Source organism: Anaeromyxobacter sp. Red801 (assembly GCF_049201065.2).
In the GTDB taxonomy this organism is placed as follows: Bacteria; Myxococcota; Myxococcia; order Myxococcales; family Anaeromyxobacteraceae; genus Anaeromyxobacter.
The window spans coordinates 2,913,842-3,025,751 of record NZ_CM181236.1; the positions used below are offsets into that span (position 1 = coordinate 2,913,842).

At 74.0% G+C, this 111,910-nt stretch carries 101 protein-coding genes, 1 tRNA gene and 3 pseudogenes (2 of these 105 cut by a window edge); 20 read left to right on the forward strand and 85 right to left on the reverse strand.

The features are described 5' to 3' along the window. Positions 1–879, forward strand: partial view of a molybdopterin-containing oxidoreductase family protein gene (locus tag ACOQFB_RS13415; protein ID WP_421610049.1) — the 3' portion only. It extends 1,533 nt beyond the left edge of the window; only the last 879 of its 2,412 coding nucleotides appear in the window; the start codon falls outside the window, past its left edge; its stop codon occupies positions 877–879. Positions 880–948: 69 nt separating this feature from the next. Here the strand turns inward: ACOQFB_RS13415 and ACOQFB_RS13420 are convergent, their stop codons facing one another. From ACOQFB_RS13420 to ACOQFB_RS13450, 7 genes are all read right to left on the reverse strand, one after another. After that, positions 949–1,695: a glycine cleavage system protein H gene (locus ACOQFB_RS13420; protein WP_421610050.1), complete on the reverse strand. Its 747-nt coding sequence runs from the start codon at positions 1,693–1,695 to the stop codon at positions 949–951. A 501-nt stretch (positions 1,696–2,196) separates the two neighbouring features. Further along, positions 2,197–2,904 (reverse strand): DUF4396 domain-containing protein, encoded by a 708-nt coding sequence (locus ACOQFB_RS13425; protein WP_421610051.1) that lies wholly within the window; start codon positions 2,902–2,904, stop codon positions 2,197–2,199. 103 nt (positions 2,905–3,007) lie between these two features. Continuing rightward, positions 3,008–4,858: a chloride channel protein gene (locus tag ACOQFB_RS13430; protein ID WP_421610052.1), complete on the reverse strand. Its 1,851-nt coding sequence runs from the start codon at positions 4,856–4,858 to the stop codon at positions 3,008–3,010. 108 nt (positions 4,859–4,966) lie between these two features. Continuing rightward, positions 4,967–5,149: a hypothetical protein gene (locus ACOQFB_RS13435; RefSeq protein WP_421610053.1), complete on the reverse strand. Its 183-nt coding sequence runs from the start codon at positions 5,147–5,149 to the stop codon at positions 4,967–4,969. 212 nt (positions 5,150–5,361) lie between these two features. Next, positions 5,362–6,531 (reverse strand): aminotransferase class I/II-fold pyridoxal phosphate-dependent enzyme, encoded by a 1,170-nt coding sequence (locus tag ACOQFB_RS13440; protein WP_421610054.1) that lies wholly within the window; start codon positions 6,529–6,531, stop codon positions 5,362–5,364. Between the two features lie 12 nt (positions 6,532–6,543). Further along, positions 6,544–7,593: a cysteine synthase A gene (gene cysK, locus ACOQFB_RS13445; RefSeq protein ID WP_421610055.1), complete on the reverse strand. Its 1,050-nt coding sequence runs from the start codon at positions 7,591–7,593 to the stop codon at positions 6,544–6,546. Positions 7,594–7,753: 160 nt separating this feature from the next. Continuing rightward, complete coding sequence (locus ACOQFB_RS13450) at positions 7,754–8,116, reverse strand: pyridoxamine 5'-phosphate oxidase family protein (RefSeq protein WP_421610056.1); 363 nt, start codon at positions 8,114–8,116, stop codon at positions 7,754–7,756. A gap of 286 nt (positions 8,117–8,402) precedes the next feature. Between ACOQFB_RS13450 and ACOQFB_RS13455 the strand changes: the two genes are divergently transcribed. Both ACOQFB_RS13455 and ACOQFB_RS13460 read left to right on the forward strand, forming a co-directional pair. Next, a complete protein-coding gene (locus tag ACOQFB_RS13455; protein ID WP_494492247.1) occupies positions 8,403–9,113 on the forward strand; it encodes a rhomboid family intramembrane serine protease in 711 nt (236 codons plus the stop codon). Positions 9,114–9,276: 163 nt separating this feature from the next. Continuing rightward, positions 9,277–10,910, forward strand: a pseudogene (locus ACOQFB_RS13460) (aspartate:alanine exchanger family transporter). A 93-nt stretch (positions 10,911–11,003) separates the two neighbouring features. Here the strand turns inward: ACOQFB_RS13460 and ACOQFB_RS13465 are convergent. The 3 genes from ACOQFB_RS13465 to ACOQFB_RS13475 form a co-directional block, all read right to left on the reverse strand. Beyond that, positions 11,004–11,387, reverse strand: a complete 384-nt coding sequence (locus ACOQFB_RS13465) for a hypothetical protein (RefSeq protein WP_421610059.1) — start codon at positions 11,385–11,387, stop codon at positions 11,004–11,006. A gap of 55 nt (positions 11,388–11,442) precedes the next feature. Next, entirely contained in the window at positions 11,443–12,069 is a 627-nt protein-coding gene (locus ACOQFB_RS13470) for a hypothetical protein (RefSeq protein ID WP_421610060.1), read from the reverse strand. Positions 12,070–12,222: 153 nt separating this feature from the next. Continuing rightward, positions 12,223–13,050 carry an NAD-dependent epimerase/dehydratase family protein gene (locus ACOQFB_RS13475; protein WP_421610061.1) on the reverse strand — a complete coding sequence of 276 codons (828 nt, stop codon included), beginning with the start codon at positions 13,048–13,050 and terminating at the stop codon, positions 12,223–12,225. Positions 13,051–13,147: 97 nt separating this feature from the next. On the opposite strand from ACOQFB_RS13475, the gene ACOQFB_RS13480 reads away from it, so the two are divergent. Then, the gene (locus ACOQFB_RS13480; protein WP_421610062.1) at positions 13,148–13,930 is read left to right on the forward strand and encodes a helix-turn-helix domain-containing protein; all 783 of its coding nucleotides are present in this window, start codon (positions 13,148–13,150) and stop codon (positions 13,928–13,930) included. 33 nt (positions 13,931–13,963) lie between these two features. Here ACOQFB_RS13480 and ACOQFB_RS13485 read toward each other — a convergent pair whose 3' ends face one another. The 4 genes and pseudogenes from ACOQFB_RS13485 to ACOQFB_RS13500 form a co-directional block, all read right to left on the reverse strand. Then, the gene (locus tag ACOQFB_RS13485) at positions 13,964–14,398 is read right to left on the reverse strand and encodes a hypothetical protein (RefSeq protein WP_421610098.1); all 435 of its coding nucleotides are present in this window, start codon (positions 14,396–14,398) and stop codon (positions 13,964–13,966) included. 361 nt (positions 14,399–14,759) lie between these two features. After that, positions 14,760–15,425 (reverse strand): annotated as a pseudogene (locus tag ACOQFB_RS13490) (DUF554 family protein); the annotation flags it as partial. After that, positions 15,422–16,657, reverse strand: a complete 1,236-nt coding sequence (locus tag ACOQFB_RS13495; protein ID WP_421610063.1) for a DUF4062 domain-containing protein — start codon at positions 16,655–16,657, stop codon at positions 15,422–15,424. The gene ACOQFB_RS13495 and the pseudogene ACOQFB_RS13490, both read right to left, overlap by 4 nt. Before the next feature lie 244 nt (positions 16,658–16,901). Beyond that, positions 16,902–18,035 (reverse strand): annotated as a pseudogene (locus ACOQFB_RS13500) (IS3 family transposase). Between the two features lie 285 nt (positions 18,036–18,320). On the opposite strand from ACOQFB_RS13500, the gene ACOQFB_RS13505 reads away from it, so the two are divergent. Further along, the gene (locus ACOQFB_RS13505) at positions 18,321–18,422 is read left to right on the forward strand and encodes a hypothetical protein (RefSeq protein WP_494492248.1); all 102 of its coding nucleotides are present in this window, start codon (positions 18,321–18,323) and stop codon (positions 18,420–18,422) included. A gap of 634 nt (positions 18,423–19,056) precedes the next feature. Here the strand turns inward: ACOQFB_RS13505 and ACOQFB_RS13510 are convergent. From ACOQFB_RS13510 to guaB, 21 genes are all read right to left on the reverse strand, one after another. After that, positions 19,057–19,803, reverse strand: coding sequence for a hypothetical protein (locus tag ACOQFB_RS13510; protein ID WP_421610064.1), 747 nt, complete (start codon positions 19,801–19,803; stop codon positions 19,057–19,059). Further along, on the reverse strand, positions 19,800–20,195 hold the full coding sequence (locus ACOQFB_RS13515; RefSeq protein ID WP_421610065.1) for a hypothetical protein: 396 nt from the start codon (positions 20,193–20,195) through the stop codon (positions 19,800–19,802). Before ACOQFB_RS13515 ends, ACOQFB_RS13510 begins: the two co-directional genes overlap by 4 nt. A gap of 209 nt (positions 20,196–20,404) precedes the next feature. Next, positions 20,405–22,612, reverse strand: coding sequence for a hypothetical protein (locus ACOQFB_RS13520; RefSeq protein WP_421610066.1), 2,208 nt, complete (start codon positions 22,610–22,612; stop codon positions 20,405–20,407). Beyond that, complete coding sequence (locus tag ACOQFB_RS13525; protein WP_421610067.1) at positions 22,613–23,347, reverse strand: MrfA Zn-binding domain-containing protein; 735 nt, start codon at positions 23,345–23,347, stop codon at positions 22,613–22,615. A gap of 594 nt (positions 23,348–23,941) precedes the next feature. Continuing rightward, positions 23,942–24,697, reverse strand: a complete 756-nt coding sequence (locus ACOQFB_RS13530) for a DUF554 domain-containing protein (RefSeq protein WP_421610068.1) — start codon at positions 24,695–24,697, stop codon at positions 23,942–23,944. A 53-nt stretch (positions 24,698–24,750) separates the two neighbouring features. Further along, positions 24,751–24,827 (reverse strand) — tRNA-Met (locus ACOQFB_RS13535). A 110-nt stretch (positions 24,828–24,937) separates the two neighbouring features. Continuing rightward, entirely contained in the window at positions 24,938–25,780 is an 843-nt protein-coding gene (locus tag ACOQFB_RS13540; protein WP_421610069.1) for a metal ABC transporter permease, read from the reverse strand. Next, complete coding sequence (locus ACOQFB_RS13545; protein WP_421610070.1) at positions 25,777–26,547, reverse strand: metal ABC transporter ATP-binding protein; 771 nt, start codon at positions 26,545–26,547, stop codon at positions 25,777–25,779. Before ACOQFB_RS13545 ends, ACOQFB_RS13540 begins: the two co-directional genes overlap by 4 nt. Then, positions 26,544–27,443 carry a metal ABC transporter substrate-binding protein gene (locus tag ACOQFB_RS13550; RefSeq protein WP_421610071.1) on the reverse strand — a complete coding sequence of 300 codons (900 nt, stop codon included), beginning with the start codon at positions 27,441–27,443 and terminating at the stop codon, positions 26,544–26,546. Before ACOQFB_RS13550 ends, ACOQFB_RS13545 begins: the two co-directional genes overlap by 4 nt. A 12-nt stretch (positions 27,444–27,455) precedes the next feature. Then, positions 27,456–28,685, reverse strand: a complete 1,230-nt coding sequence (locus ACOQFB_RS13555; RefSeq protein ID WP_421610072.1) for a hypothetical protein — start codon at positions 28,683–28,685, stop codon at positions 27,456–27,458. 94 nt (positions 28,686–28,779) lie between these two features. After that, complete coding sequence (locus tag ACOQFB_RS13560) at positions 28,780–29,043, reverse strand: hypothetical protein (RefSeq protein WP_421610073.1); 264 nt, start codon at positions 29,041–29,043, stop codon at positions 28,780–28,782. Positions 29,044–29,123: 80 nt separating this feature from the next. Continuing rightward, a complete protein-coding gene (locus tag ACOQFB_RS13565) occupies positions 29,124–30,299 on the reverse strand; it encodes a CaiB/BaiF CoA transferase family protein (RefSeq protein ID WP_421610074.1) in 1,176 nt (391 codons plus the stop codon). A 15-nt stretch (positions 30,300–30,314) separates the two neighbouring features. Next, positions 30,315–30,647, reverse strand: coding sequence for an SCP2 sterol-binding domain-containing protein (locus ACOQFB_RS13570; protein WP_421610075.1), 333 nt, complete (start codon positions 30,645–30,647; stop codon positions 30,315–30,317). 110 nt (positions 30,648–30,757) lie between these two features. Continuing rightward, positions 30,758–31,141 carry a response regulator gene (locus ACOQFB_RS13575; protein WP_059435687.1) on the reverse strand — a complete coding sequence of 128 codons (384 nt, stop codon included), beginning with the start codon at positions 31,139–31,141 and terminating at the stop codon, positions 30,758–30,760. Positions 31,142–31,233: 92 nt separating this feature from the next. Continuing rightward, positions 31,234–33,048, reverse strand: coding sequence for an AMP-dependent synthetase/ligase (locus ACOQFB_RS13580; RefSeq protein ID WP_421610076.1), 1,815 nt, complete (start codon positions 33,046–33,048; stop codon positions 31,234–31,236). A gap of 13 nt (positions 33,049–33,061) precedes the next feature. Next, positions 33,062–33,796 carry a tetratricopeptide repeat protein gene (locus tag ACOQFB_RS13585; RefSeq protein WP_421610077.1) on the reverse strand — a complete coding sequence of 245 codons (735 nt, stop codon included), beginning with the start codon at positions 33,794–33,796 and terminating at the stop codon, positions 33,062–33,064. A 161-nt stretch (positions 33,797–33,957) separates the two neighbouring features. Beyond that, the gene (locus ACOQFB_RS13590) at positions 33,958–34,509 is read right to left on the reverse strand and encodes a hypothetical protein (RefSeq protein ID WP_494492249.1); all 552 of its coding nucleotides are present in this window, start codon (positions 34,507–34,509) and stop codon (positions 33,958–33,960) included. Further along, the gene (locus tag ACOQFB_RS13595) at positions 34,446–35,495 is read right to left on the reverse strand and encodes a hypothetical protein (RefSeq protein WP_494492250.1); all 1,050 of its coding nucleotides are present in this window, start codon (positions 35,493–35,495) and stop codon (positions 34,446–34,448) included. Before ACOQFB_RS13595 ends, ACOQFB_RS13590 begins: the two co-directional genes overlap by 64 nt. After that, a complete protein-coding gene (locus ACOQFB_RS13600) occupies positions 35,492–35,911 on the reverse strand; it encodes a hypothetical protein (protein ID WP_494492251.1) in 420 nt (139 codons plus the stop codon). The genes ACOQFB_RS13595 and ACOQFB_RS13600 overlap by 4 nt, the downstream gene beginning before the upstream one ends. Before the next feature lie 157 nt (positions 35,912–36,068). Beyond that, positions 36,069–37,625, reverse strand: coding sequence for a glutamine-hydrolyzing GMP synthase (gene guaA, locus ACOQFB_RS13605; RefSeq protein ID WP_059435691.1), 1,557 nt, complete (start codon positions 37,623–37,625; stop codon positions 36,069–36,071). Between the two features lie 49 nt (positions 37,626–37,674). Then, positions 37,675–39,138, reverse strand: coding sequence for an IMP dehydrogenase (guaB, locus tag ACOQFB_RS13610; RefSeq protein ID WP_059435692.1), 1,464 nt, complete (start codon positions 39,136–39,138; stop codon positions 37,675–37,677). Between the two features lie 191 nt (positions 39,139–39,329). Between guaB and ACOQFB_RS13615 the strand changes: the two genes are divergently transcribed. Next, positions 39,330–41,687 carry a TIGR02266 family protein gene (locus ACOQFB_RS13615; RefSeq protein ID WP_421610079.1) on the forward strand — a complete coding sequence of 786 codons (2,358 nt, stop codon included), beginning with the start codon at positions 39,330–39,332 and terminating at the stop codon, positions 41,685–41,687. Between the two features lie 3 nt (positions 41,688–41,690). Here the strand turns inward: ACOQFB_RS13615 and ACOQFB_RS13620 are convergent, their stop codons facing one another. The 6 genes from ACOQFB_RS13620 to ACOQFB_RS13645 all read right to left on the reverse strand — a co-directional run bounded on the left by ACOQFB_RS13620 (position 41,691) and on the right by ACOQFB_RS13645 (position 46,807). Next, positions 41,691–42,365, reverse strand: a complete 675-nt coding sequence (locus ACOQFB_RS13620) for a DedA family protein (RefSeq protein ID WP_421610080.1) — start codon at positions 42,363–42,365, stop codon at positions 41,691–41,693. Between the two features lie 136 nt (positions 42,366–42,501). Next, complete coding sequence (locus ACOQFB_RS13625; RefSeq protein WP_059439030.1) at positions 42,502–42,966, reverse strand: cyclic nucleotide-binding domain-containing protein; 465 nt, start codon at positions 42,964–42,966, stop codon at positions 42,502–42,504. Beyond that, positions 42,963–43,490 (reverse strand): gamma carbonic anhydrase family protein, encoded by a 528-nt coding sequence (locus ACOQFB_RS13630; RefSeq protein ID WP_059439031.1) that lies wholly within the window; start codon positions 43,488–43,490, stop codon positions 42,963–42,965. Before ACOQFB_RS13630 ends, ACOQFB_RS13625 begins: the two co-directional genes overlap by 4 nt. A 13-nt stretch (positions 43,491–43,503) precedes the next feature. Then, the gene (locus ACOQFB_RS13635) at positions 43,504–43,935 is read right to left on the reverse strand and encodes a VanZ family protein (protein ID WP_421610081.1); all 432 of its coding nucleotides are present in this window, start codon (positions 43,933–43,935) and stop codon (positions 43,504–43,506) included. After that, entirely contained in the window at positions 43,932–45,326 is a 1,395-nt protein-coding gene (gene miaB, locus ACOQFB_RS13640; RefSeq protein WP_421610082.1) for a tRNA (N6-isopentenyl adenosine(37)-C2)-methylthiotransferase MiaB, read from the reverse strand. Before miaB ends, ACOQFB_RS13635 begins: the two co-directional genes overlap by 4 nt. 80 nt (positions 45,327–45,406) lie before the next feature. Further along, the gene (locus ACOQFB_RS13645; RefSeq protein WP_059439034.1) at positions 45,407–46,807 is read right to left on the reverse strand and encodes a VWA domain-containing protein; all 1,401 of its coding nucleotides are present in this window, start codon (positions 46,805–46,807) and stop codon (positions 45,407–45,409) included. An 89-nt stretch (positions 46,808–46,896) separates the two neighbouring features. Between ACOQFB_RS13645 and ACOQFB_RS13650 the strand changes: the two genes are divergently transcribed. Beyond that, on the forward strand, positions 46,897–48,147 hold the full coding sequence (locus tag ACOQFB_RS13650) for a M48 family metallopeptidase (protein WP_059439035.1): 1,251 nt from the start codon (positions 46,897–46,899) through the stop codon (positions 48,145–48,147). 26 nt (positions 48,148–48,173) lie between these two features. On the opposite strand, the gene ACOQFB_RS13655 is transcribed toward ACOQFB_RS13650, so the two are convergent. From ACOQFB_RS13655 to ACOQFB_RS13690, 8 genes are all read right to left on the reverse strand, one after another. Then, positions 48,174–49,355, reverse strand: a complete 1,182-nt coding sequence (locus ACOQFB_RS13655; protein ID WP_421610083.1) for a TonB family protein — start codon at positions 49,353–49,355, stop codon at positions 48,174–48,176. Between the two features lie 158 nt (positions 49,356–49,513). Continuing rightward, positions 49,514–51,304 (reverse strand): AMP-binding protein, encoded by a 1,791-nt coding sequence (locus tag ACOQFB_RS13660; protein WP_421610084.1) that lies wholly within the window; start codon positions 51,302–51,304, stop codon positions 49,514–49,516. Positions 51,305–51,413: 109 nt separating this feature from the next. Further along, positions 51,414–52,730: a class I SAM-dependent RNA methyltransferase gene (locus ACOQFB_RS13665; RefSeq protein WP_421610085.1), complete on the reverse strand. Its 1,317-nt coding sequence runs from the start codon at positions 52,728–52,730 to the stop codon at positions 51,414–51,416. 150 nt (positions 52,731–52,880) lie between these two features. Further along, positions 52,881–53,237: a TIGR02266 family protein gene (locus ACOQFB_RS13670; protein ID WP_059438671.1), complete on the reverse strand. Its 357-nt coding sequence runs from the start codon at positions 53,235–53,237 to the stop codon at positions 52,881–52,883. 14 nt (positions 53,238–53,251) lie between these two features. Then, positions 53,252–54,043 carry an SAM hydrolase/SAM-dependent halogenase family protein gene (locus tag ACOQFB_RS13675; RefSeq protein ID WP_421610086.1) on the reverse strand — a complete coding sequence of 264 codons (792 nt, stop codon included), beginning with the start codon at positions 54,041–54,043 and terminating at the stop codon, positions 53,252–53,254. A 29-nt stretch (positions 54,044–54,072) separates the two neighbouring features. Next, positions 54,073–54,729 carry a 3-oxoacid CoA-transferase subunit B gene (locus ACOQFB_RS13680; protein ID WP_421610087.1) on the reverse strand — a complete coding sequence of 219 codons (657 nt, stop codon included), beginning with the start codon at positions 54,727–54,729 and terminating at the stop codon, positions 54,073–54,075. A gap of 15 nt (positions 54,730–54,744) precedes the next feature. Further along, a complete protein-coding gene (locus ACOQFB_RS13685; protein ID WP_421610088.1) occupies positions 54,745–55,446 on the reverse strand; it encodes a CoA transferase subunit A in 702 nt (233 codons plus the stop codon). 10 nt (positions 55,447–55,456) lie between these two features. Further along, positions 55,457–56,638: an acetyl-CoA C-acetyltransferase gene (locus tag ACOQFB_RS13690; RefSeq protein ID WP_421610089.1), complete on the reverse strand. Its 1,182-nt coding sequence runs from the start codon at positions 56,636–56,638 to the stop codon at positions 55,457–55,459. 247 nt (positions 56,639–56,885) lie between these two features. Here ACOQFB_RS13690 and ACOQFB_RS13695 point away from each other — a divergent pair, with 247 nt between their 5' ends. After that, positions 56,886–57,788 (forward strand): isoaspartyl peptidase/L-asparaginase family protein, encoded by a 903-nt coding sequence (locus tag ACOQFB_RS13695; protein ID WP_421610090.1) that lies wholly within the window; start codon positions 56,886–56,888, stop codon positions 57,786–57,788. Between the two features lie 33 nt (positions 57,789–57,821). Here ACOQFB_RS13695 and ACOQFB_RS13700 read toward each other — a convergent pair whose 3' ends face one another. The 4 genes from ACOQFB_RS13700 to ACOQFB_RS13715 all read right to left on the reverse strand — a co-directional run bounded on the left by ACOQFB_RS13700 (position 57,822) and on the right by ACOQFB_RS13715 (position 61,585). Beyond that, positions 57,822–58,517 (reverse strand): head GIN domain-containing protein, encoded by a 696-nt coding sequence (locus ACOQFB_RS13700; RefSeq protein ID WP_421610091.1) that lies wholly within the window; start codon positions 58,515–58,517, stop codon positions 57,822–57,824. 119 nt (positions 58,518–58,636) lie between these two features. Then, a complete protein-coding gene (locus ACOQFB_RS13705) occupies positions 58,637–59,416 on the reverse strand; it encodes a slipin family protein (RefSeq protein WP_059438664.1) in 780 nt (259 codons plus the stop codon). A gap of 58 nt (positions 59,417–59,474) precedes the next feature. Further along, entirely contained in the window at positions 59,475–60,926 is a 1,452-nt protein-coding gene (locus ACOQFB_RS13710) for an NfeD family protein (protein ID WP_421610092.1), read from the reverse strand. 2 nt (positions 60,927–60,928) lie between these two features. Next, positions 60,929–61,585 (reverse strand): uracil-DNA glycosylase, encoded by a 657-nt coding sequence (locus ACOQFB_RS13715; RefSeq protein ID WP_237758101.1) that lies wholly within the window; start codon positions 61,583–61,585, stop codon positions 60,929–60,931. 264 nt (positions 61,586–61,849) lie between these two features. Between ACOQFB_RS13715 and ACOQFB_RS13720 the strand changes: the two genes are divergently transcribed. Further along, complete coding sequence (locus tag ACOQFB_RS13720; protein WP_059438688.1) at positions 61,850–62,794, forward strand: zinc dependent phospholipase C family protein; 945 nt, start codon at positions 61,850–61,852, stop codon at positions 62,792–62,794. Positions 62,795–62,802: 8 nt separating this feature from the next. Here the strand turns inward: ACOQFB_RS13720 and coaBC are convergent, their stop codons facing one another. After that, complete coding sequence (gene coaBC / locus ACOQFB_RS13725) at positions 62,803–64,020, reverse strand: bifunctional phosphopantothenoylcysteine decarboxylase/phosphopantothenate--cysteine ligase CoaBC (protein ID WP_059438687.1); 1,218 nt, start codon at positions 64,018–64,020, stop codon at positions 62,803–62,805. A gap of 74 nt (positions 64,021–64,094) precedes the next feature. On the opposite strand from coaBC, the gene ACOQFB_RS13730 reads away from it, so the two are divergent. From ACOQFB_RS13730 to ACOQFB_RS13740, 3 genes are all read left to right on the forward strand, one after another. Beyond that, on the forward strand, positions 64,095–65,183 hold the full coding sequence (locus ACOQFB_RS13730) for a type II CAAX endopeptidase family protein (RefSeq protein WP_059438686.1): 1,089 nt from the start codon (positions 64,095–64,097) through the stop codon (positions 65,181–65,183). 77 nt (positions 65,184–65,260) lie between these two features. Next, complete coding sequence (locus tag ACOQFB_RS13735; protein WP_193388378.1) at positions 65,261–65,800, forward strand: hypothetical protein; 540 nt, start codon at positions 65,261–65,263, stop codon at positions 65,798–65,800. Between the two features lie 146 nt (positions 65,801–65,946). Further along, entirely contained in the window at positions 65,947–66,471 is a 525-nt protein-coding gene (locus tag ACOQFB_RS13740; RefSeq protein WP_059438691.1) for a nitrogen regulation protein NR(II), read from the forward strand. 84 nt (positions 66,472–66,555) lie between these two features. Here the strand turns inward: ACOQFB_RS13740 and ACOQFB_RS13745 are convergent, their stop codons facing one another. Beyond that, positions 66,556–67,758: a class I SAM-dependent rRNA methyltransferase gene (locus ACOQFB_RS13745; RefSeq protein ID WP_421610093.1), complete on the reverse strand. Its 1,203-nt coding sequence runs from the start codon at positions 67,756–67,758 to the stop codon at positions 66,556–66,558. After that, positions 67,755–69,095, reverse strand: coding sequence for a radical SAM family protein (locus ACOQFB_RS13750; protein WP_421610094.1), 1,341 nt, complete (start codon positions 69,093–69,095; stop codon positions 67,755–67,757). Before ACOQFB_RS13750 ends, ACOQFB_RS13745 begins: the two co-directional genes overlap by 4 nt. Positions 69,096–69,400: 305 nt before the next feature. Between ACOQFB_RS13750 and ACOQFB_RS13755 the strand changes: the two genes are divergently transcribed. From ACOQFB_RS13755 to ACOQFB_RS13765, 3 genes are all read left to right on the forward strand, one after another. Next, positions 69,401–70,045, forward strand: a complete 645-nt coding sequence (locus ACOQFB_RS13755) for a sigma-70 family RNA polymerase sigma factor (RefSeq protein ID WP_012525537.1) — start codon at positions 69,401–69,403, stop codon at positions 70,043–70,045. A gap of 22 nt (positions 70,046–70,067) precedes the next feature. Further along, positions 70,068–70,883, forward strand: a complete 816-nt coding sequence (locus tag ACOQFB_RS13760; RefSeq protein ID WP_059438683.1) for a zf-HC2 domain-containing protein — start codon at positions 70,068–70,070, stop codon at positions 70,881–70,883. Between the two features lie 157 nt (positions 70,884–71,040). Further along, entirely contained in the window at positions 71,041–72,612 is a 1,572-nt protein-coding gene (locus ACOQFB_RS13765; protein ID WP_421610095.1) for a response regulator, read from the forward strand. A gap of 15 nt (positions 72,613–72,627) precedes the next feature. Here the strand turns inward: ACOQFB_RS13765 and ACOQFB_RS13770 are convergent, their stop codons facing one another. The 12 genes from ACOQFB_RS13770 to ACOQFB_RS13825 form a co-directional block, all read right to left on the reverse strand. Further along, positions 72,628–72,930: an STAS domain-containing protein gene (locus tag ACOQFB_RS13770; protein WP_421610096.1), complete on the reverse strand. Its 303-nt coding sequence runs from the start codon at positions 72,928–72,930 to the stop codon at positions 72,628–72,630. Between the two features lie 166 nt (positions 72,931–73,096). Further along, positions 73,097–73,468 carry a hypothetical protein gene (locus ACOQFB_RS13775; protein WP_059438618.1) on the reverse strand — a complete coding sequence of 124 codons (372 nt, stop codon included), beginning with the start codon at positions 73,466–73,468 and terminating at the stop codon, positions 73,097–73,099. An 11-nt stretch (positions 73,469–73,479) separates the two neighbouring features. Then, positions 73,480–73,668 (reverse strand): glycine zipper domain-containing protein, encoded by a 189-nt coding sequence (locus tag ACOQFB_RS13780; protein WP_237758079.1) that lies wholly within the window; start codon positions 73,666–73,668, stop codon positions 73,480–73,482. A gap of 111 nt (positions 73,669–73,779) precedes the next feature. Further along, positions 73,780–75,387, reverse strand: coding sequence for a murein biosynthesis integral membrane protein MurJ (gene murJ / locus ACOQFB_RS13785; protein ID WP_059438620.1), 1,608 nt, complete (start codon positions 75,385–75,387; stop codon positions 73,780–73,782). After that, complete coding sequence (locus ACOQFB_RS13790; protein ID WP_059438621.1) at positions 75,387–76,532, reverse strand: hypothetical protein; 1,146 nt, start codon at positions 76,530–76,532, stop codon at positions 75,387–75,389. Before ACOQFB_RS13790 ends, murJ begins: the two co-directional genes overlap by 1 nt. After that, positions 76,532–77,323, reverse strand: a complete 792-nt coding sequence (locus ACOQFB_RS13795; protein WP_059438622.1) for a tetratricopeptide repeat protein — start codon at positions 77,321–77,323, stop codon at positions 76,532–76,534. Before ACOQFB_RS13795 ends, ACOQFB_RS13790 begins: the two co-directional genes overlap by 1 nt. Beyond that, complete coding sequence (locus tag ACOQFB_RS13800) at positions 77,320–78,084, reverse strand: type III pantothenate kinase (RefSeq protein WP_059438623.1); 765 nt, start codon at positions 78,082–78,084, stop codon at positions 77,320–77,322. Before ACOQFB_RS13800 ends, ACOQFB_RS13795 begins: the two co-directional genes overlap by 4 nt. 73 nt (positions 78,085–78,157) lie before the next feature. After that, positions 78,158–79,150: a biotin--[acetyl-CoA-carboxylase] ligase gene (locus ACOQFB_RS13805; RefSeq protein WP_059438624.1), complete on the reverse strand. Its 993-nt coding sequence runs from the start codon at positions 79,148–79,150 to the stop codon at positions 78,158–78,160. A gap of 62 nt (positions 79,151–79,212) precedes the next feature. After that, positions 79,213–80,049 carry a carboxylating nicotinate-nucleotide diphosphorylase gene (gene nadC / locus ACOQFB_RS13810; RefSeq protein ID WP_011421441.1) on the reverse strand — a complete coding sequence of 279 codons (837 nt, stop codon included), beginning with the start codon at positions 80,047–80,049 and terminating at the stop codon, positions 79,213–79,215. Between the two features lie 14 nt (positions 80,050–80,063). Further along, positions 80,064–83,192 (reverse strand): valine--tRNA ligase, encoded by a 3,129-nt coding sequence (locus ACOQFB_RS13815; protein ID WP_059438625.1) that lies wholly within the window; start codon positions 83,190–83,192, stop codon positions 80,064–80,066. A 97-nt stretch (positions 83,193–83,289) separates the two neighbouring features. Further along, positions 83,290–84,726 carry a response regulator gene (locus tag ACOQFB_RS13820; protein WP_494492252.1) on the reverse strand — a complete coding sequence of 479 codons (1,437 nt, stop codon included), beginning with the start codon at positions 84,724–84,726 and terminating at the stop codon, positions 83,290–83,292. 135 nt (positions 84,727–84,861) lie between these two features. Then, positions 84,862–85,629 carry a chemotaxis protein CheW gene (locus ACOQFB_RS13825; RefSeq protein ID WP_059437847.1) on the reverse strand — a complete coding sequence of 256 codons (768 nt, stop codon included), beginning with the start codon at positions 85,627–85,629 and terminating at the stop codon, positions 84,862–84,864. 25 nt (positions 85,630–85,654) lie between these two features. Between ACOQFB_RS13825 and ACOQFB_RS13830 the strand changes: the two genes are divergently transcribed. After that, positions 85,655–87,022, forward strand: coding sequence for a GGDEF domain-containing response regulator (locus ACOQFB_RS13830; protein ID WP_059437846.1), 1,368 nt, complete (start codon positions 85,655–85,657; stop codon positions 87,020–87,022). 276 nt (positions 87,023–87,298) lie between these two features. Here the strand turns inward: ACOQFB_RS13830 and groL are convergent, their stop codons facing one another. Beyond that, entirely contained in the window at positions 87,299–88,942 is a 1,644-nt protein-coding gene (groL, locus tag ACOQFB_RS13835) for a chaperonin GroEL (protein ID WP_421610559.1), read from the reverse strand. 261 nt (positions 88,943–89,203) lie between these two features. Here groL and ACOQFB_RS13840 point away from each other — a divergent pair, with 261 nt between their 5' ends. Continuing rightward, entirely contained in the window at positions 89,204–90,265 is a 1,062-nt protein-coding gene (locus tag ACOQFB_RS13840) for a metallopeptidase family protein (protein ID WP_421610560.1), read from the forward strand. Between the two features lie 502 nt (positions 90,266–90,767). Further along, positions 90,768–91,832 (forward strand): HNH endonuclease, encoded by a 1,065-nt coding sequence (locus ACOQFB_RS13845; protein WP_421610561.1) that lies wholly within the window; start codon positions 90,768–90,770, stop codon positions 91,830–91,832. 31 nt (positions 91,833–91,863) lie between these two features. On the opposite strand, the gene ACOQFB_RS13850 is transcribed toward ACOQFB_RS13845, so the two are convergent. The 11 genes from ACOQFB_RS13850 to ACOQFB_RS13900 form a co-directional block, all read right to left on the reverse strand. Continuing rightward, entirely contained in the window at positions 91,864–92,817 is a 954-nt protein-coding gene (locus ACOQFB_RS13850; protein ID WP_059437842.1) for a patatin-like phospholipase family protein, read from the reverse strand. A gap of 69 nt (positions 92,818–92,886) precedes the next feature. Next, positions 92,887–93,729 carry an ABC transporter permease gene (locus ACOQFB_RS13855; protein ID WP_059437841.1) on the reverse strand — a complete coding sequence of 281 codons (843 nt, stop codon included), beginning with the start codon at positions 93,727–93,729 and terminating at the stop codon, positions 92,887–92,889. Continuing rightward, positions 93,726–94,193 (reverse strand): nitrous oxide reductase accessory protein NosL, encoded by a 468-nt coding sequence (locus ACOQFB_RS13860; RefSeq protein WP_421610562.1) that lies wholly within the window; start codon positions 94,191–94,193, stop codon positions 93,726–93,728. Before ACOQFB_RS13860 ends, ACOQFB_RS13855 begins: the two co-directional genes overlap by 4 nt. After that, complete coding sequence (locus tag ACOQFB_RS13865) at positions 94,190–95,089, reverse strand: ABC transporter ATP-binding protein (protein WP_421610563.1); 900 nt, start codon at positions 95,087–95,089, stop codon at positions 94,190–94,192. Before ACOQFB_RS13865 ends, ACOQFB_RS13860 begins: the two co-directional genes overlap by 4 nt. After that, on the reverse strand, positions 95,086–96,459 hold the full coding sequence (gene nosD / locus ACOQFB_RS13870; protein WP_421610564.1) for a nitrous oxide reductase family maturation protein NosD: 1,374 nt from the start codon (positions 96,457–96,459) through the stop codon (positions 95,086–95,088). Before nosD ends, ACOQFB_RS13865 begins: the two co-directional genes overlap by 4 nt. Before the next feature lie 4 nt (positions 96,460–96,463). Continuing rightward, the gene (locus ACOQFB_RS13875) at positions 96,464–97,120 is read right to left on the reverse strand and encodes a hypothetical protein (RefSeq protein WP_421610565.1); all 657 of its coding nucleotides are present in this window, start codon (positions 97,118–97,120) and stop codon (positions 96,464–96,466) included. A 23-nt stretch (positions 97,121–97,143) separates the two neighbouring features. Then, positions 97,144–99,006, reverse strand: a complete 1,863-nt coding sequence (gene nosZ, locus ACOQFB_RS13880) for a Sec-dependent nitrous-oxide reductase (protein WP_421610566.1) — start codon at positions 99,004–99,006, stop codon at positions 97,144–97,146. Between the two features lie 20 nt (positions 99,007–99,026). Next, positions 99,027–100,313, reverse strand: a complete 1,287-nt coding sequence (locus ACOQFB_RS13885) for a c-type cytochrome (protein WP_421610567.1) — start codon at positions 100,311–100,313, stop codon at positions 99,027–99,029. A gap of 2 nt (positions 100,314–100,315) precedes the next feature. Further along, the gene (locus ACOQFB_RS13890) at positions 100,316–101,671 is read right to left on the reverse strand and encodes a cytochrome b (RefSeq protein ID WP_059437835.1); all 1,356 of its coding nucleotides are present in this window, start codon (positions 101,669–101,671) and stop codon (positions 100,316–100,318) included. Between the two features lie 10 nt (positions 101,672–101,681). After that, a complete protein-coding gene (locus ACOQFB_RS13895) occupies positions 101,682–102,188 on the reverse strand; it encodes a QcrA and Rieske domain-containing protein (RefSeq protein ID WP_421610568.1) in 507 nt (168 codons plus the stop codon). A 21-nt stretch (positions 102,189–102,209) separates the two neighbouring features. Beyond that, positions 102,210–104,141 (reverse strand): FAD-dependent oxidoreductase, encoded by a 1,932-nt coding sequence (locus ACOQFB_RS13900; protein ID WP_421610569.1) that lies wholly within the window; start codon positions 104,139–104,141, stop codon positions 102,210–102,212. Positions 104,142–104,350: 209 nt separating this feature from the next. Here ACOQFB_RS13900 and ACOQFB_RS13905 point away from each other — a divergent pair, with 209 nt between their 5' ends. Both ACOQFB_RS13905 and ACOQFB_RS13910 read left to right on the forward strand, forming a co-directional pair. After that, positions 104,351–106,789 (forward strand): AAA family ATPase, encoded by a 2,439-nt coding sequence (locus ACOQFB_RS13905; RefSeq protein ID WP_421610570.1) that lies wholly within the window; start codon positions 104,351–104,353, stop codon positions 106,787–106,789. Positions 106,790–107,087: 298 nt separating this feature from the next. Next, a complete protein-coding gene (locus tag ACOQFB_RS13910; protein WP_237758017.1) occupies positions 107,088–107,693 on the forward strand; it encodes a DUF2520 domain-containing protein in 606 nt (201 codons plus the stop codon). Here the strand turns inward: ACOQFB_RS13910 and nadD are convergent. The 5 genes from nadD to ACOQFB_RS13935 all read right to left on the reverse strand — a co-directional run. Further along, positions 107,681–108,244 carry a nicotinate (nicotinamide) nucleotide adenylyltransferase gene (nadD, locus tag ACOQFB_RS13915; protein WP_421610572.1) on the reverse strand — a complete coding sequence of 188 codons (564 nt, stop codon included), beginning with the start codon at positions 108,242–108,244 and terminating at the stop codon, positions 107,681–107,683. The two genes, ACOQFB_RS13910 and nadD, sit on opposite strands and share 13 nt — an antisense overlap. Next, positions 108,241–108,804: a hypothetical protein gene (locus ACOQFB_RS13920; protein ID WP_421610573.1), complete on the reverse strand. Its 564-nt coding sequence runs from the start codon at positions 108,802–108,804 to the stop codon at positions 108,241–108,243. Before ACOQFB_RS13920 ends, nadD begins: the two co-directional genes overlap by 4 nt. 28 nt (positions 108,805–108,832) lie before the next feature. After that, positions 108,833–110,074, reverse strand: a complete 1,242-nt coding sequence (locus ACOQFB_RS13925; protein ID WP_421610574.1) for an exo-beta-N-acetylmuramidase NamZ family protein — start codon at positions 110,072–110,074, stop codon at positions 108,833–108,835. A gap of 91 nt (positions 110,075–110,165) precedes the next feature. Beyond that, positions 110,166–111,146 (reverse strand): hypothetical protein, encoded by a 981-nt coding sequence (locus ACOQFB_RS13930; RefSeq protein ID WP_421610575.1) that lies wholly within the window; start codon positions 111,144–111,146, stop codon positions 110,166–110,168. A gap of 56 nt (positions 111,147–111,202) precedes the next feature. Further along, a protein-coding gene (locus ACOQFB_RS13935; RefSeq protein ID WP_421610576.1) for a caspase family protein crosses the window boundary here: on the reverse strand, positions 111,203–111,910 show its end. The gene runs 1,032 nt beyond the window's last position; 708 of the gene's 1,740 nt are visible here — the last part of the coding sequence; the start codon falls outside the window, past its right edge; its stop codon occupies positions 111,203–111,205.

The window sequence follows — 111,910 nt, forward strand, 5'->3', positions numbered from 1 at the left end:
GACGTCGTCCTGCCGGTGGCGAGCGGCTTCGAGCGCGAGGCGCTCAAGCTCGGCTTCGAGGTGAGCCCCGCGGCGCAGTCGCTCGTCCAGCTGCGGCGGCCCGTGGCCGCTCCCCCCGGCGAGGCGCGCTCCGACACCGCCATCGTCTTCGACCTCGCCGTCGCGCTCGGCCTCGGCGAGCACTTCTGGAACGGGGACGTCGACGCGGCCTATCGCCACCAGCTGGCGCCCTCGGGCCTCTCGCTCGAGTGGCTGCGCGCGCACCCGGAGGGCGCGCGCGTCGCGCTCGAGACGCGCTACCGCAAGTTCGCGGAGACGGCCGGCGGCGTCCCGCTGGGCTTCGGCACGCCCACCCGCAAGATCGAGCTGTACTCGGAGACGCTGCTCGCGCACGGCCAGCCGCCGCTGCCGGAGTACCAGGAGCCGCAGGTCGGCCCGGTCTCCCGTCCGGACCTCGCCGAGCGCTACCCGCTCGTCCTCACGTGCGCCAAGCACACCCTGTTCTGCGAGAGCCAGCACCGGGCGCTCCCCAGCCTGCGGCGCAAGGCGATGGACCCGGAGGTCGAGCTGCATCCCGCCGCCGCGGCGGAGCGAGGCATCGCGGCGGGCGACTGGGTCCGCATCGAGACGCCGGAGGGTCGCGTCCGGGCGCGGGCGCGGCTGAACGACACCCTGCAGCCGAACGTGGTCTGCGGCCAGCACGGCTGGTGGCAGCCGTGCCCCGAGGTGGGCGCGCCCGGCTACGAGCCGTTCGGCCCCGACGGCGCGAACTTCAACCTGCTGATCGGGAACGCGGCCATCGACCCGATCAGCGGCTCCGTGCCTCACCGGGCGTACCTCTGCGAGATCCGGCGGGCGGAGGAGGCCGGCGGGCGATAGGCGGCCTGCAGACGAACGAGAGAGGGCCGGCGCTCGCCGGCCCCCGTCGCGCCCTTCGTCCGCGGCGGCTCAAGTCAGGAAGTACTCCCGGGCCAGCTCGTCCCAGCCCTCTCCTGCCAGCGCCCGGGCGATGCCGTGGACCGGCGTGCCGCCGTCCTGCAGGACCTGCCCGAGCTCGGGGGCGAGGCGGAGCGCGAGCGTGTCCCCGGCCGCGTCGAGCATCCGCTGCGCCGGCGCCTCGGCCTGGAGCTGCCGGAAGTTCGCGACCAGCCGCGGCGCCTTCACCTTGAACAGCCAGCCGGCGCCGTAGGGGTCCTCGAGCGCGCCGTGGGCGCTGACGCGCGGGTTCACCGCCACCACGGTTCCGTCCACCGGCGAGAGCATCGCGACGCCGCGGTCCTCGTCGCGCAGCTCGATGGCGGGCTCGCCCTGCGCCACCCGCGTCCCGACCGCGGGGAGCTCCACCGTCGTCGGCCCCACCAGCTTGTGGGCGAAGTCGTCGATGCCGACCGAGACGAGGCCATCGCCTCCCAGCCGCGCCCAGGTGTGGCCGGGGTGCAGGTGCACGTCGGCCGGGACGTGGAACCAGCCGGCCGAGGCCGGCCGGGGGATGGCCGTCGCGCCGGCGGGGCGGGCCGCACGGAGGGCGGCGGAGACGGCCTCGCGCAGCGGCGGCGAGACGCGCACCACCTCGCGCACCTCGCGGCGGCCGCCCTGCACGTACCGCCAGAACGGGATAAAGAGCAGCAGGTAGCCGATCCCGAGCCCGTACTCCAGGAGCTTCGCCGGGTAGACCGAGAGCAGATCGTAGGCCATTGGCTCCCTCGTCGTTGGGTGGCGTGCGCTGCCGTCTACCGGCGTCAGTGCGTGGCGGAGAGGTCGAGCGCCGGGATGATGGCGAATCCGATGAGGGCCAGCACGAGTGCGAACATCATGGCGTGCTCCTTGTCAGCTCCTGCGGTGGGCTTCCGTCGCTGCGGTCCTTCGCCCTTCGCCCGTTCTCAATGGCAAGCCGCGGGCCAGCGCAGGCGCGCCGCACCCCGATCCTGGGAACCCCGTGCGGACACGCACGGTTGCGCGCGAGCGGCCGCGGCGAGTTCGTCGGCGCGCGTCGCGACGCCCGCGGCGAACTGGTGAGAGCGACAGCGGCGCCGCGCCGCTCCCGGCCAGAATCAGCCGCAATTCCGGGTCAGTCGGGCGCGCGCCCGGCACTGACGAGGAACGCAACACGGTGCAGAGTTTCGCGACGGCCCGATCGCGGTGGAGCTCGCTCCGCCCAGGCCACCATCCGGCCGACCGGGCGCGTGCACCGACGGCTCACATGGCTTCCTTCACGCCACGCTTGATCAGGAACCAGTTCACCGGGTAGCTCGTCAGGAACCCGAAGAACATCGCGACCTGCATCATGAACCAGAAGACCGGGCTCGCCTTGCTCAGCTCGTGATGGAGGAGCACGAACGTCGCGAGCGCCATCCAGCCGTACATCCCGAGCTGCCAGGCGACGAGGGACAGCGCGTCCGCCTTGAGCGCCTCCCGCAGCCCGTCCCTCACCGACAGGTTCCGCATCGGCTTGATCGTGAAGTACTGGAAGGCGATGCCCATCGCGAAGGCGAGCACGAAGTCGTAGGCCCACGCGCCGAAGATATTCCTCCCGAAGATCGAGAACGGGACGGCGAGGATGAGCAGCTCCGCGATGATGTCGCCGAGCGTGCACCCGCTGCCACAGTGCGTGGCGCCCTTCCCCGCGAGGACCGCGAACGGCTGAGCCCGGTTCGGCGGAGGGCGGTGCTCCTGCCGAGCGCGCATCACCGAGCGCTTCTCCGCGGCGCGCCCCCACCGATGGTACGCATAGAGCCCGAACGGACCCGACCACAGCGCCGTGACCGGCCACACGACGTCCATGATCCACATCGACTGCCGGTGGTTCCCGACGACGATGTCGACGAGGACGACGACGGCACTCGCGGCGGACGCAGCGAGATAGACGACCGACAGGAGCTGGAGCCAGCCCGGGAACGCGCTCATCCGCTCAAGCGTATGGATGCCCCAGGCTCCGTGCAGCCTCGACCTCCGTGACGGCGCCCGCTCGCGCGGACGGGGAGCGGACGGAGCGTGCTCGCCAGGCGCCTCAGCGGGCCGAGCCTGGATCGGGAGGCCACCGAGGTCCGCGCGGATCCTGCCGCTCGCGCGCGCTGCGGTAGGCGCGCAGGATCGTACGGGACGTCACGATCCCGGCGGGTCGATCCTGTTGCATGACGACTGCAACGCCCGCGCCCTCCTGCGCCAGCTCCTGCATCGCATCCTCGAGCGTCTGGTCCGGGTGCAGCGTCACCGGCGACACGACCAACGACACCGGTGACTGCCCGTCGGCCTCGGGCATGCGCTCGAGGGCGTCACGGGTCACCGTGCCGATCGGCTGTCCGTCGCGGTCGCGCACCAGCGCGCCAGCGCTCGACATCGCCTGCAACCGATGCAGCACGTCACGTACCGCGTCGCTCTCCGCCGCCGAGACGCTGATCGGCTCCATCGCATCACGAACCCGGAGCGCCGCGAGCATGGGGAGGCTGAACCGGATCCGGTGCAGCGGCGAGCTGGCGCGATCCCGGAGCTGAGCTCGGTAGATCGTCTCGTCTCCCACCATCGCCGTCGAGGCGGCGACCGCGATCATGGCGGGCGCCAGGAGCGACAGGGTTCCGGTCATCTCCGCGACCATCAGCATCACGGCGAGCGGCGCGTGAGCGATGCCACCGAAGAGCGCCATCATCCCGATGATGACGAACGGAGCCGGCTCCGCCGGCAGGCCCGGGACATGCCCGAAGGCGACGCGCCACAGCAGGGCGCCGACGAAGCCGCCGATCACCATCCCCGGTCCGAAGATCCCCCCGGAGCCTCCGGAGCCGATGCTGAGCGAGGTCGCCGCGATCTTGCCGGCCGCGATCGCGGCCAGCAGCAGCGGGCTGAACGCCAGCACCCCGTCACGTGTCATGACGACCTGGACCCAGCCGTATCCGGTGTGAATCACCTGCGGCATCGCCAGGCCGAGGAGGCCCACCGCGAGCCCACCGACCGCCGGCCTGGTCCAGCGAGGGAGCCTGGAGCGGTCGAACCAGGCGGCGACACGGTAGAACGCTCGCGCGTAGAGCAGCCCCCCCACCCCGCACAGGACGCCGAGGACCGCGTAGTACACGAGCTGTACGGGCGCGCCGAGCGAGAGCGACGCGTGCTGACCGAAGATCGGCTCGAAGCCGAACCATCCCCCGAAGATCGTGTACCCGACGATCGACGCGATCAGCGATGGGATGATCGCCTCGACCTCGAGGTCATGCAGGTAGAGGATCTCGGCGGCCAGCACCGCCCCGCCGAGCGGAGCGCGAAAGATCGCGCCGATGCCCGCGCCGATTCCGGCCGCGACCGCGATCCTCCGATCTTCCGGCGAGGAGAGCACCTTCCGCCCGAGCAGCGACGCAAAGCCCGCAGAGATGTGCGCCGCCGGTCCCTCCCGTCCCGCGGAGCCGCCGGAGCCGATCGTGATCGCCGAGGCGATCAGCTTCACAGGGACGACTCGAGCCCGGATCTCGCCGCCTTTTCGGTGGATCGCCTCTATCGCAGCGTCGGTGCCGTGGCCTTCGGCCTCCGGCGCCAGGAACAGCACGATCAACCCTGAGACGAGCCCACCGATGGCCGTCACGAGCGGCAGGAGCAGGCGATGCCCGATCGGGGTGACGACGGCGGCGCCTTCGCCTGCCGGCCCTGGAGGCTGGTATCCGGAAATGCCGGACAGGAGCGCGTGCGTCGCGACCTGGATGGCTCCGTAGAAGAACACGGAGCCGAGACCCGCCACGCAGCCGATCGTGGTGCCGAGCAGGAGCCATTTCGAGAGACGGCGGCTGTTCTCGAATCCCGCGGTTCCGGGGAGCGTCCGACGGAGCCAGACGCGACCCAGGCGCGCCACCCGTCTGGTCGCGCTCACGAGCGCCATCCGCGCAACACCCCGGCAGGACGGCGGCTCCTTCCTCTCATGACGACAACGTATGCAGCGGCGGGTCGGGCGACGCCCGGACCATCCGTTGCCCGCGTTCGCGGCCCGCTACGGATGCTCCACCACGACGCGGTATCCGACCATCGTCGGGAGGGCGGCCTTTTCGATCGACTCACCGTCGAGGATCCAGCCCTTCGCCGTGTACGCGAACGTGTTGCCTCCCGTCCGCTCCCAGGCGCCGCGGAGGATCACCCGGGCGATGAACGAGAACTCGGGCGGGTTGGGCCACACGGGAGCCTCGATGACGCTGACTCGGCGGCGCGGCCGCGCAGCTGCGACTCCCGCTACCGATGAACGCACGCTGCGCCTCGTTTGCGGGGACGCGGCAACTCGGGTCGAGATCGCCGGGCGCACCACTCCGTGGCACACGTCGCGCGCGAGCACCGCGGGTCAACGGGAGCGCGCGCTCCCCCCTGGAGGGAAGCGCGCGCCGCACGCCGTCTTCAGGCCGACCGGGCCAGGTACGGAAGGGCCTGCGCCACCATCGCGTCCGACGCGGTCAGGCTGATCCGGAAGTAGTCGGGCTGCTTCATGAGCGCGCCCGGCATGACGAAGATCCCGTCGTCGGCCAGGGCGTTCCACTGGCGGACGGGGTCACCCGCCCACCGCGCCCACAGGTAGAAGGTGCCCTCGGGCGCGAGGACGCCGTGCCCGGCCCGGCCCAGCGCCTCGCTCAGCGCATCGCGCCGCCGAGCCAGCGCCGCCACGTCGATGGTGAGGCGCTCCAGCTGCGGCACGGCGTACTGCATGACGGCGTTCGGAAAGCACCACCCGAGCGCCATCTGCGTCGCGAACATGACCTTGCGCAGCTGCTCGCGATCGGAGGCGGGCATCCGCGGCGAGAGGGCCAGGTAGCCGAGTCGCTGTCCCGGTGCCAGCAGGACCTTCCCGTAGCTGTACGAGACGAGCGTCCAGGGGTAGACGGCCGCCGGGCTCGTGAAGCCGCGGCCGTCGAAGCGGATGCGTCGATACGGCTCGTCGGACAGGAGGAAGATCCTGCGGCCGATCCGGCGCGAGGCGCGCTCCAGCACCTCCGCCAGGCCCGCCAGCTCTTCACGCGCGTAGATCCGCCCGGTGGGGTTGTGGGGCGTGTTCACGATCACGAGGCGGGTGTCCGGGCCGATGGCCGCCTCGATGGCCTCGAGGTCGAGGTCGAAGCGCGGCGCGCGGAGCGCCACCGCCCGCGGCACGGCGTCGGCCGCCAGGAGCATCGGCTCGTAGCAGAACCAGGCCGGCGCGTTGAAGATGGCCTCGTCCCCGGCGTCGAGCAGCAGGCGGAACGCGAGCGAGATGGCGCCGAAGGCTCCGGCGGTGAGGGCCACGTCGGCTGGCTCGAGCGGAAGGCCCAGCTCCTGGCCGACGGCCTCGGCCAGGAACGTCTGCGGCGCCTCCTCGCTGGACTTGTAGGCGAACCAGTTCTCGTCGCGGGGGACCGCGGCTTCCCGGATGGCCGCGACGAGCCCGTCGAGCGGCATCTCGTGCGGGTTGCCGAAGGTGAAGTCGGCGATGGTGGGATCGCCGCGCCGTTCGCCGTACCGCGAGCTGAAGTAGAAGCTCGTGACGGGCTCGAACGCCCCACCCGCCGCCGCCGCCCTCCGCGACACGATGGCCATGACCGTGCGCCCTCAGGCCTTCGGCGCCGCGTCCGCCACGGAGCGCGCGATGGCCTGTTCCTCGTCCGTCATCTCTGCCGGCACGTCCGCGAAGAGCGGCGTGCTGAGGTAACGCTCCCCCGTGTCCGGCAGCATGCAGAGGATGTTGGCCCCCCGCTCCGCGCTCGCGGCGACCTGGAGGGCGCCGGCCAGCGTGCCGCCGGAGGTGATGCCCACGAAGATGCCCTCGCGTGCGGCCAGCTCCTTGGCGCAGCGGATCGCCTCCGGCCCGGGGACGGTCACGATGCGGTCGAAGAGCTTCAGGTCGACCGCGTCGCCGGTCAGCTTCGGGATGAAGTCCGGGGTCCAGCCCTGCATCGGATGCGGCTTGAAGCTGGGGTGCGGCGCAGCCGGGGTGCCGTCCGGATTCCGTGCCTGCGCGGTCCCGCTGCCCAGGAGCGGCGCCTCCTGCGGCTCGCAGACCACGATCTTCGTCTCCGGCCGTTCCTTGCGGAGCACGCGGGCCACGCCCTTGAGCGTCCCGCCGGTCCCGTAGCCGGTCACCCAGTAGTCGAGCCGGTCGCCCGCGAAGTCGGCCAGGATCTCCTGCGCCGTCGTGCGCGAGTGATAGTCGGGGTTGGCCTCGTTCTCGAACTGGCGCGTCATGAACCAGCCGTGCGCGGCCGCCAGCGCCTCCGTCTTGCGGATCATGCCCACCGCGCGCTCCGCCGCCGGGGTGAGCACCACCTTGGCGCCCAGGAAGCGCATCAGCCGGCGCCGCTCGACGCTGAACGACTCGGCCATCACGAGCACCAGCGGATAGCCCTTGGCCGCGCAGACCATGGCCAGGCCGATGCCGGTGTTGCCGCTGGTCGCCTCGATGACGGTCTGGCCCGGCTTCAGGGCGCCCGACCGCTCCGCCGCCTCGATCACCGCGATGGCGAGCCGGTCCTTCACCGAGCCGAGCGGGTTGAAGGCCTCCACCTTGACGAACAGGTTCACGTCCGGTGGGGCGAGCCTGTTGATCCGGACTACGGGCGTGTTTCCGATCGTCTCCAGGATGCTCGCGTAACGTCGACCCATGGCGCACCTCGTGGAGCGGCGGGGGAGCCGCCGCTCGAGGCGACATCTGTAATGGGGGGCGCTTCGCCCGGAGAGGGACCGAACGGGATCGTCGGCCTCGCGCTCCGGGGCCCGCATGGGGCCCTCGCCGGGACGCCTGCCTTTCGTGCCGGCGTCGAGCCTATTTCCCGAGCACCTGCTCGACCGAGCCGACCCGCAAGACGACGGCGGCGCGAGCCCACGGGAACCGCTGCCTGACCCGCTGGTGGTTCGGCGTGTCCACCTCGAGCGCGGCGCGGCCGCTCAGGCGGAAGCCGATGCCCGCCGGGTCGTGCCCCCCCACGATCATCTGCACCGGGCTTCCGCCGCGGAGGTTCTCCTCGGTCTTGCGATAGCCGCCGGCCGGGAAGAGCAGCGTGTCGCCGTCGAGCACGTCGATGTAGCTGTTCCACGTCGCCACGAGGTGCGGGCCGTCCGCCCCCTGCGTCACGAACGCAGCCGAGCCCTCGTCCTTCAGCGCCGCCTTCAGCCGATCCGGAATCATCGTTCCCTCCGCTCCAGCGAGCCGTGCCCCGGCCGCGTGCGCAAGGGGTCTACCGGTTGCGCCGGAGGATCGCCACGGGAGTGTTCGTTGGCTTCGGCGTACGGATATACTCATCGTGGAAGCCATTCATCGGTGCGAGACCGGCCGGGAGACCGACGGCATGAGACAAGACGGCGCGCCCGAAGCCACCTCTCCGGTCCCCGGGAGCCGCCCGAGTCCGACAGCTGAGACGGGTCCGGCCTCGAGGCGCCGGGTGCCTTGGGTCACGGCCACGGCCTGCGCCGCGATGGTGGCGCTCTTCGCTGTGGTCTCCGCGACGCCAGCCGAGGCGCCGTTCGCGTCGTGGGGCTACCGCGGTGACGCGTTCCAGGTCTGGTCCGGCGCGGCATGGGTCCTGCTCGTCTCGGCGTTCATCCATCACCACCTGTGGCACCTGGCGGTGAACGTCTACTGGCTCTGGACGCTCGGGCGGGCGGTCGAGGCCGCCTTCGGACCGCTCGCGATGGCGCTGCTCCTGCTCACCTCCGCGTTCGTGAGCTCGGCCTTCCAGCTGGCCATCTTCGACGAGGTCGGGGTGGGCGCGTCCGGAATGACGTTCGCCGTGTTCGCCTTCGGCTGGCTGGCGAGGGGCAGGCGCACCGAGCTGAGATCGATCTTCACGACGACCATCGGAGCCGTCTTCGCCTCGTGGTTCGTCGGTTGCTGGATCGTCCTGACGCGTCTGGTAGCGAACGGGGCTCACCTCGGCGGGCTCCTGTTCGGAGCGCTGGTCGCGGAGGCCGTGGTGATGGGCAGGCGGCCCCGCCTGGCGAAGGCCGGAGCGATCGTCCTGCTCCTGCTGGCGCTCGGCGTCAGCGTCGCCTGCCCGTGGTCCGCCACCTGGTGGGCAACCAAGGCGTACGGAGCTCACGCCCGCGGCCAGTACGACCTGGCCATCGGCGCCTATGACGTGGCCTCCGGTTGCGGCCCGACCAGCCCTGGGTCATGGCGAGCCTGATCCGTGCCTACCGCGCCGCGGGGAAGGCGGACGCTGCCGCCTCGGTCCTGGCGAGGCTGAGGACCGTCTCGCCCGACGAAGCAGCCAGGGTCGACGTGGAGGGCGGGAAGACGATCGAGTGAGCGGGGAGCCGAGGACCGGGTACACTCTCGCCGCGTCCGCCATGCTCGATCCCCTCGTCCGGCTCCTCGCGCAGAACCCGCTCCTGCTCCTGTTCCTGGTGGCGGCGCTCGGCTACCCGCTCGGCCAGGTGAAGCTGCGAGGCAGCCGGCTCGGGGTCGCGTCGGTGCTCTTCGTGGGCCTCGCGGCGGGGGCCCTCGACTCCTCGCTGGCGCTCCCCGAGATCGTCTACATGCTCGGCCTGGCGATCTTCGTGTACGCCATCGGCCTCTCGTCGGGCCGGGCGTTCGTGGCCTCGCTCCGGCGCGACGGGATCCGCAACACCGGCCTCGCGGCCTTTGCCGTCGCCCTGGCGGTGGCGCTCTCCTACCTCGCGCGCCGGCTGCTCGGCCTGGACGCGTCGCTCACCGCCGGCCTCTTCGCGGGCGCCACCACCAGCACCCCCGCCCTCGCTGCCGCCATGGAGACGCTCAAGCAGACGGTCCCCGGGCACGCACTCGCCGAGCCGGTGGTGGCCTACTCGATCTGCTATCCGTTCGGCGTGGTGGGCGTGGTGCTGGCGGTGCGCGCCGGCTGGTGGCTCTGGAAGCCGGACCTCGCCGGCGAGGCGCGACGCCTGGCCGAGATGGGCGCCGCGAACGAGCCGCTCGGCTCGACCACCGTGCGCGTCACCGAGGACATGGGCGCGCTCACGCTGGAGGAGCTCGTGCGCGGGCTCCGCTGGCACGTCATCTTCGGCCGGCTGCTGCGCGGCGATCGGCTCATGCTGGCCGCGCCGGACGTGCGGCTCGAGGCGGGCGACCTCGTCACGGTGGTCGGCACCCCCGCCGAGCTCGAGCGGGTGGTGGAGCGGCTCGGCATGGTCGCCGACGAGCCCATCGACACCGACCGGAGCGAGTTCGACCTCCGGCGGATCTTCGTGTCGAGCCCCGAGGTGGCCGGGCGGACGGTGGCGGAGCTCGACCTGCCGCGCCGGATGGGCGCGGTGATCACCCGCGTCCGGCGCGGCGACGTGGACCTGCTCCCCGCCCCGGCCCTGCGCCTCGAGGTGGGCGACCGGGTCCGGGTGCTCGGCCCGGTGAAGCAGCTCCCCGGCGTCACCGCCTACTTCGGCGACTCCTACCGCGCGGCGAGCGAGGTCGACATCCTCACCTTCGGCCTCGGGCTCGCGCTCGGCCTGCTCCTCGGCATCCTCCCGCTGCCGCTGCCGGGCGGGGTACGGGTGTCGCTCGGGTTCGCCGGGGGGCCGCTGGTGGTGGCACTCGTGCTCGGGACGATCGGGCGCACCGGCGGGATGGTCTGGCACCTCCCCTTCAGCGCCAGCGTGGCGCTCGGCAGTTCGGCCTCACCCTGTTCCTCGCCGGCATCGGAACGCGCGCCGGCGTGGGCTTCCTCGCCACCTTCGCGAGCCGGGAGGGGCTGCTGCTCTTCGCCGCCGGGGCCGCGATCACGTTCGCCACCTCGCTCGCGGCGCTTTTCGTGGCCCACCGCCTCATGAAGGTCCCGATGAGCCTCGCGCTCGGGATGGTGGCGGGGATCCAGACCCAGCCGGCGGTGCTCGGCTACGCGCTCGATCAGACCGGCAACGAGATCCCGAGCCAGGGCTACGCCGCGGTCTACCCGGCCGCCACCATCGCGAAGCTCCTGCTGGTGCAGCTGCTGGTGGCCTTCGGCTGACCTGGCGAACCACGCGGTGGTCGAGGGAGCGCCGAGCGCGGGGCGCTTCCGAAGCCTCGCCGGCAGGTCAAGACCTCGGCCACCTGAACCGCGCTATCCGTGCGTCAGCGGTGCGTACTGCTCGGGATGGGCGGCAAAATGCTGTTGAAACTGGCGCACGAGAGCGGTGTCACCGTCGGAAACCGTTGCCACATACTCGGCGTCCAGTCGGCCCTCTAGCTCATCTGCCTCAACGTCGGCCGGCACGTTCTGAGCCGCCTCCATGATCGGCACGATTCCATCGAACCCGTAGAACCTGTAGCCACGGATCGCCGCAGCGACCTCCGCAGCCGTCAGGCATTCAGCCGCGTGGAGGACCCCGCCGTTCATCGCGAGGCTGTGGAAGCGGATCATGGCCGAAAGCGCCACGTCTCCCTCCCGCTGTGCGCCTCCATCTCCCAGACAAGCACGGTTCCAAGTCCGGTCGGCGTTTGTCATGGTAGGGCACCTTCGCGTTGAGGAGGGGGGATTCTGAGCAGGTTCAGGCCGCAAATCACCGACTCGCACCGACGGGATCGGGCAGGACGAAGAACGGCTCGGTGTGCTTGCCGAACAAGTACCGGGCTTCGCCCTTGAGCGTCGTGGGGTCGAAGTAGACGAGGCAGAAGGGCTCGATCTCTTCTGCTTCGATGAACGCGCCCTTGAACGGCCAACGTTCAAAGAACGACTTGCGCTGGTAGGTGCGGGCCGTCGCCATGACGCCCCCCTTCCACGGGATGGCCTCGAACACGCGCTCGACGGTGACGCGTCCGAGATCCACCTTCTTGCCGTCCCAGTAGGCGTCTCCCTTCCTGACCACGAGACGACTCAATACGGAATGGCTCGTCGTCCATGCCGTGCTCGTCTGGACCATCCCATCGATCACCAGCAGATCCTCGCCGTTCACGGCGAAGCGGTACGAACGGGCTGCCGGGTCCCAGACCCCTTGCACAGACCTGGTCGTCAGGCCGTCGTCGGCGAGCTCGATGAGGGTCAGCCAGTTGCTGCGCCCTCCAAGCATCAGCGTCGCGGGCTCGCTCGCGGAGTGGTCGGCGAGGTCCTGGGTACCGGCGCGGGCAGGCAAGCCCGGGACGACCGCCCAAGCGAAGCAAGCCACGACAGCGGCAATCCGGTAGCGCATGCGCTCATCGTGAAGAGCCGATTGGCATTGGTCAAGCAGGACGAAGGAAGACCTTCGCGGGTTGCGGCCCCCTGCGACAGGACCGAGGCATGACGAACGGCGCCCGGCCATGTGCGGCTTCAGCATCACCTTCGCGTCTCCGTCGTCGCGCCATCATGCGCCCGCCGCGACCGCGTCTGCGAGGCGGGGGAACCTGGGTTTGAAGGAGAGGTCTTCGCGGATGCGGCTGCCGTCGAGGAGCGCGTCGAAGGCGCTCGCGCGCACGGCGTCCGAGCCGTCTGGTGGCGCCGCCCCCACGGACGCGAACAGGGTGGCGAGCGCGGGGGACTCGTCGTCGACCACGTTGTAGATGCGGTGCGCAGGCGACGCGGCATCCAGCAGCCGGGTGACGGCCTGCGCGACGTCGACGTGGTGGGCGATCGACATGCGCTGCGTGGGCGGGAAGCCGCGCATCAGAGGGATCGCCTCCTCGATGTGCGGGTCGCCGTCGCCGTACACGAACGGGAGCCGGAGCACGCGCACGTCGAGACCTTCGATGCCGAGGAGGAAGCGCTCCGCGGCCAGCTTGCTCACCGGGTAGGCCGCGGTCGGTGCGCAGGAATCGTCCTCGCGGGCGAGACGGCCGCCATTCGAGCCGTAGACCAGGCCGGTGCTCGTGAAGACGAAGCGTTTCACGGACGCAGCACGGGCGACGCTCGCGAGGTGCCGGGTGCCGAGGTCATTGACCGCATGGGCTTGCTCGGGGGTCGCGCCGCGGAAGAACGCGGCACAGTGAACCACGGCGTCCACCCCGCCGACGGCGGCCACGAGCGAGTCCACGTCGAGCAGGTCGCCCGCGGCGAGCTCGACGCCGACCTCGCGCAGGTCGGCGGCCCGTGCCGGATCGCGCACGAGCGCTCGGACTCCATCGCCCCGCCGGACGAGTCGCTTCGCGAGTCGGCTACCGACCTTTCCGGTCGCTCCGGTGACGAGGATCTTCATGAGCCGAGCCTAGCCCTCCGCGATCGTCGCGCCTTGGAAGAAACGGACACGCGGACGACGCTTGCGGGGCGGTGGTGTGCGCACTAACCATCTGCTCGTGCAGACGCCGGCCCTCACCCACGCTCGCATCGTGCCGACCGTGCCGACCGCGGCCGCCGTGGCGACATTCTTCGTGGCCGAGTGCGACCACGACATGCCGGGCGTCTCCATCCCGCGTCCGGAGATCCAGCTCGTGGTGCGCTTCGGGCCGTCGGCGCGGGGTGGCCTCGACGTGCACGCCATGGGCGTCCGCCAGCAGGTACACCGCAAGCTCATTCGCAGCGGGCAGCGGGCGGTGACGGCGCGTCTTCACCTGGGCGCTTCGGAGGCGGTGCTCGGCGTGCCTGCCTCCGCGCTCGCCGGGCGCATCGTCGCGCTCGAGGATCTCTGGGGAGACGCCGCGACGCGGCGTCTCCTGGATCGCCTCGCCGGCGCGCGCGACGCGATCGACGCGGCCGCGTTGCTCGAGAGCGTGATCATCGAACGCCTCGCGATCGCCGGCGGACGCCGCCCCGGCGCGCAGCTCGCCCTCGACGCCGCGGATCGGCTCCTGCGCAGGAAGGTGAACGCCGTCGCCGCCGATCTCGGCGTGAGCGAGCGACACCTCCGTCGCGTGTTCCGCGAGCACGTCGGCGTGAACCCCAAGGCGTTCGCCAGGCTCGTGCGCTTCCATCGCGCGCTCGGCGCCGCGCGCGCGGAGCGTCACGCGAGCTGGGCGGGCATCGCCGCCGCGTCCGGCTACTACGATCAGGCGCACCTCATCGCCGACTTCCGCGCGATCGCGGGCGTGACGCCGCAGGCGCTTCTCGGTGAACTCCGGGTGGGCCCGTTGCTGGGGTGACGACGTCAGCCCGGCCGCGTTCGAGCGGGCGGTTCAGCAGAGGCAGCAAGCGGCGTAGTCAAGCTGTCTGCCGAACCGGATCAAGCCCACCTTCATCCCGTCGAGCGAAAGCTCCTGGTCGCGAAGTTCCCACGCGCCCGTCCTCGTCGTCGGCCCCCTCGTTTGGAACGTCTGGTCGGGGTGGAGGGCCAGCGTCTGCGCACCATCCCTCCACGAGCCAACAAGCTGTGCCGGCCGCACCACCGGGTTGAGGCCCTCGTCCAGGAGCAACTCCGACGCGATGCCCAGCGCGAGTCGTCCGCCCGCAAGCACCGCCAGAGCGGCGGCCGCGACGCGCCATGCGCGGCGGCGCAGCCGAAATGCTCCGACGATGCCGACGACGCCGAGGCCGACGAGCCACGCCAAGAAGACCAGCATGCCACGAGGGATGCCGGACGCCAGGCGAAGCCGACTCAGAAGTTCCGTCACGACGGAAATCTCTCTGAGCAATTACCCTACCCGTTCTTGCCCAGGCAGGGTGCGCCAGAATCGCGCCGCACGACGCTCCGGTTCCGCGCCGACGCGCCTCACCACCCCGCGAGCACCACCAGCAACGGCGCGATCGCCAGCGCCGGCAGCATCGAGCCGACGCGGACGCGGCGGTCCTCCATCCCCACCCCGGCGAGCAAGCAGGTTCACGCCGATGCCCGCGACGAGCAGCCCGCAGGCGCCCCCGACCGCGAGCACGCGCGGATCCGTCGCGGGATCCGGCAGCACCCGCGCGAACGCGGCCGCCGCCCTGGAGGAGGAGGATCGGGAGCGCGGAGAGCCCCACGCCGACCCCGTAGACACCGGCGAGCGCGACCGCGGCGATCCCGTCGAGCGACGACTTCAGCACCAGCGTCTGCGCGTCGAGCGTCAAGCCGTTCTGGATCGAGCCGACGATCGCCATCGGTCCGATGCAGAAGAGCAGCGACGCGGTGACGAAGCCCTCGGTGAAGCGGCCTCCGCCGCCCACCTTGCGCCGCGCCGCCTCGCCGATGGCGGTGAGCCGCTCCTCGATGCCGAGCAGCTCGCCGACGACCGCGCCGAGCGCGAGGCTCACCAGCGCGAGGATGATCCCGGGCATCGGACCGGCGGGGGCGCCGTCCAGGCCGCGCGCCATCCCGAGCCCGACGAGCAGCGTCACGAGCCCGAGCACCTGCATCAGCGTCCGCCCGAGCCGGTCCCGGAGCCGGGCGCCCACGCCGGCGCCGGCCGCGATCGCGGCGACGTTGATCCAGGTGCCGGAGGTGCGCGCGGCGAGGTCGAGCAAGGGTCGCCCCAAAAGAAGACGCCGGCTCAGCTCTGGGCTGGCCGGCGTCGGAACTGGTTGCGGGGGCCCGCTGGAAGCAGCTGCACGACCGAACTTAGAATCCCCAAAGCGGCGCGACGCGAGCGTGCGGGAAACAGTCCCCGAGGAAGCTCGACGCGGCGAACAGCCTAGATCAACCCAGCGGCATAACCGCACTGTCACTTCCGCTTCCGCGGCGCTCGTCGAGCCGGGGCCGGAGAAGCTGCGGAGGCAGGCCTTTCGGCCGAGAGACTACCTTCAGACTTCGACGCTGCTGACTTAGCCGTGGCGTCGCCCATGGGGACCTTCGCACGAACGACCGCCGCGAGAGCAGCCATCTCCCTCCCCGCAGGCGTAAGAGCGAATTCGTCGTACTTCCCGCCTGTCGCCTTCCGACGCTCGACAAGCCCGAACGGCGCGAGCTTCGGCGCGACCTCGAAGAAGAGGAACCTCTGGGTAGCACTAATTCCGTAGGGGTTACAGACGCTTCCTGTCTCAAACAAGTGGGCGACGGATACGAAGACGGCAAACAGATTGTGGGTCTCTCGCTTGCCCCCGTTCACATCCGCCGGAACCTCGATCTTAGTGTTGCGAAGGGTCTCTCTAACCGTCTTGCCGTCAACAACTCCACCTTTAGCTTCCGCGGCCGCAAGCTTCTTCACCGCCTCATCACGCTCCGCACGCATCATGCCGTTCTCGCGGGTGAGGCGGCCTATCTCCTCAATCAAAGGCTTCGGTTGCGAAACCTCGGCAGCTGATACCCACCCACCGGGAAACTCGCGATTCCGGGTGAAATCATTCAAGGTCTCGAAGATCGCGATGCGGATATCCTTCGGATCCTCAAAGAATCTCGAGATCTTGCTGAGCACTAGCCGCCGAAATTCTTTGTAAGCCGCGACGTGTTGGCGCTCGCAGACTGACTCGTCGCCGCTCGCCCAGCGGCGCTCCAGAGTCGTGTCCGCGATTACTACTGCGAAGAAAGGCTTCTTCGTGGCGACGGCGTATTCGTACTCCATCTGAACGTAGCTCTTCCCGCTTTCGGGTTCGATGGATCCGTAGCGCCCGCCGAGTATCAGCATGAAAACGTCGGAGTCATCGATCCACTTCTTGATGACTTCCCATTGCGACTTGTCGCCAGCCGCGAAGAGTTCCATGCCGGCTGGGATGTGTCCCGCACGGAGGATCGCTTCCACCGCAGCTTGCCGTTCAAGTCGCAAGTCTTGGTACGTCGATGACACGAACACTTGAAGGCGACGCTCCATCGATTCCTCCGCGACCCGTAGTCGGGTGACGATACCGCACAGCACCCACAGCCGCACGCGCATAGTGCGATCGCGTTCCTTCAACATCCGAGACGTTGGGGGGTCGGTCCGGTCCGCGGATAGTTGAACGCAGCCGCGGACTTCACGGTTCATGCTGCCCTCTCGAACTCGGCGGAGTTGGCGAGCCCAGTGAGCTCATAGCTGCTCAGCGATACTGCAGAGCAGATCGGGTCCGCGCAGGCCGGTATACACCCTGGGCTGAAATCAATTCGTCGTGGGTGCCGCTGATATTGGCAATGCCTTCTGGGGCACTATGACGCCCTTCGACACCAGAACAGCTTCGACCGCGGCGACCACAGTCGATGCCTTGAACACAACTCCAAGGTTGATCATCCGCTTAGAGACCGCTGCAGGTGACCTGACCCCCTACTCTAGGCCGCACCTGCTGCAACCGAGTTGTGACGCAGAGCAACTCTGCGGGCGTGAGGTTGTCCAGTCCGGAGTGCGGCCGGACCTGGTTGTAGTCGAGCCGCCACGACTCGATCCTCGACCTCGCGTCCTCCATCGTGACGAACCAGTTCTCGTTCAGGCACTCGTCGCGCAGCTTGCCGTTGAAACTCTCCGCGTAGGCGTTCTCGACGGGCTTCCCTGGCCGGATGAAGTGCACGCGGACGCCGCGGCGGTGGGCCCAGGCGTCGAACGCTGACCCGGTGAACTCCGGGCCGTTGTCGCAGATGAGGTACTTCGGCAGCGGCCGCGCCGCGGCGATCCGCTCGAGGACCCGGGTCGCCCGGAGCCCCGGGATCGAGGTGTCGACCTCGGTCGCGAGGCACTCGCGCGTGAAGTCGTCGACGACGTTGAAGACGCGGATCCTCGTCCCGTTCATCAGCGCGTCCGAGACGAAGTCCATCGACCAGCGCTCGTTTGGCGCGGCCGGCGGCGGCAGGACGGTGCGCAGCGCCGACGAGGGCAGCCGCTTGCGGTGCTTACGGCGGACGGCAAGCCCTTCACCGCGATAGAGGCGGTAAACCCGCTTGTGGTTCACCTCGACGCCCTCGCGTCGGAGCAGGATGTGGAGATGCCGGTAGCCCCAGCGCGGCCGCTGGGTCGCGAGCTCGCGGAGCTTTGCGACGAGAGAAGCGGGATCGCTGCGGCGCGACCGGTACTGCGCGGTCGCTCGGCAGACGCCGAGAACCCGGCAGGCGCGGCGCAGGCTCATCTCGAAGTCGGTTTGCAGGAAGCCCACGGCGTGACGCCATGCCGTGGGCTTCACCATTTTCTCCGGACCACCGCCTTCAGCGCCTGGATGTCCAGCGCCTGGTCCGCGACCATCGTCTTGAGGCGGCGGTTCTCGTCCTCGAGCTGGCGGAGCCGCTTCGCGTCGCTCACCTGCAGGCCCGAGAACTTCGACCCGGTAGAAGGTGACCTTGGTGGTGCCGAGCCGCCGGCAAACGTCCTCAACCTTCGCGCCGGCGTCGGCCTCCTGCAGCGCCCCGATGATCTGCTCCTCGGAGTACTTCTTGACCTTCATGCGACCTCCACTGACAGCGTAGAGGTTGCAGCGGGAGTGGCCTAGTTTTCGGGGGTCAGGTCACCGCCGACTTCTTCGCGGTCGAGCGGGACGTAACCACCCGGGCAACCGCGTCTTGACGTAGTCGTCCCAGTCCGCTACTTCGCGGCGTCGCCCACCTCCTCGTCAGTGTTCGTGTTCGCCGCCGACCGCTGTCAGGTCGACGGCTCGGCTTGGAGTTGATCGGGTTTCGTGGACACCAGACGGGCGGCAACGGCGTAGGTTCTCGACGAGTACAAGGCCGAGGTGGTCAAGAAGGCCCTCTCGAGTGGCAAGACCGCTGGCCAGGTGGCTCGGAATCTCGATCTGACGGAGATGGCGGTACGACGCTGGGTGAAACAGGCCTAAGTCGACCGCGGCAAAGGACCCCGGGGCGCGCTCACGACGGCCGAAGAAGGAGGATTGGCCCGGCTGCGCAAGGAGAAACCGGGAGATCCAAAAATGGCGGCGGCCTTCTACGCGAAGCACATGAAGTGAGGTTCGCGTTCATCGACGCGGAGAAGGCCCTCCACCGGATCACGAAGCTCTGCAGGTTGCTCAAGGTGTCGCGCGCCGGCTTCTGCGGGAGGGGGTCAGAAGTTGTGTCGCAAGGGGGGCAGTTATCCTGTCGCTCTACAGACGGCGCCGGAGCGCGCCAGGGAGGCCCTGGCGGCGGTCGTGACGTCCATCGTCCTGAAGCCGGCGACCGAGGCCGGAGCCCGGCGCTACGTCGCCGATGGCTCCTAAGCATCGACCCGGACACCCTGGAGGGCGGCCGGGTCGATAACGGTGGTTGCGGGGGCAGGATTTGAACCTGCGACCTTCGGGGTATGAGCCCTCGAACGAGGGCGCGGGCAGACGGGCGTCGTTGTTGCGGGTTCGTCTGTGGCTCAGCGGTTCGGATGCATCCGGCGAGGCGACGGGAGTCGACATGGATCGACGCGATCGCACGCCGGGATGGGCGCGATTTGGTCACGGTTCCATGGGCCGCTAGACCCGACGGTCACTTCCGCCGCCGCGGCCCGCGGCGTCGTCCCCCGTCGGCCGGCTTTCGAGCCGGTGCTGCGGCCGCGATGGCCCGCAGCCTCTCGACGACGAAGGGAGCACGGGCCTGGCTCGCCGAATCACCCGGAAGGTGCCCCGGGACGGCGGCGAGGAACTGCGGATCATCGAGCCACCGTCTCATCGTGCTCGCCAGGAAGCGGCGGAGCTGCGCGGGAGCGCGCTGAACCTCGTCCGCGAGCGTCGGGCGCCCGTCGGCCACCGCGACGATGTCCTCGAGGTCGTGGCTCGCCACGAAATCGCCCCGCCCCCGGGAGCTGAACGCCTCGACCTTGGTCGCGATGAACAGCGGCGCCGTCACGGCGCGGATGCGCACGCCGCCGGGGAGTTCCCGCTCCTCGCACTCCTTCTTCGCCTGCCGGTACCAGCGGTTCGTGAACCCGAGCACACGCGCGAGCGCCGGCATGACGTCGATGACGAGGTCTCCGACCAGCCAGCGGCATAGCGGTGCCCCCTCGCGCCGATCCTCGCGGAACCCGAGCGCGCGGAGCCGGGTGCCGAGCTCCGCCCAGGCCGCGTAGGTCGTGACCTCCACCACGACATCCACGTCCTCCGTGAATCGTGGGCGCGGCGCGGCGGGATCGATGATGAAGAGGTCGACGACCGCGCCGCCGACGAAGACGACCTCCTCCGCCAGGTCGCCGAGCGCCTTGGCGGCGCGCACCAGCATCTCGACGTTGCGGGTCATCGCTTGCGCCTCGTCAGCAGCCGCTCGAGAAGCTGGATCGCCATCGCCCGCTCGCGGGCCGAGCCGCCCCGGATCGCGTCCACCAGGGCGGTAGCTTCGTACATGGCCGGATTGGCGACGATGGCGCGGAGCACAGACGGCGAGGCGTACAGGGGCGAGAACGATTCGCCGCGAACCGGCCCCTCGGGATCGGGCCACACCGGGGGCAGCCCGTCGCCGTTCACGATCTTGGTCCGTAGGGCCGGAGCGGCGTGGGCTGTGGGGTGCCCCCGCGTGCTCGGGCCGCGCACGGCCGGGAAGGCGTACTTCACCCCGTGGACCAGAAACTCCAGCAGGTTTTGGCTCTGGACTCGAAAGCCCTTCGGTTCGTGGGCGATCGCGAGCTTCGCCAAGACCCCTCGCCGAACCGCTGCGTGGACCTCAGACACGCTCATCCCGATTTCGGCAGCGATCCTCGGGTACGACCAATCAGCCTCATCCCGGATCGCGAGCCTCAGGAGAACGAGCACATCCTGCGGCTTGAGTTGAGAACTCTTCGCGAGCACACCCTACGTTATTCGCGAATCGCGAATCGCGCAAGGTCGCGTACGCGTACGTAAGGCTACTTCGACGTTCCGCCACTCTCGCTCGCTTGAAAGGCCGGGGGCGTCCCGCTTGCAGAAGTGGCCTTCGTCCACTGCCCGACCTGTAGCCCAGCAACGACTACCCCGCCGATGGCAGCGATCGTCGCGGTCCGGCGTGGCCACATGATGCACAGGCCAACCGTAACGAACACCAACGTTGCCGCGACGGCGTTGATAGGAGTACCCCGCACGCTCCAGCCGTCGACCGTCCAGCGCCACGCGGCCAGAGGCGTGAGCGCCACTGCGGCGCCAGCAACGAACCTGAGGATCCTGCGAGCGCGTTCGCTTCGCGCCTCGCGCTCCGCGCGCATCCGTTCGACGGCGTTGCGGAGTTCGTCCACCTCCGTTCTTGTTCGTCCAAGCTCAGCGCTCAACGACTGCACCTCGCTTGCTGCGGACGCAAGGTTCTCGGCATCCTTCTTCGCGCGAGCATTTGCCTCAGCGGCCCTTCCGGCCTCTTCGGACGCGACCTTCGTGGCCTGGATTCGCGCCTCCCGCTCAGTACGAAGTTCCTGCTGGAGCCGATCCGAGATCGCGCTGTCGATGCGCTCCGAGGCGCCTGCTGCCCCTGGGGCTACGTTCATGCCGGCAACGCGCGCCGTGAAGCCCGCGTCAGCGAGGATTCCAGCGTAGTGTTCGGACGACAGGTGTTTCAGGTTCGCCAGCCGCGACGCTATCTGCTCCATGGCGGCGACATAGCTACCCCGATGTCCTTGAAACAGCGGCGAATAGAAGTTGCGCGCGAACGTCGAGTCGAACGAATCCGAGCGTGGAAGCACCGACCTGAGCAACTGGTGCCACTGATCGAACAGAATCGTTTGCGGCAGCGTTTCCCTACGCGCGAATTCCCTGGCCTTCCTGGCAAGCCCTGCATGGAAGGTGAGGAACCAGAACTTGGCCTCCCCAAACGTGCGGGCTCGGACCGGGCGCATAGAATCGATCAACGCTAGGTGGTAGCCGTCGTGCTCCGCAGTGTCCCAGGACACTCCCTTACGCTGCTCGTGCGGCCTCTTCTCGTCGCGCTCCACATAGTAGTCGTACAGTTCGCGGGTATGGTCTGCGTACAGCGATTGATCTCGGTTGAGCGGTTCCGTCTTCTCGGTCCAGACCTTCACTCCCAGCGCCTCAAGCGTGCGCTCGACTCCGCGCACCGATGCCTCCAAGTCCTGCGTCATCAGCGGCGTACGAGCGAGCAACCGGTGGTACTCCGCGAAAAACTGGCGATCGTCGAGATCGGCGCTGATTGAAAGAAGTGCTGCTGGGGACACGAATTTTCTTCCGTCCCGAATCGCCCTTTGTGCAGCCGAATCGAACTCCCTGAGGGTTCGCGGAGTAACCCGCGCTACTGCTCCGACCTTCTTGCCGAGATCGATGACGCGCCGGACGTCAAGGTGAGGCACCGGCCCATGCAGCCCAAGGAGCCTAAAGACGACATTGGTATCCAGATACGCCGTGAGCCCGCCGAGCGTCTGCTTGAGAAGGCGACCGGCTTCCGGCGCCACCGACAGACGGCAGAGTTCGAAAGTCCGATCCATCATCCGAGCAATGAAGACAGACCTCGACCCAACTGCCTCCAAGAAGAAAGCCGGGAAGCGCTCACGGCAGAAGCGTTGGTACCTTGGGAGTCGCTCTGGGATTCGCGTCCAGATGGCTTCGTCGATCCCACGGATGAAATTGGCAGCCGCTGCGCTGTCACCGTAGACAAGCGCGACGGTCTCCATCCCATGGCTGAGCGCGACGTCGCTGCAGAACGCCTTGAGGTCCGCGCTAAGGGTCTCGGGAGTAATGGTACCCCCGCCTGGCGCATCCGCCTGCACCGATGCTGACCACTCGAGTAGCACCGTATCGTCGTGCGAGCCCGCTGAGGCGAGGCGCGCCAGGCACTCTTCGCGCTCCGCGGGGCCAATCACCAGCACTTGGGGCGCTGCGTCCATCAACCGGATCCCCAGACTGGTGTCGGATTCAGCGCACCGACGAAGTTCCAGGGCGTCAAAGGTCAAACCCGTGGCAGCCCGCAGTGCTTGCGCCGCGGCGTCCGGGGTCATTCCGGACGTCCGGCCTTGCGCGAGAACCGCCTGAAGCAGGAACGAGATCGCCTTCTCTGGTGGGCTCTGGGCTTCGAGCCCGAAACACGCCAAGTACTTGAGAGCGCTGCCTTGGGCGGCGCTGACGGTTGATTCGCTCATCTAGCTCCTCAGCACGTCCAGCACAGGTCCGCTGGCGGTCAGGTCTCGGACTCCGTACTCTACGACGCGCCACCCAAGCTCCCTCAGACGAGAACGAATCGCGCGGTCGCGGCGCAACCGGTCGCCCACGTGGAACGCCGCCCCGTTCACGTAGATCGCGACCTTCCGATCGACCTGCGCGAAGTCCGCCGTCGAGAGCGGCGCCTCTGGCGGCACGCCGACCTGCTTCTCGACCGCGATTTCCTTGGCCTCGAACAGCCGCAGGAACCTGAGCTCGAGCGGCGAACCAACGCCGGCGGCGTAGGCCTCGAGCCACGGTCCCGGCGCCCCGTCGTCGGCCTTCTCGGCTGGGCGCGGCTCGGGCGCCGCCGATTCGTGCAGGTCGCCGATGATCCGCGGCCAGTTCAGGAACGCGTGGTAACGCTGGTTCGGGTACGACTTGAGCCACCGGTAGCAGGCCGTCTCGCAGTTCTCGTGGTCGAGGTGATCGATCGCCTTCTGCGCGACGGGGTGCAGCTCCGCCGCGGCGCGATCGAGGAAGCCGCTGCCGCCCACCGCGGCGTCCACGAACGTGAGCACCCCGACCTTGCGCGTGCTGGTGGCATCCCGCTCCTCCCACGCCGGCTCGTACTCGAACTCGATCTCGGGGCCGTCGAGCATGTAGAGGTGCTTGAGGCCGGTGCGGAGCGCGTAACCCAAGGACACGCACCACTTCTTGACTTCGTCCTTGTCCATGCCGGCCGGCAGGTCCACACGAATTCGCAGACAGGGCTCTGTCATTCAGGGCACTCGACTTCTCCGAAGAGTCTATGCGGGTCCCCTCGGGGCCAGATGAGCGTGAGCGCCAGCGCGACGAGCAAGTAGGGAGTCGGGAACGATTCGGTCACGAGTAGGATGGCGCGAATCCAGCCGGGCGCGTCGACGCGGCGAGCCAGCAGCGTAGCGCTGGCTCCGACGACCGCCGCCGCGACGAGCGACGGCGCAACCACGCCACCGACCTAGCCTGGGACGCCTTATAGAGCGTCCGCCACACCAGTATCCGTGCGCGTGCCACGTCGCCTTGACCGCTGCGAGAAGCGCCACGAAGCCTGCGCGTCTAGCATTGCCGGCCGGATGGATGAGACAATTTCTACCTCACGCTCAGTATGGCACGCGGACCGGATGGGGACCTGTCACGTGGTTCGGGGACGTCGATTGCCATGGGGACAGCGAATGCGCACCCGTCGTCGCCGACGGCACCTGCGCGGAAGGCAGGGGCGTTTGCAGAGCGGTAGGGAGTGCCCTCGGGCAACCCCCAGCCAACGAGTTCCAGAGCGCGCGTGCCCTCTCTCACCACCCCGCCAGCACCGCCACCACCACCGGCGCGATCACCAGCGCCGGCAGCATCGAGCCGACGCGGACGCGGCGGTCCTCCATCCCCACCCCGGCGAGCAGCAGGTTCAGGCCGATCCCAGCGACGAGCAGCCCGCCGGCGCCCCCGACCGCGAGCACGCGCGGATCCGTCGCCGGATCCGGCAGCACCCGCGCGAACGCGGCCGCGGCGACGCTGATGCCGCCCTGGAGGAAGAGGATCGGCAGCGCGGAGAGCCCGACGCCGGCCCCGTAGACGCCGGCGAGCGCGACCGCGGCGATCCCGTCGAGCGACGACTTCAGCACCAGCGTCTGCGCGTCCAGCGTCAGGCCGTTCTGGATCGAGCCGACGATCGCCATCGGGCCGATGCAGAAGAGCAGCGACGCGGTGACGAAGCCCTCGGTGAAGCGGCCTCCGCCGCCCACCTTGCGGCGCGCCGCCTCGCCGATGGCGGTGAGCCGCTCCTCGATCCCGAGCAGCTCGCCGACGACCGCGCCGAGCGCGAGGCTCACCAGGGCAAGGATGATCCCAGGGAGCGGACCGGCGCGGACGCCGTCCAGCCCGCGCGCCATCCCGAGCCCGACGAGCAGGGTCACGAGCCCGAGCACCTGCATCAGCGTCCGCCCGAGCCGGTCCGGCAGACGGGCCCCCACGCCGGCGCCCACCACCGTGCCAGCCGCGATCGCGGCGACGTTGATCCAGGTGCCGGAGGTGCGCGCGACGAGGTCGAGCATCGGTCGCCCCAAAAGAAGACGCCGGCTCAGCTCTGGGCTGGCCGGCGTCGAACTGGTTGCGGGGGCAGGATTTGAACCTGCGACCTTCGGGTTATGAGCCCGACGAGCTACCTGGCTGCTCCACCCCGCGTCAGGTGGGAAAGTGTCGAAGCGAGGCGGGTTTCTACAGTCCGGGCCGGTTTCGGTCAAGACCTTTTCGCACCGCGCCGAAACTCGCGCCGGGCGGCCTCGGCGGCGGGCTCACCCTCCCCCGCGGCGCAGCAGCGCGCCGGGCACGAGGAACAGCGCGGCGAGCGCCACCATGGTCGCGCCGGTGGGGATCTCCCAGATCCACGACAGCACGTACCCGCCGCCGGCCGCCAGGATGCCGAGGCCGGCGGCGACGGCGAACGCGGGGCGGAACCCCACCTTCAGCAGCAGCGCGGCGGCGGCGGGCAGCGTCAGGAACGCGAACACGGGCAGCGCGCCGAGCGCCCGCGCGGTCACGGGGATCGCGAGCCCGATGGTCAGGAACAGCACGGCGTCCCAGAGCTTCACCTTCAGCCCGAGCGCCTGCGCGGTCTCGGGGTCGAACGACGCGAACGCGAGTTCCTTCGCGAACAGGAGGTGCACGGCGGTGCACGCCCCCGCCACCAGCACGATCACGGCCAGGTCCCCGGCGGGCACGGCCACGGCGTTGCCGAACACCATGCCGCCGAGGTCGTGCGCGGCGTGCACGAGCTGGCTGACGCCGAGCACGACCAGCGCCGACGCGGTGACCCACGCGGCGCCGACGGTGGCCTCGGCGGGCAGCCGCCGCGGCCGGAGCGCGCCGAGGACGAGCGCCCCGGCGACCGAGAACAGGATCGCGACGGCGAGCTGCTCGGTGGCGTGCTCGGTCTCGATGTGCACCTGCTCCTCGACGAGCAGCGTGAGCACGAGGCCGAGCGTGGACACCTGCGTGAGCGCGGCGGACACGAACACGGTCCGCCGGAGCACCACGTACACGCCGAGCGCGCCGAGGAGCGCGCCGGCCACGATCGACGCGGCGAGGGGCACCTCCCAGATCTCGCGCGCGGACAGGAACGTCTCGAACGCGCTCACCGCCGCACCTGCCCGTTCACGGGGTACACGAGGCGCCGCCCGTCGAGCTCGCGCACGGCCACGGGCCGCCCGTACAGCGCCCCGAGCGCCTCGGGGCGCAGCATCTCGTCCACGGCCCCGACCCGGAACAGCGCCTGGTCCTTGTCCACGAACGCGAGCGAGCGGGCGTAGTTCGCCACCGCCTCGAGCCGGTGCGACACCATCACGATCGCGATGCGCACGCCCTCGTGCAGGTCGCGGAGCAGGTCCATGGTGGCGAGCTCGGCGGAGGGGTCCATCCCGTTGGTGGGCTCGTCCACCACGAGCAGCGTGGGCTCGGCGGCGAGCGCCCGCGCGATGAGCGTCCGCTGGCGCTGGCCGCCGGACAGCTCGCCGTAGGCGCTCCCGGCGAGCGCCTCGATGCCGACGAGCCCGAGGGCGGCCCGCACCGCCTCGTGGTCGGCGGGGCCGGGGCGGCGCCCGGGGCCGAGCGCGGGGACGCGGCCCATCATCACCACCTCGCCGGCGGTGAACGGCCACACGGGATCGACGTGGTCGCGCTGGGGCACGTAGCCGACGCGCACGCCGGGCCGCAGCGTGCGCCGCCCGGCGAGCAGCGGGAGCGCCCCGAGCACCGAGCGCACCAGCGTGGTCTTGCCGCCGCCGTTCGGCCCGACCACGGCCAGGAAGTCGCCGGCCTCGACGGAGAGATCCACGCGCTCGAGGATGGGGCGGCGGCCGTAGCCGACCGTCGCCCCCTCGAGCGTGACGAGCGGGCCGGGGCTCAACGGAGCGCCCCCGCCACCCGCTCGACGAGCTCCTGGATCCACTGCTCGTAGGTCTTCACCCCGGGCTCCCCGCCCACGTCGCCGGGCACGCGCACCACCTTCGCGCCGGCGTGGCGCGCCACCACCTCGGCGGACTTCGTGTCGTAGTAGTTCTCCACCACGATGGCCTTCACGCCCTCGCGCTGCGCGCGCTGCACCAGCTCGGCGAGGTAGGCGGGCGGCGCGGGCACGCCGGGGCGCGGCTCGATCTCGCCGGCCGAGACGATCCCGCTCCAGTCGAGGAAGTACGTGAGCGTGCGGTGCTGCGAGAAGATCTTCCGCCCCTTCGCCGGCGCGAGCGCGGCCTGCCAGCGCGTCACGTCGGCCTGGAGCTTCGTCCGGAACGCGCCGAGCGCGCCCTGGTACGCGGCGGCGCCGCCGGGGTCGAGCTCGCCGAGCTTCGCGGCGATGGCGGTCGCGACCTGGAGCGCGCGGCGCGGGTCGGTGAGGAAGTGCGGGTTGCCGGCGGGGTGGAGGTCGCCGCGGCTGCGATCGACGGGGCCGGTGGGGACGTCGAGGACCTGCACGGCAGAGGCGGCGGTGAGCCGGTGCGCGCCGCCGGGCTGGATGGCGGCGTTGCGCGACTGGTTCACGAGCGGCGGCAGCCACCCGATCTCGAGGTCGAGGCCGACGTCCACGAGCAGGTCGGCGTTCCGGAGCTTCACCGCGAGCATCGGGTTCGCGTCCACGTAGTGCGGGTCCTGCGAGCCGCGCGAGAGGCTCTCCACCGAGGCGCGGCCGGCGGAGACCTCGCGGGTGAGCGCGGCCAGGCCCTCGGTGGTCGTCACGACCCGGGGGCCGGCGAGCGCGAGGGACGGGACGAGGGCCAGGAGGAAGGCGAGCGTGCGAGAGGTCATGGCGATCTCCTCCTAGAACGGGTGGGCGCCGTGCGCCCCGATGCCGAACTCGACGTGGAGCAGCGCCTCGAGCCCGCCGCCACCGCCGGGCAGCCGGTCCCAGCCGACCTGCAGCCGGAGCCGCTGGAACTCCGACGGGAACCAGGTCACGAGCCCGCTCGCGCGCTGCTCGGTGCCGGCCGGCGCCTCGCCGGCGGACGGCGCGCGCTCGTAGCGGACGCCGTAGCCCCACCACGTGCTCTGGCGCCAGAACGCCTGCGTCCACCACCCGGTGTCGGTGCCCCCGCCGTTCGCGTCGGCGGCGGCGCCGCGGAACCTTCGCGCGTACACCTCGCCCTGCACCGCGAGGTAGGCGCGCCCGGACGTCGGGCGGATGCGCAGGTACGCGTCGGCGCCCCCGAGATCGCGGAACGCGCCGGCGGTGCCCTCCCCGCGCCGCGCCGCGGACAGGCCCACGCCGAGCGTGGCCGTCTCGCCGAGCGGCACGTAGTTGAGCAGCCGCGCCACCCCGGTCAGCTCGGACGGCGCGTCCTCGACGAGCGTCGTGTTCTGCCCGGCGAGCCGCAGCTCCGAGAACCACGGCACCGGCGCGAGCCAGGCGACCTCCACGCCCGGCCCGCCCAGCGACTCCTCGCCGAGCAGCCGCTCGCGCGCGAGCGGCGCGTCCACGAACTCCCAGGCGTGCGGGTGCTGCAGGTTGAGCCGGCCGAACGGGCTGTAGATGCGGCCGGCCCGCACCTGGAGCCCGGCCGGGAGCGCGAGGGTGGTGACGTAGGCCTCCTCGACCCCGGCCCCGGCCTCGGTGAACGAGAGGAACACGTCGGCGCGGACGTACGGATCGACCACCGCCTGCAGGCCGAGCTCGAGCTCCTCGAACGCGAACGCCGGCTTCTCGGCGGGGCTGTACGGGCCGCCGCGGGGCGAGCGCTTCTCGACGTCGTAGCCGTCGTAGGCGAGCGACGCCGAGCCGATGGCGCTCACGTCGGGCAGGAGCAGCAGCCGCGCGTACGGGCTGCCGCCGGTGGCGGGCGCGGCGGCGCCGGCCGGCGGGGCAGCCTGCTGCGGCGCGGCCGAGGCCGAGGGGGAGGCGCCCAGCTCCTTCGCGATCTCGGCCTCGAGCTGCTTCGGATCCTGCTGCGCGGGGGAAGTGGACGGCTGGGGGACCGCGCCGGACGACTGCGCAGACCCGGCGGTGGGAACGGCGGACACGGCGAGCACGCTCGCCACGATGAGTGAACGCATGGAGCACCTCGGCGCGCGCCCGGCGCGCCATGTTACGCGGAATGGATCGCGGGCGCGCGAGGAGCCGCGCGCCCCATTGCGGAGCCGGAGCGGGCTACGCGATCCGCGGAGGTGACTGCCCGGGGACGGCGCCGAGCGGGGCGCCCAGCACGGGTGCGAGACCGCGCGCAGGCTCGACCACGTCCTCGAGGACGGGGCGCGGCGCGACGTCCGGGGTCTCGTCGTGCGCGACGTCGGCGCTCCGCACCGCGCACACGGCGCAGTGGTCGGCGCCGTGCGGCCCGGGCGCGTGCACGTGGTGCCCCCCGGCCGCGAAGACCAGGAACAGCGCCAGACCGGCGGCGAGGAGCGCGCGCATCCGGCCCCGAACTTGGTCGGCCGTCCCCGGCCTGTCAACCGAAAGTGCCAGCGCCCCGCGCGCGGCGCGCCGGGGCCGGCTCACGCTCCGAGCGCGCCCGCCGCGCGCAAGGCCGCGATCTCCGCGGGCGAGAACCCGGCCTCGGCCAGCACCGCCTCGCCGTGCTCGCCCAGCCGGGGCGCGGGCCGGAGCGGCGCGGCCTCCCCGCGCAGCCGCACCGGGGACGCCACCGCCGGGAGCGCCCTGCCCTCCCACGGCGTGTCCACCGCGACGAACGCGCCGCGCGCGGCGAGCTGCGGGTCGGCGCGCGGCTCGTCGCCCTCCAGCACCGGCGCGACGCACGCGTCGTGCGCCGCGGCGAACGCGGCCCACTCGTCGCGGGTGCGCGCGGCGAAGACCGCCTCCAGCTCGGCGCGGATCGCCGCGCCGCCGTCGTCCCACTGCCGCGGCGCCAGGTCGGGCCGGCCCACGGCGTCGCAGAACGCGGCGAAGAACGGGGGCTCGAGCGCCGCCAGCGCGACGAAGCGGCCGTCGCGGGTACGGTACACGCCGTAGCAGGCGGCGCCGCCGTCGAGGAGCTCGCGGCCGCGCTCGAGCGGCGCGCCGCGGGCCCACGCCATCCCGAGCGGCATGGCGAGCAGCGCCAGCGCGCCCTCGGTCATCGACACGTCCACGTGCGCGCCCTCGCCGGTGGAGGCGCGCCGCAGGAGCGCCGCCAGGATCCCGGCCACCGCGGGCCAGGCGCCGCCCGCCACGTCCGCGACCTGCACGCCGAGCGGCCGCGGCGCGTCGGGCGCGCCGTTCGCGGCGAGCACGCCGGAGACGGCGCAGTAGTCGAGGTCGTGGCCGGCGCGCGCGGCGTACGGGCCGTCCTGACCGTAGCCGGAGATCGAACACAGCACGAGGCCGGGGGCGCGGGCGCGGAGCGCCTCGTACCCGACGCCGAGCCGGTCGAGCACGCCGGGCCGGAAGGACTCGACGACGGCGTCGGCGCGCGCCGCGAGCCGCAGGAACGCCTCGGCGCCCTCCGGCCTGCGGAGGTCGAGCGCGAGGGAGCGCTTGTTGCGGTTCAGCGCGTGGAAGGCGCCGGACTGCTCGCCCGCGAGCGGCGGCATCCAGCGCAGCCAGTCGCCGCCCTGCGGGTCCTCCACCTTCACCACGTCCGCGCCGAGGTCCGCGAGCACCAGCGTCGCGTACGGCCCGGGCAGGAGCCGGGTGAGGTCGAGGATGCGGACGCCGGCGAGCGGGAGCGCCACGCCCGTCGCCCCGGGTCAGACCAGGATCTGCTGCAGCTTCATGGCGAGGCCCATGTCGCCCTGGATCTTGAGCTTCCCGGACATGAAGGCCATCTGCGGGTTGAGCTTGCCGTTCACGATGTTCAGGAAGTCCTGCTCGGTCGCGGCCACCGTGCACTTCGGGCTCGCGGGCGCGCCCTCGCTCACCTTCCCGCCCGGCGCGGTGCAGTCCACGCCCCAGGTGCCGCCGCCGGGACCCGAGATGTTGAACTGGTAGACGGCCGCGATCCGCGTGACGACGTCCGGCTTCGCCAGGAGCTTGGCCGGGATGTGGTGCTCGAAGACTTCCTTCACCGTGGACACTGCCATGTCGGTCCCCTCGGGGCCGCTCGGCGGCCGCTGATTCCGGAATCAAGCCTCGGGAACCGGCAACGTATTGGGCGGGTCCGGGGGTGTCAAGCCGGCCCGGGCGGCCGCCGCTACGCGCGCCCGTGCGTCTGCACGGCGTCGTTCACGGCCGCGGTGAGCGCGTCCGGGTCCACCGGCTTGATGAGCACCGCGTCCACGTCGCGGCCGCGCGCCCGCGCGATGTCGTCGCGCTCGGCCCAGCCGGTGACGACGACCACCGGGACGGTGGGCGCGATGGCCTTCGCCGCGCGGGCCATCTCCAGCCCGCCCATGCCGGGCATCCCGACGTCGGTGACCACCACGTCGATGGAGTGCTCGGAGAGGGTCTTCAGCCCCTCCTGGCCGCTCGCGGCGGACATGACCTGGCACCCGGAGGCGGTGAGCACCTCGGCCATGAGCTCCCGGTTGTCGTCGTCGTCCTCGACGAGGAGGACCCGTACCCCGCTCTGCTCCATGATCCCCCCGCCGGGCGGCCGCGCGACCTGGCACCCCGGGGTCAGTTAAGCACTCGCCGCCCCGGGGCGCGACCGCCTCGTGGGGGCGACGGCTACTCGGCGTAGAAGGAGTCGAGCAGGGCCTGGTACTGCTGCGTGACGACCTTGCGCTTCACCTTCAGGGTGGGCGTCAGCTCGCCGGTCGCCTGGGTGAAGTCGCGCGGCAGGATCTCGAACTTCTTGATGGTGGCGTAGCTCGCCTGCCGGGCGTTGAGGGCGTCGATCGACTCCTGGATGCGCGCGCGCAGGCGGGGATCGCGGTGCAGCCCCTCGCCCGCCGGCAGGCCGTGCTCGCTCGCCCACTTGCGCGCGTTCTCCTCGTTGAGCGTGATGAGCGCCGAGAGGAACTTGCGCTTGTCGCCGTGCACCATCACCTGCGAGACGAGCGGGTCGGTCTTCAGCTCGTTCTCGAGGTTCTGCGGCGCCACGTTCTTCCCGCCCGCCGTGACGATGATGTCCTTCTTGCGGTCGGTGATCTTGAGGCAGCCCGCCTCGTCCACGAACCCGATGTCGCCGGTGGCGAGCCAGCCGTCCTTGAGCACCTCGGCGGTGGCGGCGGGGTTGTTGTAGTACTCCTTCATCACGCACGGCCCGCGCACCATGATCTCGCCGTCCTCGGCGATGCGGACCTCGGTGCCGGGGACCGGCGGGCCCACCGTGCCGATCCGGTTCGCGCCGGGGCGGTTCACGAACGTGCCGGCGGAGGTCTCGGTGAGGCCGTAGCCCTCCAGGATCACGAAGCCGAGCTGGTCGAAGAAGTGGGCGATCTTCGGCGAGAGCGGCGCGCCGCCGGAGACGAACAGGCGCATCCGCCCGCCGAAGCGCTCGGACAGGGTGGCGGAGAGCTTCGGGAACACCAGCTTGCGGCCGATGGTGAGCCCGAGCGAGGAGTAGTCCTTCCCCTGGTCCTTCGCGGCGGCGTACTTCTCGAACTCCTCCAGCGCGAGCTTGAACAGCTTGCCCTTCAGGCCCGGCGTGGCGAGCCCCTTCGTGATCACGGTGTTGTAGGCCTTCTCGAAGATGCGCGGCACCGACGGCATCACCGTGGGCCGGACCTCGCCGGCGTTGTCCACGATCTTCTCGAGCGACTCGACGAACGCGCCGGTCGCGCCGGTGCTGAACCACACCGCCTCGATCACCTTGGCGAACGAGTGCGCCATGGGCAGGAACATCAGGATGAGGTCGTCGGGGCGGACGACCTTCAGGCCCTCCACCGCCAGCGCCTCGTAGACCCAGTTGCCGTGGGTGAGCACGACGCCCTTCGGGTTGCCGGTGGTGCCGGAGGTGTAGATGAAGCTGGCCGGGTCGTCGCGCCCGATGCGGGCGAGCCGCGCCGCGTGCGCGTCGGGGTTCGAGGCGCGCCAGGCCACGCCGGCGCGCTCCACGTCGGCGAGCGTCCGCTCGAACGCGTCGGCCGCCGGACCCTGCGCGCGCACGAGGCCCTCCAGCGCCGGGAGCTTGCCGCGGACCTCGCGGATCTTCGCCACCTGCGCCGCGGAGTCGCAGAACACGAACCGCGCGCCGGAGTCGGCCAGGATGTACTGGCACTCGAGGGGCGTGTTGGACTGGTAGATGGTGACGGTGATCCCGCCGGCGCCGAGGATCCCCAGGTCCGCCAGGATCCACTCGAGGTTCGTGTCGCCGATGATGGCGACGCGATCGCCGGCGCGGAGCCCGAGCGACGCGAGCCCGTCGGACACGTCGCGCGCGCGGCGGGCCATCTCGGCCCAGCTCACGTCGCGCCAGGCGCCCCCGGACTTGAACTTCACCGCCGTCGCGTCGCCGCGCCGGCGCGCCTGCGCCTCGAACAGCGAGACGAGGTTCTGGGCGTCGGACGCCCCCTTCCTGAGCTCCGCCTCGGCGATCATCGCGTCCTCGCTTTCACTTGCGTTCCAGCATGCCCCGCGCGACCTGCTGCCAGCGTCGCTCCTCGGGGGGGTCATAACGGCCCGGCTCCGATGCCAGCGCCTTCTCGAGCTGCTCCCTCGCCTCGCGCCCGTGCCCTTCCTTCCGGTAGAGGTCGGCCAGGTACACGCGCGCCCGCACGTTGTCCGGGTTCTGCGCCAGCGCCGCCTGCAGCGAGCGCTCGCTCTTCCTCGCGTCGTACTTCGGCCAGGGCAGCTTGAACCAGAAGCGCCCCCACGCCGTCGGGATCGAGCCGTGCTGGAACGCGGGGTCGATCTTCTCGGCGTGCGAGAGGCGGTCCTTGAACTTCCCCTCGATCCCTTGCGTCAGCGCCTTGAAGATGCCGATGCCGAGCGAGTAGTTGCCCATGCCCGCCGCCGCGAAGTGCCAGCCCTCGACGCGCGCCGGGTTCGCGCGGATGGCGCGCTCGCCGTAGTCCCAGCCCTGCTTGCCGAGGCGGCTCTTCTCCGAGTCCTTCAGCCCCGGGTCGTCGGAGAGCCAGAAGTCGAGCCGGGCGAGGCGCCAGAGCACCTCGTAGTCCTCGGGCGCGCGCCGCTGCGCCTCCTCGAGCGTGGTGCGCACCTCGTCGAGCGCGCCGGGCTCGTCGCGGCGCGCGTAGGCGGCGTCCGAGCGCTCCAGCAGGTCCGCCAGGGCTGGCTCCTGGGGAGCAGCCGTGGCGGCCAGGGCGGCGGCGAGCAGCGCACAGAGCATCCGGCAAGCATGCCGGGACCGCTCCCTCTTGGCTGCGCCCCTGGAGAGGTTCACCGTTCGTCACGACGCGCCGCCGCCCGCCCGGAAGGCCGGGCGGCGAGCACGCGTGACGCGCAGGGCCGGGAACGCCCGAGCCCCGAACGGGGCCCGGGCGACGGAGGCTAGAACGAGCCGGCGCCGAGGTCGCCGCAGATGCAGGTGCCGGGCGCGGTGGGCGTGGGCTGCGTGAACGGCGCCGCGGGGTTGCCGCTCTCGCCCGCGTAGCAGGTCCACGCGTCGGTGTCGCCGTTCGGCTTGCCGCCCAGCGCGGCGTAGCAGTCCGTGCGCGTCTGGCAGCCGCCGGCGGGGAGCCGACCGAGGTAGTCGGCGGAGTAGGTCTCGCCGGGGTTCGCCTCGCAGTTCCGCGTGTCGTGGTTGATGTAGATGTTGCGCGTCGCGGCGGTGGGCTTGCGCTGGTCGGCGGTGATCTGGTCCCGCGTGGCGGTGAACCACCAGTCGTAGCCCGCGGCGCCCGCCTCGGCCGCCGTCATGGCCGACGGCGCCGGCCCGCGGCAGGTCTTGCGCGTGTCGCCCTTCTGGTTGGCGATGCGCAGCAGCACGATGTCACTGCCGGCCGGATCGGTGGGGAGCAGCAGGCCGGAGGGCGGCTTCACGATCTCGGCGATGCGGTCGAGGATCTGGGCGAAGTTGGGGTCGCAGATGGATCCGGCCACCACGTCCGCGCCCTTGGCGCGGAGCTCCTGCGACGCCAGCAGCAGGCGCGAACCGGGGCCTGGCCGCCGCAGACGCTGTTGGTGCAGGTCAGCGTGCTGCCCGTGCAGGCGTAATCGCAGCAGATGCCGGGCGCGCAGGACGCGTCCTGGCACACGCTCTGCGAGGTCGAGACGATGAAGCCGGCGCCGACCGGGCGGCCCAGGCCGGTGAGGTAGTCCACGATCTGCGAGACCGCGTACTGCTTCGGCGTGGGCGAGGACGCGTCGGCCACGCAGGAGTCGGAGCCGGGGCCGCCGCTCAGCACCACGCCGCCGCTGGGATCCTGCGGCGACGAGCAGTCGTCCTCGTCGCCCACGAAGACGGTCACCAGCTTGGAGTTGTCGTGCAGCCAGGACGCGGGGGTCGAGGCCACCACGTTGCCGCTCGCGTCGCGGCGGTCCACCTGGCCGCCCGTGAGCGCCCGCTCGACGGCGAGGCGCCCGGCCTGGAGCGCCTGCTCCTGGCCGGATCCGCAGGTGCCGGCGATGACGTTGCCCTGCCAGGTGCCGGTGCGGTTGTTGGCGAACCAGTCCTTGAGCTGGGCGGCGGTGAAGCCCTGGCGGTTGCAGACCTTGCTGCCGTCGCTGCACGGCGGGAGCGCGGCGTCGCGGATGGGCTGGCCGGTCCCGTCGGTCGCCGGGTACAGCTCCTTGTCGAAGTGGAGCACGCGCGGGCTGTCGCCCAGGCCGACGAAGGCGCCGTGCGGATAGTACTGACCGTCGGACGCGAGGCCGGGCGCGCAGCGCCCGTCGAAGCGGTAGTGCGTCTCGAGCCTGCCGCAGGCCGTGCCCAGCGCGGAGCAGCCGATGGGGTCGACGGCGGGCGCCACGTTGTCCGCGCCGCAGCAGTAGCCCTCGCCGAGCAGCCCGGTGCACGTGGTCTTGCAGGTCGCGCCGGCGATGCCGCCGCAGGCGGCGTCGCTCGTGCACGCCCGCGGCCCCTTCATCGGCCCGGTGGGCGCGCCGCTCGGCGCCTCGCAGCACACCTGCTGGCCGGCGGCGCCGGGGCAGTCGTTCGGCAGGTCACGCCGGAGACCGGCGCGTTGTAGAACAGCGACGTGGTGGTGACCGCCACGTGGAAGTCGATGGGCTCGAGGCCCGCGCCGCGCCGGGACGTGTTCGTCTGGTCCAGGTTCTGGATGAACGCGGCGAAGTTCTGCGCGAGCTTCTCCTGCTCGCCCGCCATGGAGCCGGAGTCGTCCACCACGAACAGCACGTCCGCGGTCGAGATGCTCGAGAGCGTCACGCGCTCCGAGCCCGGCTGGATCAGGCAGTGGCCGACAGGATTGAAGTTGTAGTCCTGGCACCCCGCCGCGAGCAGCAGCAGCGGAAGCACCGCGAGGACCCGGGACGCTCGCGCCATCGTATGGCCTCCAGTTCGCGCGCGATGATAGCCGCGATCGTCCCTTGAGCAAACGACGCGGCAATCCCACGTTCACCGACCGTCGGCGGCGCGCAGGAGCGCCCACCTGCCCCCACCACGGCGCGCGGCGGCCCGGAGGCCGCCGCGGCGGCCGGGCTCATTCCCACTCGATGGTCGCGGGCGGCTTGGAGGAGATGTCGTAGACCACGCGGTTGATGCCGCGGACCTCGTTGATGATGCGCGACGACATGCGGCCCAGCAGCTCGTACGGCAGGCGCGCCCAGTCGCCGGTCATGCCGTCGGTGGACTCCACCGCGCGGATCGCGCAGGTGGACTCGTAGGTGCGCTCGTCGCCCATGACGCCGACGCTGCGGACCGGCAGGAGCACCGCGAAGCCCTGCCAGAGCTTCTCGTACAGGCCGGCGGCGCGGACCTCCTCCTGCACGATGGTGTCGGCGCGGCGCAGCACCGAGAGCCGCTCCTCGGTGACCTCGCCGAGCACGCGGATGGCGAGCCCGGGGCCGGGGAACGGCTGCCGCTGCACGATGGCGGGCGGCAGGCCCAGCTCGAGGCCGAGCTGGCGCACCTCGTCCTTGAACAGCTCGCGCAGCGGCTCGACCAGCGCGAGGTTCATCTTCTCGGGCAGGCCGCCGACGTTGTGGTGGCTCTTGATGGTGGCGGACGGACCCCGGAACGACACCGACTCGATCACGTCCGGGTAGAGCGTGCCCTGCACCAGGAACCTCGCGCGCGCGCCGTGCGCCGCGAGCCGCTCCACCTCCTGCTCGAACACGGCGATGAACTCGTGCCCGATGATCTTGCGCTTCCGCTCGGGGTCGGTGACCCCGGCCAGCGCGCCGAGGAAGCGCCGCGAGGCGTCCACGGTCACGAGCGGCAGGTGGAACATCGCGCCGAACACGTCCTCGACCTGCTGGCGCTCGCCGGCGCGGAGCACGCCGTTGTCCACGAAGATGCAGCGCAGCCGGTCGCCGATGGCCCGGTGCACCAGCAGCGCGGCCACCGCGGAGTCCACCCCGCCGGACAGCGCGCAGATGACGTGGCCGTCCTTCACCTGGGCGCGGATCTGCTCCACCGCCGCCTCGGCGTAGCCGCGCATCGACCAGGTGCCGGAGCAGCCGCACACGCCGTAGGCGAAGTTGCGCAGCACGTCCTTGCCGCGCGGCGTGTGGACCACCTCGGGGTGGAACTGCACGCCGTAGAAGCGGCGGGCGCGGTCCTCCACCGCGGCGAACGGGGCCGAGGGCGTGGCGGCGATGGGCTCGAAGCCGGGCGGCAGCGCCTCCACCCGGTCGCCGTGGCTCATCCAGACGTCGAGCGTGGCGGGCAGGCCCTGGAACAGCGGCGAGGTCGCCTTCACCTCGATGGTGGCGGGCCCGAACTCGCGGTGCGCCGCCTGGTCCACCCGGCCGCCCAGCTCGGCGGCGAGGACCTGCAGGCCGTAGCAGATGCCCAGCACCGGCACGCCCAGCTCGAACACCACCCGGTCGCAGCGCGGGCTGTCCTCGGCGAGCACCGAGGCCGGGCCGCCGGAGAGCACGACGCCGCGGGGCCGGAACGCGCGGATGGCCTCGGCCGTGGCGGTGCAGGGGTGGATCTCGCAGTAGACGCCCAGCTCGCGCAGCCGCCGCGCGATGAGCTGCGTGTACTGCGACCCGAAGTCGAGGATGAGAATCTTCTCTGAGTGGATGTCCATGTCGGCCCGGCCGCGCTCCGCCGGGCGGCGCGCGGGTGAGGAGGGAGGGTCAGTCGACCCGGTAGTTCGGCGCCTCCTGCGTGATGATCACGTCGTGGACGTGGCTCTCGCGCAGGCCCGAGGAGGAGATGCGCACGAACCGCGGCCTGGTGCGCAGCTCGGCGATGGTCCGGCAGCCCACGTAGCCCATGCCGCTGCGGAGCCCGCCCACCAGCTGGAACAGGTTCATCTCCACGGTGCCCTTGTACGGCACGCGGCCCTCGATGCCCTCGGGCACCAGCTTGTCCGCGTCGGAGACGTCGCCCTGGAAGTAGCGGTCCTTCGAGCCCTGCTTCATGGCGCCGATCGAGCCCATGCCGCGGTACGACTTGTAGCTGCGGCCCTGGTACAGGATCACCTCGCCCGGCGCCTCCTCGGTGCCGGCCAGCAGCGACCCGATCATCACCGACGACGCGCCAGCCGCGAGCGCCTTCACCATGTCGCCCGAGTACTTCACGCCGCCGTCGGAGATGACCGGCACGCCGTACTTCTCGGCGGCCCGGGCGCACTCGTCCACCGCGGTGATCTGCGGCACGCCCACGCCGGCGACCACGCGCGTGGTGCAGATGGAGCCGGGGCCGATGCCCACCTTCACGGCGTCCACGCCGGCCTTGCAGAGCGCCTCGGCGGCCTCGGCGGTGGCCACGTTGCCCGCCACCAGCTCGATGCCCTTGAAGTTCGCCTTGGTGGAGCGGACCGCGTCCACCACGCCCTTCGAGTGGCCGTGGGCGGTGTCGATGGCGATCACGTCCGCGCCGGCCTTGAGCAGCGCCTGGATCCGCGCCTCGCGGTCGGCGCCCACGCCCACCGCGGCGCCGCAGAGCAGGCGGCCCATCCGATCCTTCGCGGCGTTCGGGTGCTTCTGGATCTTCTCGATGTCCTTGATGGTGACGAGGCCGCGGAGCTCGTAGCGCTCGTTCACCACCAGCAGCTTCTCGATGCGGTGGCGGTGCAGCAGCTCCTTCGCCTCCTCGATGGTGACGCCCTCGTGCGCGGTGACGAGGTCCTTCGTCATCACCTGCTCGACCCGCTGCTCCAGGTTCTTCTCGAAGCGCAGGTCGCGGTTGGTGAGGATGCCGAGGAGCCGGCCGCCCTGCACCACCGGGATGCCGCTGATGCCGTTCTCGCGCATGAGCGCCACGGCCCGGTGCAGCGGCGCGTCCGGCTCGACGGTGATCGGCTCGGTGACCACCGCCGACTCGTACTTCTTCACCTTCACGACCTCGGCCGCCTGGTCCTCGACGGTGAGGTTCTTGTGGATGAAGCCGAGCCCGCCGACCGCCGCCATGGCGATGGCCATGCGCGCCTCGGTGACGGTGTCCATCGCGGACGAGACGATGGGGATGTTGAGCTGGATGTTGCGGGTGAGTCGCGTGGACGTCTCGACCGACTTCGGGAGCACGTCCGACTCGGCCGGGAGCAGCAGGACGTCGTCGAACGTCAGCGCCAGGCGGAGGTCGTCGCGGTTGAGCATGCGGACGTATAGACGAGCGCGTCCGGGAGCGTCAAGCCAGCCGATCCGGCGGGCCCAAGCGCCGGGGATCGCGGCGAGTTCCCCCGCCGCCGCCCTCCCGGCGCCGGACCGGGTGGGCCGGCCGCCCACACGACGTTCTGCACGTGCGCGCGCTTGCCGGTCCGCCTGCCGCGAAGGGATAATCGCGGGCGGTGCCACCAGCAGACAAGCGCGGGAGCGAGCGGACGCCGGTCGGGCTGCTCGTGCGCCTCTCGTACGGCAGCGTCGACGAGTTCACCGAGCGGTTCGCGGTCAACATCTCGCGCGGCGGGATCTTCATCCGGACGCGGGAGCCGCGGCCGGTGGGCACCCACCTCGCGTTCGACCTGCGCCTGCAGGGCGGCGAGACCGTCATCCGCGGCCGCGGCGTGGTGCGGTGGATCCGCGAGGAGCGGCCCGACGCGCACCCGCCCACGGCGCCGGGCATGGGCGTGCAGTTCACCTGGCTCGACGAGCGCTCGCAGGCGCTGGTGGAGCGGATGGCGGCGCGGAAGGAGCTGCGCGGCGCCGCGCCGGGCGTGGGCGCGCCCGCGCCGATCGCGCCGCGGCCGGAGCGCACTCCGGCGCCGACGCGCGCTCCCCTGCCCGCCTCGCCGGCGCCGGTGGCACGCCCGCCGACCCCGACCCCGGCGCCCGCCGCCACGCCGCCCGCGCTCCCTCGTGCGGGTGCGACCGCGACCCCGCCGCCGGCGCCCTCGCCTTTCGCGGCGCCCGCGGCGCCCGTGCCGGCGCTCGCCGATCTCTCGCGCCCGCACCGCGTCGAGCAGCTCGAGGCCGGCCCGGCCCGCGTCGCCACCGGGCTGCCGGACGAGCCGGTCCCCATCACCCGGCCGTCGCGCTACGTCATCGGCATCGACCTCGGCACGTCCAACTCCTGCGCGGCGGTGGTGCGCGACGGGCGGCCGTACGTGATCCCCTCGCGCGAGGGCTACAACACCGTCCCGTCGATCGTCGCCCTGAACGCGCGCAACCGGATCGTGGTCGGGCACCTGGCCCGCGCGCAGCTCCTCACCAACCCGCGCGCCACGGTCTGGGGCGCGAAGCGGCTGGTGGGCCGCGCCTTCGAGTCGCCGGTGGTCCAGGAGATCAAGGGCAAGTTCGCCTACGAGATCGTGGCCGGGCCGGACGGGCTCGCGGCGGTGCGGCTCGGGCCGGAGACGCTCACGCTCGAGCAGGTCTCGGCGCTGGTGCTCGCGGAGGTGAAGGAGGTCGCGCAGAACCACCTCGGCGAGGAGGTGAACCGCGCCGTCATCACCGTGCCCGCCTACTACAACGAGCGGCAGCGCGCGGCGGTCCGGCACGCCGGCGCGCTGGCCGGCCTGAAGGTGGAGCGGATCCTGAACGAGCCCACCGCCGCGGCGCTGGCGTACGCGTTCGGGCGGCACCTCGACCAGCGGGTGCTGGTCTACGACCTGGGCGGCGGCACCTTCGACGCCTCGGTGCTGGAGCTGAACGACAACGTCTACGAGGTGGTCTCCACCGGCGGCGACACCTTCCTCGGCGGCGTGGACTTCGACAACCGCATCGTGGAGCGGATGCTCGCCGCCTGGGAGCGCGCCCACGGCGCGCCGTTCGCCGGCGATCGCGTGGCGCTCTCGCGCATGGTGGACGCGGCGGAGCGGGCCAAGTGCGCGCTCTCGGAGCGCACCGAGCACCGGGTGGACCTGCCGTTCCTGGCCCTGGCCGACGGCCGGCCGCTCTCGCTGGACCTGGCCGTCACCCGCGACGAGGTGGTGGAGCTGGTCGCGCCGCTGGTGGACCGGACGCTGGCGGTGTGCCGCGACGTGCTCGCGGCCCGCTCGCTCTCCGCCACCGACATCGACGAGGTGATCCTGGTGGGCGGCCAGTCGCGCATGCCGCTCGTGCACCAGAAGGTCGGCGAGTTCTTCGGGCGGGCGCCGTCGCGGGCGGTCCACCCGGACGAGGCCGTCGCGGTCGGCGCGGCCCTGCTCGCGCACTCGCTGCAGGGGGCCGAGGGCGTCGTGCTCATCGACGTGCTGCCCATGTCCATCGGCATCGGGCTGCCCGGGGGCCGGGTGAAGACCATCATGGAGCGGAACACGCCGCTCCCGGCGCGCAAGCAGTACGGGCTCACCACCTCGCACGACGGCCAGACCGAGTTCGAGCTGGTGGTGCTGCAGGGCGAGGGCGCGCACGCCGACGACTGCGAGTACCTGGGCACGCTGCGCCTGGAGGGGCTGCCGCCCGGGCCGCGCGGGATGGTGAAGATCGCGGTGACGTTCGAGCTGGGCGCCGAGTGCCTGCTCACCGTCACCGCCCGCGAGCTGAACACCGGGCGCAAGGTGCAGGCGGTCATGTCGGCGCGGGAGGGCGCCGCGAGCGCCCGACGGCGGCTGGAGCGCGAGGGCGCCCCGGCGGTCTCGACCGGCAGCTTCCCGGTGCCGCCCGCGGAGGCCGCCGAGCCGGCCGGCGAGGCCGCGGCGAGCGGCGCCGCGCGCGGGCTGGGCGGGCTGCTGCGCCGGCTGCTGGGCCGCAGCGAGGCGCGGTAGGCGTCAGTCGCGGTCGCCGTCCGGCGACGCCGGCACGGCCCGGCGCGTCTGGAGCCAGCGCAGGAGCAGCCCGAGCAGCACCACGCCCACGCCGAGCAGGATGTAGTGGCTGAAGCGGGCCGCGAGGCGCGCCGCCTCCTCGATGTTCGAGCCGAAGTAGAAGCCGAGGCAGACCCAGAGCGGCGCCGAGACGAGCGCCGCGGCGCCGTCGAACAGCAGGAACTCCCAGTACGGCATCCCCGCGTGGCCGGCCGTGAAGTAGGTCGGCATGCGGATGCCCGGGAGGTAGCGCGCCACCACCACCACCACGTTGCCGCGGCGGCGCATGAGCTTCTCCACCTTCTCGAGCTTCTCGGGCGTGATCATGCGGCGCAGCGGGCGGAAGTCCGCCACCCGGGCGCCGAACTTCCGGCCGGCCAGGAAGATCACCGAGTCGCCCGCCAGGATGCCCGCCAGCCCCACCGCCACCATGAACAGCAGCCCGTCGTCCCGGAGCATCCCGGCGATCGACGCCGACTCGAGGTCGCTCGCGAGCCAGGCGAGCACGCCCCCGGTGACGAGGATCACGTCCTCGGGCATGGGGAGGCCGAAGCCGCACAGCACCAGCACGGCGAAGACGAACGCATAACCGACGTGGAGGGAGTGCCCTCCGAGCAACTCGACCAGGCGTTCGAGCATCCGCGGTGCCTCGCGCTCCTTCCCGGGATCCCGGCTTACCGCATGTCCGCCCGGAGGTCACGCGGCACGTGCGCCCGCGCGCAGGCCGCCCGCCCGCGTTCGCGGGCGCGCGACGCGCACGTCCCGTGCGCCCGGGTCACGGCGCGGAGGGTCTCGCCGCCGCCAGGCCGCGCAGCAGCTCGCGGCTCTCCGCCACCTTCGCCGAGAGGTCGGCGGCGATGGCGAGCGCCAGCTTCAGGCAGGCCTGCGGCTTCTGCGGCTGCAGCCGCGCGAAGTCGCGCTGGGCCAGCTCCAGCACCTCGCAGGGCGTGGCCGCCACGGCCGACACCAGGCGCACGCTCTTGCCGAGCAGCGCCAGCGCGCCGAGGTGCTCGCCCGGCCCCAGCACGGCCAGCTCGCGCTCCCCGTCGGGCCCGCGCTGGGTCACGCGCACGGTGCCGGTCTTCACGATGAACATCGACTCGCCCACCATGTTCTCGACGAACAGCGGGCTGCCGGCCGGGACCGCCTTCTCCGCGGCGACGCTCGCGAAGATGCGCAGGCCGGTCTCGGTGAAGTCGCGGAACAGGACCGAGCGCTGGAGCGCCTCGACCACCGTCATGGTACGCCCCCCTCGGCGCGGTAGCGCGCGGCGTACGCCACGTAGTTCGCCGCGCTGGTCCGGAGGAACGCGATCTCCTCCGGCGTGAGCGGGCGCTTCGGCCTCGCCGGCTGGCCCATCACCAGCGTGCCCGGCGGCACCACCGCGCCGGGCGGCACGAGCGCGCCGGCCCCGACCATGGCGTCCGGGCCCACCACCGCGCCGTCGAGGACGATCGCGCCGATGCCGATGAGGCAGCGGTCGTGCACGGTGCAGCCGTGCAGCACGGCGCGGTGGCCGATGGTGACGTCCTCGCCGATGACGGTGGGGTGCGTGCGCGTGGTGACGTGGATGACGGTCCCGTCCTGCACGTTGGTGCGGGCGCCGATCCGGACGGTGTTCACGTCCCCCCGCACCACGGTCCCGAACCAGAGCGACGCCTCGGCGCCGACCTCCACGTCGCCGGTGACGACGCAGCCGGGCGCGGCGAAGACGGTCGGGTGCAGCCGGGGCCTCGCGCCCGCGTACGGCAGGAGGATGGGCATCGCGCCCGGGATGCTAGCCCGCGCGCGACCGGCGCCGCAAGAATGCGGCGGCGAGCGCCGCGCCCGCCAGCGCCCCGGCGGTGTCGGCCGCCCAGTCGAACGCGTCGGGCTGCCGGTTCGGCACGTGCGCCTGGTGCCACTCGTCGCTCGCGCCGTACAGGCTGGCCAGCACCGCCGCCGCGACGAGCAGCCGGCGCCCGCGCGCCAGCCGCGTGCCGGTGAGCGCCAGCGCGAGGAGCGCCCCGAGCACGGCGTACGCGGACGCGTGGACGATCTTGTCGTGCGAGAAGATGCCCTTCGGCACGAACGGCAGCGGATCCGGGCGCGAGGAGAGCCAGAAGATGAGCCCGGCGTACGCGGTCGCGCCCACGGCCGCCAGCGCCCGCCAGCCCCTCCCGACGGGGGCGGCGACGGCCCCCGCCCCGGCCCGGAGCTCCGCGCTCACGCGAGCGTGCCCGAGAGCGAGCTGCCGCCCGCGCGCGTGATCCGCACCCGGACGCGCGCGCCGGCGGGCGCGGCCGCCTCGGCCGCGGCCAGGTGGACCACGCGGTTCTCGGGCGTCCGCCCCAGCCGCTCGCCGGGCTCGTCGGACGGGCCCTCCACCAGCACCTCGACCACCTTCCCCAGCTCGGCCGCCAGGATCTCCCCGGCGATGCGCCGCTGCGCCGCGAGCAGCCGCTCGAGCCGCGCCACCGCGACCTCGCGCGGCACCTCCTGCCACTCCGGCGCGCTGCCGAGCCGCACGGCCGCGACGGTGTGCGGCCGCGGGCTGAACACGAAGCTGAAGCTCTGCTCGAAGCGCGCGCGCTCCAGCAGCGCCAGCGAGGCCTCGAAGTCCGCGTCGGTCTCGCCGGGGAAGCCCACGATGAAGTCGGTGGTGATGGCGATGCCGGGCCGGGCGGCGCGCAGCCGGTCGAAGCGGTCGAGGTACTCCGCCACCGAGTAGTCCCGGCGCATCCGGCGCAGCACGGCGTCGGAGCCGGACTGCACCGGCAGGTGGAAGTGCGGCATCACCTTCGGCTCGTCGCGGAACACCTCGACGAGCGCGTCGGAGAGGTCGTGCGGGTGGCTGGTGGTGAAGCGGATGCGGTCGATCCCGGGCACGGCCGCCACGCGCCGGAGCAGGTCGGCGAAGGTGCAGCCGCCCGTGTACGAGTTCACGTTCTGCCCGATGAGCGTCACCTCGCGCACGCCCACCTCGGCGAGCGCGGCGCACTCGGCCACCACGTCCGGGAACGGCCGCGACACCTCGCGCCCGCGGGTGTGCGGCACGATGCAGAACGCGCAGACGTTGTCGCAGCCCTTCATGGCGGTGACGAACGCGGTGGCCCGGCCGCGCGCCGCCTCGGCGTCCGCGCGCGGGAACACGTACTCCTCCGAGTCCATCCAGCCGGTCTCGGCGAAGCGCTCGTCGCGGGCGCGCTCCACCATCTCCGGCAGCCGGCCGATGTTGTCCGGCCCGAAGACGAAGTCCACGTACGGCACGCGCGCGAGCAGCCGGTCCTTCTCCTGCTGCGCCACGCACCCCGACACCGCGATGAGCGCGCCGCGGCGCGCCTTCACCTCGCGGTAGCGCCCCAGCGCCGAGAGCAGCTTCTGCTCGGCCTTCTCGCGCACCGCACAGGTGTTGAGCAGGATGAGGTCGGCCTCGTCCGCGCTGGCGGCGCGGGCGAAGGCGTGGCGCCCGAGCAGCTCGACCATCCGGTCGGAGTCGGACTCGTTCATCTGGCAGCCGAACGTGTGGACGTAGACCTTGCGCGGCGGCGCCGCCGGCGAGGCGGCGGGCCCGCCCGCGGCGGGGGCCGGCTTCCTGGAGAGGGGCACGAGATCGGACATCGGCGCGGAACCTATGGAAGGGTGGGCGGGGAGTCAATCACCGCCCGTCGCGGGGGGCGGCCGGACCGGGACCCGCCGCGTCAGCGGCCGGGCACCAGCGCGTCGGCGATCCCCTCCAGCTCGGCGAGCGTGGTCACCGGCGCCACGCGGTCGCAGTGGGCCGCGTAGAGCGGCAGCTCGCTGTCCCCGGTGCCCCACAGGTGCCGCGGCTCGGGGCACATCCACAGCACCCGCCGGGCCCGCCGGCGCAGCTCCTCGAGCACCCACGCCTCCGGGGGGTTGTAGTTGTTCCGGCCGTCGCCGATGACGAGCACGGTGGTGCGCCGGGTGACGGCGGGCAGCGCGGCGCGGTGGAAGGTGCGCAGCGCCCGGCCGTAGTTGGAGTTGGCCGCCAGGCTCACCGCCCGCGCGGCCACCGCCAGGTCCGCGGCGCGGGCCGGCTCGCGCTCGGCCCGCAGCTGCGCGGTCACCTCGGCGAGGTCGGCCACGAACACGAACGTGCGGACGCGGCTGAACAGCGACTGCATCGTGTAGAGGAACAGCAGCATCAGCCGGGTGACGTGGCGCACCGACTCGGAGACGTCGCACAGGACGACCACGTCCGGCCGCTGCGGGCGCCGGCGCCGGAACACCACCTGCGCCGGGAAGCCGCCCAGCCCGAGGTTGCGCCGGAGCGTCCGCCGGACCGCCAGCACCCCGCGGCGGCGGCTCCGGTCCCGCCGCACCAGCCGGCTCTTCAGCCGCTCGGCGAGCCGCTTCACGGCGCGCTCGGTGCGCGCGAGCTCGTCGCGCGAGAGCGGCGCGAGGCCGCCGCGCCCCTGCTCCGCGCGCCGCACGCTGCGCGCGCCCGCCTCCAGCTCCGCCCAGCGCCGGGCGGCGTCCTCGACGCGCCGGAGCGCGGCGGCGACCCGCTCCGACACGAGCTGCAGCTTCGCCGGGTCCAGCCCGCGCGCCCGCAGCGCCTGCTCCAGCGCGGCCGCGTCGGCCGGGAGCGCCGCGCCGCCGGCCGCCGCGAGCAGGCGCCGGCCCTGGAAGCCGGTCGCACCGGCGCTCGCCAGCGCGGCGAAGTCGAGCTGCTGCGCGGCCGCGCGGAGCAGCCTGGCCAGGAGCCCGGGATCCCCCTGGAGCGCGGCGAGGGCGAGCGGGCTCATCGCGGACGCCAGCTCGCCCAGCGTCCAGGCGACCATCTCCAGGTCGTCGGGCTCGAGCAACCCCTGCTCCCCCAGCTCGGCGAGCAGCCCGCGCTCGGCCCCGGCCACCAGCCGGCCCATCCCGGAGAACAGCAGGTCGAAGAGCGCCTCGAACACCGGCACGTCCGCGGCGCGCTTCACCAGCGTGGCCCGCAGGGCGGCCTTGAACGCGCCCCGGTCCTCGACGCCCACCAGCGCGCCGGCGGCGACCGCGTCCGCCACCTCGGCGGGCGACACGCGCACGCCGTTCGCGCGCAGGAGCCGGGCGAGCTCGGAGACCAGGGCGTCCACCCCGCGAGTCTAACCGGGCCGGCCGGCCGGCGCGCCGGGACGGCGGGGCCGGCTGCGCGCGCGCCGGGGTCGGTGTATGACGGGAGGCCATGGGACCGCTGGTCGTGCCCGTCTTCCTGGCGCTGTTCGCCGTCCAGCTGGCGGTGGAGACCGGCCTGCTCGCGCTCAACCTCCGCCACGTCCGCCGGGTGCGGGGCGTGCCGACCCCGCTCGCGGGGCAGGTGAGCGACGAGATCGCGGCCCGGAGCCGCGCCTACACGCTCGCGAACGGGCGGCTGGCGCTCGTGGACGGGCTGTGCTCGGCGGCGGCCACGCTCGCGGTGCTGTTCTCCGGCCTGCTGCCCTGGCTCGACCGCGCCGTCTCGGCGCGCCTGGCCGGCCCCCACCGCTTCGTGGCGTACCTGATGCTGCTCGCCGTGGGCGGCGCCGCGCTCGCCCTCCCCTTCTCCGCCTGGCGCACGTTCGTCACCGAGACCCGCTTCGGCTTCAACCGGACCAGCCTGGGCACCTGGCTCGGCGACCGCGCCCGGAGCCTCGCCATCCAGGTCCTCATCGGCGTGCCCGTCCTGTACGCCGTCTACGGGTTCATGCGCTTCTCCGGCGCGCACTGGTGGCTCTGGCTGTTCGCGTTCCTGGTGGTGGTGCAGGTGCTCCTGCTGTGGGCGTGGCCGACGCTCATCGCGCCGCTGTTCAACCGCTTCCAGCCGCTGCCCGAGGGGCCGCTCCGCGAGCGGCTCGACGCGCTGGCGCGCGAGGCGGGGTTCGCGAACCGGGGGCTGTTCGTGATGGACGCGTCGCGCCGCTCCGGCCACTCGAACGCCTACTTCACCGGCATCTTCCGGCCGCGCATCGTGCTGTTCGACACGCTGGTGGCGAGCATGAGCGTGGACGAGGCGGCGAGCGTGCTCGCCCACGAGATCGGGCACTACCGCCGGCACCACGTGCACCGCGGGCTGGCGCTGTCGCTCGCCGGGACGCTGGTGATGCTGTTCGTCCTGTCGCGGCTCGTGCCCTGGCCGCCGCTCTACGCGGCGTTCGGCTTCGACGGCCCGTCGCTCCACGCGGCGGTCGCGCTGCTGTCCCTGTGCGGCGGCGCGTTCGTGTTCTGGCTGGCGCCGCTCGCCGCGCAGATGTCCCGCCGCCACGAGTACGAGGCGGACCGCTACGCGATCGCGCTGGCGCGGGCGCCGGACGCGCTCGCGAGCGCGCTGGTGCGCCTGAACGGCGAGAACCTCTCCAACCTGCACCCGCACCCCTGGTACAGCGCCTGGCACTACAGCCACCCGACGCTGGTCGAGCGGCTCGAGGCGATCCGGGCGCAGGCCGCCCCCGCCGGCTGAGCGCCGGGGGAGCGCGCCCTCCCGCGCTACTCGTCGAAGCGGATGGGCATCACCACCCAGAGCCGGGTGGGCTTGCCCGCGGCGTCGGCGCCGGGCGCGAAGCGGCAGCCGCGCACCGCCGTCCAGATCGCGTCGGCGACGCGGCGGTCGGGCAGGTCGCCCATCACCTGGAACAGCCCCACCGTCCCGTCCTTCGCGACCGCGAAGCGCACCGTCACCGGCCCGCTCACCCGCTCGCGCGCGTCGCGCGGCAGCCGGATGGCGTCCTGCACGCAGCGCGGCACCAGGAGGTTCGGCTTGCGGAACCCGGCCGCCGCGTAGCGCGGCGCGTCCTCCACCGGCGTCGCGCCCGCGGGCGGCGGCGGCAGCGGCACGTCGGACCAGCCGCCGCGATCGCCGTCGGCGTGATCGAGCGACACGAGCGTGGCCGGGCCGACCGAGCCCGCGCCGCGCGACGGGGCCGGCTCGGCAGCGCGCTCCGAAGCGCGCTCCGGGGCGCGCGCGGCCTGCGGACGAGGTGCGGGCGCGGGGGCCGGCTGCTCGCGGGCGGCGCGCGCCGCGCGCGCGCGCGGGGTGGGCGCCTCCGGCGGATCGGCCGGCGCGGCGACGGCCGGGGGCAGCGTGCGGGCGGCGACCGCGGGGGCCGGCGCGGGCGCGGCCGCGAGCGCGGCGGGCTCGACGGGCGGCGTGCCCGCTCGTCCTGAGCCTGTCGAAGGGCGAGCGGCGAGCGCCGCCGCCTCGGCGGGCGCGGCGGCGTCCGGGGCCGGCCCGGCGCCCTCCAGCTTCCGGGCCTGCCACACGAACGCGATCACCGCGGCCAGGCACAGGACGGCGATGCCGCCCAGCACCGGCGCGGCGCCGCGGCGAGGGGTCACGCGCGCGAAGGCGGGGCCGGCGGCCGGGCCGCGGTAGCGCGCGCGCTCCGGGGTCGCCGGCGTGACCGCGGTGGGCGACGGGGGCTCCGGATCGCCGCCCAGGTCGAGGTCCTCGAAGCTCGCCTCGGCGCCGGCGGGCGCCTCGTCGTCGAAGCCGAGCGCCTGCGCGAGCGGCACGGCCGGGGTCGGCGCCGGCGCGGCGGCCGGGAGCGGCGGGGGCGCGGGGGGCGGCGCGCTCGCGCGCCCGGCGGCGGCGGCGGGCGAGGCCGGGTACCCGCACGCGCAGCGGGGCGCGCCGGCGGGCACCTCGCCGCCGCAGCGTGCGCACGTCACGTTTGGTGAATCCATCGCGCCCCCCGTCACCACGGACCGATGGTGTCTGGTGTACCAGCCGCCCCGCGGCGCCCCAAGTCGCGCGGGTGGGGTCCACGTGACGGGTCGTGCGACCCGCGCGCACCTCGGGAGAGATCGGCGGCGGCGGTGGGCGGCGCCTACACCGCGCCGTACAGCTGCGCCAGCGAGGGCGCCAGCGACTCGATGAGCGCGTCGCGCTTCACCTTCAGCGTCGGCGTGACCAGCGCGGGGTGCTCGTGGGGCGCGCCCGGGATCACCAGCAGCCGCTTGGGCTTCTCGAACTCGCTGAACGCGGCCAGCGCGGCGCGGGCGCGCGGGAGGAGCTCCTCCGCCGCGTCCTTGCCGGCGGCGGCGAGGCGGGCCAGCTCCTCCCTGGCCACGAACACCGCCGCGGCCACGAAGGGCCTTCCCTCGCCGAGCAGCACCGCGCCCTGGAACGGCTCGGCGGCGGCGATCGCCTGCTCCACCGGCTCGGGCGACACCTTCTTGCCGGTGGAGAGCACCATGAGGTTCTTCTTCCGGCCCTCGATCCGGAGCGCGCCGTCCGGCTCCTCGCACCCGACGTCGCCGGTGCGGAAGAACCCGTCCTCGGTGTAGGCGCCCTCGGCGTCCTCCGGCTCGAGGTAGCCGGTGAACAGGAGCGGGCCGCGCACCTGCAGCTCGCCGTCGGGCGCGAAGCGCAGGTCGTGCTCCGGCGTCGGGTACCCGGCGCTGCCGGCGCGGCGGGGGCCGGAGAACAGGTTGGACGAGATGAGCCCGGCCGTCTCGCTCATGCCGTAGAGCTCGACCATGGGGATGCCGAGCCCCTCGTAGAAGCGGAACAGCGCCGGCGCGGCGGGGGCGCCGCCCGCGAACACGCCGCGGATCCGGCCGCCCAGGCGCGCGCGCACGGCGCGCCCCACCAGCCGGTCGGCGAGGCGCGCGAGGAGGCGATCGCCGAGGCGGCGGGATCCGTCCACCCGCACGCGCACCGCGGCATCGAGCGCGCCGCGGGCGAGCGCGCGCGCCGGCGCGGGCAGCGCGTCCACCCGCGCCAGCACGCCGGCGCGGATCCGCTCGTACACGAGCGGCACCGAGAACAGGTAGGTGGGGTGCAGCTCGAGCGCGCGCTCGATGTCCTCGCGCCGGGCGGTCATGGCGAGCGCGTGGCCCTGGGCCAGCGCCAGCGTGAACTGCGCGTGGCCGGCCACGTGCGCGAAGGGCAGGAAGTGCACGCCGAGGTCGTCCTCGGAGGTGCCGACCGGCAGGGTGCCGCCCTCCACCGCGTGCACCATCGCGCGCTGCGGCAGCCGGACGCCCTTGGGCCGGCCGGTGGTGCCGCTCGTGAACAGCAGCAGGAACGGGTCCTCCTCGCCCACCGCGGCGGCGAGCGCGGCGTGCTCCGCGCCGTCGAGGCCGGGCGCGCCCGGCCCGGTCGCCTCCTGGAGCGCCGCGGCCGAGAGGCCCGGGGCGAGCGACGCCTCCGGGAGCGGCTCGCCGGAGAGGACGACCCGCAGGCCGGCGGCGGCGAGCTCGGCGCCGACGGGCGCGAGCTTCTCCCAGCCCTGCGCGCCCGAGACCAGCACCACCACCGGGCGCACCCGCCGCGCGATGCCCTGGGCCGCCTCCGCCGAGAGGCTCGCGAACAGGGCGGCCGTCTCGGCGCGGAGGAGCTGGGCCCCGAGCGCCACCAGCTGCCACTCGGGCGAGTTGTCGGCGAGCAGCAGGATGCGCGTCCCCGGGCCGACGCCGTGCGCGCGCAGGAACGCGGCCGCGCGGCCCACGCCGGCGCGGAACGCGGCGAACGTCAGGGCGCGCGGGGCGGCGCCGGGGGTGGCGGGGTCGAAGAACCGGAGGAACGCCTTGTCCGGGAGCCGCGCCGCGGTGTGCTCGAGCATGGCCGGCAGCGTGCGGGCGGCGTAGCGATGGATGGGGAGTCGCGTGGGCATGGGGGCTGGCCGGTGGCCGGTGCGAGCCTGCCCCCGGCGTGTCACCACGGTGTCACGGCACGAACGGTCGGTGCGCGCGACGCCGCGCGGCGGCGCGCCGGGCGCCGCCCTACCGCTCCAGCAGCGCCACGCCCTCCACGTGGTGGGTCTGCGGGAACATGTCCACCGGGACCACCGCCGCCACGCGGTAGCCCGCCTCGACGCAGGCGCGCAGGTCGCGCGCGAACGTCGCCGGGTCGCAGGAGACGTAGACGGCCCGCGGGACGCCCAGGTCGCGGAGCGCGGGCCCGATCCCCCGCGCTCCCTCGCGCGGCGGATCGAGCAGCGCCGCGCCGAACCGCCGCGCCGCCGCCCCCGACTCGCGGCCGAAGGCGCGCGCCAGCGCCAGCGCGTCGCCCGCGAAGAAGCGCACGTTCCGGCCGCCCAGGTCGGCGCGGGCCAGCTCGAGCGCCGGCCCCTGCACCTCCACCGCCGACACGCTCCGCGCCCGCTCCGACAGCGGCCCGGTGAAGTTCCCCGCCCCGCAGTGCAGCTCGAGCACGTCCTCGCCCCCGGGCGCGAGCAGGTCCAGCGCGGTCTCCACCAGCCGCGCGTTCGCGCCGCGGTTCGCCTGCTGGAACACGTCCGGGCGCGAGCGCTGCGTCCCGGCCTCGGGCCGGCCCGGCGCGCGCGCGTGCCGCAGCACCGGGTCGCCGGCGGTCGCCGGCTGGCCGCCCTCGGCCTGGAGCACGAGCCCCTGCAGCGCCGGCACGGCCCGGAGCAGCGCCTCGGCGCGGGCGCGCACCGGCGCGGTCACCTCGGGGAGGAGCAGCCACGCCGCGCCCCGCCCGGCGGCCTCGGACCACTCCAGCGCCACCTCGCGCGGCGAGAGCCGCGCGTCGGCGAGCGCCGGGCCGACCGCCTCGCGCAGCGCGTCGAGCCCGGGCTCGAGCAGGTGGCACTCCCGCAGGCGGACCGGCTCGTGCGACCGCCGCCGGAAGAAGACCAGCCGGCCGGCGGCGCGATCGTGGTGGAACTTGGCGCGGGCGCGGTAGCGCAGCGGCGACGGCGACGGGACGATGGGCCGCGCCGGGTAGCTGCCCGGCTCGAGCTTGCCGATCCGGCGCAGCGCCTCGTGGAGCGCCCGCTCCTTCGCGGCGAGCTGCAGCGGGTAGGCGACGTGGAGCCACTCGCAGCCGCCGCAGGCGGCGTCCGGCGACGGGCCCGGGCCGAAGTGGCGGCACGGCGGCGCGACGCGGGCCTCGCCGGGCGCGGACAGCTCGACCAGCGCGCCGTGCGCGGTGGCGGCGCCGGGGCGCGGCGCCGGGACCTCGGCCACCACCCGGTCGCCGGGCGCGGTCCAGGGCACGAACACGGTCAGCTCGCCGTGGCGGCCCACCCCCTCGCCGCCGGGGGCGAGCGCCTCGATGGTCAGCGGGATGCGCACGCGCCGGGGATAGCACGCCCGGGCGCGGACTTCATCGCCGGCCGGCGCTCGCGCTCGTCCGCCCGCCCCTCGACAGGCCCGGGGCGAGCGGAAGCCTCGGAGGCTCCGGGCGACCGGAAGCTGCGCTGCGGGGCGAGCGGAACCCGGCGCTCAGGTCTCGTCGAGATCGCGCCGCAGCCGCGAGACGAACGCCTCCAGCTCGCGCCGCCGCGGCTCGTCCACGCCGGTGAACTCGATGCCCATGCCCGGCACCACGTTGACGGTGTTGCCGAACGGGCTGACGCGGGTGACGCGACCTTCCAGGTGGTACGGGAACGACGCGCCGGGGAGCTGGATCAGGATCTTGACCGCCGTGCCGACCGGCAGCGGGTTGCGCGTGTTGATGAACAGCCCGCCCTGGCTGATGTCCGTCGCCCAGTCGCTGAGGAAGGCGCCCACCGTCCGGTAGGCCACGGGGATCTCGTGGTGAAGGCGCGCGGAGCGCCGCTTCTTCTCGGACGGCGTCATCCGCGAAAACTGTATCAGGGGCCCACGGCCGGGCCAAGAACGAGGCGGACCTGGAGCCCGTGGGCGCCCCCCAGCCGCGCGGCCGCGCTCCCCTCGCGGATGGCCAGCTCCACCCGGCCGCCGCTCCCGACGAGCGCGACCAGCTCGCCCGGCGCCCCCTCCCCGAACGTCCGCACCCAGCGCGCCGGCTGGTCCCCGGCGAACGCGGCGGCGACGGCCGCGCCGCCCAGCTCGGCCGCGCGGATGGAGGTCACCACGTTCCCGAACCGGTCGGCGGCCAGCGCCACCCCGCGCACCGCGCCCCCGGCGACCTCGGCGGCCGGCCACTCCAGCCGCACCGGATCGGCCAGCTCCCGGCCGAGCGCGGCGGGGGTCCCGCCGCGGGCGAGGTAGATGGCCGCCGGCGCGAACAGGTCGCGGCCGTGGAAGGTGGCGGTGCGCGGCGGCGCCAGGACGCCGCCGGTGGCGAGCGCCCAGGCGCGCGCCCCCGGGCCGAGGAAGGGGGTGAGCAGCCCGTTGTCCGGCCCGAGCAGCCGCCGCCCCTCGGGATCGACCACGCACAGCGCCCGGCGCGCGGTGCCGACCCCCGGGTCCACGACCGCGAGGTGGACCGCCTCCCGGGGGAACCAGGGCAGGCAGGCCTCGAGCATGAGCGCGCCGGCGAGGACGTCGAAGGCCGGCACCTCGTGCGACACGTCCACCAGGCGGGCGTCCGGGAACGCGACGAGCAGCACCGCCTTCATCTGCGCCGGGAACCCCGAGCCGGCGCCGAAGTCGGTGGTGAGCGTGAACAGCGGACCGGCCACGGGGTGCCCCTCCCTGCCCCGCGCGGCGCTCAGGCCTGCATGGTCCGCAGATCGGGCGCGACGATGAGCTTCGGCTCGGTGAGCGCCTGGATCGACTCCACGGTCTCGCCCGGCGCGAGCTCCCGCAGGACCAGCCCGTCCTTGGTCACGTCCAGCCAGGCGCGGTCGGTGCAGATCGACGACACGCAGCGGAGGCCGGTGATGGGCAGCGAGCACTGCCGGAGGACCTTCGGCTTCCCGTCCTTGGTGGCGTGCTCCATCATGACCACCACCCGCTTCGCCCCGGCGACGAGATCCATCCCGCCGCCCATGCCCTTCACCATCTTGCCCGGCACCAGCCAGTTGGCGAGGTCGCCGCGCTCCGACACCTCGAGCGCGCCGAGGATGGCGAGGTCGATGTGGCCGCCCCGGATCATCGCGAACGACTCGGCGGAGGAGAAGAACGCGGCGCCCTTCACCACGGTCACCGTCTCCTTGCCGGCGTTGATGAGGTCCGGGTCCAGCTCGTCCTCGCGCGGGTACGGCCCCACGCCCAGGATCCCGTTCTCCGACTGCAGCACCACCTCGACGCCGGGCGGGACGAAGTTCGAGACGAGCGTGGGCATCCCGATGCCGAGGTTCACGTAGAAGCCGTCGCGCAGCTCGCGGGCCACGCGCGCGGCGATCTGCTCTCGGTTGAGCGGCATCGCTTCGCTCCTCCCCTACGCCGTCGCCGGACGGACCGTCCGCCGCTCGATCCACTTCTCGTACCGCTCGCCGCGGACCACCCGCCTCACGTAGATGCTGGGCGTGTGGACGAGGTCCGGGTCGAGCGCGCCGGGCTCGACCACCTCCTCCGCCTCGGCCACCGTGATCGCCGCGGCGGCGGCCATCATCGGCTGGAAGTTGCGGGTGGTCTTCCGGTACACGAGGTTGCCCCAGGTGTCCGCCCTCCAGGCCTTCAGGAAGGCGAAGTCGGCCTTGAGCGGCAGCTCCAGCAGGTACTCGCGGCCGGACAGCAGCCGCGTCTCCTTGCCCTCCGCCACCTGCGTGCCGACGCCGGTGGCGGTGTAGAAGCCGCCGATGCCGGCCCCGCCCGCGCGGATGCGCTCGGCGAGCGTGCCCTGCGGCACCAGCTCCACCTCCAGCTCGCCGGAGAGGAACTGCCGCTCGAACTCCTTGTTCTCGCCGACGTACGACGCGACGATCTTGCGGATCTGCCGCGCCTTCAGCAGCACCCCGAGGCCGAGCTCGGTGGTGCCGCAGTTGTTCGAGACGAGCACCAGGTCGCGCACGCCCTTGCGGTGCAGCGCGAGGATCAGGTTCTCCGGGTTCCCGCACAGGCCGAACCCGCCCACCATGATGGTGGCCCCGTCCTTCACGTCCGCGACCGCGGCGTCGGCCGACTCGACCAGCTTGTTCATCCGCCCCCTCCTACCGCTCCACCACCACCGCGACCGCCTCGCCGCCGCCGATGCAGAGCGACGCCACGCCGCGCCGGCGATCGAGGTCCTTCATCGCCTGGAGCAGGGTCACCAGGATGCGCGCGCCGGACGCGCCGATGGGGTGGCCCAGCACCACCGCGCCGCCGCGCACGTTCACCTTGCGCGGGTCGAGCCCGAGCAGCGCGTTGTTCGCGATCGAGACCACCGCGAACGCCTCGTTGATCTCCCAGAGGTCCACGTCCGCGACCTGGAGCCGCGCCTTCGCGAGCGTGGTCCGGATCGCGTCGGCCGGGGCGATGGTGAACTCCACCGGCGCGCGCGCGGCGCCGCCCCAGGCGCGCAGGCGCCCGAGCACCGGCAGCCCCTCGCGCGCGGCGCGCTCGGCGCTCGCGAGCACCAGCGCCGCCGCCCCGTCGTTGATGGAGGAGGAGCTGGCGGCGGTGACGGTCCCGTCCTTCTTGAACGAGGGCCGGAGCGTCGGGATCTTCTCCGGGCGCGCGCCCTTCGGCCCGTCGTCCTCCGCCACGACGGTCTTCTCGCCCTTCCTGCCCTCGATCTCCACCGGGACGATCTCGGCCTTGAACGCCCCCGCCTTCCACGCCTCGACGGCGCGGCGGGTGGACTCGATCGCGTACTCGTCCTGCGCGGCGCGCGAGATCCCCTGGGTGGCGGCGCAGTGCTCGGCGCACATGCCCATGTGCTGCTGCCCGTACACGTCCCAGAGGCCGTCGTGGATCATCCCGTCCACCAGCTCCACGTTGCCCATCCGCGCGCCGGTCCGCGCGGTCCGGTCGTAGTACGGGACGTTCGACATCGACTCCATGCCGCCCGCCACCACCACGTCGGCGTCCCCGAGCGCGATGGCCTGCGCTGCGGAGATCACCGCCTTCAGGCCGGAGCCGCACACCTTGTTGAGCGTCCAGGCGGGCGTCTTCTCCGGGAGGCCCGCGTAGATCGCGGCCTGCCGGGCCGGGGCCTGCCCCTCGCCCGCCTGGAGCACGTTGCCCATCACCACCTCGTCCACCACCGAGGGCTCCACCCCGGCGCGCGCCAGCGCGGCGCGGATGGCCACCGCGCCGAGGCGCGGGGCGGTGACGGAGGCGAGCGAGCCGAGGAAGGAGCCGATGGGCGTGCGCGCCGCCCCGACGATGACCACTTCGCGTCCGGTCATGGTGACCTCTGGGTGAGGGACCCGCCCAAGGGACCTCGGGCGGCGCCCCGAAGATAGGAAGGCGTTTCCCCGCTCGTCAACCAATCGTCGGAGTCCGCGCCCGGCGCCGCGCCCCGTCCGGTTCGTTGCGGTCGCGGCCCTGATCTGCGTGCCCGCGGGCCGCCCCGGGCGCGTCCGCGCGCCGACGCAGATCGGCACCGCGCGCCGCCTTGCCCGGTCCGCCGGACCGCCGCTACGCTCCCGGCCCATGACGCCATCACCGATGGTCACACCGGCGCTCGTGGTCCACGGGGGCGCGGGGCAGCGCAGCCCCGACCGCGCGACCGACGCGCCGCGGCTCGAGGGGCTCCGCCGCGCCTGCGAGGCCGGCTGGCAGGTCCTCTCCCGGGGCGGCGCCGCCCTCGACGCGGTGGAGGCCGCGGTGCGGGTGCTGGAGGACGACCCGCTGTTCAACGCCGGCAGGGGCGCCGCGCTCACCGCCGAGGGGGCGGTCGAGCTGGACGCGTCCATCATGGACGGCGCCACGCTGGGCTGCGGCGCGGTGGCCGTGGTCCGCGACGTGGCGAACCCGATCTCGCTCGCCCGGGCGGTGATGGAGCGCTCGCCGCACGTGCTGCTCGCCGGCGAGGGCGCCTCGGCGTTCGCCCGCGAGGTGGGGATCCCGGCCTGCGACCCGGCCGCGCTCGTCACGCCCGCGCAGCGGGCCCGCTTCGAGGCGGAGCGCGCCGCGGCGCGCGGGAAGCCGGGGCACGGGACGGTCGGCGCGGTGGCGCGGGACGCGCGCGGCCACCTCGCCGCGGCCACCTCCACCGGCGGGATGATGCTGAAGCGCGCCGGCCGGGTGGGCGACACGCCCATCATCGGGGCGGGCACCTACGCCGACGACGCCTCGGCGGCGGTCTCCTGCACCGGCCACGGCGAGCGCGTCATCCAGGTGACCCTGGCGCGCTACGCGGCCGACCGGGTGGCGGCCGGCGCCGCGCCGGGGGAGGCGGCCCGCGAGGCGGTGCGGATGCTCGCCGCGCGCGTGCAGGGCGAGGGCGGCCTCATCCTGGTCGGCCCGGCGGGCGACCCGGCGTTCGCGTTCTGCACCGAGGTCATGAGCCGCGCCTGGATCGGGCAGGACGGGGTGGTGCGCGCGGAGGTTTGAAGGGGCGCGCGGCCGCGCCGGCGCCCCGCCCGCCTACCCGCGGGTGATGCGGCCGGAGCCGGCCACGGCGGCCTGCTCCACCCGGCCCTCGCCCCACCACCGGACGTCGCCGGAGCCGGACACCGCCGCGCGGAGCGTGCCGCCGGACAGGGTGACCTCGGCGTCGCCCGAGCCGGCGATCTGCACCGCCGCGTCGTGCGCCGCGAGCCGGCGGCCCAGGATCTCGCCCGAGCCCTTCACGGCCGCGTCCAGGCGGTCGGCGCGCCCGTCCAGCTCCGCGGAGCCGGAGCCGTTGAGCTCGACCCGCAGCTTCCCGGCGGTGCCGGTCCAGCGCAGGTGGCCGGAGCCGCTCATGGAGAGCACCTGGTCGCCGCGCGCCCCGTCCACCGAGGCGCTCCCGGAGCCGGCCAGCGCGAGCCGCTCGAGCGCGGGCACGGTGACCTCGACGCGCGGCCCGCGGTACGAGCGGAGGTCGCGCTCGTTGCGGATGGTGAGCGTGCCGCCGCGGACCTCGGTGACGATCTCGGGCTGGAGGTTCTCGTCGGCCACCACCACCACCGACTGCGCCGGCCCGACCTTCACCTCGAGGTCGAGCGAGCCGGCGAGCTGGATGGCCTGGAAGGCCGGGACCTCCCGGCGCTGGTGCACCACGTGGCCGTCGCCGTCCACGGCGGCGGCGGAGAGCGGTGCGGCGAGGGCCGCGGCGGCGGCGAGGGCGGCGAGGCGCATGTGTTCCTCCGGCGATGGTGCGGGCGCGGGAGGGCGCGGCGTCGCCGCCGCGCCCCCCGCACCGGGTCCTCTCTCCCAGAGCGGACCCGGGCCCATACGCAGCGTGCGCCGGCCTTATTTCACCCGCCCGTCCCCGACCCGCCGGGGAGCCGCGCGGCGGCGTCCATGAACGGCTTCACGATGTCGAGCGGCAGCGGGAACACGATGGTCGAGTTCTTCTCGGCGGAGATCTCGACCAGCGTCTGGAGGTAGCGGAGCTGCAGCGCCCCCGGCGAGCGGGCGATCACGTCCGCCGCCTGCCCCAGCTTCTCGGCCGCCTGGTACTCGCCCTCGGCGGCGATGACCTTCGACCGCCGCTCGCGCTCCGCCTCGGCCTGCTTGGCCATGGCGCGCCGCATCTCGTCGGGGAGGTCCACCTGCTTCACCTCCACCGCGGTCACCTTCACGCCCCACGGCTCGGTGTGGCGGTCGATGATCTCCTGGAGCTGCCGGTTGATCTTGTCGCGCTGGCTGAGCAGGTCGTCGAGCTCCACCTGGCCGAGCACCGAGCGCAGCGTGGTCTGCGCGAACTGGCTGGTCGCGAACAGGAAGTCGGTGACCTGCAGGAACGCCCTGTCCGCCTGGAGCACGCGGAAGTAGATGACCGCGTTCACCTTCACCGACACGTTGTCGCGCGTGATGACGTCCTGCGGCGGGACCTGCTCCGCGGTCACGCGCATGTCGATGATGATCATCCGGTCGATGAACGGGACGATCCACTTCAGGCCGGCGGTGCGGATCCCGGCGAAGCGCCCGAGCCGCAGCACCACGCCCTGCTCGTACTCGTTCACGATCCGGATGCCGGACAGGAACCAGATGACCACCAGCGCGACCGGGACGGCGACTCCGAGGAGCGGCATGCTTTCCTCCCTGCGGCCGTCACGTCACCAACGGTGAGCGGCGCGCGTCCGCTCCGTTCTAGCCGTTCCGCGGCCCCTCGGCCACCACCGTGACCGTCAGCCCCTGCACGGCCACCACCCGCACGGCGGCGCCGCGCGGGATGGGCGCGTCGCTGCGCGCCTGCCAGTACTCACCGTGCACGAACGCCTCGCCCGCCGCGGGCCCGATGTCGGAGAGCGCCTCGCCGGCCGCGCCCACCAGCGCGGGCGCGCCCAGGTGGAGCGGCGCGCGGCGCACGCGCGCCACGTTCCAGGCCATGAACGCGAGCAGCAGCGCCAGCGCGGCCGGCGTGGGCCAGATCACCCACGGTGACAGCCGGAGCGCCCCCGGGTCGAACCAGTCGCCCGGCGCGGAGGTGTTCACGAAGAACAGCGTCCCGAGCACCAGGCAGGCCGCGCCGGCCAGCCCGGCCAGCCCGTGCGCGGTGACGTACGCCTCGGCCACGAGCAGCCCGACGCCGGCGAGCAGCAGGATCACCGCCCCGACGTTCACCGGGATGACGCGCATGGCGAGGAACGCGAGGAACAGGCAGAACCCGCCCGCCGCGCCGGGGAAGATCATGCCCGGGTGGTAGAACTCGACCGCGATCCCGAGCATCCCGACCAGCATCAGGATCGCCATGACGTTCGGGTCGGCGAGGAACCCGAGCAACCGCTGCCGGACGGTCGGCTCGTACGGCTCGACCGCCGCGCCCGCCACGCGCAGCGGGCGCGCCGCCGCCCCCTGCCCCACCTTCCGGCCGTCGGCCTTCGCGAGCAGCTCGGGCAGATCGGCGGCCACCAGGTCCGCCACCTTCAGCTTCAGCGCCTCCTCGGCGGTGACCGACACGCTCTCGCGCACCGCCTTCTCGGCCCAGTCGGCGTTCCGCCCGCGGGCGGCCGCGACGCTGCGCGCGAAGGCGGCGGTGTCGTTCTCCACCTTCTTCGCCATGTCCTTGCCGGCCTCCTCGGCCACGTCCCTGCCCGCGCCGGTGACCGGGTGCGCCGCGCCGATGTTGGAGGTAGGGTGCATGGCCGCGACGTCGGCGGCGAGCGTGAGGAACACGCCGGCCGAGCCGGCCCGCGCGCCGGCCGGGCCGACCCACACGATCACCGGCACCTCGGTGGCGAGCATGGCCTGGACGATCTCGCGCGTCGCGTCGAGCTGGCCGCCGGGCGTGTCGAGCGTCACCACCAGCGCCGCGAACCCGCCGGTGCGGGCGCGCGCCAGGGCGGCCTCGAGGTACTCGACCGTGCCGCCGGTGATGGGGCCCTTCACCACCGCCGACAGGACCCGGGCCGGCGCGGCGGCCGGCGGCGCGGGCGGGGGCGCCGCGGCCCCGGTGGCGCGCGCCGCGACGCCGGCGGCGAGGAGCCCGGCGCACAGGAGCGGCAGCGCGGCGCGGGCGCGGCGGGGAACGGCGGATCTCGCGGCGCGGGCGCGGCGGGGAACGGCGGATCTCGCGGCGCGGGCGACCTCGCCGTGGCGCATGCTCACCTCCCGGGCGGCGGCTTGCCCAGCTCCTTCATGACGAGCTGCAGGTCCTCCCACGCCTTCTTCTTCTCCTCGGGGCTGCGCAGGAGATAGGCGGGGTGGAACGTCGGCATGAGCCGGATGCCTTCGTACTCGCGCCAGCGGCCGCGGAGCCGGGTGATGGGGGTCGTGTCCCGCAGGAGGGTCTGCGCCGCGAACTTGCCCAGCGCGACGACGACGCGCGGCCGGATGGCGGCGAGCTGGGCGCGCAGGAACGGCTCGCACGCCTCGATCTCGTCCGGCTCCGGGTTGCGGTTCCCGGGCGGGCGGCACTTCACCACGTTCGCGATGTAGACCTGCTCGCGCTGGTAGCCCATCGCCTGGATCATCTTCGTCAGGAGCTGGCCGGCCTTCCCGACGAACGGCTCGCCCTCGCGGTCCTCGTCCGCGCCCGGCCCCTCGCCCACGAACACCAGCTCGGCCTGGGGGTTCCCCACCCCGAACACGAGCGTGGTGCGGCCGCCGGCGAGCTTGCAGCGGCGGCAGTCGCCGAGCGCGTCGCGGACCTGGACGAGCGCCTCGCTCCCGCAGCCCTTCTCCGCGGCGGCGGACGGGCGGGAGGGCGCCTCCCGGGTTCCCGCGGGCGGGGTGTGCTGACCAGGAGGAGGGTGGGTCACGGGGGCAGCGCCGACGGGCGCGCTGCCCTCGGCCGCACGCCCGGCCGGCCGGGCATGTGCGACCGCCGCCGGCGGTTTCACGGGCAACGACGGCCTCGGAACCTCCCGGACGCCGGCCGCCTCCAGCCAGCGCAGGTGTCGCGCCAGCTCGGCCGCGACCTCCGACACCGCCTCCCCTGAACGCGCTTCGCCCACCTGACCCCTCGAAAAAACAGGAACCTCGCGTTGCGACCGCCGCCGCGCGAAACCTAGAATCGAACCCCGATGAAGCTGCTCCGCCTGCTCCTCCCCGCCACCCTCGCCGCCGCCGCCGTCGCCATCCTCGCCTGGCCCTCCGACGCCCAGGCGTGGGGGCCGCTGGCGCACCTCAACTTCTCGGCGCAGGCCCTCGCGAACCTCGGGGTGGCGCAGCCCTCGCTGCGCCTGGTCCTGCAGGACTTCGGCAACGAGTTCCTCTACGGCTCCCTCGCGGCGGACATCGTGGTGGGCAAGAACATGGCCCGCTACCTGTACCACTGTCACAACTGGCGCGTGGGCTTCAACGTGTTCAAGCAGGCGAAGCCCGGGGCCGAGCAGGCCTTCGCGCTCGGCTTCCTCGCGCACCTCTCGGCCGACACGGTCGCGCACAACTACTTCGTGCCGTTCAAGACGGTCGCCTCGTTCCACAAGACCAACACCCGCCACGCCTACTGGGAGCTGCGCTACGACCAGCGCATGGACCGCGACCTCTCGCGGCTGGCGCGCCAGGTGTCCACCCGCGCCATCCGCGGCCACGACGACTTCCTGGCGCGCACGCTGACCGGCGCGTCGGTGATCCCGTTCGGCGTCTCGCGGCAGCTGTTCCGGTCGCTGCTGGTGAGCGCGCGGATGGGCCGCTTCCACCACGTCTCGCGGCTGGCGCTGGCGCGCGAGCGCAACCTGGTGCTCGAGCCCGACCTGGTCACCGAGACGAACGAGCTCGCGGTGCAGGCCATCCTCGGGCTGCTCGCCGAGGGCGAGCGCAGCCAGGCCGCGCGGGCCGACGCCACCGGCGCGCGCAACATCCGGCTCGCCACCGACCTCCGCAAGCAGCTGAAGGAGCGGACCGCGCGCCACCGGATCCCGTTCCGCGACGCGACCGACATCGCCGAGGAGACGCGCCTCAGCTTCCGGCGCGGGATCCACGGCAAGCTGATCCTGCCCCCGTCGATCGCGAAGCTGGCCGCGTAGGCGCGGGATCAGCTCCGCGGCCGGCGCGCGTCGAGCACCGGCAGGATCCAGTCGAGGATCGCCTCGGCCACCTTGTCCTTCGTGCCCTCGATCTCGGCCAGCTCGGCGGCCGAGACGAGCGCCACGCGGTTGGTGTCGCCGCCGAAGCCGGCGCCCGGGGCGCCGACCTTGTTCGCCACCACCAGGTCGCAGCGCTTGCCCTTCAGCTTCTCGCGGGCGCGCGCGATGACCTCCTCGGTCTCCGCCGCGAACCCCACCAGCACCGGCGCGCCCGGCTTGCCGGCGTGGCGCTCGCCGAGCCCGGCCAGGATGTCCGGCGTGCGGGCGAGCACCAGCGTCTCGTCGCCGGGCTTTTTCTTGAGCTTGTGCGCGGCGGGCGCGGCCGGCCGGTAGTCCGACACCGCGGCCGCGCCCACGAACAGGTCCATCTCCGCCTGGGCCGCCTCGACGGCGCGCGCCATCTCCTCGGCGGTCTCGACGCGCACCACCTCGACGCCGGGCGGGTCCTCGAGCGCGGTGGGGCCCGAGACGAGCGTCACCTGCGCGCCCCGCCGGGCCGCCACCCTCGCCACCGCGTAGCCCATCTTCCCGGACGACGGGTTGGACACGAAGCGGACCGGGTCGATGGGCTCGCGGGTCGGGCCGGCGGTCACGAGCACCTTGCGCCCGGCCAGGTCCTGGCGCCCCAGCAGCCGCGCGGCGGCGAGCGCGATCTCCTGCGGCTCGGCGAGCCGGCCCTCGCCCACGTCGCCGTCGGCCAGCAGCCCCGCGGCGGGGCCGACCACGTGCATCCCGCGCGCGCGCAGCGCGGCCAGGTTCTCCTGCACCGCGACGTTGCGCCACATGCGCGTGTTCATGGCCGGGGCGAGGAGCACCGGGCAGGTGGCGGCGAGCACCGCGGTGGTGACCGCGTCGTCGGCCATGCCGGCGCGGATCCGCGCGATCAGGTCGGCGGTCGCGGGCGCCACCACCACGAGATCGGCGACGCGCGCCATCTCCAGGTGGCCGTAGGTGAGGTCTGCCGCCGGCTCGAAGAGGTCGGTGAGCACCGGCGCGCCGGACAGCGCCTGGAAGGTGAGCGGGGCCACGAACCGGGTCGCGGCCGGGGTCATGGCGACGCGCACCTTGCCGTGACCCTTCACGATGAGTCTGGTGAGGTCGCAGGCCTTGTACGCGGCGATGCCGCCGCCCACGCACACCACCACCGTCCGGTTGCGGAAGTCCATGCGCGCATCTTACCCGCGTTCCGGCGCCGACGAGGGCGCGCGCGCGGCGGCCGGCGCGGCTATCATCCGCCCGAGTGGATCCCACCCGTCCCGGCCCGTCGCAGGGCGACGCGGCCCTGCCCCCGCCGCCGCCCCTTCCCTCCCCGGCGTCCCCGCCACCGGCCGGCGAGCCCGGGCCCGCGGCGCCCGCGGCCGCGCCGTTCCGCAAGAGCGGGCTCGCGTTCTTCGCGGTGGTCCTGCTGCTGTACGGCCCCGGCATCCTGGCCCAGCAGCTCCACCCGGCGGCGGGCCTGGCCTGGAGCGAGGTGTTCGTGTTCCTGCTGCCGGCGTTCGCGGCCGCGCTCGGCTCGAACCTGCGCCCGGTCCCCTACCTCGGCCTCGCCCGCCCGGCGGGCGTCCCGCTGGCGCTCGCGGCGCTGGCCGGCGCGGCGGGGTTCCTGGTGGCGAACGCGCTCATGTTCGCGTGGGTGGAGGTGCTCCCGCCGCGCATCACCGAGCTGTTCGACGTCGGCCGGCTCTTCGACACGCCGGGGCCGGAGCGGTACGCCATCGCGGCCGCGGCGGCGCTCCTCGCCCCGGTCTGCGAGGAGGTCGCGTTCCGCGGGTACCTGCAGCGCACCGTGGCCCTCCGCCGCGGGCCGGCGGCGGGCCTGGCAGCGGGCACGATCTTCTTCGCGCTCCTGCACCTCGACCCGGTCCGCCTCCCCGCGCTCCTGCTGCAGGGGCTCCTGTTCGGCTGGCTGGCGCTGCGCAGCGGCAACACCTGGAACGCGGTCGCCGCGCACGCGATGAACAACGCGCTCGCGGCCGGGGCCGCGCTCGCCGGCGCCGGCGCGGGCGCGGAGGAGGCCGCCGCCTCGCCCAGCGCCGGGCAGATGGCCGCGACGCTGGTGGCCGGCGGCGTGGCGCTGACGCTGCTGCTGCGCGCGTTCCGGAACGCCACGCCCCCGCCGCCGCCCGCCGCGGCCGCGCTGCAGCGGCGCGATCCGGTGCAGCCGTCCGTCCGGTTCCGGCTGGCGCGGCTGCCGCAGGGCGTCTGGGCGACCGCGTCGCTCGGCATGACGCTGCTCGCGGCGCTCGCGCTCGTGGTCGCGCTGGGGGGCGGGCGCCACCCTCCCCCGGCGGCGCCGCCCGGTCCGGCCCCCACCGTGCCTGCTCCTTGAGGCCTTCCCCCCGCTGCGATGCGGTCCCGCCCGCCTCGGCCCGTTATCCTTTGGTTCGACCTCCCCCGGAGACCCGCGTGAACCGGACCCTCCTCGTCACCGCCAGCCTCGCCGCGCTGCTCGCCGCCGCTCCCGCCCGGGGAGAGCGCGGCCCCTCCACCCCGGCCGAGCGCCGCAAGGCGGTCGAGGTCACCCGCCGCCTGGAGCGCGAGCCGCTCGCGCGCCGCGCCGCGGCCGACCGCCGCTGGCTGCTGCAGTGGATCGTGGAGATCCCGGACATCCAGGTGCGCGGCTGCTCGGGCCCGCTCGACCCGCTCGCCGAGGACGACGGCGGCCGCTTCGGGAAGATCCTCTACGTGCAGTCGGTGTTCGGCATGGCCGTCTACCAGATCGAGCACCCGCGCAGCGCGGACGACTGGCTGGCCGTGCAGACCGCGGGCGTGGAGAGCGTGCTCCGCGCCTACCGCTCGCTGCTGCGCGCCCGCCCGCAGGCCCGCTGGGACGAGCTCGACGCGCTGCTCGCGGCCCAGCGGCGCGGCCGCCTCGCGGCGCTGCTCGAGCAGGCGATGGAGGGCTGCGACGAGCCCGCCGGCCCGGCGCCAGGCGACGCGATCTGACGCAGTCGCATCACCCTTCGTGAATGTACGCCGCGGCCGCACCGCGGCGCTCGGCCGCGCGGCTCCGTCCGGGCGTTGACGCCCGGGGGCGGCGGCCGCACGCTGCCGGGGTGGCGCGCGAGCCGCGCCGCGCGCGGGAGATCGGCATGAAGGTCGTCTGCTCCTACTGTCACCGGCTGCTGCGGGAGTCGCCCGGGGAGGCCGTCGGCGTGAGCCACGGCATGTGCCCGGACTGCGACGCGTACTTCGCGAAGCTGTGGGGCGGGCTGAAGCTGGGCGAGTACCTCGACCTGCTGCCGGTGCCGGTGATGGTGGTGGACGGCGGCGGGCGCGTGGTGGCCGCGAGCGAGCAGCTGGCGGAGGTGCTGCACCGGCCGCGCGCCGAGCTGCGCGGGCTGCGCTGCGGCGAGGCGATGGCCTGCTCCCGCTCGCGCCTCCCCGGCGGCTGCGGCAAGGCGGAGCACTGCCGCGAGTGCACCATCCGCCGCACCGTGGACGAGGTGCACGAGACCGGCCACTCCGTCGCCGGCGCGCGCGCCTGGGTGAAGACGGACGCCGGGCGCGTCCCGGTGACCATCTCGGCGCGGCCGGCGCAGGGCTTCGTGGAGGTGACGCTGGACGACGAGCCCGGCCCGCTCGCGGAGGCGCTCCACCGTCAGCCCCCGCGCTGACGCTCGTGGTTCGACGGGCTCACCACGAGCGGCGTGAGGAGGCCGCCCGCGCGCCGTGACGAGGCTGCCCGCGCGCCGACGAGGCTACCCGGCGCGCCGCAGCACCATGCACTTCAGGTAGCGGCCCTCGCGGAACTGCAGCGAGACCGGGTGATCCGGCGGCTGCCGCGTCTCGGCCACCAGCGCGAGGTCCACCCGCGCCTTGTAGGCCGCCTCCTTCACCGCGTCGGCGAACTGCTCCGCCGAGACGCGCGCCGAGCAGCTCGCGGTGACGAGGAGCCCGCCCGGCGCGAGCACGGCGAGCGCGGCCCGGTTCAGCGAGGCGTAGCCGGCCAGCGCGCCCTCCACCGCCTTCTGCGACTTCGCGAACGCGGGCGGATCGCACACCACCAGGTCGAAGCGGCGCCCCTCGCGCTTGTAGCGGGCGAGCAGCTCGAAGCAGTCCTCGGCGGCGAAGGCGTGGTCGGCCGCGTCGAGGCCGTTGGCGCGGAAGTTCTCGCGCGCGAGCGCGATGGCGTCGCGGTCCACGTCCACCGTGACCACGTGCCCGGCGCCGCCCAGCGCGGCCGCCACCGAGAAGCCGCCGGTGTAGCCGAACAGGTTGAGCGCCTCGGCCCGCCCACGGGCCAGGTCGCGGACCATCCGCCGGTTCTCGCGCTGGTCGAGGAAGTGGCCGGTCTTCTGCCCGCGCCGCACGTCCACCAGCACCTTCATCCCGTGCTCGTCGATGGCGATCCGCTCCGGCGGCTCGGCGCCCCACAGCACGCGCCCGCCCCCGCCGCCCTCGCCCTCGTCCTGGTCGTCGCGCGGGATCTCGTCGCGGCCGAACACGCCGGCGACGCCCTCCTGCTCGGCGTGGAGCGCCTCGACGATCTCGGCGCGGTGCGGGGTGAGGCCGGCCGAGTAGAGCTTCAGCACCACGTGGCGGTCGTACCGATCGGCGACCACGCCGGGCAGCGCGTCGCCCTCGCCGTGCACCACCCGGTAGCCGGTCGTGTCGCGCACCAGCTCGCGGCGCAGCGCCACCGCCCGCGCCACCCGCCGGCGCCAGAAGGCCGCGTCGATGGCCTCGGCCGGCTCGCGGGTGAGGATGCGGACCGAGATGGCGGAGTGCGGATCGTAGTAGCCGCGGGCCACGAAGCGGCCGTCCTCGGTGACGTCCACGATGGTGCCCGCCGGCAGCCGCGCCGGCGCGCGCTCCACCGCCTTGCGGAACACCCAGGGGTGCCCGGCGCTCAGGTGGCGCGCCAGGTCCTTGCGCAGCGGCAGCTCGGCCTCGGCCTTCATCGCGCCTCCGTGCGGCGGCGCCGGGCCGGCGAGGCCGGGCGCGCGCGCGCCCCCCGCTCGCCCCGCGCGCGGGAGAAGTTGCCCACCACCAGCCCCGGCCGCGCCCGCTTCAGCGCGCGCACCAGCGCCGGGATGCCCAGCGCCGCGCCGGGCGCGCCGCGGTCGCGGGCGATGGCCATGTAGACGTCCGGGTCGATGGCGAGCGGCCGGGTCTGCACCTGGTCCACCCCGGTCTCCGCCACCAGGCGGCAGAGCCGCTCGGCCTCGCCGGCGCGGTCGGTGACGCCGGGGAAGGTGAGCAGGTTGAGCGCCACGTAGGCGCCGCCCGCCTTCGCGGCGCGCACGCCGCGCACCACGTCCTCGAGCGCGTAGCCGGTGGGCCGGTAGTAGGCGGCGTAGAGGTCGGGCGAGGCGCTGTTGAGCGAGATGCGCACCGACTCCAGCCCGGCCGCGATCAGCCGCGCCAGCGCCTCCGGCAGCGAGCCGTTGGTGTTCGCGTGCAGCGTGCCGCGCCGGGTCCGCGCGCGGATGAGCCGGATGGCCTTCTCGATCTCCTTCCAGCGCAGCAGCGGCTCGCCCTCGCAGCCCTGGCCGAAGGAGACCATCACGCGGCCGGTGGCGCGCTCCAGGTGGCGCACCGCCACGTCGGCCATCTCCGCGGCGGTGGGCGGCCGCGCGATCCGCTCGTGCGAGGACGGCGGCATCCCCTCGTCCTGCTCGGAGAGGCAGCCCACGCAGGCGGCGTTGCACGCGGCCGACGACGGGATGGCGCCCTCGTCGCGGCCGTAGAACGTGTTCTGCGCGGTGAAGCAGCGCCACTCGAGCGCGCACCGCGCCAGCTGGCGGTAGATGGGGTTGCCGGTCGCGACCAGCCCGTCGACCTTCGCCGGCAGGTCCGGGGTGGAGTGGCGCGACGGGTCCCAGTGCGAGCGGCGGTCGGTGTGGAGCGCCCACACCACCGGCCCGTCCTCGCCCAGCCCGGCCGCGGTGTAGGCCCACTGCGGGAGCGTGGGCGCCTCGTCCACGGTGGCGAGCGGCGGGCGGGCCGCGGCCGGCAGCAGCGTGCGGGTGTAGCCCGGCGGCAGCGTGGCCCCGACCGCGTGCGGCACGATGCGCCGGCGCCCGACCTTCACCTCGTGCAGCACCACCTGCGCGCCGGTCTCCGGGTCGAGGCCGACGGGGCGCCGCCCCGGGAGCAGGCACAGCGTCGCGCCGTCCGGCAGCGGGAGCGCGCGCTCCGCGGGGCGCAGGATCGCGTCGCCGCTGCGCGCGGCCGCGAGCAGCGTCGGGTGGTCGTAGACCGTGCCCCGGTCGTCGGCGAAGAGGAGTCTCGGCATGGGCGTCGTGCGCTTCACCCGCGCGGGCGCGGCGGCGGGCCGAGGGTCTTACCACGCCGGCGTGCGCCGCGCCGGGGCCGCGCGGACCCCCTGCCGGCTCCCGCGCCCGGGTCTTCCGGCCCCGGCCGCCGGGATGCTAGGAATCCCGAGTCCTTTCCGCGTGCTCGCCCTCTCCCCCTCCGGTCCTCCGGCCGGACGGACGGCGCGCGGGAATCTCCCCGGCCGATGGGCCGTTTCCCAGGTCGAGTGGCCTGAATCGGAAGCGGGTGCGCGTCGTCCGGGATTAGATCGAGATCAAGCCCGAAATGTTCGACCTCCGACAGAACGACCTGACCCGCGACGAGTTCCAGGAGCTCGCGCTCAAGCACATCGACCCCCTCTACTCGGCGGCGCTGCGGCTCACCAAGAACGACCGCGACGCCGAGGACCTGGTCCAGGACACGTTCCTGCGCGCCTACCGCTTCTTCGACAAGTTCGAGCGCGGCACGAACATCAAGGCGTGGCTGTTCAAGATCCTGACCAACACCTTCATCAACCGGTATCGACGGTCGGTGAAGGAGCGCAACATCGTCGAGGGGTCGGAGCGCGACGCCGTGCACGAGCGGTTCGTGTCGCGCGAGGCGGCCGAGTACGCGGCCAACCCGGAGCAGTACTTCTTCGACCGGCTCCTCTCCGACGACGTCCTGAAGGCGGTGGACTCGCTGCCCATCGACTTCCGGATGGTCGTGATCCTCGCGGACCTGCAGGAGTTCTCGTACAAGGAGATCGCCGAGATCCTCGACGTCCCGGTGGGCACCGTGATGAGCCGCCTGTACCGTGGACGCCGGCTGTTGCAGAAGGCGCTGGCGAGCTACGCCGTGGTCTCCGGGGTGATCCAGCTCCCGGAGTCCGAGGACGGCGAGAGCATCGACCTCGAGACGTACCGGCGCCGCCGCGGCAAGTCGGCCTAGGATCCCGGCCAGAGGGCCTCGAATGCGGATCGACTCCACCGTCACCGCCGCCATGGACTGCCGCGAGCTCGAGCGATCGATCGACGTCTACCTGGACGGCGAGTTCGGCGAGCGCGAGCGCGCCGAGGCCGAGGCCCACCTCGCCACCTGCACGCCGTGCCGCGCCATGGCCGACCGCCAGGGCGCCGTCCGGCTCGCGCTCCGCGCCAAGCTCCGCGAGGCCATGGCCTCGCCCGCCGCCGCCGGCTGCGCGCCGCCGCACCTCCGCGCGCGCGTGCGGACGTCGCTCGCCCACGAGCGCCGGCCGCTCTGGCGCCGCGTGCTCCAGCCCGTCCCCGTCGCCGCCGTGGCCGCCTGCGCCATGGGCGTGCTGGTGGTGCTGGCGGGCCACCGCGGCGACACCGCCCTGGTGGACGACGCGATCCGGGTGCACCACCGCGCGCTGCCGCTCGAGGTGGACGCGGCGGCCATGCCGGGCTGGTTCGCGGGCAAGCTCGACTTCCACCCCGCCCTGCCGCACTTCGCCGGCGCCGTCGCCCGCCTCGAGGGCGCCCGGCTCTCCAACCTTCGCGAGTGGCCGGCGGCCTACGTGCGCTACCAGCTCCCCCGCGGGCAGGCCGGCCTGTTCATCGTGGACGACCCGGACCGCCGGTTCGACACGCCCGGCCGCGAGGTGAAGGTGGGTCCGCAGGTCGTCCGGGTGGTCAACGCGCGCGGGTACAACGTCGCGGTGTGGCGCCAGGACGAGATCGTCTACTCGCTCGTCTCCGACCTCGACGAGGACGCGCTGTTCAAGCTCGTCCAGGCCGCCCAGGCCGAAGCCGCCGGCGGCCGATAGCGGCCGATCGCGGCGCCGGCGGTGTGGTCGCGGGGACGACCCGCGGCCCTGGCGTCCGTTTTGACCTCGCCCCGCGCCGCGGGTAACATTCACCAGCATTTTCCGCGTGGTGCGCGACGTGCGCGCCGTCCCTCCCGCCCGTGCCCGGGTCCGCCTGATGCCCAAGAAGATCCTGCTCATCGAGAACGACGCCGCGTTCGCCGCCGAGCTCTCGAAGACGCTCGAGGCGAGCGGCTTCGACGTGCGCGTCACCGGCGACGGGAAGCTCGGGATCGAGCTGGCCCGCGAGTGGGCGCCCTCGGGCGTGGTGCTCTCCGTCGAGCTGCCCGGGATGAGCGGCTACCTCGTCTGCCAGAAGCTCAAGAAGGACGACGCGCTGAAGGCGACGCCGCTCGTGCTCACCAGCGCCGAGGCGACCGAGGAGACGTTCGAGAACCACCGCAAGCTGAAGGTCCGCGCCGACGAGTACCTGCTGAAGCCGTTCCCGGCCGCCGCGCTGGTGGAGAAGCTCGGCGCGCTGGTGGGGCTGCCCGACGCGGGCGAGGAGCCGCTCGAGGCCGACGAGGAGATCGTCTCGCTCGAGGAGGAGGTGGGGCTCGAGGCGGTCTCGGACCTCCCCGAGGCGGACCTCCCCGCCCTCGACCTCGACGCGCTCCCGGACGAGCCGGGTGGCGACGTGCCGGCCGGGGACGACCTGGCGCTGCTCGACGAGGCGTTCGACGGCATCGCCGCGCCGCGCCCCGAGCGGCCGGGCGACGCGCTCGACCTGGCGCTCGGGCTCGGCGACGGGCCCGCCGCGGTGGACGACCCCCTCGACCCGTCGCTGCTCGACGGGACCGACGACCTCCCCGGCCCCGCGGGCCTGGACGCCGCGGACGATCCGGACGCGGGCCTGTCGCTGCTCGACGCGGACGCCGCGCTCGGCGCGCTCGCCGACGAGCCGCCCGCGCCGGCGCGCCCGCCGGTGCGCGGCGCGAGCGCCGACGCGCTCCGCGCGGCGGGGATCCGGCTGCTCGAGGACGCGCCCGCGCCGGCCGCGGCGCCCGCGGGCGCCGATCCGGCCGAGCTCGCGGCGGTGCGCGAGCAGCTGCGCCACGCCGAGGAGCTCGCGGCGGGCGCCGCCGCCGAGCAGGCCGCCCTCCGCGCGCGCGGCGACGCGGCCGCGGCGGAGGCGGAGCGCGCCCGCGCCGAGCTGGCCGGGGCGCGCGACGAGGCGCGGGAGGCCCAGGATCGCGCCGAGGCGCTGGAGCGCGAGCTGGCCGAGCTGCGCGAGCGGCTGGCGGGCGCCGAGCGCGCCGCCGGCGACGCCGAGCGCCGGGCCGAGGACGCCGAGGCGCGCGCGCTGGAGGCGGAGGACGCGGCGCGCAGGCGGGCCGCGGAGGCGGCGGCCGCCGCCGAGGCCGCGGCGCACGCCGAGGCGATGGAGCGCGAGCTGGAGGAGCTGCGCACCGAGCTGGTGGTGGCGCGCGGCGAGGCCGAGGGTGCGCGCGGCGAGGTCGAGAACCGCACCGCCGAGCTGCGCCGGCGCGTGGCGGAGCTGGAGGCCGCGAACGCCAAGAACGAGGAGCGCGTCCTCAAGGCCTACCAGAAGATCAAGGGCGACGAGAAGGTGAAGGACAAGGTCCGCAAGGCGCTCGCGATCGCCGGGCAGCTCCTCGACGAGGGGCTGCCCGCCGAACCGGCCGCCGAGAAGGAGCGCCGCGCCGCCTCGCCGCTCGTGCGCGAGTAGCGGCGCCGCGCGGCGCTACCCGAGCGCCTCCTCGTCGCCGGCCGGCGGCGCGAGCGTGACCCCGAGGTAGCGGAGCAGCCGCTGCTGGTGGCGGCCCAGGCCCACCACCTCGACCGCGCCGCGGCCGCAGAGCTGGCCCGCCATGGCGGCCACGCCCAGATCCTGCACCTCGCGCACGCCCGAGAAGTCGAGCACCAGCGGGGAGGAGACGGGGATCTCGCCGAGCCACCCGGAGAGGCGGCTCGCGGCCTGGCGATCGAACGTGCCCTCGATCCGGATGACGAGCTCGCCGCGTGCCCCGCGCGTCACGTCCATCATGTCACTGACCCCGGCCCGGAGAAGAGGAGTCCAAGTTGCGCGCACGGCGGGCGCAGGTCAACCCGGCGCCCCAACGTGGAGGACGCGCTGCGACGCAGGGGACCGATTCCCGCGTCGACGCGGAGCGCGCGTGCGACCTCCGGGTGCGGTCGGCGCCTGCGCGCGATCAATGCGTCGAGGGCGTGGAGCCCTCCGGGCCCGCGCCGGCGCCGGACGTCGCCTCGCGCGCCCGCGCCGCGCGCATCGCGCCCACGGCCGCGCCGAGCGCGAGCAGGTTCGTCGGCGAGAGCGCGGCGCGCGCCGCCATCCGCGCCATGGGCCGCAGCAGCGGCCACAGCCCGCCGCCCAGCACCAGCCCGGCCGCCGCCGCCACGCCCAGCACCACCATGGGCGACTCCGCCATGCGGCGCTCCAGCTCCAGCTCCTCGGCGAGCCGCGCCACCGACTCGCGCGCCTCGTCGCCGAGCTCGCGCAGCGCGTCGGCCACGTCGCCCAGCTCGCCCGCCTCCAGCCCGCCCGCCCCCCGCTCGCGCTCCATCGCCCCTCCGCTCAGGTCCGCGAGAGCAGCCGGCCGGCCAGGAACCCGAGCCCGACGGCGATGGCGACGGCCGCGATGGGCCGCTCGCGCGCGAAGCCGCGGATCCACTCGCCCGCGTCCTCGGCGTAGCCGCGGAGCCCCTCGAGCTGCTCCTGCATGCCCTCGGCCAGCTCCTCCGCCCGGTGGCGCACCTCGTCCATCGTGCCTTCCCCGCCCCTGCCGCCGTTTTCCATGGTCTCCCTCGCCGGATCGCCCTCGCCGCAAGGTAGGCCGCGCGCGCACGCGCGGCCAAACCCCGGGGAGGCGGCGGATCAGGCCCGGCGCGCGCGGCGCCGGCGCAGCCCGGCGAGGAGCTCGTCGAGCTCGGCGATGCGCAGCGCGCGCGCCGCCGCGAGGTAGGCGAGCCCGCCCGCGGCGATGGGGCCGAACGCGAGGGCGAGCTGCGCCGGGACGCCGGCGCGGCCGCCGAGCAGGCCGGCGAGCCCGCGCTCGGCGGCCCAGGCGACCGCGGCCAGCACCGCCGACGCGAGCAGCACCTTGCCGAGCTGGCGGACGAGCCCCTCCCCGCCCAGCCGGCCGTGGCGGCGCCGCCAGGAGAACAGCAGCACCGCGAAGTTCGCGAGCGCCGCGAGCGAGGTCCCGAGCGCCACGCCCCGGTACCCGAGCACGGGGTAGAGCGCGAGGTTGAGGACCACGTTCGACGCCATGCCGAGCACGCTGCCCACCACCGGCACGCGGGCGCGGTCGAGCGCGTAGAACGCCGGCGCGAGCACCTTCACCGCGGAGTAGGCGTAGAGCCCGGCCGCGTAGCACACCAGCGCCGCGGCGGTGGCGTCGGTGTCGGCCGCGCCGAAGCGCCCGTGCTCGTAGATGACGGAGATGATGGGCCGGGCCAGCACCGCCAGCCCCACCGCCGAGGGCACGTTCAGGAACGCGACCAGCCGCAGCGCCGAGCCGAGCGTGTCCTGCACCGCGCCCATGTCGCGGGCCGCCGCCCGCTGCGCCACGCCGGCGCCGGCCACGGTGGCGATGGCCACGCCGAACACGCCCAGCGGGAGCTGCATGAGGCGGAACGCCATCTGCAGCCAGGTGTTCGCGCCCTCCTGGTGCGAGGCGAAGATGGTGTTGACGAGGATGTTCACCTGGGTGGCGGAGAGCCCCACCACCGCGGCCCCCATCAGCCGGAAGATGCGGCGGACCCCGGGGTCGGCGAGCGCGCCGCCGGCGAGCGCCGGCCGGGCGCGGTAGCCCACCGCGCGGACCGACGGGAGCTGCGCCGCGAGCTGGAGCGCGCCGCCGAGCAGCGTGCCGATGGACCAGCCCACCACCGCCCGCTCCGGCGGGAGCCCGGCCAGCCACAGCCCGACCCCGACCGCGATGGCGCCCACGTTGAACAGCGCGGGGGCCACCGCCGGCGCGGTGAAGCGCCCCTGCGCGTTCAGCATGCCCATCGCCACCGCGGAGAGCGAGACGAGGAGCAGGAACGGCATCATGATCCGGGTGAGGTACGCCGCCAGCGCCGCCTGGTCGGCGGTGTAGCCCGGCGCCATGAGCGCGACGAGCGGGCCGGCGAAGGCGATCCCGAGCAGCGTGATGCTCCCCACCACCAGCAGCACCAGCGCCACCACCGTGTTCGCGAGCCGGTAGGCCGCCTCGCGGCCGCGGTTGCGGTGGGCGTCGGCGAACGCGGGCACGAACGCCGAGGAGAGCGCGCCCTCGGCGAACAGGTCGCGGAGCAGGTTGGGGATCCGGAACGCGACCACGAACGCGTCGGAGAACCGGTTCGCGCCGATCAGGATCGCGAAGAGCTGGTCGCGGACCAGGCCCAGCACCCGCGAGGACATGGTGGCGGCGGACAGCCACACCGCGCGCCCGACGCGGACCGGCGCCGCGCCCGCCGCCTCGGGGGTCCCGGCCACTAGTGCTTCCCGCCCACCGGCCCGCGCGCCGCCTGCTCCTTCTTCATCATCCACGCCTTGGCCTGCGCCTGGATCGTCTGCGGCACGTTCCGATCGCGGGCCAGCTCCTTGATGTCCTTCTCCTGGAGCGTGGTGAGCATCTTGAGCGCGGTGGGCAGCGGGACCTTCGGGTTCTTCACGAGCGAGATCTTGATGGCGTAGGTCTTCAGGTACTCGCGGGTGCCGTAGATGTGGCGCAGCACGTCGGCGCTCACGGTGCGCGAATTGGCCAGCGAGAGGATCTCGCCGTCGGTGATGCGGGGGCTGGTGACCGCCGCCATGCACACCAGCTTGTTCGCGTCGCGCAGGAGCAGGGTGCGGGCCTCCTTGTTGCCGAGCGTGGCGAGCTTGATCTTCTCCGACACGCTCATGCGCATCACCCGCTGCGTGATGTTCAGCTTGCGGGTGGACTGCTCCTCGGTCTCCGCCGCGGGCGGCGCGCCCTCGCCGGCGCCGTCGCGCGCCAGCTCGTCCGCGTACTCGGCCATCAGCTGGGCGGCGGTCTCGCCCGGCTCGGGCGGCTTCACGGTGGGGTCGACGCCGTGGACGCGCTTGTGCGCCTCGACCATCTGCGGCACGTCGAGCAGCGTGAGCCCGTTGCGCACGCAGAAGTCGCAGGCGCCGTCCAGGGTGGACGCCAGCACGCCCGGGTTCGCGCAGAGCGCGCGCACGATGGGCTCGTGCCGGAGCAGGCGCAGCTCGTTCTGCCGGACGATCTCGGCGAGCCGCTGCGGCACGATCGCGGCGAGGCGGGCCACCGTCCCGTCCAGCGTGGCCGGGTTGAGCAGCACCAGCTCGAGCGCGCCCTCCCGCTGCGACAGCCGGTCGGCCATCCAGTCCAGCACCGCGCCGGGCACCTCGTCCGAGCGCAGCGCCACGCTCCAGATCTTCTCGGGCAGCCCCTCGGCGGTCTTCGCCGCCGTGTCGCGCACCGCGGCCTCGGGGTCGTGCGCCAGCATGAACAGGAGCGTGGCCAGATCCGCGGCGGCCACCGCCGGGACGAGCCCCTTCGCGCCCATGGTGCGGAGCGGCAGCGGGGCCTTCGGGTCGGCGTGCTTCTGCAGCGGCTTCGGCAGGGTCTCCAGCGGGAGCGGACAGTCCGGCATCAGCGTTCGACCTCTCGAGGCTCGTCCGGCTCCGGCGGCGCGGCGGGCGCGCCGGCGGCCTCCGCGGTGGGCGCGGGGGCTGCCGGTGCGGCCTCGGCCGCACCGGGCTCGGCGGGCGCGGCAGTGCCGGACGCGGCGGGCTCGGCCTGCTCGGCGGCGGGCGCGTCGGATGGGGTGGGGTCCGCGGCAGGCTCCGCCGCGGGGGGCGCCGCCTCCACCTCCAGCGGGACCGGCGCGGGCGGCGGCGGCGCCTCGGGCGGCGCTGGGGGAAAGCCCAGCGCGAGCGGCGACATCTCGTAGAGCGGCGTGTGCCGCCGCTGCCACTTGTGCCGGATCCGGCCGAGGAAGCGGTTCAGCGGGTTGTTGCGGGAGAGGAAGCCGATCACCGGCGGGCGGCGGATGCCGATGGTGTCGCGGGCCATGCAGAGGCTCGCGTCGCGCGGCCACAGCTCGAGCCCGCGCAGGATGGCGCGCACCGCCCGCTCGCGCTGGTTGAGCGCGAGGTGCACGCGGGCCTGGTTGAGCAGGAGCTCCGGCTCCGGGCCGGTGGCGCGCAGCGCCTGGTCGCACAGCGTGACGCCCAGGTTCGAGTTCTTCTCGACGAGCACCAGCGTCACGCCGTACCAGGACATGGCGCGCGCGTCGCGCGGGTCCCGGCGGTGCGCGCGTTCGAACGCAGCGTGCGCCGCGCCCAGGTCGCGCGCGGTGAACGCGGCGAGGCCCTCGTCGAGGAGGCTCCGCGCCGGGGCGGCGGCGCCGGGCGCCGGGGATGAGGTGGACGGGCCGGTCACCGGTTGCGCTCGTGGAGGATGCGCAGCCCCTCCAGCGTGAGGTGCTCGTCCACCTCGGTGATGCTGCGCGAGACGCCGGCGATGAGCGGCGCGAGCCCGCCGGTCGCCACCACCTTGGGCGGCGTGGCCAGCTCGGCCGCGATCTGGGCGCAGATCCCGTCCACCATCCCGACGTACCCGTACACCAGGCCGGCCTGGATCGAGGCGACGGTGTTCTTGCCGATGACGGACGGCGGCTTCGCGAACTCCACCCGCGGCAGCTTGGAGGCGCTGCGGGCCAGCGCGTCCATGGAGATCCCGATCCCGGGGCAGATGGCGCCGCCCAGGTACTCGCCCTTCGCGGAGATGACGTCGAAGGTGGTGGCGGTGCCGAAGTCCACCACCACCAGCGCGCAGCGCCAGCGCTCGAACGCGGCCACCGCGTTCACCACCCGGTCCGCGCCCACCTCCCGCGGGTTCTCGTAGAGGATGGGCATCCCGGTCTTCATCCCCGGGCCCACGAACATGGGCTTCCGGTCGAAGTACCGGACGCACATCTGCTCGAGGGTGAAGGCGAGCGGCGGGACCACGCTCGCGATCACCACCGACGAGACCCGCGCCGGCTCGAGGCCGGCCGAGGCGAACAGCTGGCGCAGCAGGATCCCGTACTCGTCGTAGGTGCGGGTGTGGCTCGTCTCCACGCGCCAGTGCTTGCGGAGCACGGCGCCCTCGTAGGCGCCCAGGGTGGTGTTGGTGTTGCCGACGTCGATGGCGAGGAGCACGGGCGGGAGCCTAGCTTCCGGGCCTGTCTGGGGTCAATTCCGCGGCCGGCGCGGGCGCGCGCCGCCGCACGGGTCAGCGGGGCCGCAGCAGCCGGACGTCGCCCGCGAGCACCCGCTCCAGCCCGCTCGCCGTCCGGACCAGCAGGGCCCCGGCCTCGTCGATGTCCTCGGCGGTGCCGGCCAGCTCGCCCTCGTCCACCCGCACCCGCACCTCGCGTCCCAGCGTCACCGAGCGCTCGCGCCAGGCCTCGCGGATGGGCGCGAAGCCCCGCTCCTCGTGCACGTCCAGCCAGCCCTCGAGCGCGGTCAGGCAGGCGGCCGCGAACAGCGCGCGCGGGGCGGGCTCGCCGCGCTCCAGGAGCACGCTGGTGGCCTCGCCGCGCAGGTCGTCGGGGAAGTCGTCGGCCCCGGCGTTCACGTTCACGCCCACGCCCACGACGATCCAGTGGACGCGATCCGGCTCGGCCGCCAGCTCGGTGAGGATCCCGGCGATCTTGCGCCCGCCGGCGAGCACGTCGTTCGGCCACTTGATGCCGGCGTCCACCCCGGCCTGCCGGAGCGCGTCGCAGACGGCGAGCGAGGCCACCAGCGTGACCTCCGGGGCGCGCGCCGTGGGCAGGTCGGGCCGGAGCACCACGGAGAAGTAGAGGTTCTTGCGCGGCGGCGAGATCCAGGCGCGGCCGCGCCGCCCTCGCCCGGCGGTCTGCCGCTCGGCGATCACCACCTCGCCGTGCACGGCGCCCTCCTCGGCCAGCTCCCGGGCGCGGTCGTTCGTCGAGGCGAGCTCCTCGTAGGCGTGGAGCACCTGGCCGAGGTCGTGGGTGTTGAGCAGCGGCCGCAGCTCCAGCGCGGTGAGCCGGTCCGGCACCTCGGCCAGCCGGTAGCCGCGCGCCGGCACCGCGTCGATGCGGTAGCCGCGGGCCCGCAGCGCGTTCACGTGCTTCCACACCGCGGCGCGGGTCAGGCCGAGCTTGTCGGAGATGGCCTCGCCGGACACGACCTCGTCCCCGGCCTCGGCCAGGAACGCGAGCACCAGCTCGGCGGAGTCGGACGGCTCGGTCGCCATGGTCCCGCGATCTTCCGGGGCCGGCGACGGCCTGTCAAATGGCGCGCCCGGGCAGGCGCGGGTCAGGCCAGGTCGAACGCGAGGTCCACGGCCCGCGCGCTGTGCGTGACCGCCCCCATGGACACGAAGTCCACCCCGGTCGCGGCCACGCGCGGGAGCCGCTCCAGCGTCATGTTGCCGCTGGCCTCGAGCAGGACGCGGCCGGCCGCGCGGCGGACCGCCTCGGCCATGGCCGCGTCGTCCATGTTGTCGAGCAGCACCAGGTCGGCGCCGGCCGCGATGGCCTCGTCCAGCCCGGGCAGGTCCTCGACCTCGACCTCGACCCGCAGCATCGCGCCGGCCGAGGCGCGGGCGCGCCGGACCGCCTCGGCGACGCCGCCGCAGGCCGCGACGTGGTTGTCCTTGATGAGGACGCCGTCGCCCAGGCTGAAGCGGTGGTTCTTGCCGCCGCCGGCGCGCACCGCGGCCTTCTCCAGCATGCGCCAGCCCGGCGTGGTCTTGCGCGTGTCGAGCAGGCGGGTGCGGCCGCCGCCCGCGGCCAGCGCGTCGGCGCAGCGGCGGGTGGCGGTCGCCACGCCGGAGAGCCGCTGGAGGAAGTTCAGCGCGGTGCGCTCGGCGGCGAGCAGCGCGCGCACCGTGCCGCGCGCGGTGCCGACGAGCTCGCCGCGCGCGGCGCGCGCGCCGTCGGCGCGGTCGAACGTGCAGGATGCCCCGAGCCGCTCGAACACCCGCACCGCCACCGCGGTGCCGGCGAGGACCAGGTCCTCCTTCGCGAGGAACCGGCCCTCCCCGGTCGCCGAGGCGTCGATGGTCGCCTCGCTCGTCGCGTCGCCGAGGAGGAGGTCCTCCTCGAGCGCCAGGTCGAGGAGGCGCTCGGCGTGGGCGGAGAGCCGGGGCATCCGCGCGCCGCCGCCTACTTCCGCTTCCCGGCCTTCTTCTTGGCCGTCTTCTTCGCGACCTTCTTCGGCGCCGGCTTCCGCGCGACCTTCTTCGCGGGCGCCTTCTTCGCGACCTTCTTCTTGGCGGCCGGCTTCTTCGCGGCGACCTTCTTCGCGACCTTCTTCTTCATGGCGGCGCGCTTCGCGGCGGCCTTCTTCACGGAGCGGCGAACCGTCTTGCGGACCACCGCCGCCACCTTCTCGATGCCCGACGCGACCGCGGTCGCGGCCTGCTGCGCGGCCTCGCTCACCGCGGCGACGGCCTTCTCGGCGCTCTCGACGACCGGGTTCTCCTGCGCCTGCTGCGACGGGGCAGCGGGCGCGTCCTGCGTCGGCTTCTGCTCGTTCTGGATCTCCATGGTGTCCCTCCTGGCGGAATTCGCCTCCGATCCCGAAAGCATCGCACGATGCGCCTCGAGCTTGCCTCTTTTTTCGCGAAGCTCCTCCGCCCGGGCACGGTCCTTCTCGACCACCGCCGCCGGCGCGTTCTGCACGAAGGACGGGTTCTGGAGCTTCCGCTCGAGGACGGCGAGGTCCTGATCGACCTTCCCGATCTCCTTGTCCACGCGGGCGGTCTCGGCCGCCAGGTCGATGACCCCGGCGAGCGGGACGCGCACCTCGAACCCGGGGCCCACCCCCACCGCCGACTGCGGCGCCGGGGCGGTCGCGGCCGCGACCACGAGGTGCGAGCCCTCGACCCCGGCCACCCGGTGCACCCGGGCCAGCTCGCCGGCCTGCAGCAGGTCGCGGACCGCGGGGTCCGCCACCGCGATCTCCACCGGCGCCTGCGCGCCCAGCTTCACCTTCCACGGGATGCCCATCTCGCCGCGGATGTTGCGCACCGCGTCGATGATCCCGAGAACCGGGCGGAAAGCGGCCTCTGCCGCCTCGTCCGCCTCGCCCTTTCGGGGGTATTCGGCGACCAGGACCGAGTCGGCCCACGCGCTCGCGCCGACCTGCGCGCGGAGCACGTGCCACAGCTCCTCGGTGATGAACGGCATGAACGGGTGGAGCAGGCGGTAGGACGTCTGGAGGCAGTGCACCAGCACGGCCTGGACGGCCCGCCGCGCCTCGGCGTCCTCGGAGGCGAGCGCCTCCTTGGACAGCTCGATGTACCAGTCGCACAGCTCGTGCCAGACGAACGCGTACACGGCGTTCGCGGCGTCGTTGAACCGGAACGCCTCGAGCGCCTCCACCGTCTCGTTCACCGCGCGCTGCAGCCGGGCCAGGATCCAGCGGTCGGCCGGCGTGCGCGCGGCGCGGGCCGGGTCGTCCCCGCGCTCCTCGTAGCCGGCCAGGTTCATGAGCGCGAAGCGGCTCGCGTTCCAGAGCTTGTTGGCGAAGGCGCGGTAGCCCTCGATGCGCTCCTTCGCGAGCTTGATGTCGCGCCCCTGCGCGGTGAGCGCCGCCAGCGTGAAGCGGAGCGCGTCGGCGCCGTACTGCTCGGTGATGACGAGGGGGTCGATGACGTTCCCCTTCGTCTTCGACATCTTCTGGCCCTTCTCGTCGCGCACCATCGGGTGCAGGTACACGGTCCGGAAAGGCACCTCGCCCATGAAGTGGAGGCCCATCATCATCATCCGGGCCACCCAGAAGAAGATGATGTCGTGCCCGGTCTCCATGACGGAGGTCGGGTAGAAGGTCCGCAGCGTGTCGGTCCGCTCCGGCCAGCCCATGGTGGAGAACGGCCACAGGCCGGACGAGAACCAGGTGTCGAGCACGTCCTCGTCCTGGCGCAGCTCGCGCTTGCCGCAGGTCGAGCAGGCCTCCGGCGTCTCGCGCGCCACCGTGACGTGGCCGTCGGGGCAGTACCAGGCCGGGATCTGGTGGCCCCACCACAGCTGCCGGCTGATGCACCAGTCGTGGATGTTGCGCATCCACGCCATGTACGTGTTCGTCCACTGCTCCGGGATGAAGCGGGTCTTCCCCTGCTCCACCGCCTCGATGGCGGGCCGGGCCAGCGGCTCGATGCGCACGTACCACTGGTCCGAGAGCAGCGGCTCGAGGATCGTGGCGCTGCGCTGGCAGCGGCCGAGCGGCAGGACGTGCGGCTTCGCGCCGCGGTCCAGCCCCTGCTCGGCGAGGAGGCGCTTCACCTCCTTGCGCGCCTCGAAGCGATCCAGCCCGGCGAGCGGGCCGGCCTCGGCGGTCATGCGGCCGTCCGGGCCGATGACCGTGATCATCTCGAGGCCGTGGCGCTTGCCCACCTCGAAGTCGTTGAAGTCGTGCGCCGGGGTGACCTTCACCGCGCCGGTGCCGAACTTCGGGTCCACCAGGATGGCGTCGGCGACGATGGGGAAGGTGCGCCCGGTGATGGGGTGGCGGACCTTCTTGCCGTGGAGCGCCATGTAGCGCGCGTCGAGCGGGTGGACCGCCACCGCGGTGTCGCCGAGCATCGTCTCGGGCCGGGTGGTCGCCACCACGATCTCGCCCGAGCCGTCGGCGAGCGGGTACGCGAAGCTCCACAGCTCGCCCTGGTGCGCCTCCTCGTGCTCGACCTCCAGGTCGGAGAGCGCGGTGCGGCAGTCCGGGCACCAGTTGATGAGCTTCTTCTCCCGGTAGATGAGCCCCTCCTCGTGCAGGCGCACGAACACCTCGCGCACCGCCCGGGAGAGCCCCTCGTCCATGGTGAAGCGCTCGCGCTGCCAGTCGAGCGAGGCGCCCAGCGCCTTGTGCTGCTCGCCGATGCGCGACCCGTACTGCTCCTTCCAGGCCCAGACGCGCTCCAGGAACGCCTCGCGCCCCAGGTCGTGCCGGCTCTTCTTCTCGGTCTTCTTCAGCTCCTTCTCGACGATCATCTGCGTGGCGATGCCCGCGTGATCGGTCCCGGGGAGCCAGAGCGTGTTGAAGCCGCTCATCCGCTTCCAGCGGATGAGCACGTCCTGCAGCGTGGCGGTGAGCGCGTGCCCGAGGTGCAGCGAGCCGGTCACGTTGGGCGGCGGCAGCACGATGGAGAACGGCGGGCGGGTGCGGTCGTGCTCGTCGCCGTGGAAGTAGCCGCGCTCCTGCCAGAAGGGATACCAGCGGGCCTCGACCTCGCGGTGCTCGTAGCCCTTGGCGAGCTCGGTGCGGTTCTCGTTCTCGATGGGATTCGGGTTCGACACGTCGTCTCCGGGCCTGCGCGGACCGCGGCCGCCCGGCGATCGGGCGCGCGGCCTCGGCGCGGCATGCGTTGGGAACGGGCGGCGCCGCCGCGGCGGCTCAGCCCTGGCGCTGCTTGACGAGGCGGTCGAGGTTCTCGCGGATGATCGTCTCCGCGAGCTCGGGGACCACCTCCCAGACCACCCGCTCGATGACCTCGCGCGACGCCTTGCCGATGGCCTCGCGCAGCGCCGCCTCCCCGCCGTCGGCCGCAGCGGCCGCCGGCGCCGGCGCGTGGCCGGTGGAGGCGGCGGGGGGTACGAACGCGTGCATGGGCGCGAGCTCCGGCGCCTCGTCCGGCGCGCCGGGCAGCTCCACGGGCGCGGGCGCGGCGCGCGGGGCGTCCAGCTCGAGCGCGGGCGCCGGCCTCGGCGCGGCGGGCTCGCCGCCGAGGTCGAGATCGCTCCAGTCGGTCTCGGGCGCGGGCGCCGGGGGCGGCGCGTTCACCGCGCGCTGCGGGCCGCCGGTCCCGACCTGCGGACCCTGGACGCCGAAGCCGAACGGATCGCGGCGGGCGGCCGGCGCGGCCGGCTGCGGGACCGGCGTGGGCGAGGGGCGCGCGCCGGGCGGCGGCATGCCGGGGCCGGGGCGGAAGCCGGCGGGGGCGCCGGGCGGCATGCCGGCCATCGGGCGGGCGCCGGGGGGCATCCCGGGCCGCATCTCGGGCGTTGCCCGGGCGCCGGGCGGCATGCCGGGGGCGGGAGGACGCGCACCGGGCGGCGGCATGCCCGGCATCGCCGGGCGGGCGCCGGGCGGCATGCCGGCAGCGGGCGGACGCGCGCCGGGGGGCGGCGCGGCGCCGGGGCGGAAGCCGGCGGGGGCGCCCGGCGGCATGCCGGGCATCGGGCGGGCGCCAGGGGGCATGCCGGGGGCGGGAGGACGCGCACCGGGGGCGAAGCCGGGGCCGGGCGGGCGCGCGCCGGGCGGCGGCGTCCCGGGGCCGGGCGCGGGCGGGCGGCCGGGGCCGGCCGGGACGGCCGAGAGCGGCCGGGCGCCGGGCGCCGCCGGGGCGGGCGGGCGCGCGCCGGGGGGCGGCGCGAGCGGGGCGCGCTGCGAGGGCACCGGGGCCTGCGCGGCCGGCTGCGGCGCGGCGCCGGCGCCGCGGTACGGCGAGGGCGCGGTGGCGGGCGGCTCGCCGAGCAGCTCGCGGACCTTGTTGATGAGCGCCTGGCTCTCGAAGGGCTTGGAGATGTGGCCGTCGGCGTGCGCGCCGCGGGCGCGGGCCTCGTCGAACGCCTCGAACGTGCCGGCGAGCAGCAGCACCGGGATGCCGCGCAGGGCCGGGTCGGACTTCACCGCCTCGCACAGCTCGTAGCCGTTACGCCGCGGCATCACCACGTCGGCCAGGATCACCGCGGGGCGGAGCTCGCGCGCCTTGGCGAGCGCGTCCTCCCCGTTGTCCACCGCGACGACCTGTACGTCCTCGTTCGCGAAGGTGATGCCCACGACCTTCTGGATCGTGATCGAGTCGTCCGCGAGGAGAAGGGTCTTGGGCATGGGGCGGGTTTCCGGGCCGTTCCGGGCCTGTGGAGAGGATCCACTCCAGTACCGCCGGGATCCCTCGAATGTCAAGATTTGCGGGGCTTTGCGCAGGGTTGGCGACAGTCGGGCCCGCGCCGCGCCCGGCGCCGGCTAGCCCCCGAACAGCGCATCCCAGGGCGGACGCAGCACGTCCTCGCCGCCCTCCCCGACCCCGAGCACGCGGTCGGCCACCACGCCGATGCCCGCGCCGCCCGCGTCGAGCAGGAGCACGGTGCGCCCCTCCCCTCCGGCGCCGCCGTACAGCACGGCCAGGTCCACCACCGGGTGGAGCGCGCGGCCGTGGTAGAGCAGCCCGCGGTGCGACGGCGGGGTGAGCGGCACGGGCGCGAGCGCCGGCTCCTCCAGCACCTGCAGGAGCAGCGCGAGCGGGACCGCGTACTCCCGCCCCGCCCGCGCGAACCGCAGCTCGCGCTCGGCGGCGAGCCCGAGGTCGGGCGGCGGCTCGGCGGCGTCCAGCGCCGGCTCCAGCGGGGCGAAGCCGAGCGTCCCGACCGCCAGCTCCAGCGTCACCGCCCCGCCCATCACGATCGCGCCGGCGAACGGCGGGGGCTGCGGCAGCGGGGTGCGCGCGGGCAGCTGGAAGAACTCGGCCTCGGCGAGGTCCACGATCCCGTGCAGCGCCTCGACGCGCAGCGCCACGCGCGGGGGCCCCTCGGTGAGCAGCGCGAACGGGCACGGGCCGCCGGGCAGGCCCAGCACGGTGGAGACGAACGCCGCCGGCACCGCCTCGCCCCGGGCGATCACCTCGCCGGCCGCCTCGGGGACGGCGACGATCTCCCGGAGCTGCGACAGGCGCAGCGCCAGGCGCACACCGCCGGCCGAGAAGAGGAGCGCCTTGCGGTCCGAGGGGAGCGACACGGGCCATGATATACGACGATCCGCGATGGCCTACTCGGTCCTCCTCGTGGACGACGAGCGCTTCGCGCGCACCGTGTACTCGGACTACCTGCGCGCGGCGGGGTACGAGGTCGAGCTCGCGGAGGACGCCGAGGCGGCGCTCGCCCTCCTGCGCCAGCGGCGCTTCGACGTGCTCCTCACCGACGTGATCCTCCCGGGCTCGTCCGGCCTCGACCTGCTCTCGGCCGCGAAGCAGCTCGACCCGAACCTCGAGGTCACGGTCATCACCGCGCTCGACAAGGTGGACCCGGCGGTGCGCGCCATGAAGTCGGGCGCCTCGGACTACCTGGTGAAGCCGGTCACGCCGGAGCAGCTCCAGCTCGCCGTGCAGCGCTGCCTCGCCACCCGCGAGCTGCTCGCCGAGAACAAGGTGCTGCGCGCGCACCTCACGCTGTTCGAGACCGGCCAGCGCATCGCCGCCACGCTCGATCGCGACAAGCTCGTGCCGATGGCGCTCGCCTCGGTCGCGGCGGCGGCGCGCAGCGCGGTGGCGGTGCTGCTGGAGAAGGCGGCGGACGCGAGCTGGGTGCCCTCCGGCGCGCACGGGACCGATCACGCGGTGGCGGTCGAGCTGCTCGCCGCCTGCCGGGAGGAGCTCGAGGGGCTGGGCGCCGACCCGGTGGCGCGGGCCGAGCGGGCGCCGGGCGAGCTGGGGCCGTTCGGGCCGCGGGTGCTCCTGCTGCCGGTCACCGAGGAGGGCGCGCTGCTCGGGGCGGTGGCGGTGCACGCGCCCGGCCCGCTCGACCCGACCGGCGCCGAGGCGGTGGGCTACCTCTGCCGCAACCTGGGCCTGGCGCTCCGCAACCTGGGCCGGCTGCGGCAGGTCGAGCACCTCGCCTACCTCGACGACCTCACGCACCTCTACAACACCCGCTACCTGGACATGGCGCTCGACCGCGAGATGCAGAGCGGCCGCCCGTTCTCGGTCCTGTTCATGGATCTCGACCACTTCAAGACGGTCAACGACCAGCACGGCCACCTCTCCGGCTCGCGCCTGCTCGTCGAGGTGGCCCGGGTGCTCCGCTCCTGCGTCCGGGACGAGGACGTCCTGGTCCGTTACGGGGGGGACGAGTACGTGGTGCTGCTGGTGGGGATCGACTCCGGCGGCGGGCTGAAGGTGGCCGAGCGGGTCCGCCGGGCCATCGAGGACCACCGCTTCCTGTCGCGGGAGGGCGCCCGGGTGCGGGTCACCGCCTCCATCGGCCTCGCCAGCTACCCCGAGCACGCCCAGGAGAAGAGCGAGATCCTCGACCTCGCCGACCGCGCCATGTACCGCGGCAAGCGCTCCAGCCGGAACGTGGTCTACATGGCGTCGAAGGACCTGCCCCCGATCCCGGCCGGCGAGCGGCCGTAGCGGGCGGGGCGCGAGCGCTCACCGCCAAAAAAAACGCGGGGCCAAGGAAGGATCCTTGGCCCCGCTGACGACGACTGCCGGGTTCCGCCCGTCCGAGCACGTAGTAGCGGCTGCCCTCGTCATCGACGAGACGGGCCGATATCGCCTTGGCCGTCCGTCGTATGCAAATACCCTACCCGGGTGAGGGTCCGGTGTCAATGACGCACCCCGTCGAGGGATGGGGTTCCCCCTGCACCCGGATCGGCGCAGGGGGAAAACCCCAGGGACGGCGGGAAGCTAGTAGTCCATCTCGTCCATGCCGCCGCCCATGCCGGCGGCGCCGCCGCCCGGGGCGGCCTTCTTCTTCGGCTTGTCGGCCACCATCGCCTCGGTGGTGAGGAGCAGGCTCGCGACCGAGGCCGCGTTCTGGAGCGCGGTGCGGGAGACCTTGGTCGGATCGATGACGCCGGCCTTGGTCAGGTCCTCGAAGGTGTCGGTCGCGGCGTTGAAGCCGAACGCGCCCTTCCCCTCGAGGATCTTGTTCACCACCACCGGGCCGTCCCAGCCGGCGTTCTCGGCGATGCGCCGGGCCGGCCACTCGAGGGCCTTCACCACGATCTGGACGCCGAACCGCTGGTCGCCCTGGCCCACGTCGAGCTTCTGGAGCTCGGCCAGCGACCGGAGGTAGGCCACGCCGCCGCCGGGGACGATGCCCTCCTCGACCGCGGCGCGGGTGGCGTGGAGCGCGTCCTCCACCCGGGCCTTCTTCTCCTTCATCTCGGTCTCGGTGGCGGCGCCCACGTTGATGACCGCCACGCCGCCCACCAGCTTGGCGAGCCGCTCCTGCAGCTTCTCGCGGTCGTACTCCGAGGTGGACTCCTCGATCTGGCCGCGGATCACCTTGATGCGGGCCTCGATGTCCGCCTTCTTGCCCTCGCCGTCCACGATGGTGGTGTTGTCCTTGTCCACCGTGATGCGCTTGGCGCGGCCGAGGTCCTTCAGGCCGAGCTGCTCGAGCTTGATGCCGAGCTCCTCGGCGACCACGGTGCCGCCCGTGAGGGTGGCGATGTCCTTCAGCATCTCCTTGCGGCGGTCGCCGAAGCCCGGAGCCTTCACCGCGCACACGTGCAGCGTGCCGCGCAGCTTGTTGACCACCAGGGTGGCGAGCGCCTCGCCCTCGACCTCCTCCGCGATGATGAGGAGCGGCTTGCCGGAGCGCGCCACCTGCTCGAGCACCGGGATGAGGTCGGCCATCGCGGTGATCTTCTTCTCGGTGACGAGGATGTACGGATCCTCCAGCACCGCCTCCATCCGGTCGGGGTTGGTGACGAAGTACGGCGACGAGTAGCCGCGGTCGAACTGCATGCCCTCGACCACGTCGAGCGTGGTCTCGAGGCCCTTCGCCTCCTCGACCGTGATCACGCCCTCCTTGCCGACCTTCTCCATCGCCTCGGCGATGATGTTGCCGATGGTGGTGTCGCCGTTCGCGGAGATGGTGCCGACCTGGGCGATGTCCTCCTTGCCCTTCGTCGGGGTGGAGAGCGCCTTCAGGTGGGCGACGACCGCCTCGACCGCGCGGTCGATGCCGCGCTTCAGGTCCATGGGATTGTGGCCGGCCGCGACCAGCTTCAGGCCCTCCTCGTAGATGGAGCGCGCGAGCACGGTGGCGGTGGTGGTGCCGTCGCCGGCCTTGTCGGAGGTCTGGGACGCGACCTCCTTCACCATCTGGGCGCCCATGTTCTCGAACTTGGACTCGACCTCGATCTCCTTCGCGACCGTGACGCCGTCCTTGGTGATGGTCGGCGCGCCGAAGCTCTTCTCGATGACCACGTTCCGGCCCTTCGGGCCGAGGGTCACCGCGACGGCTTCGGCCAGCGTCTGCACCCCGCGGAGGATGGCCTCGCGGGCGGGCTGGTGGAATGCGATCTCCTTGGCGGCCATGCCGGCTCTCCTTTTCAGAGAAACTTCAGTAGTCCTGAGATGTTGTGGGGCGACTCGGGTTGGCAGTCGCCCCGGGCGGCCGCTAACATAACCGCTCCCCGACCTCGGTCAAGCGGCGCCCGGCCGCGACCCCGGTGGCCCGCCCGCGGCCCGCCGGATCCGCGCTGTTCGTGAAGCCCGCGCGCGCCGCCGCGCGGCCCGCGCCCCTCCCGCGGGGCGCGCACGTTTGACACCGGCCGCCCGCCCCGCTACTCGCGACGCATGCCCGGTCCCGAAGCGCTGGACGACCTCCTCGACGCCGCCGCCGCCGCGCTCGAGGAGGGCGAGCCCGAGGAGGCGCTCGCCCGCGCCGACGAGGCGGTGGCGCGGTCGCCCCGGTCGGTCCCCGCGCTCCACCTGCGCGCCGCCGCGCTGGCCGCGCTCGACCGGCTCGACGACGCGGCCGAGGCGTACGAGCGCGCGCTGGAGCGCGGCCGGGACGATCCGGAGCTGCTCGCCGGGGCCGCCGACTTCCACCTGAACGTGCTCGCCGACGAGGACACCGGGCGCGAGCGGGCGGAGCGCGCGCTGGAGCTGGCGCGGCGGGGCAGCCGGGCCGCCCGGAAGCTCGACGACCCGGACCTCGCCGCCGACCTCGCCTACCTCGAGGGCGCGGCGCTCGACCAGCTCGGCCGGGCGGACGAGGCGCTCGTCCGGCTGGAGGAGGCCGCGCGGGCGGCGCCGGACCGGGTGGAGATCCTGCTCGAGCAGGCGTTCGCGCTCTACGAGCTCTCGCGCCTCGACGAGGCGCGCGCGGTGCTGCTCCGGGCCGAGGCGCTCGACCGGAAGGACCCCTGGGTGCACCACCAGCTCGGGCTGGTGGCCGAGCGGCAGGGCGACGCGGCCGAGGCGGCGCGCCGCTTCGCGCGGGCGCGCAAGCTCGCGCCGGAGGAGTTCCCCGAGCCGGTGTCGCTCACGCACGAGGCGTTCGACGCGGCGGTGGAGGCGGCGCTGGAGCGGCTGCCCGAGCCGGTGCGGCGGTACCTGTCGAACGTGGCGATCACGGTGGAGGACCTGCCGCAGGACGACGACCTGCGCGGCTCGGACCCGCCGCTCTCGCCCGCGATCCTCGGCCTGTTCCGCGGCGCGCCGTGGGGGCAGAAGGCGTCGATGGATCCGTGGAGCCACTTCCCGTCGTCGATCGTGCTCTACCAGAAGAACCTGGAGCGGTTCGCGCGCAGCCGCGAGGAGCTGATCGAGGAGATCGGGGTGACGCTGGTGCACGAGGTCGGGCACTTCCTCGGGCTGGACGAGGAGGAGCTCTGGGAGCGGGGGCTGGATTAGGGGGGGGGCTGGCCGGTGGGGGGCTGGCCGGTGGGGGGCTGGCCGTGGGGGCTGGCCGTGGGGGCTCTTGATGGCGTGCGGGCTTTTGACGGGGCGGCGGGGGTCGGGGGCGGTTCTGGCTTTTGACGGGGCAGCGGCGGTCGGGGGCGGGGCGGTGGGCCGGGACCGCTGGTTGCGGGATCGGCTCGCGAGAGGCCCGAGGGTGGGACGCGGGGCGCGGGGGCGCGTGAAGCCGAAGGCGCGGCCGTGGGCGCGGGCGTGGGCGTGGGCGTGGAGTGATGCTGCACCCGTTTGTCTCTCAGTGAACGCTTGACGGGGTTCACAGGCGGCGGCGCGTTCGCTGTTGGCGACGCGTCATCGCAGGCCTTTCGCGCGCTCGCGGCGCGGCGCTGCGGCGCTGGACGGCGAGCCGGGGGGTCGCGGCACCCTGCTCGCGTTCTCGCGTCCCGGGGCATCCTCGTGCGTTTCACGGAGCGCGGAATTCGCGTGCGATGCTTCCGTCATGGACATCGCACTCGAGTTCACGAACCGTCTCATTGCCCTCCTCCGTTCCGAGCGCCACGCCATGGCGGAGTTCCTCGTCGCGCTGGCGGAGTTCGACCGGCGGGGGCTGTACCGGGAGCGCGGGCACACCTCGCTCTTCTCGTTCCTGCGGCGCGAGCTGGGGCTCTCGGCGGGGGCAGCGCAGTACCGCAAGACGGCGGCGGAGCTCATCCAGCGGTACCCCACGGTCGAAGGCGCACTGCGCGAAGGCAAGCTCTGCCTCTCCTCCGTCTGCGAGCTGGCGAAGGTGGTGACCGCCGAGAACTGCGCGGAGATCCTGCCGCGGTTCTTCGGGCTCTCGAGCCGGGATGCGGCGGCGGTGGCTGCCACCATCCGCCCCGTGGAGAACCCGCCGCGCCGCGAGGTCGTCGTGCCCATCCGGACGGCTTCCGAGGTGCCGGCAGCGGCATCGGCTCCGATTTCATTTCGGGCGCCCGAACTGAATGCACCCAATCGGGTCGAGGCCGATGGCCGTTCAGAGTCCGCTCGCAGTGAGCCTGTCGAACTGCGAGCGGTGAGCCCTGCCGCCAGGCCCAGCTCGGTGGACTGGCTCGCCGGGGATTCGGCCCGCATGCACCTCACCGTCTCGAAGGCCTTCCTCGACAAGCTCGACGCGGCACGCGATGCGCTGTCCCACTCCATGCCCGGCGCCACGCGCGAGGACGTCCTCGAGGCCGCCCTCGATCAGCTCCTCGACGAGCGCGGGCGGCGCAAGGGGCTCACGGCTCGGCCGCAGAAGACGGTTCGACCCGCGAAGCCGGAGCACATCCCGGCCCACGTTCGCCGCGAGGTCTGGGAGCGGGATGGCGGGCGGTGCACCTTCGTGCTGGCGTCCGGCGAGCGGTGCGGCTCCACCCACCAGCTCGAGCTCGACCACGTCGTCCCGGTGGCGCGCGGCGGGGCCTCCACGGCGGACAACCTCAGGATCCGTTGCCGGGGGCACAACCTCGCGGAGGCGCGGCGGGTGTTCGGCGACGCGCTCATCGACGCCTACGCGCCGAGGCGGCGCGGCGAGTCGCCCTGAGGCGTCCGACCCACCTCCTGCGTCGATGCGGTCACGCCCGCGGGCGCTGGGCGGCCTGCTTCGCCTTCCACGCCTCGATCGCGGCGCGGACGCGGGGCATGGCGGCGCGGGCGGCCTCGATGCCGGCCTGCACGCAGCGCTTCTTCTGCGTGAAGTCGAGCATGCCGATGCCGCGCACGTCGGGCTGGACCAGCACGTCGGCGCCCTGCTTCCGGTGCGCCACGTTCTCCGCGAACATGATGTTGGTCGCCTGGAGGATCACGTCGAGCGCGTTGCGGATGCTGGTGTTCCCGACGTCCTCGGAGATGTCCACGGCGATCACCACCTCGGCGCCCTTCTCGCGGGCGACGTCGATGGGGATGTTGTCCACCACGCCGCCGTCCACCAGCAGCTTCCCCATGTGGCCGACGGGCTCGAAGATGCCGGGGATGGCCGAGGAGGCGCGGACGGCGGGCGCGACGGGGCCGCGGTCGATCACCACCCGCGTTCCCCAGTTCAGGTCGGTCGCGACGGCCGCGAACGGGATCCGGAGCTGCTCGATGTTGGGCTGCTTCACCTTCGCCCGCACGAACGCGTCGAGCTTCTCCCCCTTCGCGTAGCCCATGCCCATCACGGCGTTCACCAGCCGGAAGTCGAACAGGTCGTCCTGCTGGAGCTGGAACGCGGTCCACTCGAGGTCGAACGAGTCCTTCTCGCTCGCGTAGAGCGCGCCGATGAGGCTGCCGACGCTGGTCCCGACCACCAGGTCCACGGGGATCCGCTCCTGCTCGAGCACCCGGATCACGCCGATGTGGGCGAAGCCGCGGGCGGCGCCGCCGCCGAGCACGAGCGCCACCCTGGGCTCGCGCACGGGGGCGGGCGGGGCGGGCGCCGGCACGGGCGCGGCGGGGACGGGGGCGGCGGGAGCGACCGGCGCGGTGGCACGGCAGCCGGCGAGCGCGGCCAGCGCGGCGGCGGCGAGCGGGGCGAACGGGGTGCGGCGCATCGGGCGATTCTGGCGCGGGACGCCCCCGCGCACCAGCGCCCTCGCGGCGCGGGGCGCTCCGACAGCGACTTACAGGTCCACCCGCCCGATCCGGCGCGCCGCCAGCGCCGCGGGCAGCACGATCCAGAGCGCGAGCGAGGACGCGAGCGCCGCCGCCGCGCCGGCCGGGCCGCCGGTGAAGCGCAGGAACGCGAGCGACGCTGCGCCGAACGCCGCGGTGCCCTCCACCGCGAGGAGCGCGCCGGTCCGCACCGCGCCGACCGGGTTCGCGATCACCGCCACCACCAGCAGGCGCGAGGCGGTCCCGGAGGGCAGGAGCGACGCGACACCCAGCGCCGCGACGTCGAACAGCACCACCGCCGCGAACCAGACGACCACCGCGACCGCGAGCGCCCGCACGCGCCGGCGCCCCACCGCGCCGGCCGCGATGAGCGCCGCGATGGCCAGGAACGCGGCGGTGAGCAGGGCCGCGCCGACGACGAGCAGCGCGTACCCTCCCCCGCCCTCCTCGCCCGCCTGCGAGAACACCACCACGCCGGCGACCCCGAACCCGACCAGCTCGGCGGCGGAGAGCGCCGCGAAGAGGCCGAGCAGCTTGCCGAGGAGGATGGTGCGGCGCGACACCGGCTGCGCGTACAGGAGCTCGGCGGTCCCGCGCTCCGGGGCGAGCGCGAGGACGCCCATGAGCAGCGCCGCCAGCGGCACCACCAGCGCCACCAGCTCCACCAGCGACGCGCTGGTCCGGGCGAAGTCCTGGAACCCGTGCCCGCCGGAGAGCACGTAGCCGGAGCCGGCCACGCCGAGCGCGAGCAGCGCGAACACCGCCGCGAAGATCTGCACCCAGCGCGAGCGCGCCGCGAGCAGCAGCTCCTGGCGCGCCACGAGCAGCAGGGGCGACCCGCCGACGCTCATCGGCCCCCCGCCGCGGGCGCCGCCCCGAGGAGCTCCGCGGCCGGCACCGGCGCCGCGCCCGCGACGGCCGGGTCGGCGTCGCGCGAGGCGGCGTCGGCGTGGGCGACCAGCCCCGAGCCCATGGGCGTGCGGAGCCCGGGCACCCGCGAGTACGTCGCGGCGCCGGCGCGCACCCAGGCCGAGGTCCGGTGGTCCGCGACGTAGGCCACCGCCCCGGGCGGCAGCCGCGGGTGCTCGCGGAGGTAGTCGCGGAGGCAGCCGAGGTCGTCGAAGAAGCGCGGCTCCTCGTTCGGCGCGACGAGCTGCGCGGCGAACGGCGGATCCGACACCATCATGCGGCACTGCGCGCAGGCATCGTTGCGCGGATCGAGCCGGGCCGGCGCGGGCGGGCCGCGCTGGCAGGCGGCCGCCCAGGCCGCGGCGCACGCGAGCGCGGCGAGCCGCGCGGGGAATCGTGGCCTCATGCGGAACCCTCCACCAGCTCGCGGTACAGCGGCTCCAGGCGCCCGTCCTCGGCGGTGAGGCTGCGGATCTCGGCCCCCGCGGCGCGGGCCAGCTCCAGCGCCTGCGCGCGCAGCGCGGGCGGCCCGGGGATCACCAGCTCCTCGCCGGTCCAGCGCGCGCCGGGCGCGAGCGCGGCGAGCCGGTCGGCCAGCCCGGCGGGGCAGGCGTCGAGCCGCAGGCGCATGCGCCCGCGCGCGGCCAGGCGGTCCGCCAGCTCGCGCTGCCCGAGCGCCGCGACCAGCCGCCCGTCCACCAGGATCGCGATCCGGTCGGCGAGCCGCTCGGCGTCGCCGAGCTGGTGCGAGCTGAAGAGCACCGTCCGCCCCTCGCCGCGCCAGCGCTCGACCAGCGTGTAGAACGCCGCCAGCCCGTCGGCGTCGAGCGCGGAGGTGGGCTCGTCGAGCAGGTAGGCGCGCGCGTCGGGGAGCGCGGCGACGGCGAGGCCGAGCCGCTGGGTCATGCCGCCCGAGTACGTCCCCACCGCCCGCTCCGCCGCGCCGTCGAGCGAGGCCGCGCGGAGCGCCTGCTCCGCCGCGCCCGGCGGCGCCCCGCGCAGCCGGCGGTAGAACTCGAGCACCTCGCGGCCGGTGAGCGAGTCCGGGAAGCTCACCCGCTGCGGCAGGAACGACAGGGCGCGCCGGGCCGCCGGGTCGCGCGTGCTGGCCGGCGGATCCCCGGCGAGCACGCGGCCGGAGGTGGGCAGCACCAGCCCCGCCGCGACCTTGAGCGAGGTGGTCTTGCCCGAGCCGTTCGGGCCGAGGAGCGCCACCACCTCCCCCGCGGCGAGCTCGAGCGAGAGCGCCTCCACGGCGCGGTGGGTCCCGTAGCGCTTGGTGAGCGCCTCGAAGCGGATCACGGGCGCCCCCGTCGCGCGGCCCGCCCGCCCAGCGCCAGCACCGCCAGGCCGAGCGCCACCGCGCCGGCGGAGCCCGCCACGCCCGCTGCCGACGCGCCGCCGTCCTCCGGGCGCGCCACCGGCACCGCGGGCAGCACCGGGGGCCGCGCCAGCGGGGCGTGGTCGACCGCCTGGATCCGGGCCAGCACCGGGAAGCTGCGCTCCGCGGCCGCCAGCGCCGAGGCCGCCACGCTCTGGGCGAGCAGGTCGGCGGCGGAGAGGTTCCCGCGCAGGTGGTCGAACAGGCTCCCGAGGACGTGCGGCGCGTCGCTCCGGCCGTCGCCGTCGAGGTCGAGCCCGCGGTCGTCCGACCAGTAGTTGCCGTCGAAGGAGGTGTCGGTGCGCCGGCCGACGAGGTCGAGCGTGGTGAGGTTCCCGACGAACGCGTTGCCCTCGAAGCGGACGCCGCCGCAGGAGTCGTAGAGCACGATGGCGGCGTCGGACTCGGCGATCACGTTGCGCCGGAAGACGTCGCGGTACGAGCCCTCCAGGAACACCCCGCGCGCGTTGTCGGCGATCAGGTTGTCCTCGGCGATCACGTCGTCGCAGGCCTTGTACAGGAGCCCCACCGAGGCGAAGCCGCGGTTGTGCAGGAAGCGGTTGCGGCGGAAGGCGATCCGCCGCGAGTACATCAGCACCGCGCCGGCGTCGGAGCGCTCGAACAGGTTGTCCTCGAACACGTTGTCGTCCGAGAACATGTAGTGCAGCGCGTAGCGCAGGTCGCGCGCGACGTTGCCGCGGATCACGCCGTTCGGCGAGGACTGGATGTAGAAGCCGTCCCGCGCGTCGCGGACCTCGTTGCGCTCGAGCGTGAAGCCGTCGGTGTTCCAGACGTGGACGCCCGACCCCTTCTCGCCCGGCTCCTTCGCCCGGATCCCCACCACCACGTTCCCCTCGACGCGCGCGCCGTCCGCCTCGCGCAGGTAGACGCCGAACAGCGCGCGCTCGATCCGGCAGCCGCGGATCACCGCGTCGCGGGCGGCGACGTGGACGCCGGCCGAGTCGCGCCCGAGGTCGCCGCCCTCGCGCCCGTCGATGTCGAAGCCCTCCAGCACCACCCCGGGCGCGCGGATCCGCACCACGCTGCCGCGGCCCGAGCCCACCAGCCGCGGGCGGCCGCGCCCGGCGAGGTGGACCGGGCGGTCGAGGTACAGGTCGCCCGCGTACGTGCCCGGGCCGACCTCGAGGCGAGCGCCGGGCGGCGCCGCGTCCACCCTGGCCTGGAGCGGGGACGCCTCGCTCGCCGGCGGGCGCCCCTCCAGGTTGCCGGCGGGGATGGGCGCCATGTCCTGGGCGAGGAGGATCGCGAGGAGCGGCGCGACGGCGTCCATCGCCTCAGGGCCCGCCGCGCGCGACCGGCGCGGCCGCCGGTCGCCGGAGGGTGGCGCGCACGCCGAGCAGCAGCGCCGCGGCCAGCGCGAACCCCACCGCGAACAGCGCGTAGGAGCCGAGGCCCGGGTACGAGTACACCTCGAAGTTCGCGAGCTGCGCGCCGCCGATCATCGGCGGCATGAAGGGCGGGATCTTCACCGGCGCGCCGGGCGCGAGGTCGTGGCCGTAGCTGTACAGCTTGTAGCCGAAGGACCAGAGCGAGAAGAGCCCGACGTAGCTGAAGACCACCAGCGAGTCGAGCAGGTCGAGCACCCGCCCCATCACCGCGGCCCGCAGGAAGACGAGCGCGAGGCCGCCCAGCACGAACGGCATCCACTTGAACTCGCGGAAGTCCTCCTCCGCGAGATCGTGCATCCCGATGTAGTGGTTGAGGAGGTTGATCTCCTTCAGGTCCTGCCCGTGGTTCCCGCCCTCGAGCTTGTAGCTGTAGATGTCCAGCCGGAGCCCGTCCCCGTACTGCGGCGCGAACATGGTGAGGTTCCACAGCGGCGCGACGTAGGTGGGGACGATCAGCAGCGCGGCGACGAGCGCGAGCACCCGCGGCGTCGCCCCCACCGGCGCGGTGAGGAGCGCGTGGCTCCGCTCCAGCAGTCTCTTCATGGCGGTCCTCGGCCGGCGGGGCGCTACTTCGGCTTCACCACGAGGTAACCCTGCATCTCCTGGTGCAGCGCGGAGCAGAAGTTCGTGCAGTAGTAGGGGAAGACGCCCGGCTTGTCGGCCTTGAAGGTGACGGTCTTGGTCTCGCCGGGATCGAGGACGATGTTGATGTTGTAGTCGAGCAGCCCGAACCCGTGGAGCTCGTCGGTGGTCTGCTCGATGTTGGTGAGCGCGACCTTCACCGTGTCGCCCTCGTTCACCTCGATGAGCGACGGCGTCATGCTGGACCGCACCACCACCACCTTCGCCAGCACCTCGTTGCCCTTGCGCGTCACGCCGGCGTCCTTCACGTCCCAGATCGCGAGCGGGTGCTTGTTCTCCTCCTTGGGGTAGACCTCGATCGGCTTCAGCTTGTCGGCCTTGATGATCTGCGCGTAGTGCGGCTCGGGCTCGGTGAACGCGTCGTAGACGAGCTTCATCTTGTCGCCCGAGATGTCCACCAGCTGCGAGGACTCGGGCTGCGAGGGGCCGACGGAGAGGTGGCGCCCGTGGGACAGCTTGTTGAGGCCCACCAGCCACTTCCCGTCCGGCGAGACGGTGTCGCCCTCGGCCGCGGCGAGGTGGCCGGTCGAGTAGGACATGGGGACCTTGTCGAGGACCTCCCAGGTCCCGAGCTTCCACTTGGCCAGCGCGCTGTCCACGAACAGCGAGGTGTAGGCCATCCCGTCCGGCCCGAACTGCGTGTGCAGCGGCCCGAGCCCCACCGGCACCTCGGCGTCCTTGATCGACTCGTACTTGAGGACCGGGATGCCGTCCTCCTCGCCGGCGAAGTCCTTGTTCTTGATGGCGGTGAGGACCTTCTCGAAGTTGAAGGCGGTGGTGACGCCCTGGAGCTTGCCGGAGCCGACCACGTACTTGCCGTCGGGCGAGACGTCCACGCCGTGCGGCGACTTCCCGCACGGCATCAGGTACACCAGCCCCGGGATCGTCTTCGGGTCGAGCACCTTCACCCCGCCGATCAGCTCGCCCTTCCCCTCCGCCGCGGACTTCTCGGCCAGGCGCCAGTCGATGGCCGCGATGTAGTCGCGGTCGCGCTGCGAGGCGGTGACCTCGAGCTTCCCGGTGGCGCGCTCGGAGTTGTAGCAGGTGAGGAAGAACCAGCCCTCGGACAGCTTCTTGCCGGCGTCGCCGAGGTCCCAGTCGAACGGCGGCAGCAGCACCTGCCAGCCGAGGGACATCTGGCCGGTCTTCGGGTCGATCTTGAGGCCGGCCGCGACGCCCTTGTACTCGCTGGCGTAGCGGTCGATCGAGACCGCCTTCCCCTTGGGGATGGGGATCGAGAACCGCGAGGACATGAGCACGTACTCGCTGTTCGGCGTGATGAAGGTGGAGCCGTGGTTGCCGGAGATGTTCGGCACCGGCCCGAAGATCTGCCGGGTCTTGAAGTCCCGCAGGTCGATGCGCGCCACGCGCCCGTTCATCTCGTTCACGAACAGCCAGCGGCCGTCGTAGTCGCCGCCGGTCTCGGACAGCGCCGGGTGGTGCACGTCACCCCAGGTGAGGTTGCCGAGCATCGCCTTCGTCTCGTCGTCGAACCCGTAGCCCGTGCCCGAGTACGGCGCGAACACCGGGATGGTGGTGATGTGGCGCATCGACGGGATGCCGTAGACGAAGACCTGCCCGGAGTGCCCGCCGGACGAGAACATGTAGTACTCGTCGAGGTCTCCGGGCGGGACGTAGGTCTTCTCCGCCGCCACCGCGATGTCCGACGCGCCGGCGGGGCGCTTCGAGCCCTTCGGCTTGCTGGGCGGGCAGCCCACGGCGAGCGCCAGCGTCCCCACCGCCGCGAGCGCCACGGCGATCCTCGTCCAGAGCTTCGTGTCGGCCATGTCTGCCTCCGTGGTGGTGGTCAGCGGGCGGGCGCCTTCCGCACGGGCGCCTTGGGCCCGGGGGTCTTCTGCTCGGATGCCGGCGCCGCCGGCGCCTTCGTCCCGGCGGCCGCCTTCTGCTTCTGGTGCTCGGCGTAGGCCTCCCGCACCTTCTGGATGGCCATGTCCAGCTGCGCCGGCGTCAGGATGATCTGGCGGGAGAGGACCACCGCCATGGTGCCGGTCGGCGCCCGCAGGAAGTCGTCGAGCGTGCGCCCGAAGCGCGCCTGCACGTCCTCGACCGCGATGGAGAGGTCGGGGCCGATCTGCGCCGGGCTCTTCACGCCCAGCGACGAGACGTTGTGGCAGATGAAGCAGCCGGTCTTCACGAACCACGCGCCCGGCCCGTGCAGCATCCGCTGCTCCTCCTCGACCTCGGCGGGCGTCTGCGGATCGGTCCGCGGCGCGCCGCGCAGGTACGCGGCCGGGAGCTCCACCTTCCGCCAGGACATCACCAGCATCGCGAGCGACTGGACCTGCGCGGTCGAGAAGTTGAAGTTCGGCATCACCGTCTCGGGGACGATGGCCTTCGGCTCGCGGAAGTGCGCCACGTGCCAGGCGAACATCGTCTGCTGGCCGAGCAGGCGCGTGTAGTCGAACTGCTCCGGCGCCTTGTCGCCCTCGAAGGTGAGGTCCGGGCCGATGCTGCCGCCGCGCCCGTTGATCACGTGGCAGGCGCGGCAGCCCTTCTGCGCGACCAGCGCCTTCGCGTCGTTGATGGCCTTCGCGCCCGGCGTCTCGCGGTCGTAGCGGTGGCAGACGTTGCAGTTCATCTGCAGGAGCGCGCCCTTGTCGGTCGCGAGCGAGTACTCCTCGCCGAGCGTCGCGCCCAGCACCGGCTCCTCCCAGAAGCGGACCGGCCCGTGCGCGGCCTCCACGTCCACCGCGTAGCCCTGCCCGCCGTGGCAGGAGGTGCAGCCGTACCGCTCCGTCGGGTGGGCGGCCAGGATCGCCGGCGGGTGCGTGCGGAACGGGTTCTCCGCGTCCTCGAAGCCCTTCCACGAGACCGCCTGGTGGCACATCGGGCAGCGATCGGCGTGCCGCAGCGCCGGCACCCAGATCTGCAGCATGCCCGAGGGCACGGTGCGGGCCTTCTCCGCCCCGAGCTTCGCCTCCACCTGGTTGCGGAACTCCCACTGGTACCAGCGCCAGTCGTGGGACCAGTCCTTCCAGGCGAACAGGCCGAGCGAGACGACCAGCGAGACGCCGACGAGCGCGAGGACGAGCCGGTCGCGGCGACGGTAGGGCGAGGGCGTGCGCTGTTCCATGGTCAGATCCGGGTCGGGAGCTGGGGCCAGGCCTCCCACGGCCAGTACAGGTTCCAGTACGGCCCGCGCGCGAACAGGCCGACGTAGGTGAGGACGAGCACCAGCAGCACGATCAGGAGGAACACCAGGTTCTGCGTCCGGCGGCTCCGCGGGAACCAGCGCCCCGCCGCCGAGGCCGGGCTCCGGTCGAGCCACGGCCACGCGATCATCAGGGTCACCAGCGCGCCGGGCAGGATCACGCCGCCCAGGAACGCGCCGTTGACGGTGAAGGAGCCGATCCGGAACGTGGTGTCGGTCACGAGCTCCTGGAGCCACAGGAAGTACCAGGGCGCCTTGGCCGGGTTGGGCGTGACGAGCGGGTTGGCGGGCTCCTCCAGCGGCGAGGGCACCAGCACCGCGAGGATGCTCACCACCGCCATGGTGCCGAGGACCACGATGGCGGCGCGGCGGGTCAGGTCCGGCACCGAGCTGACCGTGGTCTCCGGCCGCTCCACCGAGGTGGCGCGGATGGTCGGGTGGGTCCCGCGGGCGATGCCGAGGAGCGAGTAGGTCTTGGTGGCGGCCGGCGGGACCTCCGCCGGCGCCGGCAGCGCGACCGCGCGGTCGGCGCAGGCCAGGCCGCCGTCCTTGCGGATCCGCCACATGTGGTAGGCGAGCAGCGCGAAGAGCGCGCCGGGCAGCACGATCACGTGCAGCACGTAGAAGCGGATCAGCGTGGGCTGGTCGATGGTGCGGCCGCCGAGCATCAGCTCCCGCAGCTCCTCGCCCACCAGCGGGATCGCCGAGGCGATGTTGGTGCCGACCGTCACCGCCCAGTAGGCGAGCTGGTCCCACGGCAGGAGGTAGCCGGTGAAGGAGAGGAACAGCGTGACGAGCAGCATCACCACGCCGAGGATCCAGTTCCACTCACGGTGCTGCCCGCGCCCCACGCCGTTCTTGTAGGCGCCGGTCAGGAACACCCGGACCAGGTGCAGGAACACCGCGGCCACCATGAGGTGCGCCGAGAGGCGGTGGACCGAGCGAATCCAGGAGCCGAACGTCACCACGTACTCGATGTCCTTCACCGAGCCGTAGGCGCGCTCCACCGACGGGACGTGCAGGAACAGGAGCGGGAGCCCCGACACCACCAGCAGCAGGAGCAGCGCCGCCGAGACGGTGCCGAGCCAGAGCGAGTACCGCCACTCCAGCGAGGCCCGCAGCGCCTTCGCGGGGAACCAGTGGAGCAGGAAGTTCGCGACGATCGCGTCGCCGGCCTCGCGGTCGGACGCGGGCCGCAGGCTCCACAGCGGGCGGGGGTGGACGCCGGGCGCGGCGGCCGGCGCGGGCGAGCTCACCGACGGTTCGGGCAGGGTGGCCACGGTCGCCTCCTCACGCGATGGTGAGCCGGAAGTCGTGCGCGACGGGCCTGGCCAGGTCGACCACCAGCTGCCCGTCGTCGGCGGCCAGGGTGAGGTCGTACCAGGCGAGCGGGCGCGGCGCGGGCCCGGCGACGTTCTGCCCGTCGCCCTCGTAGCGCGAGCCGTGGCACGGGCACAGGAAGCGGTGGGTGAGCTTGAGCGGCCGCCCGCCGACCTCCTTCGTCTCCACCCTGGGCAGCGCCTCGGCGCGCACCGTGCACCCGAGGTGCGTGCAGACCGCGGAGATGGCGTGGAACGTGTTGCCCTCGCGGAACACGAACAGGCGCTGCTCGGGCAGGAACTTCATGCCGTCGGGGAACTCGGCCGGCGGCCCCAGCTTCACGGTGGTGGGCGCGTCGTACGAGACGTTCGGCACGAGCGAGCGCAGCGCGGCGATCCCCTGGCCGCCCAGCGCGACGACCCCCGCGCCGATCCCGATGCCCACGAGGAAGTCCCTCCGGTCCTTCCGCTCGGCCATGGCGAACCTCGGCGTCCCCGCTCAGGCGGCGGGGGCGTAGCGCTGCGTGATCTGGAACCGTTCCATCGTCATCGCGTCGGTGGGGCAGCGGATGGCGCACAGCCCGCACCGGATGCAGGGCGCGTCGTCCTTGATCATCGCGGAGAGCGGCAGCGCGCCGGCCTCGGCCGCCTGGACCAGCGCCCGCCGCTCCTCGTCCGGCAGGTCCACGTCCTCGAGCGGCACCAGCGCGAGGCAGTACTCCGGGCACACGTCCACGCAGCGGCCGCACAGGACGCACTTCTCCGGGTCGTAGATGGTCTGGACGTGGCAGACGAGGCAGCGCGCGCCCTGCGCGATGCCCTCCTCCGCGCCGAAGGCGGTCTCCACCTCCGCGATGCCGCTCCGCCGCCCCAGGTCGAGCGTGGGCGGGGAGGCGCGGTCGAGCAGCTCGAACCCGGCGATCATGCGGTAGTCGCGGGTGGGGATCTTCTGGACGGCGATCACCGCCTCGAGCCGCGCCGCCTCGCCGGAGAGGTGCTCGTGGATGGAGCGCGCGGCGCGCTTCCCGTTCGCGATGGCCTCGATGAGGTTCCGCGGGCCGAACGCCACGTCGCCGCCGGCGTAGACGCCCGGCGCGGTGGTGGCGAGCGTCGCCCGGTCCACCTTGACGGTCCCCGCCGGCGTGAGCTCGACGCCGTCCTCGGGGCGCAGGAAGGAGAGGTCGGCGCGCTGCCCGATGGCGAGGACGCAGCCGTCGGCCGGGGCCGCGATCACGTCCGCGTCGTCGTACGCCGGCGCGAAGCGGCCGGACGCGTCGAACACCTGGGTCACGCCGCGCAGCTCGACGGCCTCGAGGTGCCCCGTCCCGACGAACCGCCGCGGCCCGCGCCGCGGCTGGAACCGGATCCCCTCCCGCCTGGACTCCTCGAACTCCTCGTGCCCCTGCGCCGTCCGCAGGACCGGCATCTCCTCGAAGCTCTCCAGCGAGACGATGGTCACCTCGGTCGCGCCGCCGCGCACCGCCGCGCGCGCCGAGTCGAGCGCCTCGATCAGCCGCGCGTCGGACTCCGCGCCGAGCGTCTCGCCGAGCGCGCGGACCTCGTCCTCGCGCCCGGCGCGCAGCGCGAGCCGCGCCGCGTCGAACGCGACGAACCCGCCGCCGATCACCACCACGCGCCGGCCCAGGTTCATCCGGTAGCCGCGGTTCGCGTTGAGGAGGTAGTCCACCGCCTTCACGACGCCGTCGAGCTCGACGCCGGGGATGGCGAGGTCCCGCCCCTTCTGCACGCCGACCGAGAGGAAGAACGCCTCGAAGCCCTCGGCCCGCAGCGCGGCCAGGCCGCGCTCCGGCGTGAGCGGGGCCCGGGTCCGGAGCGCCACCCCGAGCGCCAGGATCTTCTCGATCTCCCCGCGGATCACGCTGCGCGGCAGCCGGTACTCGGGGATGCCGAAGCGCATCATGCCGCCGGGCTCCTCGGCGGCCTCGAACACCGTGACGTCGTAGCCGAGCAGCGCGAGATCGTGCGCGGCGGAGAGCCCGGCCGGCCCGGCCCCGATCACCGCGACCTTGCGCCGGGCGTCCCGTGCCGCACGCCGGAGCGGGACGGTCGGGAGGTGCCCCGGGTACCGGTTGCCCTCCGGCACCAGCGCCTCGCGCAGCCGGTCCTGCGCGTCGGGGTGGACCGACTCGACGCCGTAGCGCTCGGTGAGCGTCCGCTTCAGGGCGCGGATGGTGATGGGCGCGTCGATGGTGCCGCGGCGGCAGGCGTCCTCGCACGGCGCGGCGCAGACCCGGCCGCACACCGACGCGAACGGGTTCGGCGCCCGGGCGACGAGGTAGCCCTCCTCGTACCGCTCCTGCGCCACGAGCTGGCAGTACCGGCCGCCGTCCGTCTCCACGGGGCAGCCGACCTGACACTTGACCTGGGCCCGCCAGTCCTCGAACCCCGGGAGCCGCACCGCGATGCGCATCGGGACCTCGGTCCGCCGTGGAATGCTCGCCGCCCGCACCGGCGCCGCCGCGCCGGATCCCCGTGCCCGGAAACCATGCAGGCTTGCGCGGACCGTGCGTGCGGCCGTCCGGGGCAAGGACAACGTGCCGCGCTCCCCGGCAGGGAGCGCGTGGTCTGGAAGGGCCCGAAATTTGACCCGTTCGGGCCGATATCGCACTCTCCCCTGGAATGGCCACGGTCATCGAGTCGATGGAGCTCCTGCAGGTCCTGGCCGAGGCCGAGGACATCGCACGGAGCGTCAACCAGAAGCTCACCAGCGCGCACCAGCTCCTCGCCTTCTTCACCGTGCCGAACCGCGCCGAGGTCCTGCTCCGGGATCGCGGCATCGACGAGGACCGCATCCTGCTGGCCATGACCGGCGCGCCGCGCGAGCCGGAGGGCGTCGAGCGCGACCTCCGCGAGCGCGCCCGGGACGTGGCCGAGGGCGTGGGGGCCGAGGAGGTGGACTGCCTGCACCTGCTCATCGCCATGAGCCGGGTGCGCGGCGCCGCCGCCCACCAGCTGCTCGCCGCCTGCGGCCTGCAGCTCGCCTCGCTGCGCAACATCGCGCTGTCCTACTTCACCGCCCGCATGCCGCGCCGGCTGCGCCAGCTCCAGCCGGTGAAGGTGGGCCCGGCCGCCGGCCCGACGGCGACGCCCGTCCCGCGCCGCGGCGCCGAGGCCTCCCCGGCGGACGACCTCGACGCCCGGCTCGAGGACGCGCTCGGCGACGCCCCCGCCCTCACCCCCGCGCCCGCCGCGACCCCCGCCCCGGCGGCGCCGCCGGCCGGAGCCGCCGCCGAGCCCCGGGCCGCGCCCGCGGCCCCCGCGCGCCGCAGCAGCCCGCACGCGCTCGACCCCAAGGTCTTCCCCTGGCTGTCGCAGCTGGGCCGCAACCTCACCGAGCTCGCCGCGGCCGGGAAGCTCGACCCGCTGGTCGGCCGCGAGCGCGAGGTGGAGGAGGCCATCGACGTCCTCGGCAAGCGCCGCACCAACAACCCGCTGCTGGTGGGCGAGCCGGGCGTGGGCAAGACCGCCATCGTCGAGGGCATCGCGCAGCGGCTGCTGGCCTCGGCCGGCCAGGCGCGCGAGCGGATCCTGGTCGAGATCGACATGGCGAGCGTGGTGGCCGGCACGCAGCTCCGCGGCGCGTTCTCCGAGAAGCTCCTCGGCATCAAGGAGGAGGTCCGCAAGGCCGGCGGCCGGGTGGTGGTGTTCATCGACGAGGTGCACACGCTCATGGGCGCGGGCGCCGCCGGCGAGGGGCCGCAGGACGCCGCCAACGAGCTGAAGGCGGCGCTGGCCCGCGGCGAGTTCCCCTGCATCGGCGCGACCACGCACGACGAGTACCGCCAGCACATCGAGAAGGACCCGGCGCTGGAGCGCCGCTTCACCCCGGTGCTGGTGCGCGAGCCCTCGGTGGCCGACACCGTCACCATCCTGCGCGGCCTCGCGCCCCGCTACGAGAAGCACCACCAGGTGGCCTACGCGCCGGAGGCGCTGGAGGCCGCCGCCACCCTCTCCGCCCGCCACGTCACCGACCGCTTCCTGCCCGACAAGGCGGTGGCGGTGCTCGACCTGGCCGGCTCGCGCGCGCACCGCGCCGGCGTGCGGCAGGTCGGCGAGCGCGAGGTGGCGCAGGTGGTCGCGAAGATGGCGGGCATCCCCGAGTCGCGGCTCCTCGCCTCGGACCGCGAGCGGATCCTGGGCATCCAGGCGGCGCTGGCCGCCCGCGTGGTGGGGCACGCCGACGCGGTGACCCGGATCGCCGGGGTGCTGAAGCGCAACTTCGCCGGCTTCGCCTCGCGCCGGCCCATGGGCTCGTTCCTGCTGCTCGGGCCGACCGGCGTGGGGAAGACCGAGCTGGCCCGCGCGCTCGCCGACGCGCTGTACGGCTCCGCCGACGCGCTGGTGCAGCTCGACATGACCGAGTGCGCCGAGCAGACCGGCGTGGCGCGGCTGGTGGGCGCCGCGCCCGGCTACGTGGGCTACGGCGAGGGCGGGCAGCTCACCGACGCGGTCCGGCGCCGGCCCGCCTCGGTGGTGGTGCTCGACGAGATCGAGAAGGCGCACCGCGACGTGCAGATGCTGCTCCTGCAGATCCTGGAGGAGGGCCGGCTCACCGACGGGCGCGGGCGGCTGGTGGACTTCTCCAACACGGTGGTGGTGCTCACCTCCAACCTGGGGGCCGCCGAGGCCACCCGGACCTCCACCGGCACCATGGGCTTCGGCGCCGCCGACCGGGCCGCGCCGCGCGAGGACCGCGCGCTCTCCGCCGCCCGGGGCGCGGTGCCGCCGGAGCTGTGGAACCGGCTCGACGAGCGGCTGGTGCTCGCGCCGCTGGCGCGCGACGAGGTGGCCCGCATCGCCCGCCTGCTGCTCGCCGACTCCTCGCGCCGCCTCGAGGGCGAGCGCCGCATCCGCTTCGAGGCGGACGACGCCGCGGTGGAGCACCTGCTCGACCACGGCGGCTGGGACCCGGCGCTCGGCGCGCGCCCGATGCGCGGCGCCATCCAGCGGCTGGTCGAGGCGCCGCTCGCGGAGCGGATCCTCGCGGGCGAGCTCGTCGCCGGCGACGCGGTGGCGGTGAGCGTCGCCGACGGCGCGCTCGCGTTCGCCCGCGCCTGATCGGCGCCCCGGCTTGCCGCCGGCCCCGCGCGGCGGGAGACTCGCCGCATGCCCTCCGCCTACGTCCTCGGCGCCGGCCGGCTCGCCTCCGCGGTCGTCCCCGGCCTCCGCGCCGCCGGCTGGCGGGTGGCCGGGGGCGCCCGCACCGCCCGCGGCCGGGCGCGGCTGCGCCGGCTCGGCGCCGAGCCGCTCCCGCTCGACCGCGCCGCCGGCTTCGACCTGGTGCTGCTGGCGGTGCCGGACTCGGTCATCGAGGAGGTGGTCCGGGGCCTCGTCCCACCTCGCCCGCGGGCAGGTGGTGGCGCACGGCGCCGGGGCGCTGACGCTCGACGTGCTGGAGCCGGCGCGCCGGCGCGGCGCCCTCCCCGGCTCGCTCCACCCGCTCCAGGCGCTGGCGGGCGGGCCGTTCCAGCCCGGCGCGGCGGCGGCGGTGGACGGCGGCCCCGCGGCCCGGCGGCTCCTCGTCCGCGCCGCGCGCGACCTGGGCCTCCGGCCCATCCGCGTCCCGGCGTCGGGCCGGCCGCTCTACCACGCGTCGGCGGTGATGGCCTCGAACCTGGTGATGGCGCTCGCCGACCTCGCCGCGGAGACCTGGGCGCGCGCCGGGGCGCCGCCCGCCGAGGCGCTGCCGGCGCTGGTGCCGCTCCTGCGCGGCGCGGTGGAGAACCTGGCCGAGCGCGGCCTGCCCGGCGCGCTCACCGGGCCGGCCTCCCGCGGCGACGCCGGGGTGGTCCGCCGGCAGGTGCGGGCGCTGCGCGGCGAGGCGCGGGACGCGTACCGGGTGCTCACCCGGCGGCTCGTCGGGATCGCGGCCCGCGGCGGGCTCGACCGGGCGCGCGCGGAGGCGGTGCTGCGGGCGGCGGGCGGCGCCCCGCGGCGGCCCGCGCGGCGTCAGCCGCGGTAGAGCCCCCGCTCCTCGACGTAGCGCAGCACCTGCTCCGGCACGAGGCCGCGCACGTCCTCGCCGCGGGCGATGCGCGCGCGGATCTCGGTGGACGAGATGGCGGGCAGGTCGGGCGCGCCCGGCACCGGCGGGTGCCCCTGGCGGCCCACCACGATGATGCGCGCCAGCTCCTGCACCCGGTCCCAGCGGTACCACTTGGCGGTCTCGGCGAGGATGTCCGCGCCGACCACCAGCGCGAAGCGGCGGTCCGGGTGCTTCGCCGCGAGGTGCTCGAGCGTGCGGGCGGTCTTCCCCACCAGCGGGTCCCCGGCCAGCTCCGCCTCGGCGCCGCACACGTGCACGCCGCGCAGCGCCCGCGCGGCGAGCCGGCACATCTCCAGCCGGTCCTCGAACGGCGCCAGCTCCTTGCCGAACGGGTGGCGGAACGCGGGCAGGAGCCACACCTCCGCCACGCCCTGCGTCGCGAGCGCCCACCACGCGGCCATGAGGTGGGCCACGTGCGGCGGGTTGAAGGAGCCGCCCAGGAGCGCGATCTCGCGGCCGCCGCTCATCGCACCGAGATCCTCCCGCCGCCGCCGGACGCGGCGGCGCGCTCGCGGCGCAGCTCCGCGCCGTCGAGGCCGAGCACGGCCAGCGCGAACCCGTCCGGCCCGAGCTCCAGCACCGCGCAGGTGGGCGGCTCGGGCGCGGCGCCGGGCGCGGCCGCGGCGGCGCGCACGCGCCCGGGCGCGACGAAGCAGCGCGGCCCGATCGCCACCAGCGCGGCGCGCGGGGCGCGTCCGTGCAGGAGCAGCGTCGCGTTCGCGATGTCGTCGCGGGTCAGCTCGGCCTTGTCGTGCACCGCGCAGCAGAGCAGGCCGTCGAGGAGATCGATCACCTTGGCCGGCGCGCCGGCCGCGCGCTCCGGATCGGCGCGGCTCGCCACCCGCACCACCCGCCCGGCCAGCGGGTCCGGCCCCGCCGCCGCGCGCCGCGCCAGCGCCGCGTCCAGGTCGGCGAGGCGCCGCCCCAGGAAGAAGGCCCGGTCCACGCCCGCGCGCGCCAGCACGTCGAGGGCGCGCAGGAGCGCGTCCACGTCGCCGTCGCTGTCGCTGGCCAGGCCGATGCGCACGCGGGCTCCGGGGGAGGGACGGGGAAGGCTAGCGCAGGTCGCGATAGCGCAGGAAGGGCGACCGGCGGCGGGCGAAGGCCCGCTCCTCCGGCGCGAACGCCCGCGCCAGCTCGGCCGGCGACGCGCCCGCCTCGATCCCTTCGCGCTCCCGGCCCGAGCCGCACAGCAGGTCGAAGGCGGGGACGTCCGCCACGAACTCGTACGGCTCGGTGCGCCAGGCGAACCGGGCCGGATCCTGGGCGCGGGCGCGCACCACGCAGGCGAGGCCGGTGCGGAACGGGCGGAAGCGCTCGGGATCGGTCACGTGCAGCTCCACGCCGTGGCAGCGGACGCCGGCGTGCTTGTCCCAGGTCGGCACGAAGCTCACCGGGCGGAAGGCCACGCCCGGGAGCCGGTCGCGCGCGAGGTCGGCGGCGAGGCGGGCGCCGTCCAGCCAGGGCGCGCCGAACAGCTCGAACGGGCGCGTGGTCCCGCGCCCCTCCGACAGGTTCGTCCCCTCGAGCAGGCACATGCCGGGGTAGACGAGCGCCGTCTCCGGCGTGGGCATGTTCGGCGACGGGAACACCCAGGGCAGGCCGGTGTCGCGGAAGCGCTGCCCGCGGCGCCACCCCTCGCACGGCACGAGCTCGAGCTCGAGGTCGAGCCGCCGCTCGGCGCGGAACAGCAGCGCCAGCTCGCCGACCGTCATGCCGTGGCGCACCGCCAGGTCGTGCAGCCCGCAGAAGCTCTCGAAGCCCGGGCGCAGCGCGGGCCCCTCCACCCGCACGCCGTCGATGGGGTTGGGCCGGTCGAGCACCACGAACGCGACCCGCGCCGCCGCGGCCGCCTCCATGCACAGCATCATGGTGGCCTGGTACGTGTAGAAGCGGGTGCCGACGTCCTGGATGTCGAAGACGAGCGCGTCGAGGCCGGCGAGGTGCTCGGGGCGCGGCTTCAGCGACTCCGGCGTGGCGCCGTAGAGCGAGTGGACCGGCACGCCGGTGCGGGGATCGCGCTCGCCCTCCACCGCGGCCATGTACTGCGCGTCGCCGCGGACGCCGTGCTCCGGCCCGAACAGCGCCGCGAGCCGCACGCCGCGCGCGCCGTGGAGCAGGTCGGCCGCGTGCACGAGCCCGGAGGTGACGGCGGTGGGGTTGCAGACGAGCCCCACCGCGCGGCCGCGCAGCGGCGCGAAGCGGCGGGCGGCCAGCACGTCCAGGCCGGAGCGGACCGCGCCGCGCCGCGCCGCGCGCGGGCTCTTTCGTGGGGTCGGCGGGCGGCGTGGGCTCATGCGTGGGGGCTCGCGGGCGCGCCCGGGCCGGGCGGCTCGCGACGTTGTACCGCGCCGCGGCGCGGGCGGGGAGCTTCCGGCCGGCGGTGGCTCAGGGCGGCGGCGGCGCGCAGAGGCCGCCGTCGCAGGTCCAGCCGGCGCCGAACGGGGCGCACTGCCCGGCGTCCTGGCAGGGCGCGGTGCAGTAGCCGGGCTGCTCGGCCGAGGTCCGGCGGCAGGACCCGTCGTGGAGCGCGTCGTCGCAGACGTCGTCGCTCACGCACGGCGTGCCGGCGACCGACAGGTAGGTGGCGCAGTCGCGGTCCGCGAGGCACTGGCCGCCGCTGCAGTCGAGGCCGGCCGGGCAGGGCGCGCCGCCGTCGCAGGTGTACGCGCAGGCGCTGCCCGACGGATCGGCGTCGTGGCAGAGCCCGTCGTCCTCGCACTCGAGCGCGCTGCTCTCGCAGCCGCCGGTGGCCGTGCAGCCCCGCTCCGCCTCGTCGTCGTCCACCAGCAGCTCCAGCTCGTAGGGCGTGCTGGCGCCCTCCACCACGTCCACGTCCGCCCCGCCCTTCAGGAAGCCGACCATCTCCGCGGTGAGCCGGTAGCGCCCGGCGGGCAGCGGCTGGAAGAGCGCCGTGGTGGTGCCGAGCGGCAGCCGGGCGCCCGGGTCGGTGCCGGTCACGTCGAGCCGCGGATCGAGCGGCAGCGCCCCGCCCACCGCGCGGACGCCGGCCAGGATCGCGCCCGCGAGCGGCATCTTGGCGGCGGCGCCGGCGGCGCCCTCCCCGCGCCGGTCGGCGACGGTGCGGACCCCGGCGCCCTCCACCTCGATCGGCACGCGCTCGGCGCGCACGCCGCCGTCGAACAGCACGAGGTCGTGCTCGCCGCGCGGGAGCGCGAGGCGGTAGGCGAAGTCGCCCGCGGCGGCGGCGCGGACGACCAGGTCCGGCCGGCCGAGCGGGTAGACGTAGGCGCCGGCGGACGCCCCCAGGATGCGCCCCTGCACCTCGCCGGTGGACAGGTCCGGGCTGTCCAGGCCGCCACACCCGAGGGTGAGCGCGAGGAGCACGGCGAGCGTCGTTCGCGACATGCGGCGGAACCTCCGTCCGTCGGACCCCGGGGTCCGGGCTGCCGGCCACGCGCCCATCAGAAGCGGTACCCCGCGCCCACCAGCAGCTCGGCCAGGCCGGTGGAGCGGTTCTCGCCGTCGACGCGGAGGAGCAGCCAGTCCAGGTGCAGCTCCGCGCCCGCGGTGAAGCCGCGCCCCAGCGGCACGGCGGCCCCGAGCAGCAGCCCGGGGGTGAACGTCAGGACGCGCTGCGCGGGCGGCGCGAGCGCGAGGTCGAAGCGCCGGTCGAGCCAGAGCAGCGAGAGGCGCGGGCCGGCGAGGAGCGCGGCGCCGCGGAGCGCCGCCGGCTCGAAGCGCCACGGGACGCCCACGCCGGCCGCCAGCGCGGTGTAGTCGAAGGTGGCCTCGGCCCCGTCCTGCCGGATGCGCGAGCGCCCGAAGGAGGTGACGAGGTCGAGCCGGAGCGAGAGCGAGGGCGCCGGCCAGCCGCGCGCGGTGAACGCGGCGCCGAAGCCGGGGACCGGCCCGAGCACCTCGCGCCGGCTGCGCGCGTCCAGGAACGCGAGCAGCGCCACCCTCGGCGCCGCCTCCCAGCGCCCCTGCGCCCGCTCCAGCAGCGTCACCACGTCCACCCGCTCGCCCGGATCGAGCGAGACGGTGCGATCGAGGAGCGCCGGCCCGCCGCCCTTCGCGAGCTGCACGCGGCTGCGGCCGGGCTCGAGGACCACCCCGCCCGGCAGCTCCGCCAGCGGCCGCCCGTCCACGCTCACCGTGAACCCGTCGAG

What these genes read in the sequence shown, in the direction of transcription:
- ACOQFB_RS13740 (WP_059438691.1), top strand. Translation starts at nt 65,947, where the DNA reads ATGAAGGTCGTCTGCTCCTACTGTCACCGGCTGCTGCGGGAGTCGCCC.
- ACOQFB_RS13840 (WP_421610560.1), top strand. Translation starts at nt 89,204, where the DNA reads ATGCCCGGTCCCGAAGCGCTGGACGACCTCCTCGACGCCGCCGCCGCC.
- ACOQFB_RS13525 (WP_421610067.1), bottom strand. Translation starts at nt 23,347, where the DNA reads ATGGACAAGGACGAAGTCAAGAAGTGGTGCGTGTCCTTGGGTTACGCG.
- ACOQFB_RS13670 (WP_059438671.1), bottom strand. Translation starts at nt 53,237, where the DNA reads ATGACGCCGTCCGAGAAGAAGCGGCGCTCCGCGCGCCTTCACCACGAG.
- ACOQFB_RS13620 (WP_421610080.1), bottom strand. Translation starts at nt 42,365, where the DNA reads ATGCTCGAACGCCTGGTCGAGTTGCTCGGAGGGCACTCCCTCCACGTC.
- ACOQFB_RS13575 (WP_059435687.1), bottom strand. Translation starts at nt 31,141, where the DNA reads ATGGAGCAGAGCGGGGTACGGGTCCTCCTCGTCGAGGACGACGACGAC.
- ACOQFB_RS13895 (WP_421610568.1), bottom strand. Translation starts at nt 102,188, where the DNA reads ATGGCCGAGCGGAAGGACCGGAGGGACTTCCTCGTGGGCATCGGGATC.
- ACOQFB_RS13585 (WP_421610077.1), bottom strand. Translation starts at nt 33,796, where the DNA reads ATGCTCTGTGCGCTGCTCGCCGCCGCCCTGGCCGCCACGGCTGCTCCC.
- guaB (WP_059435692.1), bottom strand. Translation starts at nt 39,138, where the DNA reads ATGCTCAACCGCGACGACCTCCGCCTGGCGCTGACGTTCGACGACGTC.
- nadC (WP_011421441.1), bottom strand. Translation starts at nt 80,049, where the DNA reads ATGCCCCGGCTCTCCGCCCACGCCGAGCGCCTCCTCGACCTGGCGCTC.
- ACOQFB_RS13770 (WP_421610096.1), bottom strand. Translation starts at nt 72,930, where the DNA reads ATGATGGACGTGACGCGCGGGGCACGCGGCGAGCTCGTCATCCGGATC.
- ACOQFB_RS13680 (WP_421610087.1), bottom strand. Translation starts at nt 54,729, where the DNA reads ATGCCGCTCAACCGAGAGCAGATCGCCGCGCGCGTGGCCCGCGAGCTG.
- ACOQFB_RS13855 (WP_059437841.1), bottom strand. Translation starts at nt 93,729, where the DNA reads ATGAGCGTCGGCGGGTCGCCCCTGCTGCTCGTGGCGCGCCAGGAGCTG.
- ACOQFB_RS13465 (WP_421610059.1), bottom strand. Translation starts at nt 11,387, where the DNA reads ATGACAAACGCCGACCGGACTTGGAACCGTGCTTGTCTGGGAGATGGA.
- ACOQFB_RS13690 (WP_421610089.1), bottom strand. Translation starts at nt 56,638, where the DNA reads ATGACCGGACGCGAAGTGGTCATCGTCGGGGCGGCGCGCACGCCCATC.
- cysK (WP_421610055.1), bottom strand. Translation starts at nt 7,593, where the DNA reads ATGGGTCGACGTTACGCGAGCATCCTGGAGACGATCGGAAACACGCCC.
- ACOQFB_RS13475 (WP_421610061.1), bottom strand. Translation starts at nt 13,050, where the DNA reads ATGAAGATCCTCGTCACCGGAGCGACCGGAAAGGTCGGTAGCCGACTC.
- ACOQFB_RS13560 (WP_421610073.1), bottom strand. Translation starts at nt 29,043, where the DNA reads ATGCGCGCGCTCCTCGCCGCCGGTCTGGCGCTGTTCCTGGTCTTCGCG.
- ACOQFB_RS13495 (WP_421610063.1), bottom strand. Translation starts at nt 16,657, where the DNA reads ATGAACCGTGAAGTCCGCGGCTGCGTTCAACTATCCGCGGACCGGACC.
- ACOQFB_RS13720 (WP_059438688.1), top strand. Translation starts at nt 61,850, where the DNA reads ATGAAGCTGCTCCGCCTGCTCCTCCCCGCCACCCTCGCCGCCGCCGCC.
- ACOQFB_RS13695 (WP_421610090.1), top strand. Translation starts at nt 56,886, where the DNA reads ATGACGCCATCACCGATGGTCACACCGGCGCTCGTGGTCCACGGGGGC.
- ACOQFB_RS13700 (WP_421610091.1), bottom strand. Translation starts at nt 58,517, where the DNA reads ATGCGCCTCGCCGCCCTCGCCGCCGCCGCGGCCCTCGCCGCACCGCTC.
- ACOQFB_RS13885 (WP_421610567.1), bottom strand. Translation starts at nt 100,313, where the DNA reads ATGGAACAGCGCACGCCCTCGCCCTACCGTCGCCGCGACCGGCTCGTC.
- ACOQFB_RS13900 (WP_421610569.1), bottom strand. Translation starts at nt 104,141, where the DNA reads ATGCGCATCGCGGTGCGGCTCCCGGGGTTCGAGGACTGGCGGGCCCAG.
- ACOQFB_RS13745 (WP_421610093.1), bottom strand. Translation starts at nt 67,758, where the DNA reads ATGAAGGCCGAGGCCGAGCTGCCGCTGCGCAAGGACCTGGCGCGCCAC.
- ACOQFB_RS13425 (WP_421610051.1), bottom strand. Translation starts at nt 2,904, where the DNA reads ATGAGCGCGTTCCCGGGCTGGCTCCAGCTCCTGTCGGTCGTCTATCTC.
- ACOQFB_RS13755 (WP_012525537.1), top strand. Translation starts at nt 69,401, where the DNA reads ATGTTCGACCTCCGACAGAACGACCTGACCCGCGACGAGTTCCAGGAG.
- ACOQFB_RS13760 (WP_059438683.1), top strand. Translation starts at nt 70,068, where the DNA reads ATGCGGATCGACTCCACCGTCACCGCCGCCATGGACTGCCGCGAGCTC.
- ACOQFB_RS13550 (WP_421610071.1), bottom strand. Translation starts at nt 27,443, where the DNA reads ATGACCTCTCGCACGCTCGCCTTCCTCCTGGCCCTCGTCCCGTCCCTC.
- ACOQFB_RS13930 (WP_421610575.1), bottom strand. Translation starts at nt 111,146, where the DNA reads ATGTCGCGAACGACGCTCGCCGTGCTCCTCGCGCTCACCCTCGGGTGT.
- ACOQFB_RS13450 (WP_421610056.1), bottom strand. Translation starts at nt 8,116, where the DNA reads ATGATTCCGGATCGGCTGAAGGCGGCGCTGAAGGACGAGGGCTCGGCT.
- coaBC (WP_059438687.1), bottom strand. Translation starts at nt 64,020, where the DNA reads ATGGACTTCCGCAACCGGACGGTGGTGGTGTGCGTGGGCGGCGGCATC.
- nosD (WP_421610564.1), bottom strand. Translation starts at nt 96,459, where the DNA reads ATGGACGCCGTCGCGCCGCTCCTCGCGATCCTCCTCGCCCAGGACATG.
- ACOQFB_RS13905 (WP_421610570.1), top strand. Translation starts at nt 104,351, where the DNA reads ATGGCCACGGTCATCGAGTCGATGGAGCTCCTGCAGGTCCTGGCCGAG.
- ACOQFB_RS13860 (WP_421610562.1), bottom strand. Translation starts at nt 94,193, where the DNA reads ATGAGGCCACGATTCCCCGCGCGGCTCGCCGCGCTCGCGTGCGCCGCG.
- ACOQFB_RS13845 (WP_421610561.1), top strand. Translation starts at nt 90,768, where the DNA reads ATGGACATCGCACTCGAGTTCACGAACCGTCTCATTGCCCTCCTCCGT.
- ACOQFB_RS13875 (WP_421610565.1), bottom strand. Translation starts at nt 97,120, where the DNA reads ATGAAGAGACTGCTGGAGCGGAGCCACGCGCTCCTCACCGCGCCGGTG.
- ACOQFB_RS13830 (WP_059437846.1), top strand. Translation starts at nt 85,655, where the DNA reads ATGGCCTACTCGGTCCTCCTCGTGGACGACGAGCGCTTCGCGCGCACC.
- ACOQFB_RS13750 (WP_421610094.1), bottom strand. Translation starts at nt 69,095, where the DNA reads ATGCCGAGACTCCTCTTCGCCGACGACCGGGGCACGGTCTACGACCAC.
- groL (WP_421610559.1), bottom strand. Translation starts at nt 88,942, where the DNA reads ATGGCCGCCAAGGAGATCGCATTCCACCAGCCCGCCCGCGAGGCCATC.
- ACOQFB_RS13790 (WP_059438621.1), bottom strand. Translation starts at nt 76,532, where the DNA reads ATGCCGGACTGTCCGCTCCCGCTGGAGACCCTGCCGAAGCCGCTGCAG.
- ACOQFB_RS13555 (WP_421610072.1), bottom strand. Translation starts at nt 28,685, where the DNA reads ATGCGTTCACTCATCGTGGCGAGCGTGCTCGCCGTGTCCGCCGTTCCC.
- ACOQFB_RS13420 (WP_421610050.1), bottom strand. Translation starts at nt 1,695, where the DNA reads ATGGCCTACGATCTGCTCTCGGTCTACCCGGCGAAGCTCCTGGAGTAC.
- ACOQFB_RS13780 (WP_237758079.1), bottom strand. Translation starts at nt 73,668, where the DNA reads ATGGACGAGGTGCGCCACCGGGCGGAGGAGCTGGCCGAGGGCATGCAG.
- ACOQFB_RS13580 (WP_421610076.1), bottom strand. Translation starts at nt 33,048, where the DNA reads ATGATCGCCGAGGCGGAGCTCAGGAAGGGGGCGTCCGACGCCCAGAAC.
- ACOQFB_RS13570 (WP_421610075.1), bottom strand. Translation starts at nt 30,647, where the DNA reads ATGGCAGTGTCCACGGTGAAGGAAGTCTTCGAGCACCACATCCCGGCC.
- ACOQFB_RS13595 (WP_494492250.1), bottom strand. Translation starts at nt 35,495, where the DNA reads ATGAAGGGGCCGCGGGCGTGCACGAGCGACGCCGCCTGCGGCGGCATC.
- ACOQFB_RS13600 (WP_494492251.1), bottom strand. Translation starts at nt 35,911, where the DNA reads ATGGCGCGAGCGTCCCGGGTCCTCGCGGTGCTTCCGCTGCTGCTGCTC.
- ACOQFB_RS13805 (WP_059438624.1), bottom strand. Translation starts at nt 79,150, where the DNA reads ATGGCGACCGAGCCGTCCGACTCCGCCGAGCTGGTGCTCGCGTTCCTG.
- ACOQFB_RS13625 (WP_059439030.1), bottom strand. Translation starts at nt 42,966, where the DNA reads ATGACGGTGGTCGAGGCGCTCCAGCGCTCGGTCCTGTTCCGCGACTTC.
- ACOQFB_RS13820 (WP_494492252.1), bottom strand. Translation starts at nt 84,726, where the DNA reads ATGCCCAAGACCCTTCTCCTCGCGGACGACTCGATCACGATCCAGAAG.
- ACOQFB_RS13520 (WP_421610066.1), bottom strand. Translation starts at nt 22,612, where the DNA reads ATGAGCGAATCAACCGTCAGCGCCGCCCAAGGCAGCGCTCTCAAGTAC.
- guaA (WP_059435691.1), bottom strand. Translation starts at nt 37,625, where the DNA reads ATGGACATCCACTCAGAGAAGATTCTCATCCTCGACTTCGGGTCGCAG.
- nadD (WP_421610572.1), bottom strand. Translation starts at nt 108,244, where the DNA reads ATGAGCGGCGGCCGCGAGATCGCGCTCCTGGGCGGCTCCTTCAACCCG.
- nosZ (WP_421610566.1), bottom strand. Translation starts at nt 99,006, where the DNA reads ATGGCCGACACGAAGCTCTGGACGAGGATCGCCGTGGCGCTCGCGGCG.
- ACOQFB_RS13630 (WP_059439031.1), bottom strand. Translation starts at nt 43,490, where the DNA reads ATGCCCATCCTCCTGCCGTACGCGGGCGCGAGGCCCCGGCTGCACCCG.
- miaB (WP_421610082.1), bottom strand. Translation starts at nt 45,326, where the DNA reads ATGTCCGATCTCGTGCCCCTCTCCAGGAAGCCGGCCCCCGCCGCGGGC.
- ACOQFB_RS13765 (WP_421610095.1), top strand. Translation starts at nt 71,041, where the DNA reads ATGCCCAAGAAGATCCTGCTCATCGAGAACGACGCCGCGTTCGCCGCC.
- ACOQFB_RS13925 (WP_421610574.1), bottom strand. Translation starts at nt 110,074, where the DNA reads ATGAGCCCACGCCGCCCGCCGACCCCACGAAAGAGCCCGCGCGCGGCG.
- ACOQFB_RS13710 (WP_421610092.1), bottom strand. Translation starts at nt 60,926, where the DNA reads ATGCGCCACGGCGAGGTCGCCCGCGCCGCGAGATCCGCCGTTCCCCGC.
- ACOQFB_RS13470 (WP_421610060.1), bottom strand. Translation starts at nt 12,069, where the DNA reads ATGCGCTACCGGATTGCCGCTGTCGTGGCTTGCTTCGCTTGGGCGGTC.
- ACOQFB_RS13660 (WP_421610084.1), bottom strand. Translation starts at nt 51,304, where the DNA reads ATGCCCACGCGACTCCCCATCCATCGCTACGCCGCCCGCACGCTGCCG.
- ACOQFB_RS13650 (WP_059439035.1), top strand. Translation starts at nt 46,897, where the DNA reads ATGGGACCGCTGGTCGTGCCCGTCTTCCTGGCGCTGTTCGCCGTCCAG.
- ACOQFB_RS13455 (WP_494492247.1), top strand. Translation starts at nt 8,403, where the DNA reads ATGGTGGCGCTCTTCGCTGTGGTCTCCGCGACGCCAGCCGAGGCGCCG.
- ACOQFB_RS13705 (WP_059438664.1), bottom strand. Translation starts at nt 59,416, where the DNA reads ATGCCGCTCCTCGGAGTCGCCGTCCCGGTCGCGCTGGTGGTCATCTGG.
- ACOQFB_RS13430 (WP_421610052.1), bottom strand. Translation starts at nt 4,858, where the DNA reads ATGGCGCTCGTGAGCGCGACCAGACGGGTGGCGCGCCTGGGTCGCGTC.
- ACOQFB_RS13775 (WP_059438618.1), bottom strand. Translation starts at nt 73,468, where the DNA reads ATGGAGCGCGAGCGGGGGGCGGGCGGGCTGGAGGCGGGCGAGCTGGGC.
- ACOQFB_RS13510 (WP_421610064.1), bottom strand. Translation starts at nt 19,803, where the DNA reads ATGACCCGCAACGTCGAGATGCTGGTGCGCGCCGCCAAGGCGCTCGGC.
- ACOQFB_RS13685 (WP_421610088.1), bottom strand. Translation starts at nt 55,446, where the DNA reads ATGAACAAGCTGGTCGAGTCGGCCGACGCCGCGGTCGCGGACGTGAAG.
- ACOQFB_RS13530 (WP_421610068.1), bottom strand. Translation starts at nt 24,697, where the DNA reads ATGCTCGACCTCGTCGCGCGCACCTCCGGCACCTGGATCAACGTCGCC.
- ACOQFB_RS13850 (WP_059437842.1), bottom strand. Translation starts at nt 92,817, where the DNA reads ATGCGCCGCACCCCGTTCGCCCCGCTCGCCGCCGCCGCGCTGGCCGCG.
- ACOQFB_RS13440 (WP_421610054.1), bottom strand. Translation starts at nt 6,531, where the DNA reads ATGGCCATCGTGTCGCGGAGGGCGGCGGCGGCGGGTGGGGCGTTCGAG.